Below are 114,344 nucleotides of genomic sequence, written 5' to 3'. Positions count from 1 at the left end.
AGGATTTCGAAAACGCCTTGCCGCGCCTGTTCGCCGACGAACGCGCGGTGCGACAGATCGCGCTCAATCTTTTGTCGAACGCCATCAAGTTCACCGGGACTGGCGGCGAGATCCGCGTGCGCGTCGGCTGGACGGCGGGCGGCGGCCAATACCTCTCCGTCAAGGACAATGGGCCTGGCATTCCGGAAGACGAGATCCCGGTGGTGCTGTCCGCTTTCGGCCAGGGCTCGATTGCCATCAAGAGCGCCGAACAAGGCACCGGGCTTGGCCTGCCGATCGTCCAGAGCCTGCTCGCCCTGCATGGCGGCGAGTTCGAACTCCATTCCAAACTGCGCGAAGGCACTGAGGCGATCGCCATCTTTCCGTTGAGCCGGGTGATGGAGGAATTGCCGGCGCTGCCGACCAGGGCCGTTGCTGCGCGCCGGCGCTGAGCACTGGCTCACGAAAATCCGGCACCGGATGCCAGAATCGTTGCGGATAGGGCGATTTGGCAATAGCCTTGCCCAGGCAGGCCATCCAACGTGTCTTCCGAGCCAAGGCAATCAGGGGCCAAGGCAATCAAATGAACAGAAGACGTCTATTGCACACGGCAGCAGCGATCCCGTTCTTGCGGCCGTGGATGCTCGTGCCGGCACAGGCCGCGCCCCGTCCGACCTCGCGCATCCGTCCATCCGACCCGGAATGGCCAGCAGAAGGAAGTTGGGACCGGCTTGGCCGGCAAGTCGAGGGGCGACTCGTAAAGGTTCAGCCGCCGCTCGCCGCATGCATAAAGGCCCCGTCAGGCCCCCGCTGTACGGATGTCTTCAAGGAACTGAAGAACCCCTATTACCTCGGCGACGAGGTCGGGTTGACACAGACGCTAGGCTGGGTCGACGGCTGGACATCGCAGCCCAGCAAATATGCAGTCGTTGCCCGAATGAACGATGACGTTGTGGCGGCAGTCAATTTCGCCCGTGACAACAATCTGCGGCTCGTGGTGAAGGGCGGCGGCCACAGCTACCAAGGCACATCCAATGCCGCGGATTCCTTGTTGATCTGGACCCGGAAGATGAACGCCGTCACCGTGCACGATGCGTTCGTCGGTGTTGGCTGCGCCGGACGAGAACCGCCGCAGCCGGCGGTCACGATCGAAGCGGGCGCAATCTGGGGACAGGCCTATGACGCCGTCACCACGAAAGCGGGGCGCTATGTCCAGGGCGGTGGCTGCCTGACCGTCGGCGTCGCGGGCCTGATCCAAAGTGGCGGCTTCGGAAGTTTCTCGAAGGCTTATGGAATGGCGGCGGCGAGCCTGCTGGAAGCGGAGATCGTCACTGCCGATGGCGCCGTTGCAATTGCCAACGCCTGCACAAATCAGGACCTGTTCTGGGGGATCAAGGGTGGCGGTGGCGGCAATCTCGGGGTCGTGACCCGGCTCACGCTGCGAACGCACGAGTTGCCGGAATTCTTCGGCGCGGTGTTCGCCACGATCGATGGGACGTCCGACGCCGCCTTCCACCGACTGATCGTAAAGATCGTGGAATTCTACAGCAAGGCGCTGTTCAATCCGCACTGGGGCGAGCAGATTGCCTTCCGGCCGGGCAATGTTCTCGCGATTTCGATGGTATTCCAAGGTCTGGACCAACAGCAGGCCGAGACGATCTGGCGGCCGTTCTTCGACTGGGTGGCCGGTTCGCCGCAGGATTTCAGCCTCGAAGCGGAGCCGGTGATCATCGCCGTCCCGGCTCGAAATTTATGGGATCCCGAATTTCTCAAGAAAATACCCGGACTGGTGCTCGCCGACAACCGCCCCGATGCCGGCAAGGCCAACGTGTTCTGGGCAAGCAATCTGGAGGAGACGGGACAGGTTCTGCATGGCTACCAGTCTGCATGGATTCCGTCATCCCTTCTCCAGGCGGACCGGCAGCAGAACCTTGCCGACGCCCTATTCGCAGCTACCCGCCACTGGACTGTCTCCCTGCATGTCAACAAGGGTCTTGCGGGCGCTCCTGCCGAGGTGATTGACGCCGCCCGCCAGACGGCGACCAATCCGGTGGTGCTGGATGCTTTCGCGCTGGCCATCAGCGGCGCCGAGGGACCGCCGGCATACCCCGGCATTGCCGGTCGCGAACCCGACCGGGCGGCTGCCCGTCGACATGCGAGTGCAATCGACAAGGCCATGAACGAAGTACGCAAACTGATACCTGCCGTCGGCTCATATGTGGCGGAAAGCGATTTCTTCGACGAGAGGTGGCGAGACGCCTTTTGGGGTTCGAACTACATCAAGCTTCTCGCGGTGAAGGACCGATACGATCCGGACGGCCTCTTCTTCGTGCACCACGGAGTGGGCAGTGAGCGCTGGAGCGATGATGGTTTCACGAGATTGATATGACAAACCCTGTAGCTGCTGGCGGCGCGGTGCCAGCCCATAAATTAGGCTCTCATCACTGGGAACGAACCGCCTCCGCCATGCCCGAACTGGTAAGAGCCGCGGCTTTGACCAGGCCGGCGGCAAGTGCCGCCCCTGCCCCCTCGCCGTGGCTGACGCCGAGATCAAGCAGCGGGCGCAAGCCGAGCCGCTCGGCGGCCCGGGCATGCGCAGGATCTGGCGACAGGCTGGCAAGCAGGCAATGGTCGAGCGCGGCAGGGTTGGCAGCATGCAGCGTCGCGGCGGCGGCAGTCGCAACTAGCCCATCGAGCAGGACGGGGATCTTCTGCGTCCGGGCGGCGAGGATGGCGCCGGCAATCGCTGCGAACTCACGCCCGCCAATCCGGCGCAACGCTTCCAGCGGGTCCCTGAGACTTGTGCCGTGGAAGGCTAGCGCGGCATCGACCACTTCCGCCTTGCGCGCGCGCATCGATGCATCGGCGCCCGATCCCGATCCGACCCAATCGGCGCCACTGCCGCCGAACAGTGCGGCAAACAAGGCCGCTGCAACGGTGGAATTGCCGACGCCGAGGTCGCCAAGGCAAAGCAGATCGGCGCCGCCGGCGATCGCCTCCATCCCGAAGGCCATGGTGGCGGCACAGCCGCGCTCGTCAAGTGCTGCATCCTCGGTGATGTCGGCGGTTGGAATGTGCAGCGCAAGATCGAACACTTTCAGCCCGAGATTATTGGCGATGCAGATCTGGTTGATCGCCGCACCCCCGGCCGCGCAAAGCTCGACGGCGTTCGCCGTGGCAGCGACAGGCCGTGGCGAAATGCCATGGCGAGCGACGCCGTGATTGCCGGCGAAGATCGCCACCAGAGGTCGGCTCACTGCCGGCGGCGCACGGCCGCTCCAGGCGGCCAGCCAAGCCGCGATGTCCTCGATGCGGCCGAGCGAGCCTGTGGGGTTGTCGGCCTTGGCAAACAGCGCACGGACGCGGGCTTCGGCCGCCATGTCGGCCGGTGGCAGGGTCGCCAGAAGATTGCGAAAATCGTCGAAGGGCAGCGCGCTGGTCATGTCGTTGATGATCGTTCCCAGAGTTGGTGAGCGGCATAGCCGCCTTGCTCGGCCGGCACAACTGCTTGCATTGACGCGAAAAGCGGCTGCCGGCGGCCCATTCCGGAGGGCTTGCATTGGCGTTGCCGTTACACCATGTGGAGGCAAGACGAGGGATTCCTGACGGAACCCTGAGAGAATAAATATGACGGCCATCGAATCCCCATGCGTCCTGGTCTGTTCGATCGATATGAAAACCGGCTTCTGCTTCGGTTGCGGCCGCACGCGCGAGGAAATCGGCGCCTGGATCGAGATGACCCCTGAAATCCGCCGCAGCGTCATGGCCGAGTTGCCGGCCCGGCTGGAAACGGTTGAACGCAGATCGCGCCGGGAAACGCGCCGCACCCGCCTTGCGCGTGAACGCGACGCCCTCTCGTGAGCCATTTATGAACCGATTTTTCTGGGTTTTGATGATCGTGATCGGGGCAGGCGGCGTCCTGCTCATGCTCAACGATTCCGCCGGCAGCACATTCGGCGTCGAGAATTACGATTTCAGCCGCCTGATCTGGCTCGGCGCATTGGTCGCACTCATCGGCGCCGGCCTGCTCAGATCAGGCAGACCCTTGGGCACGATGGCCCGCAACCTCGGCACCTGGGCCGTCATCGTACTCGCACTGATTGCCGGCTATCAGTACCGCTATGAATTGCAGGATGTCGCCAGCCGGGTAACGGCTGGCCTTGTACCCGGCAGTCCGCTGGCATTGGGCCTGGAAGACGGCCACGCCACGGTGACCCTGGACAAGGCCGGCAACGGCCATTTCGAAGCGCGCATCATGGTCAACGGCACGCCGATCCGGGCCGTGGTCGATACCGGCGCCACCAGCACCGTGCTGACCGCCCAGGACGCGCAAGCGGCCGGATTCAATCCAGCCGCTCTCAATTTCACCATACCGGTCTCCACCGCCAACGGCATGGCGCGCGCCGCCGCCGTCAGAACCGACGAATTGACGATCGGCGGGATCGTGCGCAAGGACATGCCGGTCATGATCGCCGCGCCCGGCATGCTCGGCCAGAGCCTGCTCGGCATGAATTTCATCGGCTCACTATCCGGTTTCGACGTGCGCGGCGACCGCATGATCTTGCGCGATTGAACAGTAAAGGCCACTTCGGCGCTGCTCAGTGAACCTTGAGCATCTCGACCGCTTGATCAAACCGGCCGCCCAGCGCAGGTAGCCCACGCGCTCCACCAGTATCTCCTTGGGCGTCGGCTCCCGGCTGAACAACGCCATCGCCTCGTCGATGAACGCATTAAGCGGCATATACTCGTCGCGCGTCGACTGGCCGGGTGCCGCCGAAGCGCGATGCGATGCGCGCTCGATCCATGTCGCACGCGATCAAAGACTTGGAACAAGCGCAAGCGACCGCATGATCTTGCGCGATTGGACTGTCAGGCGGCTTCGGCGTCCGTCCCGCTAAAATCGACTGCAGCGAAAGCCGCCTTCAGCACATCCGGTCCGGCGCCGGGCCTTGTCGCATCGGTCGAAAGGATCTGCCGGTAACGGCGCGCACCGGGCAGGCCGTGGAACAGGCCGACCATGTGACGGGAGACATGGCCAAGCCGCCCGCCCCGCTCGATATGGCGTGCCGCATAATCCGCCATGGCATCGATCAGCGCGGCAAAATCGAACGTTTTGGGTTTGTCGCCGTAAAACGTCGCGTCGACGCCTGCCAGAATGCCCGGCGTGTGATAGGCGGCGCGTCCGAGCATGGCGCCGTCGACATGATCAATGTGGTCAAGCGCCTCTTCAAGTGATTGAATGCCGCCGTTGATGCCGATGAATTTGTTTGGATTTTTGGCCTTCAGCCGATAGACGCGGCCATAGTCGAGCGGCGGGATGTCGCGGTTTTCCTTCGGGCTGAGCCCTTCCAGCCACGCCTTGCGGGCATGCACCCACAGCGCGTCGGCGCCGGCCGCGAAAACCCCGTCCGCCAACGTATCGAGCGCCGGCTCAGGATCCTGCTCGTCGACGCCGATGCGGCATTTGACGGTGACGGAAATGCTGACAGACGCCTTCATCGCCACGACGCAATCGGCGACCAGGAGCGGTGCTTTCATCAGGCAGGCGCCGAACGTACCCGACTGGACGCGGTCGGACGGGCAGCCGACATTGAGGTTGATCTCGTCGTAGCCGAAGGCCTCGCCGATACGCGCCGCCTCGGCGAGCTTCTGCGGATCGGAGCCGCCGAGCTGCAACGCAACCGGATGTTCCGTACCATCGAAGCCGAGCAAGCGCTCGCGCTCGCCGTGGATGACCGCGTCGGCAACGACCATCTCGGTGTAGAGCAAGGTCCGCCGCGTCAACTGGCGATGGAGGAACCGGCAATGCCGGTCCGTCCAATCCATCATCGGTGCGATGGCGAATTTATTGTATTTTTCAAACATTTATCAGCAATTTTCAAACCACACTGAGATTGGACAGACTGACATTGCCGGCCTCTGTGATATGTGACTCATTTCATTCTATTTTTCAAAGCGTAACCATCAATGTCACTCAACCCCGCTTTTCTGCTCATACCGCCAATGAAGGGCGATCTCATGTCGCGCTTCTGGATGATCAAGACGGCGGAGGATGAATTCCGGGTCCCGGATCGCCTCTCCCAAAGCATAAAGCGATGGCAACACCGCGACACCAGCGCCCATGACAGCCATTTGGCGAACGGCGCATATGATGTTCCTTCATTGATAGCTGAAAGCTATGGATCGAACAGAAAATTACCATTGGTTTCATCGATCTCCGGTCACCAAGTGTCCCCGGGGGCGGCGACGCCCGTGTAGCAAACGGAGAAACAGAATGCTAAACAAGATAGCCTTGGCAGCCAGCGTAATTGCCCTGATGGCCGTGGGATCCGCGCAAGCCAAGGGGATGACCCCGGTTACCGCGGACGAAGTCGTAGCGCTTCAGAAGGCCTGGGGCGAGGGTATTGTCGATATCGGGCAGGTCTTCAGCGATGGTGGCGACTACAGAGCTGCTGCCGAGGAGCATCTCAAGAAATTCTATGCCTATGGAGAGGAAGAAGTTCTGTTCAAGCCCACACTTGCAAACGAAGACCAGTTCCGCGGCACTTTCGAGGAAGCATTGTCATATTTCGTCACCGGAGTTGTGAGCGAAGACAAGGGATTTGCGATTGCGCCCTACACCGAGGTGCGCTGGGAAAACGAAGGCACGATCGTCGACAGCGATAGTGCCATGTCGATGGGCAACTACTATTTCACGAAGACGGACGGCTCCGAGACCAAGGTCGAATACTCTTTTGGAATTGAGCGAATGGGTGACGGTCAGCTGAAGATCGTCCTGCATCACTCGTCGCTGCCTTATTCGCCAAACTGATCTGGGTGTAAGACGAGAACCTCTTCAGGTTGCGGCAGTAGGCGAGCGGGGCCGGATCGACCGGCCCCGTTTCGCTTTTAGGGTGCCCGCACCTTGTCCTCAAACTCCCGTCTCGCCCCGATCTTCCTTGGAGCGCGTTCAGCGAAACAGAAACACGACAGTCGCCGTAGGGCATAATTTTGTAATAGAACCTTGTGACGCTTCGGCTGACAGCTATGCGAGCACCCACTGGGGAGACGGGTAAGTCCGGGTTGGGTCAGATCTTCCAGTTGTTAAACAGGAAGGTTGCGCTAGAAGCTGAGCGCTCCAGCGATGACGCCCCGCAGTTCTGTTTCTCGCGGTGTTTGAGACGGCGCCGCCTGGCAGCTCAAAAAAACGTGCGCCGTACCCTGCAGGCCCGGCCCATCCTTGCCCTCAGAGTCCGAAGACGCCCGGTAGCTGCGCCACATCGCGGATTTCCGTGTACTCGTAGTAGGGGTTGGCAGGCTCATGGCCGCGATTGACCCAGACTTTGCTCTTGATCCCCAGATCATAGGCAGACATCAGGTCGTGGCGGAAAGACGAGGACACATGCGTGATATCCTCCGGGCCGCAACCGAGCATATCGAACATATATTCGAACGCCTTGAAGTGCGGCTTGTAGGCACCCGCCTCTTCAGCGGTCAAGACGGCATGAAAGGGCGCACCGAGCTTTGCCACGTTCGACGGAATCTGGGCCACCATGGAGTTCGTCAGGGTGACCAACGGAATTCCCTTGGCCAGTTTGGCCAATCCCTCGGGGACGTCCGGATGCGGCCCCCACGTCGGGATGCGGTTGTAGATCGTTTCGGCGTCTTCGACACGGAATGCGACGCTGTTGCGGCGGCAGGTACGCTCCAGCGCATTGTGAACGACATCCGCATAGGGCTTCCAGTCCTGCATCACCTCGTCGAGGCGGTAGCCCTGGAAGTTTTTGATGAATTCATCCATGCGCGGCCCATCCAGAAGATGACCGAACAAATCCCTGGCGGCTTCCGCCATTTGGAAATTGATGAGCGTGCCGTGGCAATCAAACGTCACGTATTTCGGCCGGAAGCGATCCATGTCTTTGGTTCCTGTCAATCTGCCCTATCAGCCAAGCATAATCGCAGGCGTTTGGCAGAATGTGCCGCAATGCATGATCATTTAGCAGAAGGCCCTTCGGTCGACCGCAAAACCAGCACTCCCTTTCGCAGTGCTGTCTTTTTCGCCCCGCCTGAGCTGATACGGGCGCATTATTTCTTAGTTTAGCTGTTCTCAAGCACCTGCCGCTTGAACGATCTCTCGGACTCTGCGGTCAGCCAATCGCGCAATGCGGAGAGGCCGGTTGAAGCAATGACCGACTTCGGATGGATGAGGCCGTAGTCCGTCCCGTCGCGCTCGAAGCCGAGTGGTGCTTCCAATCGCCCATTCGCGACGTCATCCGCTGCAATCGCCTCGGGGGCAAGAGCAACGCCAAGACCACCCAGGGCCGCTTCTGCCATCAGGAAATGATGATCCAGCAATCGGGTCGCTCGAGGACGCGGCGCATCCATGTGCGCGTCGAGCCATGCTTCCCAAGCATCCGGTCGCGTCCGTGATCCGAGCGCCACATAGTCGCCACTCTCGAACCGCTTGCGCAGGGATGGCAGCATGACCGGACCGACACGCTCCGGCATCAGCCTGATGATGGTCCATTCCGGGTCCACCAGAAAATCGAGTCGGCGGATCGCAAGCGTCACCCGGTCACGCGCGAAGTCGAGCCCACCGCCGCCGGTCGACAGATGCACCTCGACATCCGGGTATCGATCCTGAAACCCAGACAGACGCGGAATCAGCCAGCGCATCGCCAGCGAGCGCTCGCAGGACAGGATGATCGGAATGGGCGTCGAGCTGGATCTGATTTCTGCCAAGGCATCAGTGATTAAATGGAACGCCTTGCCGGTTGCCTCCGCCAGCTTTGCGCCATCGGAGGTCAGACGCACTCCGCGTCCGTTCGCTTCGAGCAAGCGCAAGCCAAGATCGGCGGCCAGTTTGGAGACGCGGCGGCTGACTGCACCATGCGTCAGAGCGAGTTCGGCGGCCGCAGCACGCACAGACCGCAGACGCGCCACTGTTTGGAAGGCACGCAGGTCGTCGAGCGAAGGTATTTCAGAACGCTTCATTGGTGACTTCATATCACCACAACTTGTCAGATCATATGGATATTCGGTTCCGACCGTTCTGCTATTCTCACTCAAATGAAACAGAACACATCTCTCCTCGTCGGGATAATCGCCGACGACCTGACCAGTGCTACCGACGGCGCGGCGGGCTTTCTCGCGAGAGGCTATGCACCTGTGATCAAGCGACAGGTCGACGGCGCGGAAAATGGAGCTATCACTTCATTTGATACCAACAGCCGCGCCTCAGACATCAGGCAGGCGACAAGGGCTATCGCCGACGCTGTGTCGGCCCTCTCGAATGCCCGCCTTCTGTTCAAAACCATCGATTCGACCCTGCGCGGCCATATCCGCGAGGAAGTCGCCGCCGCCTTTCGTGCCAGCGGCCGGAGCAGGCTTGTCATCGCTCCAGCCTTTCCCGAAGCGGGGCGGCTCACCGTCGGCGGGATCCAGACGGTGAACGGCATCCCTGTGAGTCAAAGCGTCTACGGCCGTGATCCAGTCCATTCCGCAGGCACCTCGGACATTGCCGATCTGGTCGACCCGTCCTTGGGGATACCGATCATTCTCGCCCCAGACAGTTCCGGCGATGCGGCGACGAAAGGGTCCATTCTGATCCTCGACGCCGACAGCCAAGACGTACTGAACCGGCAGGTCGCCGGCATTCCCGATCCTGAGACTGTTCTTTGGGTGGGCTCTCCTGGTCTCGCCATCGCGCTGGCATCGCTGGTCCCTGCCGTGCCGGATGGACACCCATTAACGGGCGAAGCCGCCGGGCGGGTGGTGATCGTCGCAGGAAGCACCAATCCGGTGACGCGCGTCCAATGCGAGACCTTGCGTGTACGAGGCGTTCCCGTCGTCAGCGACCTGGCCGACGCTCCCGGCGACGCCCGTGTGATTTGTCTTCGGGCACCGCTGCAACGGCAGGAGAATGCCAGCGCGGTGATGACGAACCTCGCCGGACAGGCAGCCGCAGCGGTCGCCCGGCGCGACTATGACGCGGTGATTGCCACCGGCGGCGAGACGATGGCCGCGATCCTCGACCGCCTCGGCATCATCGGGTTCCTTCTCACCCGCGAGTTGGAGCCCGGCTTTCCGGTCGGCCGCGCCGAACGGGCGGACGGAACGCCGCTCACCATCGCCATGAAGGCGGGAGGCTTCGGCTCACCCTCTGCACTCCTTGATGCCGCCCGCGACCTGCTGGCAAACCGCTTTCACGAAAGGCTCTGATCGATGACCGCCCATGACGCTCCTCTAGCCGTGACTATGGGTGATCCCTCCGGCATCGGCCCCGAGATCATCGCAAAAATGTATCTCCGTCGACCGGACAAGCGACACTGGATCGTCGTCGGTGATCCGCTGGTGATGACCCACGCCCTTTGCGCACTCAATTCTGATGTGCGGGTCCGGCCGATCGCTTCCGTCGATGAGACCGTGCTCGATGACGGAACCCTCAACGTGCTTTGCTCCTCGCAGCTTTCCGCCCTGCCACCGGTCAGCCAGGTTTCGGCCGTCAGTGGACGCGCGGCGTTCGACGCCATCGTTGTCGCGATCGGACTGGCGCGGGACGGTTGGGTGGGCGGCATCGTAACGGCGCCGATTCACAAGGAGGCCCTCGCAGCAGCCGGTCTGCACTATCCTGGCCACACCGAAATCCTGGCCGATCATGGCGGGGCTCCCAAGGTCGCCATGATGCTGGCGAACGAGGACATTCGCACGGTTCTTGTTACCATCCATTGTTCGCTGTCCGAGGCGATCCGCAAAGGCGATTTCGCGGCGCAGATGGACGCGATCCGGTTGGCCCATGCCGGTGCGCAGGCGCTTGGCATCTCCCATCCGCGCGTCGCCGTCGCCGGCCTCAATCCGCATGCCGGCGAAGGCGGTCTCTTCGGAGACGAGGAAATCCGCATCATCCGGCCGGCAATCGAGGCGGCCCGTGCCGAAGGTATCGACGCCTCCGGCCCATGGCCCGGCGACACCGTGTTCATGCAGGCCCGTAAGGGCCGTTTCGACATCGTGGTCGCGCAGTATCACGACCAAGGTCTCATCCCGGTCAAATATATGGGCCTCGACCATGGCGTGAACGTCACGCTGGGCCTGCCTTTCGTGCGCACCAGCCCCGATCACGGCACCGCCTTCGACATCGCGGGGTCCGGCGTTGCCGACCCCTCCAGCCTGGAGACCGCCTTCGACTACGCCCTTCGGCTGAAGGCTTCTCTCCCCAACCAGAAAGCCGTCACCCCATGACACAATTCGACTTCATCTTCATGCTGACACGCAACGACCGCACCGTGACCGACGCCGCCGTCCACGCCGAAACGGCGCTCGGGGCCGGAATCCGCCACATCGGCTTCAAGGACATCGGCCTGCCGCTCGACGCGCTTGCCGGCCTCGCCCGCCAAATCCGCGAGGGTGGAGCCAGCACCTATCTCGAAGTCGTATCGCTCGACCGCGACAGCGAGATCCGCTCGGTCAAGGCGGCGATCGACCTCGGCGTCGACTTTCTTCTCGGCGGCACCCATGCCCAGGACGTGCTGCCGCTGCTGGAAGGGACGCCCATCCGCTATTATCCGTTTCCGGGTCGCATCGTAGGGCACCCGAGCATTCTCGAAGGATCGCAGGCCGAGATCGTCAAAAGCGCCGTCGCGCTCGCCAGCCATCCCGGTGTCGCCGGTCTCGACCTTCTCGCCTACCGTTCGGCAGGCAATGTGCCGTCTCTCATCGACGCTGTGTGCGGAGCCGTGCCCAAGCCCATTATCGTCGCAGGATCGGTGGACCGGCCGGACCAGGTCGAGACAATTCGCAAGAGTGGCGCAGCGGGGTTTACCGTCGGTACCTCCGCGCTGGACGGCCGGTTCCCGGCAGAGGGCCCCGCACTGGAATTCCAGCTTCGGGCGATCTCGGCTTGCGTTGAGGAACATCAAGAGAGCGTGGGAGGTTAGTCCTGGTCAAAATAATCACAAATTGAACTCAGCACGGCGGAGCTTCGAACGATCGAGGAAGCTCCAGGCCAGAGTTCTCTGCCACTACATTCGATCGCATAGACAGCAAGACAAACGAACGAAATTGAGCGTGCTCCACCATGCCTTGGCACATGCCAAGGCCACGCTGACCACCGGCTCTTCACCCAAAAAGGTAACCAAACCTGTCCTTTCTAAAGACCATCGATCAAACCCGTCATTCGCCCCGAAAGAATCCGCGGCGCTACCGGATTGAACCGCCCCGGGTTGATCGGAGGCTCCAACTCCTGAGAAGGTGGAGCCTCCGATCAACCCGGGACGGTTCAGGATACTGCCCTGAGTGCAAGCAACTCGAATGATTTAGCAAGAGCGAGTGTTTCTACTCCTTTCGGTCGCTTGGCAGAACCTCCACAATCCCCATCAGCCGAAAGGACAGCGTCCGTTACGGTCGCGCGTGTGCCAATTTCGGCAGAAAATAGTCAGAGAATTGCAAGATGCGCCGCCCGTTCGGACGGAAGGAAAATTAGCATGCCAACGCAGTCGATGACGTCTCCGTACATGCCGAAAAACAGCCAGCGAGTTGGCCCAGTTGACGCATTGAGATGCTTGGCCATGACGGCGGTCGTGGCACAGCATTGCGGATTGTTACCATTTGGATGGACGGGTGTGTGGCTCTTTTTCGTGATCTCCGGATACGTTGTTACCCTTACGGTGATAAGCCGGGAAAGCGATCAACCGGCGCTAGAGAGGTTGGTAGGGTTTTTTCGCAGGCGCGCACTTAGGATCGTCCCCGTCTATTTCGCCTACATCTGCGCAGGTGTCGTGACCATCCTTGTGAGTGGGAGTAGCCTCGACCTGATCGCTCTTGGCTCGCTACTGGGGTTTATCAACAATCTGGCCATGACGCTTGGGCGAGGTGAGCTTGGTTCTTGGCCCGTCGGGCACCTGTGGACTATCTCAGTGGAGATGCAGTTCTACGTCATCTACGGCTTTGCGCTGTTCCTGATGTCCCGCCGCACCGTAGTCTTGCTTCTACTTTCTATGCTCATCTTGGCGCCTATGCTGCGCTTAGCCGTCTCGATTGGCCTTCCCAGAATCGGATGGGATGCCGAAACCAGCGCGTACGCGGTCTATGCTGGATCACTTCTTCATACCGACGCCTTTGCGACGGGCTGTTTGCTAGCTTTTTTAAGTAAATATGGAATGCTCCAAAGAAAAGCTCCATTTGTTGCAATAGTTGGAATCTGCTTACTTTTCATCTATGTAATACTTTACACAAGCATTAACTACTATGTCGTGGAAGCGCGGGGCATGGACATCCTAAAAAACGTCCTCTCCGGAATCCTGTGGGGGCAGTATCGCGAAGTATTCCTTTTCAGTGCGCTAGCCGCTGCCTCTGGCGGCCTTGTAAGCCTTGCCGCTGTGGAGCACCGTTCCGTTCACTGGCTTTTGAGACTGAAATCTCTCCAACACATTGGAGAGATTTCATATGGCGCATACATTTACCATACGATTGCGATCGTCGCGGCCAAGTTGGCCCTCTCTCCGATAATGGACTTTTCGGCGAACCCGAGGCCAATCCATACGCGGATCGCGTTGTTCTTGTTGGCATACCTTCTGACGATTGTCGCCGCAGAACTTTCATTCCGATTTTTCGAACGCCGCTTCCTGGGTATCCACAATCTGCGATCTCCCACCAGGCAAATTTCCGAGATGCCGACATGACAACGGCGCGTATTGCTCTTGCTTTCCTCTCGCTTTTGTTTGCCAACTCTGCCAGCGCGGCGCGGGAGCAACACCTTTGCAAAGAGCCGGCGCCCGTAAATGCGCTCCTCGCCTCGTTTGGCATGAACACGCATATGCAGCAGGGGTGGCAATACGAAGATGCCGCAAGAACCGTCTCTACTCTCAAAGAACTCGGAATCACGCAGGTTCGGGAGGCCTTCACTGGCCTCGGTCACCCCGGCCTGCGCGGGTCGCTATCCGATCTGACGAAAGGAAGGCTTGCTACCTACGTATGGTCGGCAGTCGACGCCGGGGCAGATGCGATTGTCGTCACATGCTCGACTCTCGGACCGGCAGTCGATGCCATTGCGCCGCTTTGCCCTGTGCCGCTGTCCGTATCGATGAAGGCATGGCCAAAGCCGCTGTCGAGCATGGAAACCGCATAGGTGTCCGGGCGACCTTGTCGACAACGCTGGTGCCGACCGTGGATCTGCTGAAGCGCAAGGCGCGCGAGGCGGGCAAGGATGTAGCGGTCGATGATGTGCTGGTTGAGGGAGCGTTTCAGTTCCGCGCCGGCGGCGACGTCGAAGCCCATGACGTGCAAATCCGCCTGGCTCTCGAAGGGCTGTCGCAGAAGGTCGATGTCGTCGTTTTTGCGCAGGCCTCGATGGCTCGTGCGGTGCGGGGCACGGTCCAAAAGCTTCCAGTCCTGACAAGCCCTGTCCTTGGGGTTGAAAACGTGAAACGGCGTTTAGAGCGGTGAGCGCCCGCCACTGGTGACAGATCTCGCTTCTTGAGCCGACATCCCAGCTGGTTGCCGCCTGAGAACCCGGCGACGGGCGCAGCAAGCCGTGCAATCTTCACTTTAACTGGTTAACGATCCCCGGCCTACAGGCATGGACGGCGCCACCTGCGCCCTCTGCGCGTAGCGAAGATGTCGCCTAGAAATAGCCGAGGATGGATTTGACCTCGAGATACTCCAACATGCCTTCGATGCCATATTCGCGTCCGTTTCCGGACTGTTTGAAACCGCCAAACGGGGCGTGCGGATCCCAGGCCGGGTAGTTGAGATGAACCTGACCGGCGCGAATCCGCGAGGCGACGTCCCTGACGGCGCCCATATCCGTGCCCTGCACATGGGCCCCCAGGCCGTAGACCGTATCGTTGGCGATAGTGACGGCCTCCTCGACTGTGTCGTAAGGGATGATGCACAGAACTGGCCCAAAAACCTCTTCCTGGGCAATGCGCATGCCTGTGCGCACGTCGGAAAAGATGGTCGGCTTCACATAGAACCCGACGCTCAGATCGTCCGCGCGACCCGGCCCGCCGGTGAGGAGCCTGGCGCCCTCCGAAATGCCGACGCCGATCATGGTTTGGATACGGTCGAACTGGGAACGGTTGGCGATTGCACCGTGAGTGGTGGTTTCTGAAAGAGGATCGCCGACGATGATCTGGGCTGCAGCCCTCCTGGCGATCGCCTCGATCTCGGACAGCCGGTCGCGCGGCACGATCATACGCGTAGGCGCGCTGCATGACTGGCCGAGATTGCGGAAGGCGGCGGCGACGCCCAGCGAAACGGCACGATCGAGGTCGGCGTCAGGCAAAATCACGTTCGGCGACTTGCCGCCGAGCTCCTGTCCGACGCGCTTGACCGTCGGCGCGGCGGCCTGGGCCACCGCAATGCCGGCACGGGTCGAGCCGGTAATGGAGATCATGTCGACATCCGTATGGGAGGCGAGACCCATACCCACGCCTGGGCCGTCACCATTGACGAGGTTGAAGACACCGGCAGGGAAGCCGGCTTCCTCGATCGCCTCGGCAAACAGCAGCGCGTCCAAAGGAGAGAGCTCGCTTGGCTTCAGCACGACCGCGCAGCCCGCGGCGAGCGCCGGTGCAACCTTGGCGGTGATCTGGTAGAGTGGCCAGTTCCACGGCGTGATCAGCGCGCAGACACCGATCGGTTCGTGGGTGACGGCGGTGTGGCCACGCTGCTCGACGAAGGGGAAGGTTTTCAGAACATCGCGAGCGACTTGCACATGGGCGATCGCGAGCGGCACCTGCGCGGTGCGCGCATATCCGATCGCCGCGCCCATTTCGAGGCTCAAGCATCGCGCAAGCAGCTCATTGCGCGCTTCGAGCAGCGCCTGCAGGCGATGAAGCAGACCCGCGCGGTATTCCGGCCTGGTACGGCTCCAGCTGGCGAACGCCCGGCGGGCCGCTGAAACGGCTGCGTCCACGTCCGCGCTGTTTCCGAGCGGAAACCGGGTCACGACCTCTTCGGTGGCGGGGTTCACCACGACGCCCTCGGCGGTGCCCTTCGGCTCGACCCATTGACCGTCGATGAAGAACTTGTCCAGGCGGCCGTTGCGGGACAGGTGTTCGAGGGGCGAAATCATGTGACAAGGTCCTTCATGCGGTAATAGGCACCGAGGATCGGCAGGAACCAGGGACGCCCGAAATATCCAGGGATCGCCGGCCAGTCGAAATCCTTCCAGGGGTTCAGGTCCGGACGCCCGTCCATGACATCGGCCATGATGCTGCCCATCAGCGTCGACATATGGGTGCCATGCCCGCTATAACCCATCGAGTAGTAGATTCCGTTGCGCTCCCCGGCGCGCGGCAGCCGGTCGCGGGTCATGTCGACCATGCCGCCCCAGCAGTAATCGATGCGGATGTCGGCCAGTTCCGGATAGACCTCGACCATCGCCGCTTTCAGGATCCGGCCGCTCTTCTCGTCGGACTGCGGGTTGGATACTGCAAACCGGGCTCGCCCGCCGAACAGCATGCGATTGTCCGGCGTCAGCCGCCAGTAGACGACGAGATTGCGCGTGTCGACGACATTGCGTCGGGTCGGCATGAGGCGCTCGAGTTGCGAAGGCGACAGCGGTTCCGTCACGACCAGGAAGGCGCCGACCGGCACGATGCGGCGGCGGATCCATCCGAGCGGACCGACCTGGGAAATGCCGCTCGCCAGCAGGACCTGACGCGCGACGATCTTGCCGCGCGGGGTCTCTACCTCATGCCCGTCGGCGACCTTGCGCAGAGCCATGACGGGGGCGTTTTCATAGACCTCTGCGCCCCGCCGCGCCGCCGCGGTCGCCAGACCCCGGACGAAACGGCCGACATGCATGCTGGCGCTCTTGGGAAACAGCAGCCCGCCATAGTAGCGGCTGGTGCCGACTTCGCTTCGCAGGTCGGCGCGCGCGATCATCCTCGTTCCGGGATCGACATTGGCGGCGAGCAGTTCCTGGCTGCGCGCCAGCATGTCGTAGTGCTCAGGCTTGGCGGCAAGCTTCAGCTTGCCGACGCGGGAGAAGCTGCAGTCGATCCTTTCTTCCTGCACCAGCCGCTCGACCATATCGACGCCGGCGTCGAAAGCCTTGTAGAGCGCGTTTGCGGCCGGCTTGCCGTGCTTGCCGGCCATGATCGCATAGTTCTGGGCAAAACCGTTGTTGCACATCCCGCCATTGCGACCGGAAGCGGCGTTGCCGATCGTTTCGGCCTCCAACAGTGCAACCCGGGCGCCCTTTTTGGCGAGGGCCAGCGCCGCGGAGGATCCGGTCAGGCCGCCGCCCACAACCGCCACATCGTAGTGGCCTTCGAGCGGTTTGGACGCGCCCTCATTGAACGGCTGAGAGGTATCCAGCCAATAAGATGTAAACTTCATGATTGCACCACCAGTGCGTCAGTTTGCATGGGCGCCATGCAAAGCGTTGCGATTGGAGCCCCTACCATCCGCGCATCCGCTCCCAATGTGCTTCGATCCGGGGACTGTCCCCGTTGACGACGCTGTAGAAGTGATGCTGGGCGGCCATCGCGCAGGCATGGTTGGGCAGAATCCGGACCCGAGCCCCGAGCGGCAAATCGGGCATGGACTTTCCAGAACCGGCACGAATGGCGAGGATACCGTGTTCCTGGCTGGCCTGCGCCACGATCACATCTTCAAGCACCAGCCCCTTTTCGTCGCAGACCACGCCGTAACCCTGGTCGATCTGCTGGTTTGCGGTTCCGCGGTCGCGCGAAAGCGCCATCCACCCCGCGTCGACCAGCACCCATCCCTTTTCCGGCTTGGACCCGATCACCGTGGCCAACACGGAAATCGCGATATCGCCGATGGCACAGACCCCCACCCCGTGCTGGACGAGGTCAAAGAACATGTAGACCCCGGCGCGCAGCTCCGTGACGCCTTCGAGGTTCTCGGCGAAGTGCGCCGTCGGCGTAGAGCCTAGACTGACGATCGGGCAAGCATGGCCGTGAGCGCGCAAAGCTTCGGCGGCGCGCACGGTGGCCGAACGCTCGTCCTCGGCTGCCTTGACCAGCGCATCGGCCGTGCTCAAGCCATAGGACTCGCCGGCATGGGCGAGGACGCCGACCAGGTTGGCGCCGGCTGCGACGACCCTGTTGGCCACCTCGAGCAGCTTGGGATCGTCCGGCTTCAATCCACCGCGATGGTCGTCGCAGTCCAGTTCGATGAAGACGGACGGCGTCACGCCGGTGGCTTCGCGTACACCGGCCAGGGCGTCGGCCTGCTCCACGGAATCGAGCAACAGCTTCACATCGGCGCCCGTGCTGCGACAAAGCTCCATGGCGCGGACGGCCGAAGCCGGCGACATGCCGACTGCATAGGTGATGTCTCGAAAGCCGTGGCCGGCGAAATACTCCGCCTCGGCGATAGTCGAGACCGTGATCGGACCGGGTTCGCGGGGAAACACATATCGGGCGACGTCGATGCTTTTGGCCGTCTTCATATGCGGGCGCAGCACCACGCCAAGCTTTCTGGCATGCTCGGCCAGACGCTGGATGTTGCGCTCGAGCCGCCCCCGGTCCAGAAGCAGCGACGGGGTGATGAGGGCATCGATCGTTTGGGCCGCCTCACGCATCTTTACACTCGTATCCATCGCTCCCCTACCTCATTCCTTAACCGAACGACTGATTTGCCAAGGCATACATGCGGGCCGTCCCGTCGGAGACAGGCCGTCGCCCCTTGACCATCGCGATCACAGCACCGACACGCGCGAGGCCCAGGCTATCCAGCCAGTCGCCCAATCCGTGTTCGGCATAGACGTCGATGCGCACGAATTGGCCGTGAAGCGTCGCAAGCTGGGCCAGGATCAGCAGTCGCGCGTCTTGAGCGCTCTCGGCCGCGCAGGGACCGACGACATAGCCGCGGCCGAACCGCCTGGCGATGGCGTAGCCTGCAATACGCCCCGCGCATTCGATGACCAAAACACTGCCCGCTTCCGCGAGGCCAGCCACCATCGACGGCCGGGGCATGCCAGTGGCCCGTTCGTCGAAGGCCTGGATCGCCGCGAGGTCGGAGACCGTCGCTTGACGGATGTCGTCGCGGGTACTCTGCGTCACGGCGACGGTCAGCGGGCCCTGGTGCTGAATCACCGTGCCCCAGGCATTGAAGCCGCGTCGCCTGTAGAGCGCGAGCCCCTCTTCCGTCGAATTGAGCAGCACGTTGCGCCCGTCCGTGGCCTGAAGCAACCCGTCAAAAAGCCGGGAGCCGTTGCCACCGCCTTGCGCCGAGCCAGTGACTATGATCATCCCGGCAGTGGCATAGGCCTGTCCGTAATTCCAGGACATGGCAGTGCCGATCACCTGTCCCGCCCGCTCGAGGACCAGGCCATTGCCGACCGTCACGGCAAATTCCCAGTCCTCCTGGCGATAAGGCCAGCCCATCTCCTGCGACAGCTTCAACGCGCCCGGCACATGGCGGGTCTCGAATTTCATCAGCTCGGTCGGGGCGCTGACGATATCTCTGTCATGATCAACGGCCATAAGTGCAACGCTGTCGCTTGACCCAAAGTCAGATTGAAGTCGGACCTTAGAGTGGCGTCCGCCGGACAGTTTTCGCTGCTGTTTTGCCCTTTCAATTCAGCGGGATCATTTGTTTTGAGCCGTCCGTCGGCATGCCATATGGCGCAAACCGGGCGAGGAACGCGGCAAGACCACTCGGGCATGGCTCAGGCGAGGTGCAATGCAGACCTCAGCGGCATCCCTCGGTCGCAGCCTGCCGCACACCTGACCAACATCAATGCAATTTGAGACGCGGACGGACAACCCGGTTGACATGGCCGACCAGGATAAGAGCCAGGCCCTTGATCCAGCCATGTATGGCCACCAAGTGCATGCGGTACAAAGAAACGTAGATCATCCTGGCGAGCCGCCCCTCGATCGCCATCCGCCCTCCGACGAGGTTTCCCATCAAGCTGCCGACGGTGGAAAACCGGCTCAACGACACCAGCGAGCCCTTGTCCCGATAGACAAATGCTTCCGGCGTTTCCCCCGCAATCAAGTGAAGAATGTTGCGATAAGCCGTCGATGCCATCTGGTGGGCAGCCTGAGCTCGTGGCGGCACCGGGCCGCCCGCCCCTTCCGGCTTGAAAAAGCAGCAATCGCCAATAGCGAAGATGCGCTCGTCCCGGCTCGTTTGGAGGGTCGGAAGGACGACAAGTTGCCTGCTACGCGCCACCTCAAGCCCGTCGAGCTCTCCCAGAACATTTGCCCCCTGCACTCCTGCAGCCCAGACGCAAATATTGGCGTGTATCTGCTCCCCGGTAGCACACCTCAGTCCCTGTTCCGTTGCTTCGGATACAGCTGTCTTTGCGAGCACCCGGACGCCGAGGCCTCAAGTTCCTGATGCGCGGCCTTTGCTAAAGCATCTGGGAGAGCCGGAAGAATCCGTGGCCCGGCCTCTATCAAAGTGACCCTCAGCCGAGTTTCGTCGAAGACTTCCAGGCCATAATGTCTGAGAGATGATGCAGCATTGTAGAGTTCAGCAGCGAGTTCGACGCCTGTCGCGCCGCCACCTACGATAGCTATATCAACAAAGGCGTCGTCGGTTGGATTGGCTGACATTGTCCTGGAAACTCGAAGACAATGATTCAACAACTTCAATCGAAAGCGATCCGCTTGATGACGGTCTTCGAGGAAAAGGCAATGATCCTTCACTCCGGGAGTACCGAAGTCGTTTGAAACCGAGCCGATTGCGATAACCAGGTAATCGTATCGGAGCCGATGTCGACCAACCAGTTCCGACCCGTCATCGTCGAAAATCGGCGCCACTGTGACCTGCCGCGCGGTGCGATCGATGGCCTCCAGCGACCCGTAGAAGAAGCGGTAGCCCCAACGGTGGCCGTGGCCGCGGTAGCCCACTTCGTCAAGATTTGCGTCGAGTGATCCGGCCGCAACCTCATGGAGGAGCGGCTTCCAGACATGGGTGTGGTTCCGCTCGACAAGAATGATATCGAACTCGTTGCGGCCGAGCCGTGCTCCGAGCCGCCGCACGAGTTCAAGACCTCCAGCCCCACCGCCAACGACGACTATTTGAGTCTTCATTCCTGCTTGCCCGGTCTCGTTGAGGAACGCCCCCTCAGAAAGTATATCCGCCTGTCAGCGGCTGGCGCGCCACCAGGCGATACGGTCCTGCAGGGCGTAGCCCTTGATAACGGCAGGCAGGAACCACGGATTGCCCCGATAGAGCGGGATGGCCGCAGGCGGCCGGAAGTCGAACGCGGTGCGCGCCTGCTCGCCATGCCCCATCAGCTTGTGGGCCGCACGCGTGCCGACCCATGGCGCCCAGACCACGCCCGAACCGCAGAAGCCGGTGGCATAGACCACGCCGTCCTGTTCGAAGATGCGGGGCAGCATGTCGCGGTGCATCGCCACATTGCCGAACCAGCTGTGCGAAAGGCGAACCTTCTCCAGTTCCGGGAAAATTTCGCCCAGCCCGTTGCGCAGACGGAGCGTCGGGGCTGCCGGATCGCCTGCACGCGAGCTGTCGCGCCCGCCGAGCAGGATGCGTCTGCCGTCCGGCGTGGGACGGTAGTAGAAGCCCAGCTCACGGCCCTCCCCCATCATCATCCGCTTCGGCATCAGGCGCGCCATCACCTCAGGCGCGAGTTCCTCGGTGGCAATGATCCGGCTGCGAACCGGCACCAGGCGGCGGCGCAGGAACGGACTGGCGCCATCCGTGTAGCCATTTGTGCAGACCAGCACCTGCCGTGCCTGCACCGTTCCGGCCGAAGTGGCGATGCGGAACCCGGAGCTATCCCTTTCTATCGAGGTTACGGGCGTGCTCGAATGGACCGTCAGGCCCGAAGCGAGCGCCACCCGCAGGAGCTCGGCGTGGAACTTGGCCGGGTGCAGCCCGCCGATGTCCATCCGGACCATGCCGCCGCGATAGAAATCGGTGCCGACGTAGTTGCGCTGCGTTGCATATGGAACAGCGTAGGATTCGATGCCCAGTTTCCTCGCCAACGCCTCGGCGCCGCGGGCCATCTTCTCGTACTGTTCATATCCGATGGCGCCCTTGAACAGGCCAACCAGTTGAAAGTCGCAGTCGAGCTTTTCCGACTTGATGAAGTCGTAAAGGAATTCGCGCGCGACCTTGCCCTCGGCCTCGATCGCCATGGCTTTTTGTTCGCCGAAGCGCCGGGTGATCGTGGCGTAGTCCAGCCGGATGCTCCCGCTGGTAATTCCGCCATTGCGCGACGAGGCCCCCTCGCCCGGATTCATCGCATCAAAAGCTGCAACCGAACGCCCCTCGCGCGCCAGCACAAGCCCGGCCGAAAGCCCGGCATAACCCGCGCCGACGATCGCCACGTCGAGCTTCCTGGCCAGGGGCTGCGGCGGCAGCGGCATGACGGGTGCCGCTTCCCACCAGTAGGGGGTGCTCTTGTCGGCGACTTTCGGCTCGTGCATCAGAGTCACTTCTCACTGGGGTTTCGGGAGGGGACCGCTTTTGCCGGCGAGATCAGACACGGTCGTCCCGCACGTCGAGCGCATCGCGCAACCCGTCGCCGATGAAATTAAAGCTTGTCACGGCGATGGTGATGGCGGCTCCGGGAATGATCGCCAGCCAGGGCGCACTGTCCAGATACTGCTGGGCGCCCTCGAGCATGTTGCCCCAGCTCGGCAGCGGCGGCTGAATGCCATAACCCAGGAAACTGATATAGGCTTCCAGGAGAATAGCGTGCGCGACTGTCAGCGTCGCGGCCACGATGATCGGGCCCATGGCGTTGGGCAGGATCTCGCGGAACATGATATGTGCACCGCTAAGCCCCAGCATGCGCCCGGCCAGCACAAACTCGCGCTCGCGCAATGACCGCACCTCGGCCTCGACAATTCGAGCTACCTCCATCCAGCTGGTGACAGCGACGATGACGGTGACCATAGCCGGGCTCGGCTTGAGTGCCGCGGCCAAGGCAAGCAGCAGGAAAATCGAGGGGAATGACAGGAAGCCATCGACCGTGCGCATCAGCGCTGCGCCGATCCAGCCGCCGCGGTAGCCCGCGATCACGCCGACGAGCGTTCCGATCAGCGTCGACAGCAGCATGGCAAAGAAAGCCACCAGCAGTGAAGTCCTCCCCGCCATGAACAGTCGCGCTGCCACGTCCCGCCCCAAAGGATCGGTCCCGAGATAGTGGTCACCGGTCAGCGGCGGTGAAAAGCGGGCGCGCAAATCGATGTAGAGGGAATCATAGGGCAGAAGATGAGGGCCGAAGACGCATGCCAGCGTCAGAAGGGTGATCATCGCCACCCCCAGCAACGCCAGATGATGGCTCGTGAAACGGCGCACGGTGCGGCTGCGCCACCAGCGGCTTGGTCCTGCATTTGCGGCGAGAGCGGTCATTTCGGGTGCCTCCTGTTGGACGTGAGGTTACGCGCTCAACCCAGACGAATGCGCGGGTCGACGATCGCCACGGCAATATCTGCGATCAGGTTGCCCAGAATGACGAGAATGGCTGAGAACATCAGCAGTCCCATCACGACCGGGTAGTCGCTGTAGCCGAGGCTGTCCAGGAACAGTCGACCCATCCCCGGCCAGGTAAACACTGTCTCCGTTACCAGCGCGCCGGTCAGGATGCTGGGAAGCTGGACCCCGGCCAGTGTGATCATCGGCAAAAGCGCATTGCCGACGACGTGCTTCATGATGACTCGGCGCTCGCTCAGGCCCTTGGCGCGGGCGGTCTTGACGAAATCCTGGCTGATGGCGTCGAGCGTCGCCGTGCGCATGTAGCGGCTCCAGATCGCGACATGCACCAGCGACAGCACGATGCTTGGCAGGATCAGGTGATGCAGGTAGTTCAGGACCGAACCGTCGCCGATCGTGTACATGTTGCCTGCAGGCAGCCAGCCCAGCTGCAGGGAGAAGATGTAGATGCCGACTAGCCCGAACCAGAAGGTCGGGATCGACAGCGCGACCATCGCTCCGATCGTCGCCATATGGTCGAACAGCGAATAGCGGTGCGTGGCGCCACGAATGCCGATCCAGGTGCCGATGGCGATCGCAATCGCGGTGGACGTACCCATCAGCAGCAGCGTCGCAGGGACGTGTCGGCCAATCACTGCCAGCACAGGCGTGCCGTCGCGGAAGGAGTGGCCCCAGTCGCCCTGGAGAAGCCGCCAGGCCCAGTCGAAATATTGCATCAAAAGCGGTCGGTTCAGCCCCAATTGCTCTTTCAGGCGATCGAGATCGTCCTGCGTCATGCCGGGATCGAGCCCGAATTGTGCCAGCGGCCCGCCAGGTAGCAGGTTCAGGACGAGGAAGCCGATGACCGAGACGATCAGGAGCAGGATGAGGCTCTGTGAGAGCCGGTTGAGCAGGAAGCCGCGCATTCATCTCTCCTCTTTCAAGACAGCGCCCCCTCTTTCAAGACAGGGCCGGTGACTGGCCGCCGCCGCGAGGCGGCGGCGGCGTATGGATGTCATGCCTTCCAATGCCATCCGGCGGCATGCCAGGATGCGACGCGGGTGTTGGAATTTGCCTCGAAACCCTCCAGCCCTTGCTTGCGGCCGAACACGTTGGTGGAGGCAAACAGAGGCAGGAACGGCAGATCCTGACGAACGATTTCCTGCACGCGCAGATAGATGGCGCGCCGCTGTTCCCGATCGAAGGTGCGGGCGCCCTTCTCGAGCAGCGCATCGACCTCCGGGTTGGAGTATTGGCCGGTGTTTGAGCCCTTTCCGCCCTTGGCGACGATCGCCTTGCTGTGCAGGCGGTTGGAAACGTCGGGGTCGCCCGCGATGACATTGGTTACACCGGAGATGGCTGACTCGAACTGCGATTTGAGCCAAAAATCGCCCCACATGACAGCGGCCGGCAGGTTCGAGATGGTCATCTCCACCCCGATCTCGGCGAATGTCTGCTGCAGGAACTGCTGCGTCTGCTCGCGCAAATGGTTGCCGGAGGTGGTGGAGTTGGCGAACGACAGGCGCACCCCGTCCTTCGCCCGTATTCCATCGGCTCCGGGTACCCAGCCGGCCTCGTCGAGGATCTGGCTGGCGCGCTCGAGGTTGAACTCCTGTGCCGGCAGGTTCGGATTGTAATAGTAGGAATTCTGCGGCATGAACGTCTCGGTGGGTTTGTGGACCCCGTAATAAAGTGCTTCGAGGATCGCTTTCCTGTCGATTGCCGCGTAGAGCGCCTGGCGGACCGCCGGGTCCTTGAATTGCGGCTTCTCAAGATTGAGATAGATGGACTCGACCGATGCTCCAGGCTCCAGCTTGACCACGCGATCCGATAGTGTGCTGGCTTCCGCGTAGTGGTCGGCGGTTATGTATGCCTGGTCGACAAGATCGATGTCGCCGCTCTTGAATTGGGTGTAGAGCACCGTCATGTCGGGGATGTATTTGAAGACGAGCCGCTCCAAATAGGGGCCCTCCCCGGCATAATCCGCGTTCGCGACGAGTTCGATATGATCGCCGGCAACGCGCTGCGCCCACTTGAATGCGCCAGTGCCGACAGGCGTCTGATTGAAGGCGGCGGCGTTGGGGTCGGCCTCCTTTTCGAGGATGTGCTTGGGAACCATGAAGGTTTCGGCGAGAAACGACAAATAGGGGGCGAAAGCCTCCTCCATCCGCCAGGTCAGCTCGGTCGGCGAGACCACCTTGATATCGCGCACCAGCGAATGGCCGGCCGTGCGCCACGCCCGGAATTTCGGATTGGTGATGAGCTCAAGAGTGAATTTCACATCCTCGGCCGTGAAGGGCTTGCCGTCGTGCCAGCGGACATCGTCACGCAGGCGGATGTGCCACTTGAGACCGTCCTCTGAAATGCCGCCGTTTTTCTGGCTTGGCAGTTCGACCGCAAGATTGGGCTGAAGAATGCCTTTGGGATCCATGCGGAAGAGCGCATCGAAAAGCGAGAAATGCACAGCGTCGTCGACCTCGATATGCGGCATCAACGGATTGAATACGGTGGGCTCCTGCGACAGTCCGACGACGACGCGGCCGGTTGGGCTCGCTGGCGGGTTCTGGGCGAAGGCGGGTTTGCCCAACAGATTGGGCGCAATGAGGCCAGCCGCCCCGCCTATCGCCATCAATCGTAGTGCATCGCGTCGCGAGTAGTTTGATTTGGTGTTTGAGCGTTCAGTCATTTGCAATTCCCCTTGTTCTGGCGGTGTCCGCCGTGGCTATTATCCGTTTGCTGCAACCGGGCGGGTCGTTCCCGGCCGCTCTCCAGGAATCGCCGCCACCAGCTCACGTGTGTAGGCTGATTGCGGGTCGAGGAAGATTTGCGATGGCGGTCCGCGTTCGACGATCCGCCCTTTCTGCATCACCGCGATCTCGTCGCAGATCTGGCTGGCGACGCGCAGGTCGTGGGTGATGAAGATCATCGACACGCCGGTCTCCCGCTGGATCTGGTCGAGCAGCTGCAGGATCTGGGCCTGGATCGACACGTCGAGCGCCGACACAGCTTCGTCGGCGATCAGCAGCTTCGGCTTGAACATCAGTGCCCGAGCGATGCCGATGCGCTGGCGCTGCCCACCGGAAAATTCATGCGGAAAGCGATCAAAGGCGCCGGCATCGAGCCCGACATGAGCCAGGAGCGCCTTCGCCTCTTCACGCGCCTGGGCATAGGGCGTCCCGTGCGCGATCGGGCCAACGGTCAGGATGTGGCCGATCGTCGAGCGCGGGTTGAGCGACGCGAAGGGATCCTGGAAGATCATCTGGACCCGCGGCCGCAGCGGGCGGAATTCGGCTTCGGAAAGCTTGGCGATGTCGCGGCCCTCGAACAGAATCCCGCCGCCGTCGCTGTCCAGCAGCTTGATCAAAAGACGACCAAGCGACGATTTGCCGGAACCGCTTTCGCCGACAACGCCCAGCGTGCGCCCAGGCGCCAGATCGAACGAGACCTCGTTGACCGCGGGCACGACGCGCTGCGCGCTGAACAGGGAACTGCCGCTGCGGTAGGTCTTCATCAGGCCTTCGACCTTCAGGATCGGCGCTTTGTCGGCCGTCTCCAGAGGAACGCGGTCCTCACCGGTCAGGTGCGGGACGGCTGCGATAAGGCGCCTTGTGTAGGGATGGCCAGGCGACTTCAGGACCTGTTGAGCACTACCCTGCTCGACGATGTGGCCCTTCTCCATCACGACGACGCTGTCTGCGATCTCGGCCACCACGCCGAAGTCGTGAGTGATGAACATGACGCTCATCCCCTTGCGGCGCTGAATGTCGCGGATCAGCTCCAGAATCTGTGCCTGGGTGGTCACGTCGAGCGCGGTCGTCGGTTCATCCGCGATCAGGATCGTCGGTTCAAGCGCCAGCGCCATGGCGATCATCACCCGCTGCCGCTGCCCGCCGGAGAGGCGGAACGGATACTGGTGGTACATGAGTTCCGGGTCCGGCAGTCCCACCTCGGTCAGCAGCTCGATAGCCCGGCCGCGACGCGATTTCGGAGTGCCGACGCCGTGCGCCGCCATCACCTCGTCGATCTGTGCGCCCACGGTCATCAACGGATTGAGCGCCGACAGCGGATCCTGGAAGATCATCGACACCACCCGGCCCCGCAGGCTGCGCAGCTTGTCCGGCGACAGGCCTATGATGTTCATCCCATCCAGTTGGATGGTGCCCGAGGAGACGCGGATCACCTTCGGCAGAAGCCCCATGATGGCGTTGGCGGTGACCGACTTGCCCGATCCGGACTCGCCAATGACGCACAGGATCTGCCCGCGTTTCAGATCAAAGGAGATGTTCTCGACGGCATAAGTCCGTTCCATGCCTTTCGGCAGATTCACCGTAAGGTCGCACACCGAAAGCGCCACATCGTGGGGGGGTATAGGCTGGATGCTTGCGGCCATTGCGATCATCTCCCGTTTGAACCGAGCGGGTCCACGCTGCTGCGGACCGCATCATCGCGCTTTGAGCAGAAGCGCCTCATCTTAGCGTCCGTCGTCTGGCCGTCTCGGCGCTTCGAGCGCTGAGGCTGTGAGAGACGGATTCTGCTCATCCTGGCGGCTCCCTTGATGAAATTCGGTCCGTGGACCGGACGCTGTTCCCTTTTCTTGGAGAACTCTCCGAAGGCGTAAGCCCTGCCTATCGGAAGTGCTCTGGAGCTTGCCCGTTATAAGGAAGGGTTGCTCCGTTCTTTCAGCCAGTTTGACTGTTCTGCATCCGCATAGTCGTCGAAATTTGGCCCTCGGGCGGCAGGAACTTCTGAAAAGAACGTCACGTTCGGCATTTCACTCTGCTCCCGTTCCGGCGCAGAACCCGGGATCAGACAACCACGTCTTTCGTCCGGCAGTTCGTGCGCGACAGCCTCACCGCGCCCCGCGTCCCGAAAGGCCCATGCCGCAGATCACGAGACTGGATGAAGTGTACTCCTGCTTGCCCGAGCGAGGTTGGGCGCCAGCAAACTTCTTTCGGCAACAATTGCCTGTTCCATGGGCTGCAAACCGCAGGAAATTCCGTCCAGGCATGAACTCCGCAGCCTGCCTCTGCGGGCCGCAGGTTAGGATGCATCAAATTACCGGAGTCCCATCCATGCCCGCACCGCTCATTCACATCGATTCCAGCCCATCCCTGCCTCGCGAGGCGGACGTCGTCGTCATCGGCGGCGGCGTGGTAGGCGTATTCACGGCCTATTGTCTCGCGCGCCGCGGCGTCAGCGTTGCCCTGCTGGAGAAGGGGCGCGTTGCCGCCGAACAGTCCAGCCGCAACTGGGGCTGGTGCCGTCAGCAGAACCGTGACGCACGCGAGTTGCCGATGGCAACCAGGAGCCTCGATCTCTGGGAGAAAGTGGCGCAGGAGACAGGCGAGGACACCGGCTTCCGCCGCTGCGGCCTGCTCTATCTCTCGCAGGACGAAAACGAGCTGGCAGGCTGGGCAAAGTGGCGCGATTTCGCGAGGACGGTTGGCGTCACGACGCATGTGCTGAGCGCGGAAGAAGCCACCGAACGGGGCAAGGCGACCGGCCGCAAATGGAAAGGCGGCGTGTTCTCGCCAACTGACGGAACGGCGGATCCTTCAAAGGCGGTGCCCGTCGCCGCGCGCGGTATCATGGCGGCCGGCGGCACCGTACATCAGAATTGCGCGGCGCGCGGGCTGGAGCTGAGCGCCGGCCGGGTCAGCGGCGTCGTTACAGAAGCCGGAACCATCCGGACAACGACCGTGGTCATGGCCGGAGGCGCGTGGGCTTCTTCCTTCTGCAACCAGCTTGGTATTCGTTTCCCGCAAGCTGCCGTGCGTCAGTCCATTCTATCCGTAGCGCCGGGCGCAAATGGCCTGCCGGATGCCCTGCATACCGCGCGCGTCTCCCTGACGCGACGCAGCAACGGCGGATACGCGCTGGCGATCAGCGGGCGGGCGCGGGTCGATCCAACGCCGCAGCAGCTCAGGTTCAGCCGCGAGTTCGTGCCCATGTTCGCCCGCCGCTGGCGCAGTCTGGCCCCGGGATCGTTCGAGGGCTGGCGTCAAGGTCATGAAAGCCTGAGGAAATGGGTGCTTGACGACGTGACACCAATGGAACGGAATCGGATTCTCGACCCCAAACCTGACATGAGGCAGATTCGGCTGACATATCAAAGAGCCTGCGAATTGCTGCCCGAGTTCCAGCGCACCGCGATTTCTCATGCTTGGGCGGGCTATGTCGACAGCACGCCCGATGGCATCCCGGCAATCGGTGAAGTGGAGGGGATTCCGGGCTTCATCCTGGCGGCGGGATTTAGCGGCCACGGCTTCGGGATCGGGCCCGGCGCTGGACATATGATCGCCGATATCATCACCGGCAGCGAGCCGATCGTCGATCCGCGTCCTTATAGGCCGGAGCGTCTGAATTCAGCTGCGTGGGGCAAGGTCGCTGAATTCTGAGAAGACCGTTTGCCAAGTACATCAGGTCACACACGAGATCGAGGCCGCGATGCGGCCAGCACTGAAAACAGGTAAAGTGACGATGCGCGAATAAGAGATTGCCGCCATTCCAGCCGACGGGATCGGCCCGGAGGTCATTGCCGCCGGTCTCCAGGCGCTTGAGGCGCTGCAGCAGCGCTGCGGCGACTTCAAGCTGCGCGTCCAGCACTTCGACTGGGGCTCAGACTACTACAAGGCCCATGGTCGGATGATGCCCGAAGATGGGGTGGCGCAACTGAAGCGCTTCGACGCTATCTTCTTTGGCGCGGTAGGCGCTCCCGATGTGCCCGACGACATCACGCTCTGGGGCCTCCGGCTGCCGATCTGCCAAGGCTTTGATCAATATGCGAACGTGCGGCCGACAAGGATATTGCCCGGTATTGTTTCGCCGCTGGCGGGCGTTGGCCCTGGCGATCTGGATTGGGTGATCGTGCGGGAGAATTCCGAGGGCGAGTATTCGGGCCACGGCGGCCGAGCCCATCGCGGCCTCGCCGAGGAGGTCGGAACCGAGGTCGCGATCTTCACGCGCGTCGGCGTCACCCGCATCATGCGCTATGCATTCCGGCTGGCGCAGTCACGCCCGCGAAAGCTCCTGACAGTTGTCACAAAATCCAATGCGCAGCGTCACGGCATGGTAATGTGGGACGAAATCGCAGCCGAGGTGGCGCCGGAATTCCCGGACGTCGCCTGGGACAAGATGCTGGTCGATGCTATGACAGTGCGTATGACGTTGAAACCTCGGAGCCTCGATACGATTGTCGCCACCAATCTTCACGCCGATATATTGTCGGACCTCGCAGGCGCGCTCGCCGGCAGTCTCGGCGTTGCACCGACCGCCAATATTGATCCCGAGCGGCGCTATCCCTCGATGTTCGAGCCAATTCACGGCTCGGCATTCGACATCGCCGGCAAGGGTATTGCCAACCCGGTCGCCACCTTCTGGACCGCTGCCCAGATGCTCGAACATCTGGACGAGAGCGCAGCTTCCGTCCGGTTGATGAACGCTGTGGAAACGGTGACGAGTGAAGGCGTGCTGACGCCGGACGTGGGAGGGACAGCGACCACGCAGGAGGTGACGGACGCCGTCTGCCGGACGATCCGCGGTTCGAACGTGTGACAGGTTTCCAATGAAGCTCGACAAGATCGACATCAAGATCTTATCTCAACTGCAAAAGAACGGCCGGGTCACGAATGTCGAGCTTGCCGACCTGGTCAACCTTTCGCCGAGCCCTTGCCTGATGCGGGTGAAGAAGCTTCAGGCAGAAGGCTTCATCACCGGCTATTCCGCCCAGATCGATGTGTCCAAGCTCGGGCAGACTCTGACGATCTTCACCGAAGTCACGCTCAAGCACCATCAGCAGAACGACTTCGCGAGATTTCTCACCGCAATTCAGAAAGTCGATTCTGTCATCGAATGCCATCTGGTTTCAGGCGGTTACGATTATCTTGTGAAGTTTGTCACAGCGGGCATCAGCGAGTACCAGACGATCATGGAGCGCATGATCGAATTGGATATCGGAATTGACAAATACTTCAGCTTCGTCGTGCTGAAGTCACCGATCGTCAAGTCCCATTTGCCTCTGGACGCCATATTCGACAGATGAGGAAGAGGCTGCCCCGCGCATGCGACGGCAGCCTGTACGATCATCGTTTCATCGCCGCCCGCACGTCCTTGTCTTCGAGGGTTTGATCCACCGTCATCCGGGTGCGTTCGAGGATTCCATCGATATCGTCCTCGGTGCAGCAGAGCGGCGGCGCAAAGCCGAGGATGCCGCTGTTGAAGGCGCGGATGACAAGGCCGTTCGCCCACGCGCGCTCGAAGATGCGGCGCCCCGGATCGGCCGCCGCCGGCAGCGGCGTTTTGCGCTCCTTGTCGGTGACCAACTCGATTGCTGCCAGCATGCCGCGACCGCGAATGTCGCCAACCAGCGGGTGGTCGGCGAGCGAGCGAAGGCCTTCCATCAAGCGCTTGCCCGCCTTGCGCCCATTCTCGAGCAAGCTGTCTTCGTAGAGACGCAGGCATTCGAGCCCGACTGCCGCGCTCACGGGATGGGCCGAATAAGTATAGCCATGGCCGACAGGCGCTTTGCCGGCTCCGTCCGCGATCGTATTGTACACGTGGTCCGACATGAAGACGGCGCCCATCGGCACGTAGCCCGAGGTCAGTCCCTTCGCCGTGGTCATGAAATCCGGCACGACCTCGTCCTCCTCACAGGCGAAGAGCGGGCCGGTACGACCAAAGGCAGTGATGACTTCGTCGACAACGAACAGAACATCGTGTTCCTTGCACACGGCGTGCAGAGCCTTCAGCCAACCTGTCGGTGGAACGAGGACACCGCCCGAACCCTGGATGGGTTCGGCGTAGAAGGCCGCAACGCGGCCCGCGCCGAGTTCCGCGATTTTGGCCCGCAGGGCCGCGACCGATGCATCAATGATCGCCTGCGGGTCGGAACCGACCGGATTGCGATAGGCGTAGTGCGAAGGAATTTTGTGCTGCCAGTCGTATGGCACGCCGAAACCCGCATGGAAAGCCGGGATCGCGGTCAGACCTGACCCTGCCGTCGAGGATCCATGGTAGCCATGCTCGACCGAGATGAACTGGTCCTTCTGCGGCGTGCCCTTGGCATGGTAGTAATAGCGAATGAACCGGATCGTGCTGTCGATTGCGTCGGAGCCGCCAAGCGTGAAATAGACATGGTTCAAATCACCGGGCGCCAGTTCGGCAAGCCTGGCAGCAAGGCGAATGGCAGGCTCGGATCCCAGCCCGAAATATCCCGTCGCATAGGGAAGCTCTCTTAGCTGCTTTGCGGCTGCTTCAACGACACTTTCCTGGCCGTAGCCGATGTTCACACACCATAGACCGGCGAATCCGTCCAGCAGGGTTTTCCCGCTTGCATCGGTCACCGTTGCGCCCTTGGCGGATTTGAGCACCCGCACACCCGTCTCCTCGTGGCTTCGATAGCATGAGAACGGGTGAACCAGATGCGCGCGATCGAGTTCGATCAGTGAGTTTGCCAGCATTTTTTCCTCCGATTCAACCGAGTGCCTGATTTAGCCGAGTGCCTGATTTAACCGAGTGCTTGGCTGACCAACGCATATGCGCGGTGATGCGCGGGCTTGCTTTCTTTGTGCGTGGCCATGGAGCGTCGCATTGTGATCCCACCGCCGACATGCGCAAGCCCGCGCCCGGTGAGCCATTCAGCAAGATCCGTCGAAACGTCGGTATCGACACGGACGAACTTGCCCTGATGATGGGCGAGCAGAAAGTCGATCAGGGCTTTGGCCTCGGTATCGTTTCTCGCCACCACCGGCCCGATGACCAGCCCCCGGCCGAATGGCCGGATGGCGGAAAAGGCCTGGGTATCGCCTTCATCGCGAATGACAGCGAACTTCGCGCGCTCGCAAAGCCGCTTCATCAGCGCCGAACGGTCATGGCCAAATGCCTCGCGATCCAGCACCTCGAGGCGGGCAAGATCGCCGCTCTCTGCCCAGGATACACGGGCCGGCGCGGAAACAGCCAATGCCTCGCCCTGATGTTGTACGATCTCGCCAGTCGTGACGAAGCCCAGCTTCTCGTAGAGCGGCAGGCCTTCCCGTGTCGCCGTCAGGCAACAGGTGCGTTCACCCGCCTTGGCAAGCGCCTCTTCCATCATCTTTCGGCCGAGTCCGCGGCCGCGCATGGCCGCATCGACGATCACCATGTTGATGGCGGCGGCATCGTCGCCGTAGGGGGTCATCATGATGGTCGCCACCACGCGTCCTTCTTCCAGAGCGACGATCCCCCGGCTGACCGACTGGGCCAGCTCCCAATCCTCGCGGCGATGTGGCCATTTAACCTGGCGAGACAACTCGACAGCACCTTCCAGGTGCCCCGCTGTCATCTCTTCAAGGATGATCTGTTGTGTGGTCATGATGAATTTCCGGCCTTCGTCTTCAGGTGCTAACGGTAGACCACCAAAGACAGCAGTTCCTCCCGACCGGGAGCCATGCGCGACGCGTTTTCACTATCCTTCGCCGCTCGCGCCGCATCTTCTGCCGAAGCATGGCCGACAGGCCGCGCTGCTCCCAAAGCTCGAAAGGACAGCTGGCGCAACTCTCTGCCAAACCGGCGATGCAATACGAAACGATCTGCTTCAGGTCGCGGCGAATGCGGCCGTTAGTCTTCCAGATCTCCGACTATGCTGATTGTGGTACAGGCACGCTGTGCCGAGAAACTTAGGAGGATGGTCGCCATGTCGACGTTCAGACCGAAATACATCACCTTCGACTGCTACGGCACGCTCACCAATTTCGATATGGCCGGCGCGGCGCGGCGCGTCTACGGCGAGCGCCTCTCCCCAGAGGCAATGGCCAGCTTCGTCGAGGCTTTTAGAGGCTATCGCCTTGACGAGGTGCTGGGGCCATGGAAACCCTTCCTCGAGGTGGTGCAGAATTCCATCGAACGCAGCTGCAAGCGCATCGGTATCCAGTTCAAACCCGAAGATGCCCAATTGATCTATGACGAAGTGCCAAGCTGGGGTCCGCACCCCGACGTCCCGGCTGGCCTGTCCAGAGTGGCCAAGGAAATCCCACTGGTGATCCTGTCCAACTCCATGAACAGCCTGATCATGTCGAATGTGGAAAAGCTCGGCGCGCCCTTTCACACCGTCATCACCGCCGAAGAGGTTGGCGCCTACAAGCCGCTGATGAAGGGTTTTGAATACATGCTCGACAAGCTTGGTTGTGGCCCGGAGGACATCACTCATGTGTCGTCCTCATTCCGCTACGATCTCATGACCGCCTATGATCTCGGCATCAAGAGCAAGGTCTGGGTGAATCGCGGCCACGAGCCCGCGAACCCCTTCTACGAATATACCGAGATCAAGGATATCGGAGGTCTGGCCGCCGCCGTCGGCCTGGAGCCCGTTCGGGAAGTTGCTTGAGGCTGCCCGGCCATCGCTGCATCCGAAGTATCGAAATGAGAAAGGGGCGGTTCGACCGCCCCTTTCTCATTGCTGATGCATGTCGCGCAAAAGCATGCCCTCGGGCCTGAGCCAGGGCCTGACCCCAGGGTGTGCAGCGGTTTTGCGATAACCTAAAGCGCGTCGCATGGGGCCGCTCAAACACGGCGCGCTTTAGTTCGCTCTTGAGACTCCGGAAAAGGCCTCTAGTTCAACCCGCCGACGTGAAGCGTCTTGACCTCGAGATATTCCTCGATGCCGAGCTGCGATCCTTCGCGCCCCAGCCCCGACTGCTTGACACCGCCGAAAGGCGCGACCTCGGTCGAGATCAGGCCGGTATTGAGCCCGACCATACCGAACTCCAGCGCCTCGGCGACACGCCACGATCGTTTGAGATTTTCCGTGTAGAAGTAGGCGGCAAGACCGAACGGCGTACCGTTCGCGATCGTGATGGCCTCTTCCTCCGTCTCGAAGCGAAAAAGCGGCGCCACCGGACCGAAGGTCTCTTCCGATGCCAGGAGCATCTCGGTCGTAGCCTCCCCCAGGACGACGGGCCGTGCATATTGCCTGCCGTCGGGTACTGCCTCGCTTTGGGCGAGGATCTGCGCGCCTTTCGTCTTCGCATCCGCGATGTGACGCTCGATCTTGTCGATCGCGGCCGTGTTGATCATCGGGCCGATCTCAGTGCCCTCGTCGGTCCCCGCGCCAACCTTCATCCGCTTGACGCGCTGGCTCAGCTTTTCGGCGAAAGCGTCGTAAACGCCTTCCTGCACGAGAATCCGGTTCGCGCAAACGCAGGTTTGACCGCCATTGCGGAACTTGGATACGATCACCCCTTCAACTGCGTTATCCAGATCGGCGTCGTCAAAGACGATAAACGGCGCGTTGCCGCCGAGCTCCAGGCTCAGCCGCTTGATGCTATCGGCCGCACCACGCATGAGCAGCGCGCCGACACGGGTCGAACCAGTGAACGAGATCTTGCGCACCGTTTCGTTGGCCATCAGCTCTTTGCCGATCTCTCCCGGCATGCCGGTCACGATGTTGATAACGCCTGCCGGGATGCCCGCCCGCTCCGCCAGGACGCCAAGCGCCAGCGCGGAAAAGGGTGTGAACTCCGACGGCTTGATGACAACCGTACAGCCTGCGGCCAGCGCCGGTGCTACCTTGCGCGTGATCATCGCATTGGGGAAATTCCACGGCGTGATGATAGCGCAGACGCCGACTGCTTCCCTAAGGACCAGAATGCGGCGATCGGCGGTGGGTGACGGAATGGTCGAGCCACCGATGCGGCGGGCCTCCTCCGCAAACCATTTCACGAAAGATGCGCCGTAGCGGATTTCCGCCGACGCCTCGGCAAGCGGCTTACCCTGTTCCAGCGTCAGCAGAAGCGCCAAATCCTGTTCGTGCTGGCGAATGAGGTCGTGCCATCGCTCCAGCAGTCTCGCACGCTCGGCATGGGTCGTCTTCTTCCAGCTTTTGAATGCCTCGGCCGCAGCACTGATCGCGGCCCTGGTCTCGTCGCCGCCCATATCGGGAACGCTGCCAAGAACGTTCAGGGTAGCAGGGTTGGTGACATCGACGACGACCCTTGTGCCCGCTTCCCGCCACACACCGCCAATCAACGCCTGCTGGCGGAACAGGTCCGCATCGTCAAACGTGCCAATCTTCATTATCGCATTCATGGTCTTTCCTCTGCCCTTTCAGCTCAATGCCGCAAGCACGGCTTGCGTGATCGTTTCAGTCCGGTCCTTGCCTGCGATCGTGCCTATGGCCTGCGCGGTTACGGACTCGATCGCCGACATCACTTCCGCCGCAGCATGCACCTCGCCCAGATGCTCGAGCATCATCGCACCGGACCAGATCGCGGCGATCGGATTGGCGACGCCGAGATGCGCGATGTCGGGAGCCGAACCATGGACCGGCTCGAACATGGAAGGCGCGCTGCGATCGGGGTTGATATTGGCAGAGGCGGCGTAACCCAGCCCGCCCTGAATGGCCGCTCCAATATCCGTGAGGATGTCGCCAAACAGGTTCGAGGCGACGATCACGTCGAGGCTTTCCGGCGCCAGCACCATGCGGGCGGCAATGGCGTCGATGTGGTAATGCGAGACCTCGATATCGGCATAGTCCTTCGCCACCTCGCGCGTGACCTCATCCCAGAAAACCATGGAGTGTTTCTGCGCGTTGGATTTGGTGACGGATGCGAGCTTCTTGCGGCGAGCCCGCGCCTGTTCGAAACCGAAACGCAAGATCCGTTCGACACCCGCACGCGTGAAGATTGCTGTCTCGATCGCGACCTCATTGGCCGTGCCGCAATGAATGCGCCCGCCGGCGCCGGAATATTCGCCTTCCGTATTCTCGCGGATGCACAGGATGTCGAATCCATCGGAGCGGAGGGGTCCCTGAACGCCCGGCAACAGCCGGTGCGGCCGTATGTTGGCGTACTGCGTGAACCCTTTCCGGATCGGCAGGAGCAGTCCGTGAAGCGATACCGAGTCGGGTACTTCCGCGGACCAGCCGACAGCGCCGAGATAGATCGCATCGAATTTTCGAAGTGTCTCGATGCCATCCGGCGGCATCATTGCGCCGGTTTCCAGGTAGTAGGCGCAGGACCATGGGAAGCGTGTGCCATCAAGGGCGAAACCGCCCCGTTTGGCCGCGGCCTGCATCACCTGCCATGCCGCCCCGGTCACGTCCTTGCCGATACCGTCGCCGGGGATGAGCGCTATGTTGTAGGTCTTCATTGATCGAGGTCCTCATTTGCACTAGCGTTTCATCGGAACAATAGTGGACCGCGCGCCGCATTTTTCGTCGAGGATGAACCGCCCGACGGTGTTGAATCGCGTCAGGCGGGACCTGGAAAGTCGATTGTTCTGGAACCGCCGCGCGCTCTACTCGGCCGTACCTTGAGCACAGAGCTCAGTCATAAACGCAGACGTAGATCTTGCGCACGGTCTCGATCGTGCGCCAGACGCCGACGAAACCAGGCTTCATCACGAAACTGTCGCCGGCGCGGTAAGTCCTGGTCTCACCGCCCTTCTCCTCGATTTCCACGAGACCCGAAATGATGTGGCAGAACTCGTAGGTAGTACCCTTGATCGAATGCGTCTCGCCGGGGGTCGCCTCCCAGACGCCGGTCAGAACCTTCTCACCTTTCGAGGCATCCTGCGCCCAGGTCTTGAAGGATGGAGTGCCGGCAATGAGCCGCTCCGGCAGCGGCAATGCCTCCTTGGGCGTGAAGGCGGGATTTGTGTCGATCGTGGTCAGCAGTGACATGTGAGGTTTCCTGGTTAGTAGCCGAGTGTCCGATCGACGAGGCCGATCAGTTCTTCGCCGGCGCGGTGACGCCGGACGTTGTCCACGGCGGCTTGCGCCGCCGTATGCGGTTGCGTCACCGAGGCGATGTGCGGCGTTATCATCACCTTCGGATGCGACCACAGCGGATGGTCTTCCGGGAGCGGTTCTGGATCAGTGACATCAAGCATCGCCGCGGATAGGTGACCGGTGTCGAGCGCGTCGATCAGCGCGGCCTGGTCGAGTTGAGGACCCCTGCCGACATGCAGCAGCCGCGCCCCGGCTGGTAACAGGGAGAAGAGTTTTGCATTGAGAATCCCGTTGGTTTCCTGCGTCAGCGGTAGCAGGCAGACGAGAATGTCCGTCTGCTGCAGAAAACGGGGCAACTGATCGGCGCCGTGACAACAGGCGACGCCCTCTATCCGCTTTTCGCTGCGGCTCCACCCGGCAAGCGGGAACTGGAACGGCTTCAGGCGCTCGATAGCCGCCTGCGCCAGCATGCCAAGACCAAGAAAGCCGACCCGGCGCTCAGTCGCCTGTCGAGCGGCAATCGGTTGCCAGAGGCACCTTTTCTGCTGCTCGAGATAGGCGGGCATCTCCCGGTGGAGCGCCAACACGCCAAGCGCGACGTATTCCTGCATCATGCGGATGATGCCATCCTCGACCATGCGCACAAGCTTCACATGGCTTGGCACCACGTCCTGCTTGAACTGGTCGACGCCGGCGCCGATCGAAAACAGCACTTCGAGATTGCGGTAGCGGGAGATCTCGTCCGGCACCGTCCAGGTGATGAGATAGCGCACCTTGTCCGGCTCCAACTCCTCGCCGGAATGGAAGAATTCCAGATCCGGGAGCTCGCGCGCGAAGATCTCGCGGAACACCGCAGCACGCGCCGCATCGGAATTGAAAAGAAATGCCATGGAACCAGCCCTTCCTCAGGCCGCGAGACGCGCGCCAAGATTTTCGATCATGCTCTGGCAGGCAGCAAGCTCACCGATCTCGATGTATTCATTGGGACGATGCGCGCGGGAAATTTCGCCGGGGCCGCAAATGATTGCATCGATACCGGCCTGCTGATAAAGCCCGGCCTCGGTGCCGTAACTGACCGCCGTGAGCGGCTCCTGCCCCGTCAGCTCCCTCAGAACGGCCGCCAGCTTGCTTCCATCCGCGGGCGCAAGGGCGGGATAGGAACTCAACTCGTGCCAAATTACCTCGAAGCCGCTCTCGCGCAGATCGAAAAGCCGGGCTTTGACCGGCTCGAGCAGGGAGGCTGGAGAAACGCCCGGCACGGCACGCGCCTCGATATCGGCTGTGCAGTGGCCAGCGATGATGTTGACCGCCTGTCCACCGGCGACGACGCCCACTTGCAAGGATGAATATGGGGGCTCGAAATTTGGATCGAGCGGGCCGCCGGCGAGGGATTGGCCGTAGGCGACGGCGTGCATGATGACGCCGGCCATGGCGTGCACGGCATTGAGGCCGAGATCGGGGCGTGACGAATGGCCGGATCGCCCGATCACCTCGAGCCGCGCGGCGGCCTTCCCCTTGTGCGCGCGCACAGGTTGCATCCGGCTCGGCTCACCGACAATCGCGCCAAGCGGCCTCTCGCATAGGCTCGGCAACGCAGCCAGGAGATGCGGCACACCACGGCACCCCGCCTCTTCATCGTAGGAGAATGCGAGATGGACTGGCTGCCGCAGGTTCATTGCCGCAAGTCCTGGCAACGCGGCTAATGCGCAGGCGAGAAAGCCCTTCATGTCGGTGGTGCCGCGACCGTAAAGCCTGCCGCCCTCGCGACGCAGGACGAACGGATCCGAGCTCCATTCCGGCTCGCCGGCCGGCACGACATCCATATGTCCGGAGATGATGTAACCCCGACCGGCACGCGGGCCGACCGTGACGAACAGGTTGGACCGGTCGCCCTCGGGACCGGGCAGAACCGTCACCTCGGCTCCGGCTGCCTTACAGTAGTCGCGCATCCAATCGACGATCTCGCCGTTTGGCGTGCCCACAACGGAGGGAAATGCGGTCAAGGTCGCGAGGATTTCTTCCACGTTCATGGCAGTCCGCTCTGCTTGCACAGTATCACCGGCTGCGACTAGCCTATTCGTAGGCAGCAGCGTTCCCTGCCGAATCGCGTCGTGCTTTGGCTGAAGATTGCGAAAAAACGCCTCGAACCAGCGAAACCTGCTGGCTTTCCCGTGTAATGCTGCGGCAAATGAGGCCTGTCGCATACATGGCTATCGGCGCCAGGATTTTAACACCGCGTGCCTTGGGGCAACGTTAAAGGACTTGGGGCTTTCGTTGAAGGAGCGGATCGACTGAGATGCAGAGATCAGTACGCCTGAAATCCTTTGAACTGGTCGCGCGCGACATCAATGATGTCGATGTTGATCTGCTGCATGCACTATCGATTTCGGTCCGCTGGCCGCATCGCCCCAAGGACTGGGATTTGTTGCGCCGCGCCGGCCACGGCATCGCCGCCGTTGACGGAATTGGGCGCGTCTTCGGGAGCGCGATGTGGTTTCCCCAAGGCGACGATTTTGCCACCATTGGCCTGGTGATCACGACGCCTCGCGCACAGGCGCAGGGAGGTGGCCGATGGCTCATGGAACAGGTCCTCGAGCAATGCGGGGATCGCAATCTGGCCCTCAACGCAACCCATCCCGCCTATCCGCTATATATTTCACTCGGCTTCACCAGCGAAGCGACCGTCTACATGCGTCAGGGTGAAGTCCCACAAAAACTCCCGCCATTGCCAGTTTTGGATGGTGAACTAAGTGAGCTGTCCAGCGGCAGGCTTCGCGAGATCACTGAGCTTGACGCGCGCGCATTCGGGACAAACCGTGCAAGGCTGCTTGCGTTGCTCTCGGAGGACGCCTCGACAGCCACTTTGAGTCGCGGCGGCGAGGTCGTTGGCTATTCCATGTGTCGCGAGTTCGGGCGCGGCCATGTGATTGGTCCCACAATAGCCCGAAACGACCAGGACGCGGTCCATCTCACAGCCGTCCATCTGAAGAAGCTGGCAGGTCGCTTCGCCCGCGTCGACACGCGCGAGAGCGATGGCGTGTTTGCCGAGTTTCTGCAGCAGAGCGGCCTCCTCATTGCCGAGACAGTGACGACGATGTCCAAAGGCCGCCGCTTTCTGAACCGGGAAAGCAACGAGCCCTGGGTCTATGGATTGGCCAGCCACGCCTGGAGCTGAATGCAAGCGTATTCCGCCCTTCGGCAATCACTTGCCGAATTCCGTAAGGCTGAAGCCTTTCGGGTTGGGGTGGTCAACCAGAGACTTCTGGTAGTCGCCGATCACCCGGAGATACGGTCCGACAACCCAGGCGGCGGTGCCGACGACGTTCACCTCCTCGCGCGGATCCGCCTCGATGTTGTAAATCGCCGGAAAGCCGTTCATCTCCATGCGGTTGCCGGCGAGCCCATTCATCGACGGATTGCCGCCTGCCATGACGAATTGCTTCGGGTACAGGCGGAAGGAACGCCAGCGCACGCCCGCTACCTCGTCGGCGACGAAGGTGATCAGGCTTTCGCGGTTGGATTTCTCCTGAGCGCCGGTAAAGAACGCGCTCTGGTCGACGCCGTCGATCGGCCGGTCCGTGGGCACCTCCGCATCGATGATGCTGGCGAGCGTCGGCAGGAAGTCATGCACCGAGACCATCTCGCGGAAGGGGCCGTTGAAGCCGTAGCGCGTGTCGAACGGGCCAGCGGTCGGCGCCGCCGCGTTGTCCGAAAGCCAGATGACGATGGTGTTTTGCTCAATGCCGGCGGCTTTGATCGCGTCGAGCACCTGGCCGGTGCGGAAGTCGAGCTCCATGACCGCATCGCCATAGATGCCGATACGCGACTTTCCCTCGAATTCCGGCGCGGTGCGTGTTGGATAGTGGGTGTGGGTCCAGCCGACATAGAGGAAGAAGGGTTCGTTCCCCTTCGATGCACGGTCTATGAAATCCACCGATGCCTTGGCGATATCGCCTTCGACTTGTTTGCGATACTCCAGTGTGTAGGGCCGCACCTTCTTCAGCGTGCCGTCCGGTTCGGATTCCCAGACCGAGGGTTCGGCGCCAACTATGGCTTGCTCGGGCATTCCCTGGCGTTGCATGCTCTCGCGGTAGAGAGTGCCGTCGGTACTTTCGAGCACACCGACATGGTACTCGTCGAAGCCTTGGCGCGTCGGCCAGCTCTGTTCGTCCGCGCCGAGATGCCACTTGCCGGCGATGGCGGTGGCGTAGCCCTTGGTCTTGAACAGCTCCGCGAGCGTCACCTCGCCGGCCTGCAAGGTATTGGGCGTGCCGCCGATGATGACGCCGTTGAGCCCGGAGCGCACGGAGTAGCGCCCGGTCAGCAGCGCGGCTCGGGAAGGGCTGCAGGCAGGCTCGACCAGATATTGCGTTAGTCGCAGGCTCTCGCTCGCCAGTTGGTCGATGCGTGGCGTCGGCATGCCCCGGATTTCGCCGGCGCCATACGCGCCGATGTCGCCATAGCCGACATTGTCGCCGAGCATGATGACGACGTTCGGCCGCTGCTCCTGGGCCATTGCTCCTGTCGTCACCGTCGTCAGCAGCAGCGCCGACATCAAGATGCATTTCATGTGAAGTTCTCCCCTGACGTTTCAATGGCGTTGATCTGGTCGCCTGGACCGCGTCTGCCAACTATTGCACTTCGGTTTGACGCCGGCGCCCTAGCCCTTTGGCGTGTACCAGACGGGCGAGGTGTAGGCGCGCTCCTGGGTCGTCATCGGGACGTCGGGGGAAACATCCTTTAATTCGAAATACTTGGCGTCGTATGCTGTCCAGCGCGGCGTCGGGATCTCGATGACGCGAGCGTAGTAGAAGGCGCGCTCGGCAGGATCGAAGTCCGGGTCCTGCCAGACCGTAATCAGCTCGGACGAGCCTATGGTGTTTGTCCAGCTGGCATTCTTCACATCGACGGTATTGCCGACCGGCGGCAGCTTGCCGTCGGCGCCGGGCACCCGGTCGTCCGACCAGGCGACGTCGTAGACCTGCTCTTCGAGGTTCCCATCCCTGTCGAGCCATCCCTTGACGATCTGGACACGGTCGAGGTTGGCGCCGATCGGGTCGCGGAGCGCCATGACGAGGAAGCGCGGCGAGATGCCTTCGGCCCCCCCGCTGAGAGTGCCGCCCATCGGCACACCGCGGCTGTAGCCGGCGTCAGCCGGTGTGCGGCTTGTCGCATCGGCCGCCTCGAAGTCCCAGCCAGCGAAAAACCTGACGACCAAGCGCGTGCCGGTCGTGGCATAGGTCTCGCGCCGCTCCATCGCATCGAAGATAGCCTCGCGCGTGTTCTCGGTCGCCCAGACGGCGGCATATCCCGAGGATGAAAGCTCCCAGCCCGTGAACGAGCCTACCTTTCCGGTCTGGAAGACATTGGTCAGGCGATGGGGGCTGGGTTCTTCCGGCGTGATCTTGCCGAAGTAGTTGTTCTCTTCGACCGCCGCGAGACCCGTATGCGCGTCGGTCGAACCGACCATGCCGATTTTGTAGGGGCTGACGCCGAGTGTCGCCTCGAGCTTGAGTCCATTTTTCAGCGCCGCGCGTGCGTATTCGTATTCGAGCATGTCGTTTGTCTTGGCGACCGTCAGATCGAGATTGCCCTTGTCCCAGAGCTCGTAGTTGGCGAACTCGTCGTTCGGCGAAAGGAACGGGTGCGACTCGCTGGTACCCTTGATCTGCGTCACCTCGAAGAGCGGCTCCCAGCGCGCCCGCGTCTCGGCATAGGCGCGGTCGACGGGCTTGCCGTCGACGGGCTCTACAATCGGGAACATCAGCCCATTCGAGAGATTTCCGTTGTGCGCGATCGCCAGCACATCCCCTCCGGTCTTGGTCTCGTAGGTCTGCATCCACTCCCAGAGGCCACGCGGATCGGACGTGCCCATCGGCGGGATCGTGGTCAATGGCTCGACCTGCCGCGCCAAGTTGCCGTCGTCGCGGAAGATCACGTTGCGGTGCAGGTTACCGCCGGGATTCGACGACCACTCATAGCCGATGAAGGCGGTGAACCGACCCGGGTCGTTCGCAGCGTCGGCCGCCTTTATCGTCTGCTCCCATGCAGAGCGGTAGGGCCGAGTGCCCGGCGCGTAGTTGAGCGCTTCCGGGAGCCTCGATTGGGCGGTGGCCATGTACGCTTCCGTCGCGGCTTCAAAGCCTTGGCCCTCCTTGATCATATTGTACCAGCGTTGCCCCTCTGGCACGGCGAGGACGTTAGGGGCGCCGGCGACGATATCCGCTGCCAGGCCGAAGTTATCGGAGTGATCGGTGACGACGAGGAAGTCGAGCGGACGGCTTAGCCGGACAGCTTGCCCGCTGGAGGCGATAACTTGCTCGCCCTTGGCAAAGCGGTACGCCTCGACCGGCCCCAGAGTCGTGCCGAGCATGCCGGCGTCGAACGAGATCGCGGTGTGCAGGTGCGTGTCGCCGAAGAGAGGGCGTTCCGGAAACGTGCGGTTCGCGTACGGCGAGTAAGGGCGCATTTGCAACGCCCCTTCCACACGCTCCGGAGTAACGGTCCCGATGTCGCTGTTCTGGGCGGGCGCCGGCGCGGCGCAGAGCAGAGCGAGAAGAGACGTGCAAAGGAAGGTGGAGTAGCGGGTTCTGTGCATGTTCATGTCCCTTTTTCGTCGGATACCTGACCCTCGTCTTTGGTGCGTGGATGTCGCCGACCGGCCAAGCCTTGGTCACGAGCCCCGCAATTGCCTCTTCAAGCCAAGAATGCGCCGACCCGCTCGATCAGCCAGAACGAGGCGATGCCGCCGATGGCGTAGGCGGCAACGGCCCGCGCCGCCCAGGCATGCGGCGTGTGCGATCGAATGACGGAGATCGACAGCCGGCCGAGCATCGCAAACGACACTAGCACGACCGCCGTGAAGGCGAGTTGCCCGAGCTCCACGCCGATGTTGAAGAACAAAAGCGCGACCGGGATTGCGTGGTTCGGCAAACCCACCTCGCTCAGCGCGCCGGCAAAGCCGAGCCCATGCAGAAGGCCGAAACCGAAGGCGACGAGCCAGGGAAAGCGGGCGGTGATGCTGACGTCTCCGGCCGCTCGCGATTTCACGATCTCGACTGCGACCAGCACGATGCTGAGCGCGATCGCCGCTTCGACCGGAGGGCCGGGCACGTTGAGGTAGCCGAGCGTCGCCGCGCCGAGCGTGATGCTGTGGGCGACAGTGAAAGCGGTGATGGTGAGCGCGATCATGCTCCAGCGCCGCGCCAAAAGGATGAGCGCCAGCACGAAAAGCAGATGGTCGATGCCGAAGAGAATGTGCTCGACGCCGAGCCAGACATAGGCGACGGCCACCTGTTGCCAACCGGTGGCCGCCGGGACGCTAAAGGAGGGGCTGGCCGGCGTGAGGCGCTGGGTGCTGACTTCGCCGCTCAGCCTCTCGATGCGCACAAGCACATCGGTGCGGCTCTCCGGCAACCCGTCGAATGCGATGGTTTCGCCGGCGAAGCCCGCAGGTGCTTGCACCGTCCACCGCTCGACATAGGCGTCATTCATGACGGCGCCTTCGCGCGGCGTCGTCTCCTTGGCGCTGTCGGGCAGGCGCGGATAGACCGCCAGGCGCATTTCCCCCATTGCCGGCGCTTTCCACAGCACCGAGTAGGCATCTGGCGCGCTTTCGGTGATGGCCAGATACGCAGGCCGCAGGTCGTGGGCATGTGCACCGCCGGAGACGGCCATCAGTGCAACCAGAAAGGCGAGGAGCAAGCGGGTCACGGCGCCACCTCGGCTCGCTTTTCCTCCGCGGCGCCGGTCTCGACCTTGACCACGTAGTTCGCGCGCAGCCGCTCGTAGAGCGCGTCGTTGGCGGCGACTTTCTTAAGATGCAGCCACTCCCGTCGCGCCGCCGCGCGGACCTCCTCAAAGGGCGGTTCGCGCGCTTCGACGCGCCCGGTCATGCGAACGAGATGCGTGCCGTAGGCCGAGGTGACCGGACCGTGCCACGCGTCGGCTGCCGCCTTGTCGATCCCGGCGGCAAAATCCTCGCCGAATGTCTGCGCCACGGCCGATCGCGACAGGTCGGCAAAGTCAGCTCCCGCCATGAACGGGCTGCCGGCCGTCGAAGCGTCCGCGGTTCCAGCATTCAAGTCCCTGAGCAGGCGGTTCAGCCCCTCCGCATCCGGAACGTCCGCGCCGCCGAAATAGACGTGGGCGAAGGAGAAGCGGGGCTCGCTGCGGAACCATCCAGGATGCTCCGCGACGAAGCCCTTCAGCTCGGCGTCGGTCGGCTCGACGTCCGCCGCCAGATCGGCGACGAACTCCATCTTCTGCCGGATGCGGCGCCGGACGACCGCGTCGTCCTTGTCGAGGCCCATCGCCACACCCTGGCGGTAGATGATCTCGTCGCGGATATGCTCGCTCACCAGCGCGTCCAGTTCCTTGGCGGTGGGCGGCCTTTGCCAGGTCCGGCTGAAGATCGCCGCCATGCTGGCGATCTGGCCGGAGCTGACGACGATCTCTTCGGCAGCCGGTTGATCGCCCGCTTTCACGAAGTGGAACACGCCGAACAGCGCGGTGCCAATCACCAGAAAATGCACAAGCGGTTCGCGCAGGAGTTTCATGAGACCCGCTCTCCTCATTTCTGTACGGCGTAGGGCGAATATCGCGGACCCGGGTCGCCCGTCGGCAACGCCGACACGCTGTCCGGTCCGCTCCCCACCGCCGGCAGAGCGGCGAGCGCGGCGCGGACCTCGCCTGCCGGACCGTAGAACCGGACCAGCCCAAGGCGCTCTGCCGAAAGAGCGTCGAGGGATCCGTCGACGAGGGCACGGACGACCTTCTCGTCCGTCACGATCACCACGTCGCCTTTCGCCGGTCCTTCGGCATGCACCCTGACAACGTAACCTCGGGGCGACGGCGCGTAGGTGGTCCACATCACCGCGGGGATCAGCACGACCGCGAAGCTCGGCGCCTTTCCTGTCGTTAGCGCGGCGGTATGCATCCGCTCGCCGAGTCGCGCCATGCTCGCGGCCGCCCGCCGGAATCCGCTGCCGAACAGGCCCTTCGCAGGACCTGCCGGGAGGGGTCTCGGCAGGATGCCAGCCTTCTCTGCGCGCCAGACGGCGCTGCGGACATAGAGCGCATTCGGGAAGACCCAGTTCAGCATTCCAAGCGCGAGAGCACTCGGGTTCTCGTAGCCGCAGGCGAAGGCGGAGGCTTTCGGGCCAGCCGTGGCCAGAAGAACTGCCGCGGCCAACGCCCCGACCCGCCATGGGCGGCGCCGGGTTTTCGAAGCATCGTTGCGCATGGTGGCGCTCCAGGTCAGCCTTGCGGCGTGTACCAGATGGGCGAAGTGTATGCCCGCTCCTGCCCGAACATCGGCACGTCGGCAGGCATCGTTACACCGAACCTCACCGCATCGTAGGCGGTCCAGCGCGGTGTCGGGATCTCCAGCACGCGGGCGTAGTAGAAGGCCCTGAGCGCCGTATCGAACTCCGGGTCGGTCCAGGTCTTTACCAGCTCGGAAGCGCCGATCGTGTTCGTCCAGGTGGCCGTCGCCACGTCGACGGTGTTGCCGACCGGCGGCAGCTTGCCGTCGGCGCCGGGCACGCGGTTGTCCGACCAGGCCACGTCATAGACCTTCTCCTGGCGCGCGCCGGCCGCGTCGATCCAGCCTTTCACGACCTGGATGCGGTCGAGGTTGCCGCCGAGCGGGTCCTTCAGCGCCGCGAGCAGGAAGGTCGGCGCCTTGCCTTCCGGAGCGTCCCTGAGGTCGCCGCCCATCGGCACGCCCTTGGCGTAGCCGGAGAAAGCCGGGCTGCGCGACATCGCGTCGGCATCGGTGAAGTCCCAGCCGCCGAAGAAGCGCACCAGCATGCGCGGACCGGTGGTCGCATAGACCTCCTTGCGGCGCATGGCATCCCAGATCGCCTCGCGCGTGTTGTCGGTAGCCCAAACGCCGGCATAGCCGGATGAGACCTGCTGCCAGCCCATCAGGAAGACGTCGCCGTTGCGCATGAACTCGTGCGACGCGCGCTCGGGGCTCGGCTCGGCGCCGCTGTGCTTGCCGAAGAAGTTGTCCTCTTCGGCTGTCGCCAGCGAGGTGTGGCTGTCGGTCGCGCCGATCATGCCGAACTTGTAAGGGTTGGTGCCGAGCTTCTCTTCGAGCCGGAGGCCGGTCTGCAGGGCGGCGCGAGCATATTCGCTGACCAGCATCTCGGGTTTCTTCACCTCGCTGAGGTTGAGGTTGCCCTTGTCCCACAGCTCGTAGCCGGCGAACTCGTCGTTCGGCGACAAAAACGGATGCGCCTCGCCGTCGCCCTTGATCTGCGTCACTTCGTAAAGCGGCTCCCAGCGGGCGCGCGTCTCGGCATATTCGGCCGACAAGGGCTGGCCGGTCGAGGGATTGGTCTCGATCGGGAACATCCAGCCATTCGACAGATTGCCGTTATGCGCGATCGCCAGCACCCGCCCTCCAGTCTTGTCTTCATAGGCCTGGAGATGCTTCCACAGATCCTCGGGTGTCGTGCTGCCGAGCGGCGGATAGGTCGTGTAGGGCAGCGTCTGGCTCGCCCGATCGCCGCCGTCGCGATAGATGACGACGCGGTGCAGGTTATTGCCGGGCGGCACCTGCGACGTCCATTCGTAGCCGATGAAGGCGCTGAAACGTCCCGGCTCGTTGTATTTTTCAGCCGCGGCGATGATCTGGTCCCAGGTCGAGCGAAATCCTTCGGATCCCGGCAAGAACTCAAGCGCCTTCGGGAACTGGCCACGAGAGAAGCTGTCGATGATCTCGAGCGCTGCCTTGACCCCGTCCTGGCCGCCTTTTTGCACCAGATCGTACCAGCGCCGGCCGGTCGGGTCGGCGAGCATCTCGGGCTTGCCGGCGAAGAGGGCCGGGAAAAAGCCCATATTGTCGGAGTGATCGGAGATGACCAGGAAGTCGAGCGGCCGCGATAACTTTACGCGCTCGCCCCCCGAGGCCGTTAACTCCTCGCCGCGAGCGAAGCGATAGGCGTCTTCGAAGCCGAGCCGGGTGCCGAAAGCGCCGGCATCGAGGGAGGCGCTGGTATGGAGGTGGGTATCGCCCCAGAACACGCGGCTCGGGAAGTTCCGGTTCGCGTAGGGCGAGTAGCCGGGGGGCGTGCCGGGAAGAGCGGCGCCCGGGTCGATGGTGCCGATATCGGTGTGCGTCGACTGTGCGTAAGTGCCTGTCAGCATCAGCGCGCTGGCCAAGGCCGTGGTAAGTCCGAGTTTCCCGGCGATCTTCATAACCGTGGTCCTCCCCTTTTATTTGCGATTTTGGTCCTACCGCAATCAGATCCAACTTTTCCGGCCTCGTCAGTCGTCATTTCACGGCTCGACGTCCGGCAATGTCCATATCCCGTCGAACCCCGCGCGCTATGCTTGATCGTTTCCCTTTTTGCGGCTTGCTCCCCAACTCGATCGCCCGGCTTCCAGCTTTGTCGAATCTGGGTTCATGCGGTCCGAAAAGGCGCATCGCACCTTACGATTTACGCCGCGTCAGGACCGCTCGCTATCCAATTTCGGAATCTGCGCGCATCCGGCAGCGCAGCAACAATAGCCTCTCCTCATGAACCCTGATACCTATATGATACTTCGACATGAACGGATCGTCGCGGGTGGTGGGTGCGTTGGAGAGATCGGTTGGTGTCGGCCAGCGTCGGGTAGAAATCCTGGCAGCCTTCGAATGCCGGTACTCGGACTTCGACATGATGGCTGAGAGCGCGATTGGCTGGGATCAGAAGTACGATCACATCGGCCGCGGCGGCTTCGACGGCCGCCTGAGTCAGGTTGTGCTCAACACCCTGCAAGTTGGGCGGGAACGCTGGAATCCTGGGATAATGCAGCGCGGCAGCGCCCCGGAGGGCTGCTGGGTCGTTGGTCTTCCCATAGTCGCTGAAGGATCGCTTCATCTCCGGGGTCGCCACGTTGGGCCGGGACAGCCGTTGCTGGTCGGGCCGTGCGACGACATAGCCTTCACCGCCACCGGCGCGACCGACCTCGCAATGGCCGTCATGCCCGTCGATCAGATCGAGCACTGGATGCAGATTCGCAGAGGCGCGCCGGGCCTCGACAGGAAATATCTCGACCGGCCGTGGAAGGTAGCCGAGCGTGAGATCGTCCGGCGCGGCGCCATTCTGGCAAGACTTCTGCGGTTGCTGCTCACTAGCGCCGGCGATGCCTCTCCTGACGCTCTCGCTGATATTGAAGGCCAGGTCGTCGACGTAGTCCTCGGGATGGTGCCGTCGACCGATGTCACCGAACCGCTGCACCGGCGGGCGCGCGTCGCCATGAAGCTGCGCGACATGCTGATGGGGCACGTCGAGACGCCGCCGAGCATCAGCGTCATGTGCGAGACCCTCGGGGTTCGGGAGCGGACGCTTTCCCTAGCTTGCGTGGAGGCTTTCGGTCGCCCGCCCAAGGCGATGCTGCTCGAGATTCGTCTCAACGCCGTGCGCCGCGCGCTTGTTCATCCAACCGCCGAGCGGACGGTGACGGCAGTTGCCTCGCGTTTAGGGTTCTCGCATTTCGGCAACTTCGCCGCCGAGTACAAACGGCAGTTTGCCGAGCTGCCCTCCGTCACACTCGCTAAGGCGCTCGGGACGAGTCAGCCCGTCGCGGAGCCCCACTAGTGGCTGACGCGCTCGATCTCGGCGGCTCGGGTGAACTTTTCCGCGATCTCACCGACGTTCACGGCGTGCCTCCTTTTCCTCGCTGTTCTGCTCCTCACCACCGTCGGGACGGTTGATTGTCACCGTGCACGCAATCAGGGTGTTCCAGTCTGGGCCGTGCTCTATGATGTTATGAAGCTCGGAAATCTCTTCAAGATAATGTTCGATCGTAATCGGGCCGTTCTGGTGGCCGTAGACAAGAACCGCTTTCCAGCGCTTGTCACCATGCAGCGTTACCACGTTACTCATGCCGAATATCTCCTGCGGTCATCGAACAAATCCGGCTGGATTGCCGGGGGCCAAAAAGGTAGCGGAACCGACCGGCATGCAGCCGGTTGAATCGGCATGAAGGCTCGCTTCCGACAACCAGCAATGCAAGGCTACATCATGAGCATTCTGCAGAGTACCAAGAAAGCCGTCGAGCGGGTTACCGGTATCGCAAGACGGGGCAGGCAAGAAGCAACCGATCTTGTAAGGCGGCGAAAAGCCAATGAGTTTTGGTTCAAGGATGATGGCCTGGTGCCCAATCATCCGTTTTGGCCGCTTGTCGTCTACCGCGGTGCCGTGAGGCTGCCCGAAGAATTTGATCCCGCAGCCGTCTTGGAGGAGCTTTTCGAGGCCAATGGATGGGGGGCCAGCTGGCGGAATGGCATCTACGACTACGTTCACTACCATTCGCGAATACATGAGGTGCTCGGGGTTGCAGCCGGGACGGCCAAAGTCCGGTTTGGAGGCAAAAAGGGACGAACCCTGTCCCTGAAGGCCGGCGACGTCGCGGTTCTTCCGGCCGGCACCGGGCACCAATGCCTTTCGGCATCCGACGATTTTCTAGTGGTCGGCGCCTATCCTCCATTTGGGACCTATGACGAATGCACAACTGCCCAGGAGCATGATCGCGCGCTCGCGACGATCCAGAAGGTAGGTCGTCCACGCAAGGATCCCGTCTATGGGAGCAAAGGCCCGCTTCTGCAAAATTGGAGGAAGACCTGAAGTAGGCGCAGATCGATCGAAGACCCACAGCACAGAACGCACGAGCTAGGGGTGTACAACTCAGGCTAACGGCCCATCTTGACGCTCGCGAGCCACCGAGTGACCTCTCGAAGCGTCTCGCGCTCCTGGTCGCATTGTTTGGAAAACCCATCGATCAGACGGGCATCTGGTGCATGCTCGGCGATGGGCGAGAACCGGGATGGCAGGTGAACGGCCAGTCGCAATCGGCATCACGGCCGCACGGCCGGCGTCTCGACCAGAAGGCCGCGGGCCCGCTCTGTCAGATGGAGCTCCAGGTCGACGAGTTCGGGTGCGCCAAATACGAAGGGCTCGGCTCTGACCCCGATCATGCAGTTGCGCAGGCGCCGCTGCAGCGAACCGACCGTCTGCCACTCCAGCCGGTAGAGCGGATAGCCGGTCGGATGCGCCTGCGGGATGACACTGCCGCCGAGCCGTTTACCCCAATTGTCGTCGTGGCAGGAGGCGCAGGAGAGCTCGAGTTGTCCGATCCGGCTCTGGAACAGACGCCGGCCGTTGTCGCGAAACGGCGTGAGCCGGGCGTCGGTCGCCGGTGTGATTGGCATGCCGCGCGACTGATGCGTCACATAGGCCGTCAGGGCGAGCAAGGCGTCGGACTCCGGCGCCAGCCGCTCGGCCTGCTGCCGCTCCGCTCGGCAGGAGTTGATACGCCCGGCAAGGTCGATCGGCCGGCCCGTCGCTGCATCAAAAGCCGGGTAGCGCGCGGCGACGCCGCGCATCGTCTGGCGTGCATCGTCATGGCAGCCGGAGCAGGCGACATCCGCCCTGCCCTGCGCCTGTTGCCAGAGCTGCTCGCCCTGCAGCACCCACAGCATGCCGGGATTGCTCATGTCGTCGGCCTGCAGCGCCTGCGTCTGCGGCGTCATGAAGTCGAAGCCGGAGCGCTTCTCGCCGTCTTCGATGCCGGCAGCGATGGCAATGCTGCAGACGGCCGCCGCGATCATCCCCACCAGGCCCCAGAGGGCGCGCATCAGCTCACCGTGATCGTCGCCGACGCCGTTTGGCTCTTCCCGGCATCGTCGGTCCAGGTGAAGTCGATCGTGCCGCTCGTCGTCGCAACCAGCGTGAAGGCAATGAATGGATTGGCCGATACCGCTGGAAAGAGATCGGCCGAAAACACCTCCTCGCCGTTGTAGGTGCAGGCGAAACGGCGGATGATGTCGCGGGGGATGTTGGAGCCGTTTGGGCCGATACGATAGCCGGTTTCCATGGGATGGGCGATCATCGCCTTGATCTCGACGACTTCGCCCTGCTTGGCCGCTTTCGGCACATTGACGAGCGTGCGTGCCATTATGAAAGGTCCTCGATACAGGCGGCCAGCGTGACGATGGCGCTCGCCCGGCTCGACCAGAAGCTGCCGTCGCTCATCTCCGCGACCGCGACAACCACCTGCGAGGTCGCGAGCCGGATCCGCGTCGAGACGATGGCGCGGCCGGAGCGCGGTCCGAGCTGGAAAACCGCGACATTCGCCTCCGGGTTTCTCTCGTTGAACACCGCGATGCGCCGGACATGGTCGTCTTCGGTCATCGGGCTCTCGGCGGCGACTGTGATCCCGACCGCGTTGCCGTTCTCGACCAGAGGCGGCAGGTCGAGCCGGACGCGGCCGTCGAGAACGTTGGCTCCCCCGGTAAAGGTCCGGATCGCTTGATCGAGGCTTGGACGGGCAACAGCCCAGCGCGGCAGGCTGATCGCCAGCAGGCCGGTCATGCCGGCTCGAAGAAACTGCCGCCGTCCGATCAAGCCTGCGTAAGCTCGAAGCGGGTCTTCGTGCATGATCACCCCTTCAGCGTCGTGAGATAGGCGACGATATCCTCGATATCGGCGCCGCCCAGGATCGGCTTGCTGCGCCAGGCGGTGGCGACACGCCGGCCTTGCTCATCCGCGACCCGATAGTAGGAAGGCATGATCGTGTTCGGCACGAGCCGCTTCATGTCGACCACGCGCAGCCGGATCTGGCCTTCCGAAAGTCTCGCCCCGACGCCGGTCAGGTCGGGCGCCAGCGTGCCGTGCAGATGGGCGTCGGGAAACGGCCCGCTGTGGCAGAGCGTGCAGAGGCTGCGCTGCCGGTCCGCGATCAGCGCGGCGCCGCGCGCCGGATCACCCTTGCTGCCGACCAGAGGCTGCATGATCGCATCGCCGGTCACGACATAAGACCCAGTCTCCTCATAAGACCCCCTCTCCTCGCCGGAACCGGGCGAGGCCGCAAGCTGCAATCCCATAAGAGCCAGAAAGGCCACCCTCATCATCCGAACACTTCACTGGTGATCGTCCGGAACCAGTCCTCCGCATAAGCCGCTTCCAGTTCGCGGACGGAACGCGGCGCTTCGAGCGGGCTGGTGCCACCCGCACCCTCAACCTCGGCAAGCAGCCCATCACGCGGCTGGTAGACGCCGGCGATTGAAATGCCGTAACCGGGCGCGACCAGGCTGTAGCAGGTGTTGATGAGTTTCGGCTGCACTGGCGGCCGCTCCCTGACCAGGGCGGCGACCGCCGCGGCGCAAGCTTTCGCCTGGGCGTTGGCGCTGAAGGCGGATTTAGGCATCGCCCCGCCGATCGCCGCGTCACCGATGACGTGGATCGCCGGCTGCAGGCGGGACTCGAAGGTGACCGGGTCGATCGGGCACCAGCCCGTCTGGTCGGCAACGCCGGCCGACTGCGCAATCCCTCCCGCACGCTGCGGCGGGATCACGTTGGCGACATCGGCCTTGTGATCGCCGAACTCGGTCACCAGCGTCCTTGTCGCCGGATCGACTTCCGTCACCCTGCCCCCCGACGACAGCGGCACCCATTCGATCAAGCCGGGATAGATCTCTTGCCAGGCCGCTTCGAACAGCCGCTGCTTCGAAAAGGCGTCCTTGGCGTCGAGGATGATCAGCTTGGAGCGTGGCTTGCTGGTCTTGAGATAATGCGCGATCAGGCTCGCCCGCTCGTACGGACCGGGCGGGCAGCGGAACGGATTAGGCGGCGCGGAGAGGATGACGACCCCACCGTCCGGCATCGCCGCGAGCTGGTCGCGCAGCAGCAGCGTCTGCGCCCCAGCCTTCCAGGCATGCGGCATGATCGCCGCCGCCGCCTCGTCGTAGCCCGGCAAGGCGTCGAAGCGCAGGTCGACGCCGGGCGCCAGCACCAGCCTGGTGTAGCCGATGTCGGCACCATCCTCCAACCGAACGCGCCGGCGCTCGGCATCGACGGCGACGGCGCGCTTGCGGATCAGCGCGACGTCGCCGAACTGGTCATAGCCAAAGGTCTGCGCTTCGATGCCGCGCAGCCCGGCAAGCACGGCATTGCTGAACGGGCAGGCCAGATAGGCGGCCTCTGGCTCGATCAGCGTCACGGCAAGATCGCGATCCAGCCGTTTGAGAGCGCGGGCGCAGCTTGCCCCGGCAAAGCCGCCGCCGACGACGATCACGCCGGGCTGCGTCTGTGCGCGGACCTGCGGCGTGGCAAGGACGGCCGCGGCGACGCTGGCCGCCACGCCGCCGATCAGGGCTCTACGGCTGGGCATGGCGAGCCGCCTCCGGCTTGGCGAGCCATTCGGCGATGGCGCGCGTCTCCTCCTCGGTAAATCCCCTGGCGATGCGGTCCATGACCGTCGCCTTGCGCTCACCGGAACGGAAGGCTTGCATCTGGGCGACGACGTCCTCCGCCGCATGGCCGTCGAGCGAGGGGATGGCTGAGCCGAGCGCCGCCGGCCCGTGACAGCCGGTGCATGCCGCAGCACCAGGCGCCGCTTCGGCCCATGCCGGCGCGCTGGCCGCAAGCGCCGCAAGCAAGACAGGCGCCGCAAGCAGGACAGGCGCGAGCGCCCGTCCGCCGCGCCTGTTCTTCGCGCGCCTCATATCATGCGAGGTCATGGTTCTTCAGCGGCAGCGTGCGGATGCGCTTGCCGGTGGCGGCGAAGATCGCATTGAGGACGGCCGGCGCGGCGACGGCGATGGTCGGCTCGCCGACGCCGCCCCAGAAGCCGCCGGACGGCAGGATGATCGTCTCCACATCAGGCATTTCGGCCATCCGCAGGACCTCGTAGCTGTCGAAGTTTTCCTGCTCCATGCGGCCGCCATTGACGGTGCATTCGCCGTAGATGCAGGCGGAAAGGCCATAGACGAAGGAACCCTCGACCTGCCGCTCGACTTGTGCGGGGTTGACGACATGACCCGGATCGGTGGCCGCCACGATGCGATGGATCCTGAGCTGCCCATCGGTCACCGAAACCTCCGCTGCCGCCGCCACATAACTGCCGAAGCCCATGATCTGCGCCAGGCCGCGGTGAACGCCGGCCGCGGGCGGGTTGTCCCAGCCGATCCGTTCGGCGACCGCCTCCAGCACGGCGAGATGTTTTGGATGTTTGGCCATCAGCTTGCGGCGGAAGGCGAGCGGGTCGACGCCGGCCGCATGGGCGAGTTCGTCCATGAAACACTCGACGTAGAGCGCGTTCTGGTTGAGGTTGACGCCGCGCCAAAAACCTGGCGGGATCGGCGGGTTGCGCATGGCATGATCGACAAGCAGATTGTCCACCGTATATCCCAGCGTGCCTTCCGTGCCGCTGAGGACGAGGCCCTGGAAGACCACCGGGTCCATGCCGTTCTGCATGCCCTCCGGCCGCACCGCGGCAAGGATCGACTGGCCGGATATGCGCATGTGCAGAGCGGTCAGGTTGCCGTCCGCGTCGAGCGCGCCCGTCAGCCGGCATCGGGTGGTCGGGTGATAGGCGCCGTGCAGCATATCCTCTTCGCGCGACCACATGAGCTTTACCGGCGTTCCCGGCACCTGCTTGGCAATGCTGACCGCCTGGCGCACATAGTCCTGGAAATTGCCGCGCCGGCCGAAGCCGCCGCCGAGATGGATCTTGTGCACCTCGCATTGCTGCACCGGCAGGCCGGCGGCCTCGGCCGCTGCAGCAAGGCTCGCCTCGCCATTCTGGGTCGGCACCCATACCTCGCAGCGCTCGGGCGTGTAGAGCGCCGTCGCGTTCATCGGCTCCATGGTCGCGTGGTTCTGGTAGGGGTAGGCATAGGTCGCCGTGACCGTCCGGCCGGCGGCGGACAGGGCAGTACCGGCGTCACCTTGTCTGGCGCCGATGAAGGCGTCATTTGCGCCGAGCCCCTCTTCGAGCATCGCCGCTATCGAGGCGCTTGTGACCTGCCTGTTGGGACCTTCGTCCCAGACGATCGGCAAGGCATCGAGAGCGGTCTTCGCCCGCCACCACGTGTCGGCGACCACCGCAACGGCGGTCTCATCGACCTGAACGACAGTGCGCACGCCCGGCATGCCCGCCACCGCCGCCGCGTCAAAACTCTCCACCTTGCCGCCGAAATACGGGCAGGCCCGGATCGCCGCGTTGAGCATGTTCGGCAGCTTGAGATCTGTGCCGTAGACCTGGCTGCCGTTGAGCTTGTCGGCGGTGTCGAGCCGCGGCAGCGGCTTGCCGGCTATGGTCCAATCCTTCGGGTCCTTCAGGGTGACATTGGCGGGCGGCGTCATTCGCGCGGCAGCGGCAGCCAACTGCCCATAAAAGGTGGCGCGATCTGATGCTGCATGCGTGACCATGCCCATCCTTGCGGTGCATTCGCTGGCCGGCACGCCCCATTCGGCGGCCGCGGCGGCAATCAGCATCTCGCGCGCAACGGCGCCACCAATGCGCACATACTCGTGCGACTCGCGGATGCCGCGGCTGCCGCCGGTCGAGAAATTGCCCCACACGCGGTCGCGCGCCAGGTTCTGGGCCGGCGACGGATATTCGGTCGTGACCTTGGACCAGTCGCAGTTCAGCTCCTCGGCGACGAGTTGGGCCAGGCCGGTCAGCGTCCCCTGCCCCATCTCGGAGCGGGCGATGCGGATGACCACCGTATCGTCGGGCCTGATCACCACCCAGGCATTGATCTCCGGCGCCGTCTCGGAGCCCTCGGCGAGTGCCGGCTTGATGAACGGCACGTTGAACCCGAGGGACAAGCCTCCGGCCGTGGAGGCCACGCCGATGATGAAGCTGCGGCGGGAGATGGAAATTATCGCGTTCATGACTGTTCTCCTCAACCGCGTTGCGTGGCTTCGCCGGCTTTGGCGGCCAGCTTGATCGCGGCGCGCACCCGGTTGTAGGTGCCGCAGCGGCAGATATTGGTGATCTCGGCGTTGATGTCCTCGTCCGCGGGGTTCGGGTTCTGCATGAGCAGACCTGCCGCAGCCATGATCATGCCGGCCTGGCAGTAGCCGCATTGCGGCACGTCGAGCGCCAGCCAGGCCTGCTGGACCGGATGCGAGCTGTCCGGCGAAAGGCCCTCGATGGTGGTGATTTGCTGGTCTGGCTCGACCGCGCTCACCGGAAGCGCGCAGGAGCGCGTGGCGACGCCGTCTATATGGATGGTGCAGGCGCCGCAGGCGGCAACGCCGCAACCGTACTTCGTTCCGGTAAGCCCGATCTGCTCGCGGATCACCCACAGCAGCGGCGTGTCCGGATCGACCTCGATGTCACGTGGCGTGCCGTTGATGATCAATCTGGCCATTGTGCAATCCTTTCGATCAAAGGCTGGCGAGGACCGAAGTCTGGATGCCGCGCGGCATGGCCTGGCGACAAAGACCGGATGTCCCGGCTAGCGACGAGGCCAAGTTAGGCGGGAGCTGTCGCAGAACCTTGTCCCGAATACCGGCAGTTCATCGCAAGTTGTCGCGGGCGCAGCGCTCTGATACATTTCGTTACACTTCTCACGCTTTGTTGATGTCGGGCGAGATTGCCGCCATGGCGCGGAAGGTGATCATCCGTGTAGACGCAGACTAGATATCGTCGATACTGGCCGACTATTCAGCGGCGGCCTTGGAGCATGGCATGGAAGTGGCGCAGCACATCGCGGTCGTCGACGACCACAGGGACATCCGCGATCTCGTGGGGAAATACCTCACCCAGCAGGGTTATCGCGTCAGCGTCGCCGACAGCACGGCCGCGCTAAAGCGGCTGCTCGACCGCAGCCTGCCCGATCTTATCGTCCTCGACGTCATGATGCCTGGCGAGGACGGCATTGCCGCCTGCCGGCACGTGCGCGGAACGGTCGACGTTCCGATCATCTTCCTTACCGCCATGGCCGAGGAGGTCGACCGGATCGTCGGCCTCGAGATCGGGGCCGACGACTACCTGACCAAGCCGTTCAATCCGCGGGAATTGCTGGCGCGAATCAAGGCTGTGCTCAGGCGCGTTCACAGCCTGCCGCCGCAGCGCGGTCGGCTCAAATCGAACGCGCTACGCTTCGACCGCTGGACGCTGAATGTCGGCCGCCGCGAGCTGGTCGGGCTCGACGGCGTGGCGGTCGCGCTCAGCACGGCCGAATTCCGCCTTCTCACCGCCTTTATCGAGCATGTCGGGATCGTGCTCAGCCGGGATCAGTTGCTCGACCTCACCGTCGGGCGCTCGGCCGACGGTTTCGACCGCGCCGTCGACAACCAGGTGAGCCGGCTGCGCAAGAAGATCGAGGCGGACCCGAAGAATCCGATGCTGATCAAGACGCACTGGGGCGGCGGCTACTGCTTCACCGCCGAGGTGGCCCAGGCATGATGCTGTTGTGGAGACGCAGCCTGGCGGCCCGCTTCCTCATGCTGGTGCTGCTTGCGCTCGCGCTGTCGCAGGCGATCACTTTCCTGATCTCGTGGGACGAACGCGGACAGGCCCTGCAAGCAGCGGCCAAGGGCGAGTTCGTCAGCCGCACGTCCTCGCTTGCGCTTCTGCTGGATACGACGCCGCCCTCGCTTCGGCCCGACATTCTCAATGTCAGCGGCACGGCCTATACGCGGTTCTGGACCTCCGATAACGGACCGAACAATCCGCTCGCCTGGCAGCAGGAGGCCTTCACTGAGCTCGCCAAGCCGCTGCCAGGGGTTGCCGGCAAGTATGCCGCCTACATGAACGGGCAGGCCTCGACCGCAGTCAAGGCCGCCGACCCTTCCGTGCCGCCGCGCATGCTGGATTTGTCCGGCAATGGCAGGCCCTTCTCGCGCCCGGCCAAGTTTCTTTATATGGACGCAGCTCCAAACGGCATGGGCCTTTCCGTCCGCCTCGATGACAACACCTGGCTGAATGCCGCCTACGCCAAGGCAATGCCGAACGCCTTCTGGACGACGCAATCGGCGATATCGCTGGCGCTCACCGCACTCATCCTGTCCGCCATCGCGATTTTCGGGGCTCAGGCAATCGCGCGGCCGCTGCGACGGCTCGCCAATGCCGCTGAACTGTTCGGCCGCGGCGAGGCCGTGCCGCGGCTGCCGGAATCCGGGCCGGACGACATCCGCCAGACCGCCGAGGCGTTCAACCGGATGCAGGAGCGCCTGCAGCGCTTCGTCGAGGACCGCACGCGCATGCTGGCGGCGATCAGCCACGACCTGCGCACGCCGCTGACCTCGCTCCGGCTGCGCGCCGAGTTCGTCCAGGATCACGATCTCCAGGAGAAGATGCTGAAGACGATCGAGGAAATCCAGACGATGACGGAAGCAGCGCTCGCCTTCGCGCGCGAGGACGCCGCGGTGGAGGAGACGCGAACCGTCGATCTTTCGGCGCTGGTCGGCAGCCTCTGCGACGATCTCGCGGATCTTGGCCAAAACATCACCGTCAGCGACGGGCCCAAGGTGCTGTACCGCTGCCGGCCGGACTCGCTGCGCCGGGCGATCCGCAACCTCGTCGAAAACGCCATCCGCTATGGCGAGCAGGCCAAGGTGAGCCTGGTCAGGCGCACCGACAGCCTGGACATCGTGGTCGAGGATGCCGGGCCCGGCATTCCGCAAGCCGACATGGAACAGGTGTTCGCGCCCTTCTTCCGTTTGGAGCAGTCGCGCAACCGGGAGACCGGCGGCGTCGGGCTCGGCCTGTCAATTGCCCGCGCCATCGCCCGTCACCACGGCGGCGACATCGTGCTGGAAAACCGGAGCAACGGCCTTCGCGCGATCATCAGGCTGCCGCTCATCGACATGGCCAAGCAGCTTGCCCCGGCGCCCGTGCCTGAGACGAGCCCTCCGACCGGACTGCGATCCCGAAACCGTCCCGCGATCGGAACTCCCGCGCTGCCGCGCCATAATTAGATCATCGCTGTCGCAACGAAGGACAAGTCGCGACCAGTATCCTCCTCGCGCCTCTTCGACCCAGCCGCCGCTCTCGCTGTTGAGCGGCTGGTCCTGCCGGAAGCTTCCGGCCAACAGCAAAGCCCCTCCCTTTAACGTCCGCAGAGGTCATCCGATGAGCCATTCACAAGCCACGACACGCAACCGCGCAATTTCCGCCGGAGTTGCGACCGCATTCCTGGCGACGTCCCTGGCTGCGCTTTTGGCAGCCGGCGGCCTGCTGTTGCCGGTCGCCGCTTCCGCGCAGCAGGCCGACGGCGAGCGGCTGTTCCGGCAGCGCTGCGGGGCCTGCCACAGCCTCGAGCCCGGCCAGAACAGAGCCGGTCCGCATCTGTCGGGCCTCATCGGCCGACAGGCCGGCAGCGTCGAGGGCGCTCGCTATTCGGCCGCGCTGCGTGAGTCTGCTATCGTCTGGGACAGCGGTACGCTTGATGCCTTCCTGACGGCTCCGCGCCAGAGGGTTCCGGGCACGTCGATGACAGTGGGCGTTCCCAACGCCGCCCAGCGCGCCGCGATCATCCTCTATCTGGAAGGTACGGGCGCGCTATAGCGTGCGCTGATGACCAAATTGATGTCCGCGATCTCGGTTTTACATCAGGCCCAGCACCGCTCCGGCGAGAAACCTTCGCCAGGGCGACGATTGCGACAAAGCTCCATAGCGGCTCGCGCAAAACCCCGGCGACCACGGTCAGCGGGTCGCCGACGACCGGCATCCAGCTTAACAAGAGCGACCATTTTCCATAACAGCGATACCAGTTCGTGGCGCGGTTGAGCCTCGCGGGACGCAGCGGAAACCAGGGCCTGTCCCGGAAGCATTCCAGCCCTCGACCAAGATCCCAGTTCACCACAGCACCAAGGATGTTCCCAATGCTGGCGACAACAACCAGCATTGCGGGCGAGAAGGAACCGGTGGCGAGGAGCCCTGCAAGGGCGACCTCCGACTGCGACGGAAGGATGGTGGCAGCGGCGAAGGCGACAAGAAACAGGCCGCCGTAGATGGCAAAGGCATCCATCTACGTTTCGCCTTGCGGAGCGGGCGTCAGGGTTGCACGTCGATCACGACCATGAGTCCGCCACCGCCTTTCCCTCAGCATTGTTGTAGTTCGCATGATGCCCGATATCCGGGATAGATAGACACTTTTCCGGGCCGACGCGGCTGCTAGACGCGACATCGCCTTCCCTATCGCTCCAAAACCACAGGATAAGGACTTCCGGTCGCTGGGAAGGTCAAGAGCTTCCGCCAATGGCCTCTGAACATTAAGGGGGCACGGATATGCGGTAGCAGGATCAAGTCATAAGCAGGGCCGCTCCCAGCTCCATCAGCGGCTCGGCGGCAAAGCCGATCATCTCGCGCAGGATATCGGCGTCGGGGGTCTTCTCTACGAGCGTGCGCAGGTTCATCATGGGTCGCTGGTCATCGGTGGTTGCTTCGAATCAGGTTGTGTCAGCAACCCAACCCTACCGAAGAACATCGATGACCGCCGCGAAGCCGCTCGCTCGCTACAGCGCTGTTGAGGGCACGCTCGCGAGCGGCTTCGCTACCGCCGACCTACACCACGCGGTGGGACACGACCGACTGGCAGGCAAGGCCGAGCATGACCGTCTCGCAGTCTGCACTGCAGCGTTCTCAACAGGAACCGTCCAAATGCACCATACTTTCCGGCGAATCTTAGCGACAATGTTGATTGCCTGGGGTGTCGGCTACGCGCAGGCGCAAAACCCGCTCATCATCACGGCACCAGTCTCCGGTCAGACTATTGATGGGACGCTCTCCTTTTCCGGGACGGCTGCCGTCAACAGTATCACACGGCGCGGAACTATTCGCGGGCAGACCAATACCGGGCTCGAATGCCGAGGGATAACTACCCTCAACCTTACCTTTTCGCGTGGAGAAGGAACGATGGCTTGCGGGCAACTCTCAACCCGATTCGTGTTCTCGCTGACCAGCAGACAACCTCCAGCTGGCACAGGAACGGGAATCCTTTCCGATGGGCGAAAAGTGGTCTTGAGAATAGGACGATGACCCCAAAGCGACAGGCACGCCCTCTATCGAGAAGTGCGAGCTGAAGAATTGATCTCCGTGGTGCCGGATCTATCACTCTTGCTAAAGCCGATGGAAGCCGGGCCGATCGATGACCTCCAGCGCCGAAAAAAGCCGCCAGTTCACGGAGATGAGTTCCATGGGCGTTCTCTGCTGCTTGACTCTCAGCCTTTTTCGCGGCAGGTTTCGATCAATAGGTCAGACCAATTTACCGATCCGATCAGCCGGATGATGCCGTTGAAGTAGAACTGGGTAACAATGCCGATCCAGGCCGTTGAACCGCGTCGACTTTACCGACAGATCGCCGACCAGCTCAGGCAGCTGATCGACGTGGGGGAGTTCGCAGTCGGCGATCGGCTGCCAACCGAGCGCGAACTGGCCGATCAGCTTGGCATCTCCCGCCCGACCGTCCGTGAAGCGCTGATCGCGCTCGAGGTCGAGGGGCGCATACGTATTCGCGTCGGCTCGGGGATCTACGTCACCGAATCGCCGCGGGCCGAAATCTTGACGGCGGAAATGGATGAAGGCCCGTTCGAGCTGTTGCGGGCACGCGAGTTCATCGAAGGGGCGATCGCCGCCGAAGCCGCCCACCGGGTTCGGCCGATTGACATCGAACATATGGACGACGTGCTGCGCCGCATGGAGGGCATACCTCACCCGACCAAGATGACGATCGCCCTCGACCGCGAGTTCCATACGACGGTGGCGGGCATTCTAGGAAACGCCGTCCTAGTGCGCTGCATCGGCGAGCTTTTCGACCAGCGCATGAACCCATATTTCGAACGCTTGTCGAGCTATTTCGAGAACAGGGATTCCTGGCGGGTCGCCGCGGAGGAGCATCGCGCGGTGCGCGACGCGATCGCGGCGCGCGACCCTGAACGGGCCAAAGCCGCCATGCAGGAACATCTGCGTCAGTCGCAACTGAGATTCTCACGCAATTTCGGTGAGAAATCCGCAGCCAGGGAGGTCGCGGAATAGAGCATTGGACCCAAAAGTGGGAACCGGTTTGGGAAAAACCGATGCTCAAACCAAAGGTCTAGCAGCCGACCGGGAGGATCCTGTCGGTACAGTCAAAATCCATTCACAGGGAGGAATATGATGTTGAGGAAATACGCCGTTCTGCTCGGCACGATCGCCGCAATCGCTCTGCCCATGGCTTCGGCCTCTGCACAAACCGCGCTGAAATGGGCCCACGTCTACGAAACGTCCGAACCCTTCCACACGGAGTCCGTGTGGGCGGCGGAAGAGATCAAGAAGCGCACCGACGGCCGCTATACGATCGACGTCTTCCCGGCTTCGCAACTCGGCAAGGAAGCCGACATCAACCAGGGGCTGACCCTCGGCACGGTCGACATCATCATCTCCGGATCGAGCTTCGCCGCCCGCGAATTCCCGCCGATCGGCGTGACCTACTTTCCGTTCACTTTCCGTGACGCCGATCATCTGCTCGCTTACACCAAGAGCGACAAATACAAGGAATTGACCGGCGGCTACGAAGAAGCGTCCGGCCATCACATCACGGCGACCACCTACTACGGCACGCGTCACACGACTTCTAACCGGCCGATCGAGAAATGCGCCGACATGCAGGGCCTGAAGATCCGCGTGCCTGATGTGCCGGCCTATCTCGCCATGCCGCGCGCCTGCGGCGCCAACACCGCGCCGATCGCCTTCGCCGAGGTCTATCTCGCCTTGCAGCAGGGCACGGTGGAAGCGCAGGAAAACCCGCTGACGACGATCGACGCCAAGAAGTTCTACGAGGTGCAAAAGCACATTATCCTGACCGGACACATCGTCGATCACCTCAACACGCTCGTGTCGCAATCGCGCTGGTCGCAATTGTCGGACGAGGACAAGGCGATCTTCACCGAGGTGATGCAGGAAGCCGCAGCGCGAGCGACAAAGATCATCGTCGATCGCGAGAAAGCCCTGGTTGAAACCTTCAAGGAGCGCGGTCTCACCGTCACCGAAGTCGATCGCGCCGATTTCGAAAAGAACGTGATGGAGAAGGTGACGTTCGAGGAGTTCGGCTACCGCAAGGAAGACTGGGAGGCGATCCGCGCCGTCAAGTAACCGCATCAATCCGGACCCGGCGCGACAAGCGCGTCGGGTCTGTTGAGCCCGCTGCCCCAACGGTGTCAGGAGCTTGCCGATGACCCAAGAGGTCCACACCCAGGTTACAGCAGAAGAACTGGCGCATGCATTCGAGGAAGAAACCGCACCCGTCGATCTGTCGCGATACGCAGTGGAAGATTGGGTCACGCTCGCCGTGTTCTGGGGCATGTCGTTCTGCGTGTTCCTGCAGTTCTTCACGCGCTACGTCATGAACAACAGCTTTGCCTGGACCGAGGAGATCGCCATCAACTGCCTCGTCGTCGTGGTCTTCCTGGGCTCGGTCATGTGCACGCGCACCACGCGCCACATCCACGTCGACGTGCTCTATCACTATCTCCCTGCTGGGGTTGGGCGTTACCTGGCGCTCGCGGTCAATCTGATTACCATTTGCTTCTTCGCCTATATGTCCTGGCTCCTCTGGCGCTATGTCGGGATCGTCCACCGTGAGCGGATGGTCACCATCAACCTGCCGCGCAACGTCGTCTTTTACGCCGTCTTCGCCGGTTTCGTGCTGATGATGCTGCGCGCCATCCAGGTCTTCATCGGCAACATCCGCCGCGGCTACTCGGCGCTGGAGCGCCCCGCCGCGTTCGACGGGTTGGGGGAATAGGCCATGCTGCTTCTGATCGGAGCCTTTCTCGTCCTGATGCTGGTCGGCGTGCCCGTCGCCGTGTCGATGGCGGTGTCGTCGCTGCTCTATCTCGTCTTCTATAGCGTGGCGCCCGACATCATCGCCGCGCAGCGCATGATCGCCGGTGTCGAGAGCTTTCCGCTGCTTGCCGTGCCGTTCTTCATCTTCGCCGGCAATCTCATGAACATCGCCGGTGTCACCGGGCGGATCTATTCCTTCGCGCTGGCGCTTGTCGGCTGGATGAAGGGCGGTCTCGCGCAGGTGAACATCATCGGTTCGGTGATCTTCTCCGGCATGTCGGGCGCAGCCCTTGCCGACGCTGCCGGCATCGGCACGATCGAGATCAAGGCGATGAAGGACCACGGCTATCCCGTCGAGGCGGCCGTCGGCGTCACCGCGGTATCCTCCACGCTCGGGCCGATCTTCCCGCCGTCGCTGCCCTTCGTCATATACGGGATGATGGCCAACGTCTCGATCGGCGCGCTGTTCATGGCCGGCATCCTGCCCGGCGTCGTCATGACGGTGCTGATGATGGTGACGGTCGCGATTTTCGCCCACCGCCGGGGCTGGGGTTCGGACACACCGTTCAAATTGAACCGGCTCGCCGCCGCCTCGATCGAGGTGGCCGTCGTGTGCTGCTTTCCGCTCGCGGTTTATCTCCTTGTCCAGCTGGGACTGTCGCTCAACATTGCCGTTGGCATCGCGCTCCTCGTCCTGATCGCCTGCGACTGGTATTTCGATTTTTCCGCCGTCATGGCGCTTATGACGCCGATCATCCTGATCGGCGGCATGACCATGGGCTGGTTCACCCCGACCGAAGCGGCCATGGCCGCCGTCATCTGGTCGTTGTTTCTCGGGCTCGTGCGCTATCGCACGATGACACTCGCAGCCTTGGCCAAAGCCAGTTTCGACACGATCGAGACGACCGCGTCGGTCCTCTTCATCGTCACCGCAGCGTCGATCTTCGCCTGGTTGCTCACGGTCAGCCAGGCGGCTCAGCTGTTCTCGGTCTTCATCACATCGCTGACCGAAAACAAATGGGTGTTCCTGATCCTGGTCAACATTCTGATGCTGGTCGTCGGTTGTTTTCTCGACACGATCGCCGCCATCACGATCCTTGTGCCGATCCTCCTGCCGATCGTGGTTCTCTACGGCATCGATCCGGTGCATTTCGGTCTGATCATGACGCTCAATCTGATGATCGGTCTGCTCCATCCGCCGCTCGGCATGGTGCTGTTCGTCCTCTCGCGGGTCGCCAAGCTGTCGGTCGAGCGTACGACCATGGCGATTCTGCCCTGGCTCGTGCCGTTGATCGTCGCGCTGATCCTGATCACCTTCATCCCCGCGATCTCGCTGTGGCTGCCGACGCAAATGGGGCTGATCCGTTGATCGACAGTCCAGTCGCCGCGACACTTTTTGGCCCTGAGGATCTGCGCGTCGTCGAGCATCCGCTCGGCCCCCTCGCGCCGGGAATGGTGCGCGTGCGCTTCGGCGCAGGCGGCATCTGCGGTTCCGACCTGCACTATTTTCGCCATGCGCGGACCGGCGATTTTGTCGTCACATCGCCGCTCGTGCTCGGCCACGAGGTCGCCGGGGAGATCATCGAAATCAACGCGGACGCGCCAGGGCTGGCCGTCGGTGATCGCATTGCGGTCAACCCGTCGCGCTGGTGCGGACAATGCGCGCGATGCGCGGAGGGCCGCGCCAACCTCTGCGAGAACATCTATTTCATGGGCTCGGCGTCGAAAACGCCGCACATGCAAGGTGGTTTTGCCAGCCTGTTCGATGCCACGCCGGCGCAATGCATCAAGGTTCCGCATGCTGTCGCCTACCAGGCGGCGGCACTCGCCGAACCGCTCGCCGTCAGCCTGCATGCCGTGGCGCGGGCCGGCGACATCACCGGCCGCAACGTCATCCTGTTCGGTGCCGGCCCTATCGGGCTCCTGACCATGCTCGCCGCCAGGCTCAAGGGATGTGGCGAGCTCACCGTCGCCGACATAGCAGCGGCGCCGCTCGCCTTCGCCAGCAAACTTGGAGCAAACAGGACGATCGACCTGTCTGGCGGCGACGAGGAACTCAAGGCGCTCGCGTCCGACAGGGCGATTGATGTCGCGTTCGAGATTTCAGGCACCGCAGCGGGCCTCGCGGCGGCGATCGCCAGCGTCCGGCGCGGCGGCACGGTCGTTCAGGTCGGCAATCTTCCGGGTGGTCAGATCCCGGTGCCGGCCAATGCGGTGATGGCCAAGGAAATCAATCTGAACGGTACGTTTCGTTTCGGCGCAGAATTCAACCAGGCGGTCGATCTCATCGTCGGCGGGGATATAGACGTCCTGAGGCTGGTGACCGCCGAACGCCCCCTTTCCTCGGCGCGCGATGCGTTTCGCCTGGCCGCCGACCGCTCGCAGAGCGTCAAGGTGGTGCTGACCGCCGACTGAGGAGTTTTTTCCCGGGCCTCCCACCAGCTCTTATCAACCGTTCCAGTCTCAGCGCGCCGGCCCGGTTTCCTTCCTGTCCGCCTGCTTGCGCGCCCGCGCAAACTGCAGCCCGGCGACGCCGGCGGTCGCAGCGAGCGCCAGGCCGATCGGAATGAGGCTCGAGGGCTGGTCGGCCTTTCTGAGCACCGCCACCACGTCATATCCGACATCCAGCCCGATGCGCTTGGCGTAGGATCCGAAATCGACATTGCTGATCATCAGCGCGTCGCCCGCTTGCGTGATGGTTAGGCCGATGCCGCGCAGCCGCTCCAGCGGCTCGCCCGGCTCGCCGAGCGGCACGTTGACCGTCTTGCGCACATCTTCGCCCATGAGGTCGACACCCTCGACGACGAAATTGATGCGGCCATCCGCCGGCGTCTGCGCCACCGCCGACAGGAACTCGCTCGCCGGCATTTCCTCGTAAGGCGGCGACACCTGGTTGAGCCACCAGTCCGGCCGAAACAGCGTGAAGCAGATGAGAAGCAGGGCCGCGCTTTCCCACAGTCGGCTTTTCGTCACGAACCAGTTCATTGTCGCGGCCGAAAACAGCAATATTGCGATCAACGAGATCGTCGCCACCCAGATCGTCTGCGGCCAAGTGTCGACTCCGATCAGCAGGATCGCCGGATTGAAGATGAAGACGAACGGCAGGATCGCCGTGCGCAGCGAATAGAGCGCGCCCTGGAAACCGGTGGCGATCGGATCCTCCTTGGAAATCGCCGCCGCCGCGAAGGCGGCCAGCCCGACGGGCGGGGTGATGTCAGCCATGATGCCGAAGTAGAAGACGAACAGGTGGACCGCGATCAGCGGGATCGGCAATCCGGCCTGCGCGCCGAGATCGACCACGACCGGGGCCATCAGCGTGGCGACCAGGATGTAGTTTGCGGTGGTCGGAATACCCATGCCGAGTACAAGACTGATCGCGGCGATGAGGATCAGCATCAGGATAACGTTGCCGCCGGAGATGAACTCGACGAGTTCCGTCATCATCAGGCCAAGACCGGTCAGCGTGATCGTGCCGACGACGATGCCGGCGGTCGCCGTGGCGATACCGATGCCGATCATGTTGCGGGCGCCGAGCGCCAGCCCGTCGATCAGGTCGTCCCAGGCAGCACCCACTGAGGCAATGAGGTTTTCATTGCGGAATACCGCCATCAGCGGCTTGCGGGTGGCGACGATACCGAGGATCGACACGGTCGCCCAGAACGCCGAGAGGCCGGGCGACATCTGCTCGACCATCAGGCACCACAGAAGCACCGCGATTGGGATGAGGAAGTCGAGCCCGGTCCGCGTGACGTCCCAGGCGCGTGGCAGTTCCAGGATCGGCGCGTTCGGATCGTCGAGTGCGAGATCCGGATAGCGGGAGGAATACCAGACCGAGGCGACGTAGAGAGCTACGCCGGCGATTGCGAGCACCGGCGGCGCGGCCGCGCCGAAGACAGCCTGGATAGCAACGATGCCGTAATAGACGATACAGACGGCGAGAACGCTGCCGGACAGTCCCAGCCCCATCCGCAGCATCCGTTCTCTGGCCGGCGTCGGACGCTGCGGGATTGTCTTCAGGCCCATCTTTATCGCTTCGAGATGCACCATGTAGAGCAGCGCGATATAGGAGAAGACCGCCGGCAACAGCGCGTGCTTGACAATCTCCGAATAGGGAATGCCGACATATTCGACCATCAGGAAGGCGGCCGCGCCCATGACCGGCGGCATGATCTGGCCGTTGATCGAGGCTGAGGCCTCGATGGCGCCCGCCTTGACGCCGGAAAGGCCGGTCCGCTTCATCAACGGGATGGTGAAGATGCCGCCTGAAACCACGTTGGAGACAGACGAGCCTGACACGACGCCGTTGAGAGCCGATGAGACCACCGCTACTTTCGCCGGGCCGCCCCGGAGATGGCCGAGCAGCGCGATGGAGATTTGCATCATCCAGTTGCCGGCGCCTGCCTTTTCCAGAAGCGTACCGAACAGGACGAAGAGAAACACGAAGCTCGTCGATACGCCAAGTGCAATCCCGAAGACGCCTTCGGTGGTCAGCCATTGATGGTTGAGAAACTTGTTGAGCGATGCGCCGCGATGCTGAATCACGTCCGGCATGTACTGGCCGGCAAAGGTGTAGAACATGAAGACACATGCCACGACCACCATCGGAAGGCCGAGCGCGCGGCGCGTCGCCTCGAGAAGCAACAGGATGCCAACGGTGCCGGTAACGAGATCGAGCGTGGTCGGCTGGCCCGGCCGTCCGGAAAGCTGGACGTAAAAGAGAAACAGGTAGCCGCCGGCAAATCCGCCGACCACGGCCAGCCCCCAGTCGAGCAGCGGCACGCGGTCGCGGGGCGAGGATCTTAGCGCCGGATAAGCGAGAAAGGTCAAGAACAGCGCAAAGCCAAGATGGATGGCGCGCGCTTCCGTGTCGTTGAGGATGCCGAAGCCGAACACGAACGGCAAAGGCGAAGCGTACCAGAGCTGGAAAAGCGACCACGCAACTGCAACCCAGAGCAGGATTCGAGCGACTGTTCCGCTCGGATGCCGGCCACCCGTATCAGCCTCCGCGACAAGCTGTTCGAGCTCTTCGAGATCGACGCCGGCCGGTTGTCCCTTCACTTCGCTCATGACGCCTCCTGTTGCGGATGCCCCCGGCGGGTCCGCTGGACCCGCCGGACTCCCGTCAAGTCACGAAGCCTACTTCAGCCAGCCCTTCTCCTTGAAGTATTTTTCAGCGCCCGGATGCAGCGGCGCGGAATTCCCTTCCGACACCATCTTGGCCGGGTCGAGCTTGGCGAAGGCCGGATGCAGCGACTTGAACTCGTCGAAATTCTCGAACACCGCCCTGGTCAATTGATAGACGCTCTCATCGGGAACTTTAGCCGAAGTGACCAGCGTGGCGAGCACGCCGAAAGTCTCGGTATCGTCGGGATTGTTCGCGTAGAGTCCGCCCGGAATGACCGCCTTGGCGTAGTACGGATTCTCGGCGACAAGCTTGTCCACGACCTCTCCAGTCAACGGCACCAGCTTGGCGCCGCAGGTGGTCGTCGGATCCTGGATGTTCGCTGAGGGATGGCCGACGCCGTAGAAGAACCCGTCGATCTTGCCGTCGCAGAGCGCCGGGCCGTGCTCGTCAGCCTTCAGCTCCGATGCGAGCGAAAAGTCGGCCAACGTCCAGCCCATCGCTCCGAGCAGACGCTCCATGGAAGCGCGCGTCCCGGAACCGGGATTGCCGACGTTGAAGCGTTTACCCTTGAAATCCTCGAATTTCGTCACGCCGGCATTGGGATGCGCCAGCACCGTGAACGGCTCCGGATGGATCGAGAAAACCGCGCGCAGGTCGGTATGGGGGCCTCCGTCCTTGAACGATTCCAGCCCCTTGTAGGCGTTGTACTGGACGTCCGACTGGGCCATGCCGAAGTCGAGTTCGCCTTCCTTGATCGTGTTCACGTTGAATGCCGATCCGCCAGTCGATTCGACCGAACAGCGGATGCCGTGGGTCTTACGATCCTTGTTGAGCAGCCGGCAGATAGCACCGCCGGCGGCATAGTAGACGCCGGTGACGCCACCGGTCCCGATGGTAACAAAATTCTGCTGCGCCATTGCGCTGGCCAAAAACAGCAGCGCCGCCGACAAGGCGGCAATCTGCGCTCCGAGGCGTGCAGTCCGGGCATGTTTCATCTGGTTCTCCCTTGGTACTTTGCGTGCCGTCGCGGAGTGTCAAGGCACGTCGATGCATGCTACGATTGTTGCGCTTTATCAATCAAGGGAAATGCTTGTTACAATGAATACGCGGGAGATGGGTTTCGACGCGCTTCTCGCGCGCATATTGACCGAACTCCCCGAATTGAGCTCGGAACTGCGCAAGGCGGCGCGATTCCTGGTCGATCATCCCGACGAGGTGGCGCTGGTTTCCATGCGGGTGCTGGCCTCGCGATCAGAGGTGACACCGACGACCTTCGTGCGGCTGGCGCGGCGGCTGGGCTTCGGCGACTGGGCGGCGCTGCGCAAGCCCTTCGAGGACCGGCTGCGCTCCGGCAAGGCGCCTTTCGCGGCAAGGGCTGATGCGCTTGTCAGGCGCGGGTCGGAGGCGATTTTCGCCGAATCGCTGAGGACGACGGTTGCCAATCTGGCGGCGGCCGAAGCGGCCAACGGCAGCGAAGAAATAGCAAGGGCCTGCGCGATACTGGAGAAGGCACAGCGCATACGCGTCGCCGGGTTCCGAAGCTGCCGCGCGCCCGCCCACGCGCTCGTCTATCTCTGCCGGATGTTTCGGCGCGACGTCACGCTGCTCGGCGGCGACGGCGGTGCGATCGAGGCGGAACTCGCAGCGCTCGGAAAGAGGGAAGCGGTCGTCGCGATCGGCTTTTCGCCCTATTCGCGTGAACTCGGGCCGGTGATGGAGGCTGCGCAACGACACGCCGTTCCGATTGTCGCGATCGTCGACAGCATGGCTGCTCCGATCGCGCGGCATGCCGACGTTACCTTGCGATTCTCTACCGACAGCCCGTCCTTCTTCCCGTCGGTAGCCGCAGCTATGGCTATCGTGGAAGCGCTGGCTGCAACGATGCTGGCGCGCAGCGGGCCGGCCGCCGCGGCTCGTGTCAGGGAGACGGAACTGGAGTTACAGGCGTTCGGGGCCTATCTGCCGGAATGAAGAGCGCTGGCTATGGCACCGCAGCGTCTATCGCGTCGCCGAGTCGTTCGACAACCGCGTCGATTGCTGCGGCGTCTATGATGAAGGGCGGCGCCAGCAGCACATGATCGCCACGCATGCCGTCGATCGTGCCTCCTGCGGGATAGACGAGCAGTCCGCGCGCCATCGCCTCGCGCTTGATCTTCGCATTGAGCTTCAGCTTCGGGTCAAAGGGCGCCTTGGTCGAGCGATCCTCGACCAGTTCCACCCCCATGAAAAGGCCACGCCCGCGAATGTCGCCAATATGGGCATGGTTGCCGAACCGTTCGCCCAGTCGCTGCGAAAGATGTGCTCCCATCGCCCGAACATTGGCGAGCAGATCGTCGCGAGCGATCACCTCCTGGACGGCAAGGGCCGCCGCGCATGCCATCGGGTGGCATATGTAGGTGTGGCCGTGCTGGAAGAAGCCGGAGCCTTCGGCAAAAGCGTCGAAGATGCGGCGTGAAAGCAGCACCGCACCAATGGGCTGGTAGCCTCCGCCGAGGCCTTTGGCGATTGTCATCAGGTCAGGCGCGACTCCGTCCTGCTCGCAGGCATGCAGCGTCCCGGTGCGGCCCATGCCGCACATCACCTCGTCGAGGATGAGGAGCACACCGTAGCGGTCACAGATTTCGCGGATGCGCCCGAAATAGCCGGGAACGGCAGGCACCGCCCCTGCTGTCGCGCCGACGACAGGTTCCGCGACGAAGGCCATAACGGTGTCCGGACCGAGTTCGAGAATTTTGTCCTCGAGCGCCTGGGCGGCGCGCAGGCCGTAGGCCTCCTCACTCTCACCGGCCTCCTGATAGCGGTAGGCATAGCATGGCTCGATGTGGTGCGTTTCGATCAGCAACGGGCGGAATTGGGCACGGCGCCACTCATTACCCCCGGCAGCGAGAGCGCCGAGCGTGTTGCCGTGATAGCTCTGTCGGCGGGCGATGACGTTTCGCCGCTCTGGCTTGCCGGTCTCGACGAAAAACTGGCGGGCCATCTTGAGCGCCGCCTCCACCGCTTCGGAGCCGCCGGACACGAAGTAGGCGTGGCTAATACCTTGCGGCGCGCCAGCGACGAGCTTGTCGGCCAATGTCTCGGCCGGTTCATTGGTGAAGAAGCTGGTGTGGGCATAGGCGAGCTTGTCGGCCTGCGCGTGGAGCGCGGCCGTCACCTGGGGATGGCCGTGGCCGAGGCAGGAAACCGCCGCGCCGCCTGACGCGTCGATATAGGTGCGGCCATCGCGGTCGAAGAGTTCGATACCCTTGCCGCCAGCCGCGACGGGCAGGGTCGCATGGATCTGGCGATGCAGGATGTGTGTCATGCTTTCCTCGATTGACGATGGCGAGATTTGGAGCGAACCTATCATGCAACATATGTTACATAGCGCGCAATACTGAAACGATTGGACTGCACCTATGACCGTCGACAGGGACGTGACCGGCACCGGACTTATCGCACCGACGGCGATCGCAGTTGCGCCGAATGGTGGACGGCGTGGCAAGCAAGACCACCCTGCCCTGCCGATCGGCCCCCAGGAACTGGCCCGGGCCGCCGCCGCCTGCCGCGAGGCGGGCGCCGCCATGATCCATACGCATGTCCGCGATCGCGACGGCGGCCATTTGCTCGACGCGCACGCTTATCGCGAGACGACGAAAGCGATACGTGATGCGGTGGGCGAGCGGCTGATCATCCAGATCACCAGCGAAGCGGTCGGCCGCTACCAGCCGGCCGAGCAGATGGCGATTGTGCGCGCTACCCGCCCTGAGGCCGTTTCGCTGGCGCTGCGCGAACTGGTGCCGGACGCTGCCCATGAGACCGCTTTCGCGCAGTTCCTGTCGTGGTTGAAGAGCGAGCGGATCGCCCCTCAGATGATCCTTTACTCGCCCGAAGAGGCGTCGGCTTTGGCCTCCATGCACCAGCGCGGGCTGGTGCCTTTCGACGACATCCCGGTGCTCTATGTGCTCGGCCGCTACACGCCGGGACAGGTTTCGCGACCGGCCGATCTGCTTCCCTTCCTTGCGCATGACCGCCCGCGCTTCGCGCACTGGATGGTCTGTGCCTTCGGTCGGCAAGAAACCGCTTGCGTTACGGCCGGTGCGCTGCTGGGCGGTCATCCCCGCGTCGGCTTCGAGAACAATTTTACCCTGGCCGACGGCACAACTGCCAAGGACAATGCCGCGCTCGTAACAGCGACTAAAGGCGCTCTGACTGCTTGCGGCGTCAAGATCGCCCAAGCCAACGACCTGCGCGCCGCTTGGTCGATCCAGGGCTAACCCTCGCCCGCGAGCCTTGGAACGGGCTTCCTTTCTCATCAAATGCGCCGGCAATATCCGAGACGTAAGCGACCTGTAAGCGGCTTGCGTCAATATCCCCGCCCCAACAAATGAGCTTGGGCGGGGAGGTTTCACATGTAGAACCTCCATATTTTACTGAGCCGTAGCCGCCGTTCTCGGACCGGCCGGGCAGAGGCCTCCTCGGTTCGTCACATTTGTCGATAATCCCTTTGCTACGCTGCAACCGAACTCTTTGGCTGACGTTAGGTTGCAATGGGCGGTGGGGAGGCCTTTATGCAGACGTACCTCGTCGAACAAATGGAGGGCGATGACGTGATTACGGTGCGTGTCGTCAACGCGCCGAGCCCTTTCAAAGCCGCCGCCATGTCGACAGATCGACATGTTACGCTCCGAACGTGGGAAAAGGATTGGATCCGAGTAACCGACGAGAACCGGGGACACATCTTTGCATACTGCTTTGTCTCCAACGCAAACCCAGACACCAACGGGCCTGCGAAAGCACCAAAAAAATCAAGAAAAGCCCAAAAAGCTGATCAGGAACGCGAGTAAGCGCCACTTTTTTGCTTTTTGCTGGCGCGCCAGAACCGTGAACACCACGAATTGAGCCAGCAGTTGCGGCATGGCTGACGCTCACGGCGTGGTATGTCCCACCACCACCCTTCCCTCGCCGGCTTCGTTCGTGACCGCCCGGATCCCCTCGAAGGACTTGGAGCGCTCCATCAAACGCATGACCTGCCGGTCCTGGCCGAGACCGATCTCGCAGAGCAGGATGCCTCCGCGCCGCAAGTAGCGCGGCGCGTCCTTGATCACCCGCATATGAATGCTCAGGCCGTAGGGGCCGGCTGCAAACGCTTCACGCGGCTCGAGCTCGGTCAGATGCGCGCGGTCGCCCTCGAGCCGATTTTCCGAAATGTAAGGCGGGTTGCAGGCGATCACGTCGATCGTGTTATCGAGCTCCAAGCCCGAGAAAGCACTGAACAAGTCACCCTGAAGCACCGACACGCGATCCGCCATGTCGTGATGGGCGACGTTGCGGCGCGCGACCTCGACGCATCCATCGGTGAGATCGCTCGCCCAGACCTGCGCGGCAGGGGCGTAATGCGCGATGGCGCAGGCCAGATTGCCGGCCCCGCAGCACATGTCGACAACGCGCGGCGCCGGCCGGTTCATTCGACGCAGAACATCAATTGCTGTCGCGCCGAGCAACTCCGTCTCCGGCCGGGGAACGAGCGCACCGGGCGCGATGAGCAACTCCAGCCCCATGAAGATGGTGCGGCCTTTGCGATAGGCTTCGGCGACACTGATCTCTTCTCTCACGACAGCCCCCTTCTGTCTTGCCGGTTTGCGGTGTCCGACATTTGTGTGGAAGTTAGATCACTAAGTTCCCGATCGGCAATCCAAAAACACTCGTCGCTATGGGCATTGGCAATCGCGAGGAATCGGCATCGTCTCAAGGCGTTGTTACATGGTCGTGGAGATAGGAACGGATAATTCGACGTGTTCAGCGGCTCTCGTTGACAGAGTTCAAAAAAAGAGGAGCCTTACCTGCCTTTTAGGATTATATTAGCAATCTGGGCTTGCGGTGTTGGGGCACCGCTGGCGTTGACTGGATGAATTGACGAGTGATTGGCCACGACTCCAAAGGCCCGTGACCGCTCAATCCATTCAGGTTTCGTTGGGGTAGTTCAATGTATCGAATCGTCATCGCCGACGATCACGGCCTATATCGTCGTGGCCTGCGATTGGCTCTGAGCGCAGGCATTCCAGGTGTGGAGATATTTGAGGCGTCGTGTTTCGACGCCGCGCTCAGTCTGCTGGCGGAGCAGGCGTCCGTTGATCTTGCGATCCTGGATCTGAACATGCCGGGATTGCTCAATCAGGAAGTGCTCAGCGGCATTCTGTCGGCCTATCCGGATACGCGATTTGCGATCGTTTCCGGAAACGATTCACGCTCGGAGATACTCACGGCTCTGTCGATCGGACTCCACGGCTATATCGTAAAGTCGCAAAGAGACGAGGAGGTCGTTCTGGCCGTCAACGAAATCCTCTCGGGCCGCATCTACGTCCCTGCACTTCTGTCGCGCCCCGGTGCTGCGCCAACAACTCACGCACCTGCTCCCTCCGAGCATGTCCCACACCGACGCACCACCACTGGCAATCTTGGCAGGCTGACCTCGAGGCAGAAGGAGGTGCTCAAGCTGATGGCGGAAGGGTATTCGAACAAGGAAATTGCGCGCGATCTGGAAATCGCCGAAGCGACGACGAAAATCCATGCCGCTGCGGTTTTGCGTGAGCTTGGGGTGCGGAATCGGACGGAGGCTGCCGTTATGCTGAAGACATGGTTAACAAGGGATATCAACTAATTAGAGAACGACGTTCTTTTGATACGCAAGGGGCGCTGTTAAACGCTTCCGGTCTTGGCCCGATGGCGTCAAGGGCCGATTTCCTTGCGCGACAGCCGCAGTGAATATCGCAGCCCGTGACCCGTCATTTCCAGCTTGGGAGAGTGACCGACAAGCGGCGCCCCATCCACTCCGATTATCATTGAACCGAAACCATGGCGGACAACTTTTGAAGGCCGCCGCCGCCCTGATTCCACCCAATCGAACACGATGTCACCGCCCGCATCTTCCGATGCGAACGTCCAATTTACCTCGACCCGGCCTTTTGAATCGCCAAGCGCTCCATGTTTCAAGGAATTGGTCGCAAGCTCATGAACAATCATCGCAAAGCTCTCGGCGGCGCCTCCCGACATCGTAACCGAGGGACCGCTGACTGATATGTCGCGCGTCCCCATATACGGTTGCAACTCCTGAACAACGAGATCGTGGAGCATCCCCGACCCGCTGCTGTTGCCCGAAAGGAGCAGATGCGTTGCCTCGAGCGAACGAATCCTGTCGATGAGCGTCTCCTTGTACCTGGCGACATTGTTCTCGGGAACATTGACCATGTTCACCAGTGCCGTGATCACCGGGAATAGGTTGATGAACCTGTGGCGTTGCTCGAGCATAATGCGCTCCCGCTTCTTTGCCGCAGCACGCAGCAGCGTGGTTTGCCGTCGCTCGGTCAGGTCGGCGGCCACGCCGAGCCGCTGTAGACGATCATCGTATTTCTCTTCCCTTCCGCGCAGAGCAACCCAGCGGATATGTCCGTCCGGTCGTCGAACGCGAATCTCGACGTCGTAGTTCGTGACCGGTGCGAGCTTTCTCGACACAGCCAGCTTTGGCCAGTCCGCCGGATGAACGACGGCTGACAGTTCCTCCAACCGGCGGCTACCGACCGGGGGCAGTCCGAGAATGTCCCAGAACGTGCCCGAGCCGGTGACGATGCCGTCTTTAAGGTCGATCCGCCACGTGGCCAGGCGTCCAGCAGACAAAGCGAGATCCAGCCACTCCTTCTGAGCCCGAAGCGCTTCGTGCACGGCTCGTCGTTCCGAGATATCGTCGACCACCACGAAAATGGTCTCTGAGAGAACTCCGTCGGGCACGGACATAGACAGCGTTAGCCGCGCCCAGAATGCCGAACCGTTCTTTCTTGAAAGTCGCACCTCCGAAGCGAACGAAGCAGAGTCTTTGCCCAGGCCAGCCAGCAATTGTGCCAGGGCATCACGGTCGTCCGGATGAACGAGTGTCTCCAGCTGCAATTGGGCAAGCTCCTCCTCCTCGTAGCCTGTCATCTCGCTGAGGCGTCTGTTGGATTGAAGCAGCTCACCTTTCTCGTTGGTGTTTGCGAACCCCATGGCGGCGCGTTCGAAAGCCCAACGATAGCGGCTTTCGGTTGCTTCGACGGCAGCAAGCCTGGCTTCCGCTACCTCCAGCAGCTCACGCACGTCCTGCCGCAGCCGATGGAATGTCATGGCAATCACGCCACCGGAAATCAGAAGCAGAATGGCGCGCGCCCAATCTTCGCCGGAGATCTGACCATGCAGGGTGCTTCGTGTCCACAAGCCGGCAGCCACCATCAGGACCGTCGCCGCAAGCGCAGGACCACGGTCTTCAAGGTAGGAAATGATAATAATAGCTGGAATAAATTCCAGGAAACTCGACCCTTCTCCGATGTATGCTGACGCTTTTGTCTCAAATATCAGCGTAGCAGCCAGTACCGATGCGGAGGCAAGGTGAGTTAGCAGTCTGCCTGTTGGGTTCAAATCCGACCTGCGCGACTGCCAGTTCATCGACATAAACTACTACCTTTTGACTAGGCCGTCGAGACTAGAGCAAAAAACGTACAACCTAGTCCGACTGCGGGATTGCCATACCACTATCACAGCGCGCATTTTATCAAACAGGGGCGAGCAGAACTCATCAGAATATAACGAGTTTCAAGGTAGTAGGGAGCGCGTTTTTTGCGCGCCCTATGCAAGAAGACTGTTCGTAAATCCCGGACAAGTTATTACGGGCTGATGGACCTTTGGGGAGGTTGAAAAATGACTATGATCGATAGATACAGTGATGCCGTTGCGGGCAACCGGTACATCACACCAGGAGCCAAGTATAACCCTGACGCGCAGGTGACGCGGCCCTTATGTGCTTATCCTTCAGCTCGTGCATCAGATCGGCCGGACAAAGGGGGCGACGAACCAAAGAGACGCAGCCTGGAATCCGTCACCGGCATGCTTGATCGCCTCGGCTGTGGTTATCTCGTACTGAACCGCGACAGAAAAGTAATCGAATGGAACGCAGCTGCTCTAACCACGATGGAGCGCCCCACGCTGGAGCGCCTCACTCTGGAGCACAAAGGCGAAGCGGCTGATACAGCCAGTGAGCTTTCGGCAGCCCTAAGACGGCTGGTCGCAAATGTTCCGGCGCCTTTCCTGCCGGGCTCCCTTTCTTGGGTGGTGATCCGCAGCACAGGTGATAGGCCGGTGGTACTGAAAGAGAACGGTCTTATCGCCCCTGACGGAACGAGCATCGTGGCACTGCTTGGCCGTGTGAACAGGTCGGGGCCAAATCCTCAGACACTGCAAAGCATGTTTGGCTTGACGAGTGCGGAAACGCACCTGGCTCTGCGTTTGGCTCAGGGCGATGCGCCGTTGGAAATCGCCCGCAGTTGGCGGCTCAGCCGCACCACGATCCGCTCACAGCTTGCCTCGCTGTTCGCCAAGACCGAAACGAGACGTCAGGCGGAATTGGTGGCTCTTCTGGGGCGCATTTCGGTCTTGCCATAATTTTGGGGTCGGCCTGGATCCAGGCGCCGAGGTGCGTCAACGATTAGCTGGTTGGTGGCCCCGTTCCGTTAGGGCAAGGCAACGATATCGCGCGAGGCCCGCGGTCGCCAACAGAGACAGGTCGGTAACTGGCACCTGGGAGCGCTGGCGTCTATCGCCTCGGCGTGTATGCGCTCTCCATCTTTTCGCCGCGTATCGGCAGCGCTATGTCGTCATCCAGCAGCCGGGTGATCCGGGCAAAGCCCGTAAAAGCCTTTCTTGCTTCCTCGGCAGACATCTGACCTGCCAGTGCCGCAGCGCAGCAGTTCAGCGCGCATTGATACACCGGGCCGCGCCTACCCTTCGGCCAGTGGCGCAAAAACGTCATCGCTTCGTTGACATTGTCGATTTCTTCCACAGGTCGTCCATGCCCGCGCGCAATTCGCACCGGCGTAAAGAATTCCAGGCGATTCATCTTTTCCTCCCGTCGATCGCGATGCGTTCGATCGAACCTAATTAAATTCACGGCTAGCCAATTGGTTCCCGGCAAAAACGCCCGCTGCCTTGATAAACGGCAGCGGGCCGGCTGGGTCAATCGCCACTCATCGCCTAAGTTCTTACCTCCGACTTCTTGGCCGTCGCGGGAACGTTCGGGGTAGTGGTGCATTTCGACATCAGCGATGATTTCTGGGAAATGCCAGCCTATGAAAATAGCCCATGTGGCGCCGCTCCACGAATCCGTGCCGCCTCGGCTCTATGGAGGCACGGAGCGCATTGTCTCCTATCTGACTGAAGGATTGGTCGAGCTAGGCCATGACGTAACTTTGTTCGCCAGTGGCGATACAAGGACCTCGGCAGAATTAGTGCCCTGTCGCGAGCGTGCGCTGCGTCTTGACCCACGCCCGCTGAAATCCGAGACAGCCGCGCACCTTTCGATGCTTTCCGAGGTGAGGAAACGAGCTCAAGAATTTGATATAATTCACTTCCACCTCAGCCATTTCCTGCATTTTCCCTTCTTCGAGCACATCCATGAGCGGACGGTGACGACGCCGCATGGCAGGCTCGACTATGTCGATCTGGCACCGGCCTATGAGCGTTTCCCGCGCTTTCCAATGATCTCCGTGTCCGGCAGCCAAAGGACGGGGCTGGCCGACGCCAACTGGCTGGCGACGATCCACCACGGGCTGCCGACCGAACTCTACAAGCCGGTTTTCGAGCCGAGCCCAGGGGAGCCGTACCTCGCCTTCCTTGGCCGGATGTCGCGCGACAAGCGTCCGGATCGTGCCATCGAGATCGCGCTGCGCTCGGGGCTGAAACTGAAGCTTGCAGCAAAGATCGGTGACGACGATCGGGCTTATTTCCGCAAAATGGTCGAGCCGCTGGTCGATGGTGATCGTGTCGACTATGTCGGCGAGATCGAGGAAGACAAAAAGGCGGAATTCCTCGGCAAGGCGGCCGGCCTCGTATTCCCGATCGACTGGCCGGAGCCGTTCGGTCTTGCCGTCATAGAAGCGATGGCCTGCGGCACGCCGGTGATCGGCTGGAACCGCGGCGCCTTGCCGGAAATCGTCGACCAAGGCGTGACCGGTTTTATCGTGGATTCCATGGAACGGGCGGTTGCCTCGGTGCCCGACTTGCTGCGGCTCGATAGGCGGAAGGTGCGGGCTGTCTTCGAAAGGCGGTTTTCTGCCAAAAGAATGACCCGCGACTACGTTTCCGCCTATGCGCGCTTGATCGGCGCCTCGGCCGAAGCAAGAGCGTCGTGAGCGGCATTACCTCGGGGGGCGAAACGAGGGAGATGTAGAGAATGGCCCAACTCGACGAGCGTCAGCTTGATCCCGCGGTAGCACTTGCGTCCCTGGACGCCACCGCACCTCGAGAGCCGCATCGGCTGTTCGCCCTCAAGCAAGGCGATTGTTTTGCCGTGGCCGACGCCTACGGCGATATCCGCGGCGCCGGCGACGGTTTCTTCCGTGACGACACGCGAGTGCTTTCCGAATTCCGGCTGACCGTCGGCGACCGGCAGACATCGCTGCTCGGTGCGTCGCTCAGCCAGGACAATGTGCTCTTCACCTCCAACCTGACCAATCTGCCGATGCAGGGCGTCCGCGGCCGGGACATTCCGCAGGGCGCGATCCATATCGAACGCGTCAGGCTGCTTTGGCAGGACCGGCTGTTTGAACGCATCACCCTTTCCAACTACAGCCAGGAACACTCCACCATCCGCGTTTCGCTGCATTTTGCCGCCGATTTCCGCGACATGTTCGAAGTGCGGGGCTCGACAAGGCTGAAGCGCGGCATGGCCCATGCTGCCAAGACGGATGAGACCTGCGTGCTGCTTCGCTACGACGGGTTGGATGGGCTGGCGCGGATGTCGGCGATATCGTTCTCGCAGGCGCCAGACCAGCTGACGGGCGACCGTGCGGATTTCCTGATCGCCGTGACGAGGCGCAGCAGCAAGGTGCTGTATGTCGAAGTCGGTCCCGAGGTGGCGGAAACGCCGAACCGCGATCGCTTCCGCGCCGCCGCGGCCCGGGCTCGCTTCGGCATGCGGGCCAAGCGCCGCCATGGTGCTACGGTGCACAGTTCCGGGCGCGTGTTCAACGATTGGGTCGAGCGTGCCCGCGCCGATGTGGCGTTGCTGACAACCGAGCTTACGACCGGACCCTACCCCTATGCGGGAATCCCCTGGTTTTCGACGGCGTTCGGCCGCGACGGCGTGATCTCCGCCTTGCAGATGCTGTGGCTGAACCCGGGCTTGGCGCGAGGCGTGCTGGCCTTCCTTGCCCAACACCAGGCGACGGAGACATCGCCGTTCAGCGACTCGCAGCCGGGCAAGATCATGCACGAGACCCGCAAAGGCGAAATGGCGGCGCTGCGGGAGCTCCCCTTCGGCCGCTACTATGGCGGTGTCGACACGACGCCACTCTACATCCATCTTGCCTGCGCCTATGCGGACCGTACCGGTGACATGGCGTTCGTCGACAGCCTGTGGCCGTCGCTCTGTGCTGCGGCTGAATGGACCGAGGAGGCAAGCCGGCCGACCGGCTTCGTCACCTATCAGCGTGCCGCCGAGTCCGGCCTCGCCAACCAGGGATGGAAGGACAGCCACGATTCCGTCTTCCATGCCGACGGCCGAACCCCCAAGGGACCGATCGCCCTGGTGGAGGTGCAAGGCTACGCCTTTGCCGCGTTCCGGGGGTTGGCGGCGCTCGCCCGCCGCCGCGGCGAGATCGACAGGGCCGATCATTGGGAGAGCAGCGCCGAGGCCATGCGCGCCGCTGTGGAACGCCATTTCTGGCTGGACGACCTCGGCTTCTATGCCTTGGCGATCGACGGCGCCGGCGAGCCGTGCAAGGTGCGGACGTCTAATGTCGGGCACCTTCTCTATGTCGGCCTCCCCGCGCCGGCACGGGCGCAGATGGTCGCCGACCAGCTGCTTTCGGCGTCCTTCCATTCGGGCTGGGGGCTGAGAACGCTCGCCGACGATGCTGTGTTCTTCAACCCGATGTCATACCACAACGGCTCGATCTGGCCGCATGACACCGCCATTTGCGGCGCCGGTCTGGCACGCTTTGGCGAGCGTGAAAACGTGATCCGGCTGATGAGCAGCACCTTTGAATCGGCTGTCCATTTCAACATGCGGTTGCCCGAGCTGTTCTGCGGCTTTACCCGCGCGCCGGGCGAAGCGCCGATCGCCTATCCGGTCGCCTGCCTGCCGCAGGCGTGGTCGGCTGGGTCTGCCTTCATGCTGATGCAGGCCTGCCTCGGCCTCGAGATCGACGGCTGGGCCGGCGAAATCCACGTCACCCGTCCCAGGCTGCCGATTGGTATCGACACGCTCACGCTGAGGCATCTTGGCGTTGGCACCAGCAAGGTGGATCTGACGTTCCAGCGTGTCGGCGATCGGGTTGTCGCCTTTCTCGCCGACCGGCATGAGGGGTTAGTACCGCTCATCGTGCGAACCTAGTTGGGTGCGGCCCTAGTTTGGCTTTCGCATGGAACCAACCGCGCGGCTGCAATTAGCGGAACCGATACCCCGTCTAAGCGTTCCGACGCACGGCAGCTTGTCACGTTGGCGGCTGCGAATTCGAAAACAAACAAAATGGCCACCGATCGGCCGGAGAAGATCGTTGTTCCAATGTCAGACTTTGGCATAGAGGTGCTCTGGGTTCTAATCATTGCAAGCCTTGGCCTTTCCGCTGTTGCCCTGGTGTTCTCGATATCCCACCGGCGCCACATACCTGCGGCAGCATCCTCCGCAGGCGATGACGTGGCTTCGGAAGCGGCCCGCACGGTGCTGCGGGAATTTGAAAAGAATGGCCACTCGGCCGATGCAGCGCTGATCACATGGTCGCCAGACACGTTGCGCAAAATCCTGGCCGACGATCTGCCGGAGACGCAGGTGATCGTCGTATCCAACCGCGAGCCCTACATCCACAACACTAGGGATGATGGCATCGAGCTCCTGGTGCCGGCCAGCGGGCTGGTTTCGGCGCTTGAGCCGATCACCCGCGCCTGCGCCGGCACCTGGATTGCGTATGGCGGCGGAACAGCGGACCGTCTCACCGTCGATGAGAACGACCGTGTTGAGGTGCCGCCTGGCAATCCGTCCTACACGCTGCGCAGGGTCTGGCTAACCGAGGAAGAATACCACGCCTATTATCTGGGCTTCGCCAATGAAGGTCTGTGGCCGCTTTGCCATATCGCCTTCACCCGCCCGATTTTTCGCGCCTCGGATTGGGAGGCCTATGAGGCTGTCAACCGGAAGTTCGCCGATACGGTGGTTGCCGAAGCGCGCAACGAGCGGCCGATCGTGCTGGTCCAGGACTACCACTTCGCGCTCTTGCCGCGCATGATCCGTGAGCGCCTGCCCGAGGCGATCATCATTACTTTCTGGCATATCCCATGGCCCAACTCGGAAGTGTACAGCATCTGTCCATGGCGTGAACGGATTCTGGAAGGATTGCTGGGCAGCTCCATCATCGGCTTCCATACGCAGTTTCATGCCAACAACTTCACCGAGAGCGTCGACCGCTTCCTGGAAAGCCGGATAGAACGGGCGGACGCGGCGATCTCCTATGGCGGGCAAACGACTCTGGTCCACGCTTACCCCATTTCCATAGAATGGCCGTCCGAACTGCTGGCAAGATTGCCGCCTGTCGAGGAATGCCGTGCCCGTGTCCGCGACAGATTCGGGCTGCCGGCGAACGTCAAACTGTGCGTCGGCGTCGAACGCCTCGACTACACCAAAGGCATTCTCGATCGCTTTCATGCCCTGGACGAATTGTTCACGCGATATCCCGAATGGGTAGGCAAAGTGGTTTTCCTGCAGGTCGCGGCGCCCAGCCGGGGCACATTGCCGGCCTACCAGCAGCTTCATGACGAATGCCTTCGCTATGCCGAAGAGCTCAACCAGCGCTACGGCGGCGAGAACTACAGTCCCGTCCTGATGCTCGCCGAACATCACTCGCAGGAGCAGGTCTACGAGATCTATCGCGCCGCCGACATATGCATGGTCACCAGCCTGCATGACGGCATGAACCTGGTGGCCAAGGAATTCGTCGCGGCGCGCGACGACGAACAGGGCGTGCTGCTGCTCAGCACCTTTGCCGGCGCTTCGCGCGAACTCCTGGAGGCACTGATCGTCAACCCCTATGATGCGACCATGATGAGCGAGGCGCTGCTCCAGGCGCTGACCATGACGCCGGACGAGCAGCGCGAGCGCATGCGGCCCATGCGCGAGATGGTCCGCGACAACAATGTCTATCGCTGGGCCGGCAGCATGCTGCTGGACGCTGCCCGCCTTCGCAAACGCGGGGTGACTGGCAACGGCGAGCGGCCATCCAACAGCAACAACGTCGTTTCCCTCTTCGAGCGAGCACGAAAGGCGGCGTCGTGACGGACCTGAGACTGCCGCTGGCCCCCGACCTGCCGGACGAGCAATGGGCGCTTTTTCTCGATATCGACGGCACCTTGCTGGAACATGCCGCTCATCCCGACGCTGTCTTCGTCGGTGATGAACTGCGTCAGCTTCTCGGAAGAATCGAGCGAAGGCTGGGCGGCGCCCTCGCCTTCATCACCGGACGTTCGGTCTCTGCCGTCGACAGATTGTTTCATCCCCTGAAGCTGCGCGTTGCAGGGCTGTACGGGCTAGAGCATCGGTTGACGCCGGACGGCCAAGTCAACATTGCCGACGCTCCGGCGGATATCGCGGCCCTTGCCGACGAGATCGAGGCCGAACTGGGTGGAGGCAAGGTATATGTCGAGCGCAAAGGGCCGGTCTTGGCCATCCATACCCGCGCTGCGCCGCAACTGCTTGCCCGGGCAACGCAGCTTGTCGAACAGGCATTGACGCAGCTTCCGCCCGGGTATCGCGTGATTGCGGGAAACGCTGGCGTTGAACTCATGCCGCTGGAAGCCGTCAAAGGTGCTGCCATCCGGCGTTTCATGGAAACCGCGCCCTTTGCCGGCCGGCGGCCGGTATTCCTCGGGGATGACAGCTCGGACGAACACGGTTTCGAGGCAATAAACGAGGCCAACGGCATCTCTATCCGCGTGAAGCCGCGCGGGCCGACGGTTGCAAGCTACGGTCTCGGCGACGTGACCGAGGCAATAGCCTGGCTCGAGGCCAATTTCGGCGCGGCGCGGGTGTCCTGATCGCGATCTCGGTGATCACCAGACAGGTTCGCGGGCATGGCTAAAGCGCGTCGCATGAGGCCGTAAACGCGACGCGCTTTGAAAGCGGTGCAACCCGGTTTGAAGCGGGCCCATGAGCCGCCGAGCCCGCCAGGCCGCCTCGGAGCAGCAATTCACCGCTCCTTGGTAGATCGGGCCCCACGCGGCAAAGTGCAAATTATGAACGTTCATCGCCTCAGCGCATGCACACTATCAACATTGCCGCCGCCTATCGGCAGCGCCATGTCTTCGTCGAGCAAGCGCGTGATGCGAGCGAAGCCGGTAAAAGCCTTCCTTGCTTCCTCTACCGACATTCGGCCCGCCAGAGCCGCGGAGCAGCAATTCACTGCGCATCGGTAGACTGGCCCACGCCGCCCGATTGGCCATTTGCGCAAGAACTCCATCGCTTCGGCTACGCTATCAATTTCTTCGGCAGGGCTTTCCTGCCCGCGCGAAATCCGCACTGGCGAAAAGAATTGCAGGCGATCCATTGTTTCCTCCCGGTCGATCGCTATGCGCCTGATCGAACCTTTAAATTCACTGCTGACCATGTGGTTTCCGGCAAACAGGGCCCGATGGTGAAAAAAGTGGGGCCAAAAACGAAGTCTCTCATATCGTTCTACCGAAATCGAATCACCAAACGTGACAAAGGAGGCGATCAACCGTTACGCTGCAACGAAACGCGCAGTTCTGATTGAATGTCTTTTAAGGCCAAAGCCGGCAAATCAATCGGTTGCCGGAATTCTATTTGCCGACCATCTCGGCCAGCTTGCGCACTGTGTTCCAGTTGCGCGAGGTGCCGATGCCGAGCCGTTTATGGCCCATCGCCGCCACAAGCCGCGAGCTTGGCGTCTCGCGCGAAAAGAAGATCCAGATGTCGCCGCCGACGGCCTGCATCCGTTCATCCTTGCCCACATAGGCCTCCAGTGCCGTAATGGCCTCAGCGGCAACAGGCTTGCGCATCACGCGCACCGCTACCTGATCCGCGGCGGCCGCCGATTCGGCGGGAAACGGATTGCCGGCCGCAAGCTTCAACCAGTCGTCCGCACGGCGCACGATGATGTCGACATGGCGGCCGAAGGTCTTTTGGAACGCGGTTTCCAATCGGCGCTCCAGCGCGGCAATTTGTGTTTCTTTCGTCTCGAAAACCAGATTGCCGGTTGCCACCAGCGTGCGCGGGTTGTTCAGCCCCAGGCCTTCTGTCATGGCCCTGAGATCGGACATGACGACACGCCGCCCCTCGCCCAGGACGATGCTGTAAAGCAGAGCGACGTAGGTTTGCATGCTAACCTGTCGATTAGACCAGGCGGCTCTGCTCCACAGCCGCCTCGATGAAGCTGGCAAACAGCGGGTGCGGGTCAAGCGGCCGGCTTTTCAGCTCGGGATGATATTGCACGCCGATGAACCAGGGATGGTCCGGATATTCGACCGTCTCCGGCAGCACGCCGTCCGGCGACATGCCGGCAAAGACCAGGCCGCAATCCTCGAGCCGCTCCTTGTAGTCGACATTGACCTCGTAGCGGTGGCGGTGGCGCTCGGAGATCTGCGTATCGCCATAGATCTCAGCGATCTTCGAGCCCTTGGCGAGGTCCGCCTGATAGGCACCGAGCCGCATGGTGCCGCCGAGATCGCCGGTTTCCCTGCGCTTCTCCAGCATGTTGCCTTTCAGCCATTCCGTCATCAGGCCGACGACCGGTTCCTCGGTCGGACCGAATTCGGTCGACGAGGCATGCTTGACGCCGGCCAGCGAACGCGCTGCCTCGATGCAGGCCATCTGCATGCCGAAGCAGATGCCGAAATACGGCACTTTTCGCTCGCGGGCGAACTTCGCCGCAAGGATCTTGCCTTCCGCGCCGCGCTCGCCAAAACCGCCGGGGACCAGAATGCCGTGGACCTTTTCCAGCCACGGCGCCGGGTCTTCCTTCTCGAATATCTCGCTTTCTATCCAGTCGAGCTTGACCTTGACGTGGTTGGCGAGACCGCCATGCGACAGCGCCTCGATCAGCGATTTGTAGGCGTCCTTGAGGCCGGTATATTTGCCGACGACGGCGATGGTCACCTCGCCTTCCGGATTGTGGATGCGTTTGGACACCGCTTGCCAGGGCTCCATCCGCGGCTTCGGCGCCGGATCGATGCCGAAAGCGGCCAGCACTTCCGAATCCAGCCCTTCATTGTGATAGGCCATCGGCACGTCGTAGATGTGCGGCACGTCGAGCGCCTGGATGACCGCGCTCTCGCGCACGTTGCAGAACAGCGACAGTTTGCGGCGCTCTTCCCTGGGGATGGGGCGGTCGGCGCGGACCAGCAGAATGTCGGGCGCGATGCCGATGCCGCGCAATTCCTTGACCGAATGCTGGGTCGGCTTGGTCTTCAATTCGCCCGCCGTTGGGATGTAGGGCATCAGCGTCAGGTGCACGTAGACGGCGTTGTTGCGCGGCAGGTCGTTGCCAAGTTGGCGGATCGCCTCCAGAAACGGCATCGCCTCGATGTCGCCGACGGTGCCGCCGATCTCGCACAGGACGAAGTCATAGTCGTCATTGCCGTTGAGGATGAAATTCTTGATCTCGTCGGTGACGTGCGGAATGACCTGCACGGTGGCGCCAAGATAGTCGCCGCGTCGCTCCCGCTCGATGATGTTCTTGTAGATGCGGCCCGTGGTGATGTTGTCCTGCTGGTTGGCCGAGCGGCCGGTGAAGCGCTCATAATGGCCAAGATCGAGATCGGTCTCGGCGCCGTCATCCGTCACGAAGACTTCGCCATGCTGGTATGGCGACATCGTGCCGGGATCGACATTGAGATAGGGATCAAGCTTCTTGATGCGCGCGCGATAGCCTCGCGCCTGCAAGAGAGCCCCAAGGGCCGCTGCAGCGATGCCTTTTCCGAGTGAGGAGACCACGCCGCCTGTGATGAATACATATCGCGCCATGGGAGTCATCGCTTAACGCGGCCGAATTGATTCCGCCAGAGAAAAAACCGCCGCGAAGGCTTTTTCCAGAGAAGGCGCCCTGGTGATGCTCGAACCAAAACAAAAGGGCCGGCGAGGCCGGCCCTTTTGTTTGACCCGTCAAGGCGTCAGATGATGACGACCTTGGTGCCCACTTTCACCCTGCGATAAAGGTCCATGACGTGCTCGTTGATCATGCGGAAACAGCCGTTGGAGGCGCTCGTCCCGATCGACTGCGGCGCAATGGTGCCGTGAATGCGCAGATGGGTGTCCTTCTTGCCGTCGTAGAGATAGATGGCGCGCGCCCCGAGCGGGTTTTCGCCGCCGCCGGGCATGCCGTCCTTGTAGCGGCCGTAATTCTTCGGCTCACGCTTCTGCATCTCGAGCGTCGGGATCCAGCGCGGCCATTCCTGCTTGTCGCCGACGGCGACCGTGCCCTTGAACTGCAGGCCGTCACGACCGACCGCAATCGCATATCGGCGGGCGGTCCAGGAGGATTCGACGAGATAGAGGCGGCGCGCACTCGTATCGATGACGATGGTGCCGGGGCTATAGCCGGTGAACTCGACCTCTTGCGGCACGAACTCCGGCTTCACCTTGAACTGCTTCCTGGCTTCCTTCCTGGCGAGAGCGGCATCGAGAGCGCGGGTCTCGGGGAGCAGTGACATCGACGAGGACGTGCCGCCGAACAGGCCGGCGAACAGCCCGACGCTCTGCGGCTTCTGTCCGACCGGCTCGCTGCGCAATTCGCCGTTGTTGCCGGTCAGCGCGACGTTCATAGCCTCGGCGGGAATTGCCTTGGCCGACTGGATTGGTGCGATCGGTTGCATCGGTTCGATGATCTTGACCGGCCTGGCATCGGCCAGCCTGGCCTGGCCAGCGGACTTATCCTTCCTGGCGAGGCCCTTCTTGGCAAAAAACGCCTGCCGTTCCGCGTCGGACCTGGCTTTGGCCGCCTCGCGCATCGCCAGCTTCCTTGCCTCGATCGCCTTGATTCGAGCAGCCTGCTTGTCAGCCGCGATCTTGGCCTCGATCTTCCTGATCTGGGCAAGATCGGCCGCGCTCGGGTCTTTTTTCTTCTTGAGGAGCTTTAGTTGCGCCGTATGGCTTTTGGCGGCGACGTTGACGACGTCAGTTGTGACTGCGGATTTAGGGGCCGAATTACCCGCCGGCATGGCCGCATAAGCGGGCGCACCAAGGCTGAGCACGGCCCAAAGGCCGGCTAAAATGAAGCTGCGAAGCTGCATGGCGAAGATCCGATCGTTCAATGCTTGTTGCCACGGCGTCGCCCGGCGTCCCCCAAGGACCCCGAAAGTGCCGCGCGCAATCTATAATCGATTAATCGGAGACGCCTCAAGCGCCCTGGCGTACCGCGCCCGGTCGAATCCTCGTGATCGTGCGGCATTTGCCGCGACTGTGTTCAAACAACAACAGATCGCGGCGCCGGACGTCTGCTGATTACTGGTTTGGAACCTGCGGCGTTACTGGCAGGGTGGCGCCGTTTGTGGCCGGCGGCGTGGTCGAATCCGCCGCTGGCGGTGCAGCGGGAGCCGGGGCTGCGGCATCATTGCCGGAAGGCGGCGTTGGCGTTGTACTGCCGGACGGCGGTGTCGGCGTCGTGGTGCCAGGCAACTGGTTGAGCACGCCGCCCCCGCCGTTCGTCACAGGCACGCGATCGAGAATATCGATCGGCTTCTCGCCGTAACGGGCGACGATCGACAAGGTCAGGGAGGTGGCGAAGAACGCCGCCGCCAGGATCGCCGTCGCCCGCGTCAGCGCGTTGGCGGCGCCGCGCGCGGTCATGAAGCCCGATCCGCCGCCGATGCCGAGGCCGCCGCCTTCGGAGCGCTGCAGCAGCACCACGCCGACAAGAGCGAGCACGACCATGAGGTGGACGACGATCAGTACGGTTTCCATAATTTATCCTGGCAAAGCCTTGCGCGGCCGCGGATACGACCGGTGATTTGGAGGCGGCTCATACAATGCTTTGACGGCATTTCCAAGCCCGTGGCCGGAATATGGGAAGCAATGCGGCCGTTGCAACGTTTTCTGCTGCAGCACAGTATCCGAAGTGCCCCGACAGCCTTTCGATGCTAGGAGATATTTCGATAGGCTTCGGCAATGCCGAGAAAGTCCGCCGCCTTCAGGCTGGCGCCGCCGACCAGCGCGCCGTCGACATTTTTCACGCCGAGCAGTTCGACCGCGTTCGACGGCTTGACCGAGCCGCCATAGAGGATGCGCATCTTCGCCGCCACGCTGCCAAGCTTTTCCGACAGTTTTTCGCGAATATGCGCATGCGCCTCAGCAACGTCGGCGGCGGTCGGCGTCAGTCCCGTGCCGATCGCCCATACCGGCTCGTAGGCGATGGCGGTATTCGATGCCGTGGCGTTCGGCGGCACCGAGCCGGCGACCTGGCGCGACAGCACGTCGAGCGTAGCGCCCGCCTCGCGCTCGGCTCTTGTCTCGCCGATGCAGATGATGGCAACCAGCCCGGCGCGCCACGCCGCGGACGCCTTTGCCTGGACAATGGCGTCGTCCTCATTGTGATCGGCGCGGCGTTCGGAATGGCCGACGATGACGTGACTGGCGCCCGCATCTTTCAGCATCTCGGCCGAAATACAGCCGGTATGGGCGCCGCTCTCCTTGGTGTGGCAATCCTCGCCCCCGGCCCGGACCGGCGTGCGCGACAAGATCTCCGCGGCATGCGCAAGCAGCGTCGCCGGAACGCAGACCAGCGCTTCGGTCTCCGCATCGAGCCCGCTCATGAAGCCGTTGCCGATCATCCTGAGTTCGTTGAGCGAGGCGCTGGTGCCGTTCATTTTCCAGTTGCCGGCGACCAGCGGGCGGATTCCAGGCGTCATGGGATTTGCTTCTCCGGGCAATATTCGGCTGCGTCCTCACTACCAAACTCAGCCCACAAAGCAATCGACAGTGGGCCGGAAGGACGCTATTGCGCTTGTTTCAGACTCGGCGCATGCGAAAATGCGCGAAAAAATCGGAAGTGACCATGCTTGGTATCTTAAGAAGCGCGGCGGGGACCTGGATCGCGAAAGCGCTGCTGATATTGTTGGTGTTGAGCTTCGCCGTCTGGGGCATTTCCGGACAGATGGTCGGTGGTTTTGCCGGCCACGATGCCGTTGTCACGGCCGGAGGCACCAAAGTGTCGATCAACGAGTATCGGCTGGCCTATGACCGGCAGATCAGCGTGATGTCGCAGCAATTCGGCCAGCGCATCAGCCGCGAGCAGGCGACGGCGCTCGGCCTCGACAACCAGGTGCTGGCGCAACTCGTGTCGGGGGCAGTCCTCGATGAGCAGGCCCGCAAGCTCGGGCTTGGGCTGTCCAAGGACCGGCTGGCCCAACTCACGCATGAAGACCCGGCCTTCAAGGGTCCCGGCGGCACCTTCGACAGAAGGACCTTCGAATACATACTGCAACAGGTCGGCATGCGGCCGGAAGACTATCTCAGGAATCGCGCCCAGGTGGCTGTGCGCCAGCAGATTGTCGAGGCGGTTTCGGACGGTCTCAAGGCTCCGAATACGTTCTTGAAGGCGGTCGCGCTCTATCGCGGCGAAGACCGCACCATCGACTACGTGACCTTGCCGAAATCGCTGGTCGAGCCGATCGAAGCGCCATCCGACACTACGCTTTCGGCCTATTTTGAGGAAAACAAGAAGACCTATGCGGCGCCCGAATACCGCAAATTCTCCTATGTCAGGCTCGAGCCGGAAGACATCATGGATGTGAGTTCCGTGACCGACCAACAGGTCAGCGACGACTACAACAAGAACAAGGGGCGCTACACCACGCCGGAAACGCGCACCATCGAACAGCTCGTGTTCAAAACGCCCGATGCCGCGAAGGCCGCGCTCGATTCACTCAAGACCGGCGCGACCTTCGACAAACTCGTCGCCGCCGAGGGCAAGACGCAGGCCGACACCCTGCTCGGCACGCTGTCCAAGGACAAGATCGCCGACAAAGCGGTGGCGGATGCGGCGTTTGCGCTCAACGTCAACGAAGTCAGCCCGGTCGTACAGGGCGCCTTCGGTCCGGTGCTGCTGCGCGTCACCGAGATCAAGCCCGAAGCGGTGAAGCCGCTGGCCGAAGTGGCCGCCGACATCCGCAAGGACCTGGCGCTCGGCGAGGCAAGCCGCATTCTGCTCGACGTGCATGACAGCTACGAAGATAGCCGCGCTTCGGGCAGCACGCTCAAGGAAGCGGCCGAAAAACTGAAGCTGAAGGTCGTCACCATCGACGCGATCGATCGCACCGGCCTGATGCCGGACGGCACCATCGTCAAGGATCTGCCGGAATCACCGGATCTCATCAAGGCGGTGTTCGATGCCGAACCCGGCACCGAGAATCCCGACCTCACCACCGCCAACAACGGCTTCGTGTTCTACGAGGTGGAGTCGATCACGCCGGCCCGCGACCGCACGCTGGACGAAGTCCGCCAGAAGGTGGTGGCCGACTGGACGGCGGCGGAAACGACCAAGCGGCTCACCGCAAAAGCGCAGGAGCTCGAAAAGCGTCTCGAGGCCGGCACCACGCTCGACGTGATCGCGAGCGAGCTCAAGCTTGAGAAGCAGACCAAGCGCGGCGTCAAGCGCGGCGCGGACGACGCCGATTTCGGCAAGGAAGGAGCCGCGGCGATGTTCGCTGAAGGCAAAGGCGGGACCGGATTGATCCCCTCGCCCACCGGCGACGGACAGATCCTGTTCAAGATCGCCGAAGTCTTCGAGCCTGCCGGAGCCGACGCCAGCTCGGTGCCGGACGACGCGCAGAAATCGTTCACCGCCGGCATGTCCGACGACCTGCTCGACCAGCTGGTGGCGCAGCTGCAGACGCAATATGACGTTCGCATAGACCAGACCGCCGTTGCCCAAGCCCTGACCAGATGAGCGCGCTCAAGACCCATATCGCCAAGGTCGCCGCCGGCAGCTCGCTTTCCTTCGAGGAAGCGCGCGATGCCTTCGACATCATCATGTCGGGCGACGCCACGCCCGGCCAGATCGGCGGCTTCCTGATGGCGCTGCGCGTGCGCGGCGAGACGGTGAGCGAGATTTCCGGCGCCGTCGCCACCATGCGCGCCAAGATGCTGCGCGTCGACGCGCCGGCTGGCGCCATCGACATCGTCGGCACCGGCGGCGACAATTCGCACAGCGTCAACATCTCGACCGCATCCGCCTTCGTCATCGCCGCCTGCGGCGTCCCGGTGGCCAAGCACGGCAATCGCGGACTATCCTCGCAGACCGGCGCCGCCGACGTGCTGACCGCGCTCGGCGTCAAGCTCGACATCCCGCCGGAAACGATCGGCCGCTGCATCCACGACGCAGGCGTCGGCTTCATGTTCGCGCCGGCGCATCATCCGGCGATGAAGCATGTCGGCCCGATCCGCGTCGAGCTCGGCACCCGCACAATCTTCAACCTGCTTGGCCCGCTCTCCAATCCGGCTGGTGTCGTCAGGCAGATGGTTGGCGTCTTCTTGCCGGAATGGATCATGCCGGTGGCCGAGACGTTGAAGGCACTGGGCGCCGACCACGCCTGGGTCGCCCATGGCGACGGCTATGACGAGATCACCACCACCGGCGAAACCCAAGTCGCCGAACTGGTCGGCGGCGAGATCCGCAGCTTTACGCTGACCCCGGAAGCGGTCGGGCTGAAGCGGCATACCAAGGACGAATTGCGCGGCGGCGATGCCGCCTACAACGCCCAGGCGCTGCGCGACATGCTGGGCGGCGCTGCCGGCGCCTTTCGCGATACGGTGCTGATGAACGCCGGCGCCGGACTGGTGGTGGCGGGAAAGGCGACGACGCTTGCCGATGGCATGGCGACGGCGGCGCAAGCCATCGACAGCGGCCGGGCGCTGAAAGTGCTTGACCGGCTGGTCGAGATTTCGAACGGATAGCGCCGTGTCTGATATCCTGCGCAAGATCGAAGCCTACAAGCGCGACGAGATCGCGGCGGCGAAGGCGCGGGTGCCGCTTGCCGAAATCGCGGCACGGGCAAAGGCTACCGACGCACCACGCGGCTTTCTCTCGGCCCTTGAAGCCAAACGCAAATCCGGCAGTTTCGCGCTGATCGCCGAGATCAAGAAGGCGAGCCCGTCCAAGGGCCTGATCCGCGCCGATTTCGATCCGCCGGCGCTGGCCAGGGCCTATGCCAAAGGTGGGGCTGCCTGCCTCTCGGTGCTGACCGATGCGCCGTCTTTCCAGGGGGCGCCTGAATTCCTCACCGATGCGCGCAGCGCCGTGACATTGCCGGCTTTGCGCAAGGATTTTCTGTTCGATCCTTATCAGGTGTTCGAGGCCCGTGCGTGGGGCGCGGACGCCATCCTGATCATCATGGCGAGCGTCGATGACGCCGTGGCCAGGGAACTCGAAACGACGGCTTTCGAGCTCGGCATGGATGCCCTGGTCGAGGTGCATGACGAGGCCGAGACGGAACGCGCGCTGAAACTGTCGTCGCGGCTGATCGGCATCAACAACCGCAATCTCCGGACGTTCGAAACCAGCATCGAGACATCGGAGCGGCTCGCGGCGATGGTGCCGGCCGACCGGCTGCTGGTCAGCGAGAGCGGTATCTTCTCGCATGAAGACTGCCGCAGGCTGGAACGGAGCGACATTGGCACTTTCCTCGTCGGCGAGAGCCTGATGCGGCAACAGGACGTGGCCACTGCGACGCACCTGCTTTTGACGGGCAAGGCGCCCGCCAATGCATCTGCCCTACAATCGGAATCGATTTTCGGAGAGCATGATGCATAGAAACAAAGCGTTAGAGCGTACTTGGTGCGTCCAAACGGACGCACGTCGCTCCAAGGTGACCTGACGATGTCGGCCGCCCTCACCCATCTTGGCGCGGAAGGCGAAGCCAATATGGTCGATGTCGGCGACAAGGCGGAGACGACCCGCACGGCAATCGCCGAAGGTCTTGTCGCGATGCGACCCGAAACGCTGAAAATGATTCTCGACGGCGATGCCAAGAAAGGCGACGTGCTGGGCACGGCGCGCATCGCCGGCATCATGGCGGCCAAGAGGACGCATGAGCTGATCCCGCTCTGCCATCCGCTGCTGTTGACCAGGATATCGGTAGACATCGAACCTGAAGCGACGCTGCCCGGCCTGAAGGTCACGGCGCTGGCCCGCGTCACCGGCAAGACCGGCGTCGAAATGGAAGCGCTGACCGCCGTCTCGGTCGCCTGCCTGACCATCTATGATATGGCCAAGGCGGTCGATCGCGGCATGGCGATCTCCGGCATCAGGCTGGTGGAAAAGACCGGCGGCAAATCCGGCGACTACAAGGCGGATGCCCAGGGGCCAGGCCAATAATGGCGCTGCTTCCGGTCGCCGAGGCGCTCGAGCGCCTGCTTGAGGATGCTGCGCCCTTGCAGGCTGAAAGCGTCAGCCTGATGGACGCCGCCGACCGCGTGTTGTCGGAGCCGCTCATGGCGCTCCGCACCCAGCCGCCATTCAACGCGTCAGCCATGGACGGCTATGCCGTGCGGGCCGATGATGTCGCGCCCGTGCCCGCGAGACTTTCGGTGATTGGCATGGCGGCGGCCGGACGCGGCTTTGCCGGAACAGTCGGCCCGGCGCAGGCCGTGCGCATCTTCACCGGCGCGCCGCTCCCCGCAGGCGCCGACACCGTCGTCATCCAGGAGAATGTCCGCGACCTCGGCGGCGGCATGGTCGAAGTGACCGTGTCGACGGTCGAAGGCCGCAACATCCGCCGCCTCGGGCTCGATTTCTCGCAGGGCGACGTGCTGCTGGAGAAAGGCCGCCTGCTTGATCCGGCGGCATTGTCGCTGGCGGCGTCGGCCAACCATCAGCAGGTCAGCGTAGTGAAACGGCCGCTGGTCGCCATCATCGCCACCGGCGACGAGTTGCTGCCGCCGGGCAGCGACCTTGGCCCCGACCAGATCATCTCCTCCAATGCCTATGGCATCGCCGCCGCGGCCCGCTCGGTCGGCGCCAGCGCACTCGATCTCGGCATCGCCCCCGACCGCAAGGAGGCGATCGCCGCGCTGGTGAAAAAAGCGGTCGACGCAGGCGCTGACGTCATCGTCACGCTGGGCGGCGCCTCGGTCGGCGACCACGACCTCGTCCATGACGAGCTGACCGGCGAGGGCATGGCGCTCGATTTCTGGAAAATCGCCATGCGGCCCGGCAAGCCACTGATGTTCGGGCGGCTGGGCGGCATCCGCTGCCTCGGCCTGCCCGGCAATCCGGTGGCGAGCCTGGTCTGCACGCAGCTCTTTCTGAAGCCGCTGCTGGCGCGGCTCGGCGGCCGCGCCTTCCGCCAGAACCTGCGTCAGGCGCGGCTCGGCGCCGCCATGCCGGCCAACGATCTCAGGCAAGACTATGTACGCGCGGTGGTGAAGGAAGAAGCTGGCACGCTTGAGGCAACGCCGTTCAGTATCCAGGATTCCTCGATGCTCAGAATTCTGGCCGACGCCAACGGACTGATCGTGCGCGAGCCATTCGCAGCCGCAGCCACAGCCGGCGCCGCCTGCAGCGTGCTGATGCTACGCTGAACAAAACGTCAACGCATTCATTAAACTTTAAATGGTTGCGGAACACAACTGGAACAGATAGTGTTTGTTCTGGGTTTGTTTTTCTGATTCTGTTGGGGGTCGCGATGCTGACACGCAAACAACATGAACTGCTGATGTTCATCCACGAGCGGCTGAAGGAAAGCGGCATTCCGCCCTCGTTCGACGAGATGAAGGAAGCGCTCGACCTCGCCTCCAAATCAGGGATCCATCGGCTGATCACGGCGCTGGAGGAACGCGGTTTCATTCGTCGCCTGCCCAACCGCGCCCGCGCGCTGGAGGTGCTGCGCCTACCCGATTCGATCGCGCCGGGCCTCAATGCGGCGCGCAAATTCTCGCCGAGCGTCATTCAAGGCAGCCTTGGGCAGGGCGGCATCGGGCGGCAGATCAAGCCGGCGCCTTCACGTATGCGTGCGGCCGGCAATGACGACGACGTCGTTGCCACCGTCTCCATACCGGTGATGGGCCGCATCGCTGCCGGTGTGCCGATCGACGCCATCCAGCACCAGACGCATTCGATCTCGGTGCCACCGGACATGATCACCGGCGGCACGCATTACGCGCTGGAGGTCAAGGGTGATTCGATGATCGAGGCCGGCATTTTCGACGGCGATACGGTCATCATCCGCAACGCCGACACCGCCCAGCCTGGCGAGATCATTGTCGCTCTGGTCGACGAGGAGGAGGCGACGCTGAAGCGGTTCCGCCGCAAGGGCGCCTCGATCGCCCTTGAAGCCGCCAATCCGGCCTACGAGACGCGCATCTTCGGGCCGGACCGGGTCAAGGTGCAGGGCAAGCTCGTCGGATTGATTCGGCGTTACTGAGCGGCAGGCTTCTTGGGTTTCTCGGCCCTCCGGTATGGCGGCAGGCCCCTCGCCTCGCGCGAAAATCTCCGCTGCTCATGCCAGGGCCTGTATGGCTGTCTGACGGCAAAGCGGATTTCTGCGCGCGTCGTCGCCGATAACGGATCGAAAAAGACGGCGGCACTGCCCATGCGAGCGAGCTGCCGTTTAGTGACGACGAGAACCAGCGGATTGCGGCAGGGTTTGTAATAGGCTGTGGCATCGTCGATGACGATCAGATCCGAAAAAGCACAGGCTCGTCGTGCGGTTTTGCGGTCGTCGGCGAACGCGATGATTGCGCCGGACGGATGCCGGGCGAGGCACAGGCCGGCAGTGCAGGAGAAGGGCGCTCCCGGCGGCAGATCGGCCGGATCGGCGATGTCGAACCGGACATCTCCTTTTTCGAATGTCTCCGGCTCGACGATTGTCGTTGAAACCAGCGCATGTTTCCAGTTGTCGGTGGTGAATTCGTTCGAACGCACCCGGTTGACCGCAAGTTCGCCGCCGCCGATCGGCAGCGCCACCAGATGCGCATCTTCCGAGATCAGCACGTCGGGGGTGCGCGTCCCGGAAATCGTCAGCAGGCCGGCGAGCGCAAAGGGAAGCGACGCAAGCCGCAGCCATGTCGTCGCCATCGTGGCGATGACTAGGGCGACCGTCACCAGCAGAACCGACTGCAACGAAATTAGTCCGACTGCATCGATCGGCGAACGCTCGGAAATCCATCCCGAAATTGCGATCATGGCCGTCAGTCCCTTGCCCATCATGTAGAGGAAAGGGCCGTCGAGGCCGAAAGGCATTGCCAAGGCGCTGAGGACGGCCAGGAACATGACGATCGTGACGATCGGCATGACAGCCAGATTGGCGAACAGGCTGAGCGGCGAGACGCGCTGGAAGTGCCAGATGGCGAAGAGCGCGGTGGCGCTGCCGGCAATGATGGAGGTCATTGCGATGGTGCCTGCCCCAGCGACGAGTTTTTGCGTGACGAAAGCGACAGGCGACCGTCGCTGTGGCGGCGCCGTGGCCTTGTCGGCACGATAGTCGGACCAACCGGCATAGGCACCCACGAGAGCCGCAGTCGCAGCGAAGGACATCTGGAAGCTTGCGCCGACCACCTCGTGCGGCGACACGACGATGACGGCGATCGCCGAAATCGCCAGGTTGCGCATGGTGAGTGCCGCCCGGTCGAACAGCACGGCGACAAGCATTACCGCCAGCATGATGAAGCTGCGTTCAGCCGCGACCACGATACCGGAAAAAATCAGATAGGCAGCAATGGAAAAAAGTGCGGCGGCAGCCGCATATTTTTTGACCGGCCGGCGCGACGAAAAGTCGGGAAACAGTGCAAAGCCGCCGCGCAGCAATCCCATGACGGTGCCGGCGACAAGCGCCATGTGCAGGCCGGAAATGGAGATGATGTGGTAGATGCCGGTGCGCCGCATCGATTCGTTTATCTCTTCGGGAATGCCGGCACGCACACCGACGATCAGCGCAGCGGCAATCTCCCCCTCGGCACCGCCGATGCTGTCCCTGATGTGGTCGGCGATGGTTTCGCGCGCCTTCTCGATCGACGAAGAAAGGCGTGCGGTTAACGGTGCATTTTCAGAAACGACGATCTTTGGACTGCCGAGGAAAAAGCCACTGGCACCGATACCGGCAAAATAGCTGTCAAAGGAGAAGTCATAGCTGTCCGGTCTGACCGGGCCAGTCGGAGGCAGAAGCCTCACATAGCCGGTTGCCACCGAGCCTGCGGTCATCTCAGCGGGAATCTTGCGTGCCGATACCCTGACACGTTCGGGTGCATAACGCAGTGTCGGCCGGGCGGTCGACATCACGTCGATGGTCAGCCTGATCCGGCCGTTCGCCATCTGGTCGAGCCTGACGACACGGCCGGTCAGCTGGGTCTGGATTTCCGCACCGAGCATCCGCGTTCCGGCGCGCCAGGTTTCAACCTTGGCGGCGAGCACACCGAGCGCGCATAGCAACGCTGCCATGAAGCACAAATGCGTTTTGCGTCGTGCGCGCACGACGGCCGCACACAATGCCGTGAGGACCACGACGGCGATGGGCTGCGCAAAGTCCGGTTCGACGGCAAGCGAAAAATAGACGATCACCCCGCATGCCAGAAAAACCGGTACCAGCAGGAAGGCGACGCCGCGGTCGAGTTCCAGGCCGGCTGCCGAGGCCACGCTGTTGCGGACACCGGATAGTGAAAGATGGCTGAGCTGTCGGCGAAAACGAATGACAGGCCCGGGTATTGGAGCCGGTATCGGCGCGGAGCGGTCCGGCGAAAGAGGCTGGATGCCCGGATGCGATGCAGGCAGCGAAACGGGTAGCGGCTCAGCGTGAGGAACGTCGGCAAACAGCGATCGTTCGCTGACGCTTGTGATCGCGCCCTCGCTCTTGTCCACGCCGCGGCCTGGTCCAGCCATAGGGTTCGCCCCCTTGCGCCCTTGACCTCCTATGCTACATGAACGCGCGACGCGCGAAAGTCCGCGCAACCACATCCGTTTTCTGCGCTTGCCTGGGAGTTCCATGTCCGACAAGGTCGTCACCCGTTTTGCCCCTTCGCCCACCGGTTTCCTTCATATTGGCGGGGCGCGCACGGCGCTGTTCAACTGGCTGTATGCGAGACACACTGGCGGCAAGATGCTGCTGCGCATCGAGGACACCGATCGCGAGCGTTCGACCGATGCGGCAACCGCTGCCATCCTCGATGGGCTCTCCTGGCTCGGCCTCATCTGGGACGGCGAGCCGGTATCGCAGTTCGAGCGCGCGCCGCGCCACCGCGCGGTTGCCGAGGAGCTGGTGCGCCTCGGCAAAGCCTATTACTGCTATGCGACGCCGGCTGAGTTGGAGGCGATGCGCGAGAGCGCGCGGGCCAAGGGCTTGCCTCCCCGCTATGACGGCCGCTGGCGCGACCGCAACCCGTCAGAGGCGCCGGTTGGCGCCAAGGGCGCGATCCGCATCAAGGCGCCTGCCGACGGCGAGACGGTGGTGCATGACCGCGTGCAGGGCGAAGTCCGCTTCCCCAACAAGGATCTCGACGATTTCATCGTCCTGCGCTCGGACGGCAACCCGACCTATATGCATGCCGTCGTCGTCGACGACCACGACATGGGCATCACCCACATCATCCGCGGCGACGACCATCTGACCAATGCCGCCCGCCAGATGGTGATCTATCGAGCCATGGGCTGGGACGTGCCGTCGATGTCGCATATCCCGCTGATCCATGGCGCCGACGGCGCCAAGCTGTCGAAGCGGCACGGCGCCCTCGGCGTCGAAGCGTATCGCGCCATGGGCTATCTGCCCGAGGCACTGCTCAACTACCTGGCGCGGCTCGGCTGGAGCCATGGCGACGATGAGGTCATGTCGATCGCCGACATGATTGCGTGGTTTGACATCGGCGATGTCAACAAAGGGGCCGCCCGCTTCGACTTCGCCAAGCTCGAGGCGCTGAACGGCGTGCATATGCGCCGCATGAACGACGCCGAATTGCTAGATATCTTCATCAACACCTTGCCCTATCTCGAAGGCGGCCCGGCGATCGCAGCGCGCCTCGACGACGCACGCAAGGCGCAGTTGCTGGCCGCCCTGCCCGGCTTGAAGGAGCGCGCCAAGACGCTGGTCGAGTTGGTCGACGGTGCCGCCTTCCTGTTTGCCGAGCGGCCGCTGCCGATCGACGAGAAGGCGGCGGCGCTGCTCGGCGGTGAGGCGCGCGAGATCCTGCGGGGCGCCCATGCGGCGCTGAAGGCGACTTCAGGGGATTGGACGGCCGCAGCGGCGGAAGCGGCGATCCGCGAATATGCGCTCGCCGGCGGCCATAAGCTTGGCGCTGTGGCCCAACCTTTGCGCGCCGCGCTCACCGGCAAAAGCACCTCGCCCGGCGTGTTCGACGTGCTTGCTGTGCTTGGCCGCGAGGAAAGCCTGGCGCGCGTCGCGGATCAAATCGATTAGCAAAACTGGCCCAAGAAGATTGGCATTGAAAGGTGGGTTTCGCAGTGCAACATTAGGTCTTGGCCCAATTTGGCACGCAAATCCAATTGCGGGCGCAAACGCGCGATACTTTCGACGTGTTGCGTTGCAGCTATTTTGCCTTTGCCGACATGAGAAAACCAAAAGGAGTTTGCAATGTCCGAAGCTGCGACAAAAATGGAATTTGGCGGCAAAACCCACGTGTCGACTGCGAAACTTGAATTCGCCGGCAAAACGCACGAACTCAAGGTGCGAAGCGGCTCGGTCGGACCGGATGTGATCGATATCGGCTCGCTTTACAGCACCACCGGGGCCTTCACCTACGATCCCGGCTTCACTTCGACGGCAAGCTGCGAGTCGGAAATCACCTTCATCGATGGCGATGCCGGCATCCTTTTGCATCGCGGTTATCCGATCGACCAGTTGGCCGAGCACGGCGACTTCCTCGAAGTCTGCTATCTCTTGCTCTACGGCGAACTGCCGACCAAGGCGCAGAAGGACGATTTCGACTACCGGGTGACGCGCCACACCATGGTGCACGAGCAGATGTCGCGCTTCTTCACCGGCTTTCGCCGCGACGCCCACCCGATGGCGGTGATGTGCGGCGTGGTCGGCGCGCTGTCAGCCTTCTATCACGATTCCACCGACATCTCGGACCCCTACCAGCGCATGGTCGCGTCGATGCGGCTGATCGCCAAGATGCCAACGATCGCGGCAATGGCTTACAAATATCACATCGGCCAGCCCTTCATTTACCCGAAGAACGAGCTGAATTTCGCGGCCAACTTCCTGCATATGTGTTTTGCCGTGCCGTGCGAGGAATACAAGATCAACCCGGTGCTGGCGCGTGCGATGGAGCGCATCTTCATCCTGCACGCCGATCACGAGCAGAACGCCTCGACCTCGACCGTTCGCCTCGCCGGCTCGTCGGGCGCCAATCCATTCGCCTGCATCGCCGCCGGCATCGCCTGCCTGTGGGGACCGGCCCATGGCGGCGCCAACGAGGCAGCCTTGAACATGCTGGGCGAGATCGGCCATGTCGACCACATCCCGGAATTCATCGCCCGCGCCAAGGATAAGAACGACCCGTTCCGATTGATGGGCTTTGGCCACCGCGTCTACAAAAACTACGATCCGCGCGCCAAGATCATGCAGAAGACCGCACATGAGGTCTTGGGCGAACTCGGCATCAAGGACGATCCGCTGCTCGACATCGCCATGGAACTGGAAAGGATCGCTCTGACCGATTCCTATTTCATCGAGAAGAAGCTATATCCGAACGTCGATTTCTATTCCGGCATCACGCTGAAGGCGCTGGGCTTCCCCACCACCATGTTCACCGTGCTGTTCGCGGTCGCCCGCACCGTCGGCTGGATCGCGCAGTGGAAAGAGATGATCGAGGATCCGCACCAGAAGATCGGCCGCCCGCGCCAGCTCTATACAGGTGCGCCGGAGCGGGATTATGTGCCGATTGCCAAGAGATGAGTGAGTAGTGAGTGGTGAGTAGTAAAGGGGGCGCTTGGCTTCTCACTGCTTTCTACTCCCTACTCCCTACTCCCTACTCACTTTCTTGATGTACCCCATCACAACCCCGGCAGCGATGTCGCCGGACGGTCTGTCGACGGCCATGCGTCTGGCCACCTCGGCAAAACCGTCCTTCTGCCATGCGCGATAGGGGGTGTCGGAAAACAGCGCCTCCAACTGCCGCGCCAGATAGTGCGGCCGCACAAATTCGTTGTAGCTTTCCGGCACGATCGGGCGGTCGGCGATGAGATTGGGCAAGGCGGCGCTCCATACGGTGACAAGGCGTTGGGCCATCCGCATGACCGGATCGAGCCGGTAGCAGGAGATCATCGGCACACCCGACAGTGCCAGTTCCAGCGACACCGTTCCCGATGCGATCAGCGCTGCATCGGCCTTGCCGAAGGCCTGCCATTTGCGCTCGGGATCAAGGATGATCTCCGGCTTCTCGTCCCAGCATGCGACCGAAGCCCTGACCAGGTCGGCGACATGCGGCACCGTCGGCAACAGCAGGCGCAAGCGGTGTCCGCGCGCACGCAGGATCGAGATCGTCTTGCCGAACGGGCTGGCCAGCCGTCGCACCTCGCCGCGGCGCGAGCCGGGCAGCACAAGCAGCGACTTCACACGATCGTCGGACAGGTCGCGCGGCAGGCTTTGCGCCTTGGCGGCGCCGAGCACGCCCGGATCGTGCGTAAGGCGATGGCCGACATAGGTGCCGGTCGGGCCGCCGAGGCGGGCGAGCTCGCTCACTTCGAAAGGCAGGATGCAGAGGATGTGGTCGACATACGATTTCATCGCCACCGCCCTGCCCGGCCGCCATGCCCAGACGCTCGGGCAGACATAGTGGACGATCGGGATTGCCGGATCGGCGGCACGCACCTTTTTCGCCACGCGCAGCGAAAAATCCGGGCTGTCGATGGTGATGAGGCAGTCGGGCTTTTCATTGGCGACCGTGTCGGCCGTTTGGCTGATCCGTCGTATCAGGCGCGGCAGATCGCGCAGGATGGCGCTCAATCCCATCAGAGCGATCTCGCCGCCGTCGAACAGCGGCGTGAGGCCGAGTGCCTGCAAATGCCGGCCGCCAATGCCGACTAGCCGAACCTCGCGGCCGGTCGCGCGCTTGAGCGCCTCTACGATGTCGGCGCCAAGCAGATCGCCGGATTCCTCCCCGGCGACGATGGCGATCTTCAGCGGTCTCTCAGTCGCCATGCACCGGCTCCGCAGCAGGCAGGCCGATCACGAACAGGCCGAGCGCGTTGGCGCGAGCGACGACTGTCGGGCCTTCCAGAACCAGCGAGCGGCCGGCTTCGACGGCAATGCCGGCAAGTCCGGCGGCATGCGCCGCCTCGATCGTCTGCGGGCCGATAGAGGGCAGATCGGCGCGCAACTCCTGGCCAGGCTTGGCGCATTTGACCAGGACGCCACGCGTTCTGCCGGCCAACCTGCCATGGCCGCGCAACTGCCGTGTTCGATCGAGCAATCCGTCGGTACCCTCGATGCCTTCCAGCGCGATGGCGCGGCCGCCGATCGCAACAGCCGCCTGGCCGATATCTAGCGCGCCGATGGCCATTGCCGCTGCGTGGGCCGCTTTGATGTCGCGCCAGTCGGATTTCCGCGGCGCTGCCGTGGTCAGCACGCCTTCGGCGGCGACCAGTTCCGGCACGATCTCATGGGCGCCGACTACCTTGATGCCACGCGCCTCCAGGGCCCGCGTCAAAACCTTCAGCAGGCCGTCGTCGCCGCGGGCAAGCGCCATGACCACCGAAGGCACCACGGCAAGCAAGCCAAGGCTCGGGCGCATGTCGATCAGTCTCGGCCGGCGCCTGATCTCGCCGGCAAGAACCAGATGGCTGATCCGTCGACGCTTCAGCAACGAAGCGAGCGAACCAATGTCTTCCAGAGCGAGATTCTCATGCTCGTAGCCGCCGAGGTCGGACTTGCGGTCGACTTCGCCCTCGATCAGGATAACGACGGGCGGATAGCCTTGTCCGGCCAGGCTGATCGCAACTTCGACCGGCAAGCTGCCACCGCCGGCGATGATGCCGACCTTGGCGTCTGGCGCGAGATCAAGGCCCGTCCGGCTGGCCTCAATCTTCGTCATCTGCATCGTCGCCGCCGCCAGCCTTGAGCGACGGGACGGCGTAGTGCCGCTTACCGCGACTGGCGATGAAATCGATGATCTTCATGGCGGTCGGTGACGAGGCGAATTCCGCCTTGGCGAACTCGACGTTCTCGCCGACGGTTCGGGAGCGATCGAAGATCGTCCTGTAGGCCTTGCGCAGCGTCTGGATCTCGGAGCGCGGCAGGCCCGCGCGCTTCAGGCCGATGATGTTGAGGCCGCGAAGGCTGGCGCGATTGCCGACGGCGATGGCGTAGGGAATGACATCGCCGACGATTGCCGAGCAACCGCCGAGAAAGGCGTTGTCGCCGACGCGGACAAACTGATGAACGGCGGTAAGGCCACCGATATAGACGTTGTCACCGATCTCGCAATGGCCGCCCAGCGTCGCCTGATTGGCGAAGGTGGCGTTCTTGCCGACGATGCAGTCATGCGCGATGTGGGCGTAGGCAAGGAAGTTGCCGTTGTCGCCGATCGTCGTCTCGCCGCGGCTGGAATCGGTGCCGAGGTGCATGGTCACGCCTTCGCGGATCGTGCAGTTCTCGCCGACTACCAGCGTGGTGCGGCCGCCCTTGTGCTTGGTGTTTTGCGGCGGCGCGCCCAGTGTCGCCATCGGATACACTTTGGTCGACGCACCGACGGTGGTCGCGCCGATCACCGAGACGTGGCCGACCAGTTCGACGCGGTCGCCGATCACCGCGTCGGCACTGATGTGGCAGAACGGCCCGATGCGGACGCCTTGGCCGATTTTAGCGCCGGCCTCAATGACCGAAGATGGATGGATGACTGTCTGGATTTCCATAAGCATTCGATCGTCAGTCGCTCGTAACCATCATCGCCGAGATCTCGGCTTCCGCGGCCTTGGCGCCGTCGACCAGAGCCTCGCAGGCGAATTTGAGAAGGTTGCCGCGTTTCTTGATTTTCTTCACATGGATCTTCAACTGGTCGCCGGGAACGACCGGTTTACGGAATTTCGCATTGTCGATGGTCAGGAAATAGACCAGCGACGGTTTTTCGGTGCCAGGATTTCTTTCGGTACCGAGGCTGCGGATGCAGATGGCGCCTGCCGTCTGCGCCATCGCCTCGACGATCAGCACGCCGGGCATGACCGGCTGATCCGGGAAATGACCTTGGAAATGCGGCTCGTTTATGGTCACGTTCTTGATGCCGATAGCGGACTCGTCGCCATCGATATCGATGATGCGGTCGATCATCAGGAACGGATAGCGATGCGGCAGGAGCTTCATCAGCCCCAATATGTCGACCGCCTCGAGCGTCGCCGCAACCATCTCAGCTCTTCCCTCCGTCGCCCGATTTGCGCGCCCTGGCCAGTCTTCGCAGAGCCGCGATCTCCCGCATGGCTTCCGCCATCGGCTGCGCCGGGTACCCTCCCCAAATCTCGCCCGCGGGGACGTTGCTCATGAACCCGCTTCTTGCAGCAAGCTTGGCCCCTGTCCCTACGGTCAGGTGATCCGCAAGACCGACACCGCCACCCATGGTGACGTTGTCGCCCACCGTTACGGAACCGGAAATACCCGAAAGGCCGGCGATTATGCAATTGCGGCCGATCCGGACGTTATGAGCGATCTGCACCAGATTGTCGATCTTGGTGCCTTGACCGATAATCGTGTCGGACATGGCGCCACGATCCACCGTCGTGTTCGAGCCGATCTCGACGTCGTCCTGGATAACGACCCGGCCGATTTGCGGCACGCGCTCCGGGCCCTTGGCGCCGGCCACGAAGCCAAAACCGTCCTGGCCGATGCGGGCGCCGCCATGGATGATGACGCGGTTGCCGATCAGCGCGTACTGGATGCTGGCGCCTGGGCCGACATAGCCGTCGCGGCCGAACTGGCAGGAGGGACCGATAACGGCATGAGGAGCAATAACGGTTCCGCTGCCGATAGAGGCGCGGGGGCCGATGATCGCGCCGGCCTCGACGATCGCGCCGGCCTCGACACGCGCCGATGGATCGATATGGGCATGCGGCGAGATACCGGTTTCGCCGGTCATCGGCGCCGGTGTCGCAGCCGCCGGGAACAGAAGGCGTCCGACCATCGCGAAAGCCTGTTGCGGGCGCGGATGGACCAGAACCGCAATGCCCGCCGGCGCCTTGCCGGCAAATTCAGCGGGGCATAGAACCGCCGCTGCTCGCAGCGATTGCATCAGCGCGAAGTTGCGTCTGCCATCGACGAAGACAAGTGTATGCTCGCCGCCTTCACTTGCCGGCGCCAAGGCTTCGATCGATACATCGGAGAGGCCGGAATCGACAAGCACCGAGCCGGTCAGATTCGCGACTTCGCCAGCCGTATACCGGCGTGATGGCGCGAAGAACACCGGATCGGTCATTCCAGAAGCTATATCCAGCTAGCGCATGACCCCGAAAATCAGAATCGATTTTCGGAAAGGATCATGCGCAAAATCAAAGTCCTACAGCGTCCTTTGCGCGTTCAAGAGGACGCGCGGCGCCGCAGTGTCGAATTACTCTCTTCCAGACCCCTACGGCCTGGAAGTATCGTTGCCCGCCGATTAGAAGCGGCTCGATATGCCGAAGTTGAATTCCTGCACCTCGTCAGTGTCCTCCTTGAGGACCGGGATCGCATAGTCGATGCGGATCGGGCCAAAGGGCGACGCCCACATCATGCCGAGACCGACCGAGGCGCGCCACTCCATCCCGGTTGTCGATGGATCGACACCCGCCACATCGTTGCCATAAAGTGTCGCCGCATCGGCAAAGACCGCGCCGCGCAGGCCGAAGCTCTCCGGAATCACCGGCATCGGAAACTGGGCTTCCGCCGAGGCGTTGAAATAGGTGGTGCCACCGAGATGGTCGTCAAAGCCCTGGTCGTCGACAGGACCGATGCCGCCATAGGCGAAGCCGCGGATCATACGGTCGCTGCTCTGGAAATGGTCGAAGATGCGCAGGTCGTCGTCGCTGCCGTAGCCCTGGATATGGCCCGCTCCACCCGAAATCAAACCAACCAGATCAAGCTGCTCAGACAATGTCTGGTAAACGGTGCCACGCGCTGTCACCTTGACGAATTTGGCATCGCCGCCGAGGCCGGCGAATTCCGTGGTGACATTGGCGAAAATGCCTTCATGCGGGCTCTTCATGTCATCGATGGTGTTGTAGACCAGGCCGAGACTGACCGACGACTTGAGCCACGGGCTTTCCTCAATGCCGTTTAGGATAGCCGTAGAGACGTCGCACCCGGCGTTGGGATCGCAGCCATCGTCGAGCTCATACTTCTCCTGCGAGATATTATATGCCAGTTGCGTCGAGATGTCGTCGGTGATTGGCAGGCCGAAGCGCACTGTCGCGCCTATCGTCTCGCTCTGGTAGTCGTCGTATTCCCTAGTCCGGTTGAAGACATCGAAACCGGCAGCGATACGCCGCCCGAGGAAATAGGGCTCGGTGAAGGAGAAGCTGTAGTCACGTGAATTCTTGCCGCCGCCCGCCGATAGCTTGATGAACTGGCCGCGTCCGAGGAAGTTGCGCTCGGTGATCGATCCTTCGATGGATGGGCCTGATGTGTCGCCGCCGGTCGAATAGCCGGCGCCAATCGAGAACTCGCCGGTCGATTTTTCGACCACGTCGACCACGAGCACCACCTGGTCTGGCTCCGAGCCGGGCACGGTGGAAACCTCGACTTTTTCAAAATAATCGAGCGCTTCCAGCCGCTTCTTCGCGCGCTGGATGAGAACCTGGTTGAAGGCATCGCCCTCGCTCACGTCGAATTCGCGCCGAATGACATAGTCGCGTGTCCGGTCGTTGCCGCGAATTTCGATGCGCTCGACATAGGCCTTGGTGCCCTGGTCGATCGTATAGACAACTGAAATGGTGTGGTTCTCGAAATTGCGGTCGCCGCGCGGCGTCACCTGGGCGAAGGGATAGCCGGAACCGGCGACCCTCTCGGTCAATGCGATGATTGTGTCTTCGACGTTCTCGGCGTTGTAGACATCGCCCTTGTGGGTTTCGACCACTGATTGCAGCGATGCGGGGTCGACCTCGGGGATCGTGCTCTCGACGCTGACATCGCCGAAGGTGTAGCGGTCGCCCTCCTGCACGGTGATGGTCACCGTATATTTATTGGTGGTTTCGTCGAGTTCGCCGACCGCGGAAATCACCTGGAAGTCGGCATAGCCGTGATTGTAGTAGAAGCGGCGCAGCAACTCCTGGTCGGCGCGCAGCTTGTCTTCGTCATAGACGTCGTCGCGCAGCACGAACGAAAGGATGGACGAGCGCTTGGTAGAAATGACGTCGGACAGGCGACGGCTCGAATAGGCGCTGTTGCCGACGAAATTGATCGCGGCGATCTGCGTGCGGCCGCCTTCATTGATGTTGAACACCACGTTCACGCGGTTGTCGCCGAGATCCATGATCTGGGTGGTCACGGCGGCGTCGTCGCGGCCGATACGCCTGTAGGCGGCCTTGACCGCCTCGACATCGGCATCGAGCGCCTGCTGCGAGAACGTTCCACGCGGCTTCAACTGGACCGCGGCCGCAAGGGCGTTGTCCTTGAGCTTCTTGTTGCCCTGGAACAGCACCTGGTTCACGACCTGATATTCGGAAACCTTGATGACCAACGTCGAACCCACCTGGTTGATCTGGACGTCAGAGAACAGCCCTGTGCCGAACAGCGCCTTGACCGCATCGTCGATATCGGAGCTGGAAAAGGCCTGGCCGGGCTTGATCGTAACGTAGTTGCGGATCGTGTCGGCGTCGACACGCTGATTGCCGCTGACTTCAACTCTTGAAACAACAGCGGCCTCGGCCGCCGATGTGGCAACGAACTGCACCGCGAGCGCACCTGGTACGACCAGAGCGGCGGACAGTGCCACCGCGGACGCGGCGCTCAAAAACTTGGATGCTGCCTTCATCGGGCTTTTGTACCTTTTCTCGAAGTCCCCACGGCGAGAAAACCGGACGTGCGGTAATTTCCCCTACCGTATTAACCGGATTTCCCCTACACGCAAGGCTCCTGGTTAATTTGTATTTACTTAACCCAAGTGCGTGGCTTTCGCGTCACGCATATCCCCACGCATGGTAAACGGCGTCTCAACATTGGCGGTGCCGAAGCCAAATTTCTTCATGATTTCAGCATCCAAACAGGTCATTCCAGAAAACGAAGCCCATAAAGGCCAAGACGAGAAGCAGGCCAGCCCTGTAGCCCATCTCCATCATCCGTTCCGACACCGGCCGCCGAATGACGGCCTCCACGCCGTAGAACAGAAGATGGCCGCCGTCGAGCGGGGGAATCGGCAAAAGGTTCAGAATACCGATCCCGACCGACAACAGGGCAACAAGTTGCACAAGCCAGTCGAAGCCGAGTTTTGCCGCCTGGCCCGACATTTTTGCGATCTTGATCGGGCCGCCCAGCTGGCATTTGTCTTCGCGACCGACAACAAAACGCTGCAGGAACTGACCGGTGCGCTGAATGATGTATCCCGTCTCCTCGACCGCCGCCCCTACCGCTCCGACCGGGTTGTAAGTGATCAGCCTGGGCTGGCCGAATTCCTGGTTGTTGACGACGCCGATCACGGCCACCTTGACCTTGTTGCCCAGCCCGTCTTGCTGCTCCATCATTTCCGGCGTCGCCGTAACGGTGATCTCCTTGCCGTCGCGCAGCATGACGAAGGTGATGGGGTCGCCGCCGCGGCCCGAGACCCGGCGCTGGACGTCGGCGAAGGTCTGGACCTTGCTGCCGTCGACGCTGACGAATCGGTCGCCAGGCAGGATGCCGGCCCTGGCCGCTGGGCTGCCCGCGGTGACTTCAGCCACCATTGGCTCCAGCACGGGGCGGCCATAGGCGGCAAACAGCACCGCAAAGACGGCGATCGTCAGCAGAAAATTGAACAGCGGGCCGGCCACCACAGTTGCCGCGCGCTTCCAGACCGGCTGCGTGTGAAAAGCGACCTTGCGTTCGGCAGCCGTCAGCGTTTCGATCTCCTCCGAGCTGGGCTGGCTCGAGGTGGCGTTCATGTCGCCGACGAATTTGACGTAGCCGCCGAGTGGTATGGCGCAGAGTTTCCAGCGCGTGCCATGGCTGTCATTAAAGCCGAAGAGTTCCGGGCCGAAGCCGATCGAAAAGACTTTCACGCCGATGCCGCACCAGCGTCCGACGAGATAATGGCCCATCTCGTGGACGAACACGACTACGGTCAGCACGAACAGGAAAGGCACCAGCGTGCCGAGGACAAAGCCTTCCGTGCTGAAAACCGCGTGAAGAATCTCGTTCAACTCATGTCCTCAAATTCGTCCGCAGCACGGTGGTACTGCGACTGTGGCATCAATACAGGCGAATCCATGGCGCATCCTGCGCAGGTCAAGAAACCAGGCCCGGAATCAATGCCGATCAAGCTGGAAACAGCCCCTGTGCCGGATGGTCGGCGGTCGCCGAAATCCAGCCGATGACGTACAGGGCGAACGCCGCCGCGACAAGCCCGTCGACCCGGTCCATGACGCCGCCATGGCCCGGTATCAGCGTGCCCGAATCCTTGCGGTTGTGGCGCCGCTTCACCCATGATTCGAAAAGGTCGCCAGCCTGGGACACGAGCGAAAGCACCAGCGCGACGACGCCGAGTGCTGCGAGATTGCCGGCTCCGGCCGCGGCGGCCAGAAGCAACCCGGCAACCACGCCGCCGACGGCGCCGCCGAGTGCCCCGCTCTGCGTCTTGCCTGGCGAGATCGACGGCGCCAGCTTCGGACCGCCGACAGCGCGGCCGACGAAATAGGCTGCTATGTCGGTCGCCCAAACCACCGCGAACAGGAAGAGAATGGCGACGAGGCCGGGATGGTCGCCGTCACGCAAAAGGGCAAGTGACAGGCCGGAAATGGCGGCATAGGCAAGGCCGGACGCGTCCCACTGTCCCGTTTGATGCATCGAAGGCTGGCCCGTCGAAGGCTGGCGCATCGAAGTCTGGCGCATCGAAGCCACGACCACGGTGACAACGACCATCACCGCCACAAGAAGCAGCAGCCAGGACGCCGGCAGGCCGGCGACCAAGGCGCCGACGAAAATCAGAAGCAGCGCTTCCGGCAGAAGACCAAGACCCGTGGCGGCGACCGGACGGCACATTCGCGTCCATTCGTAGAAGATCAGGACCGTTATGGCGGCGCAAAGCAGTCGGAAGGGCAGTCCGCCGAGCCAGGTCAGGCCGAGCGTGACGACCGCAAGCACGACGGCAGAAATAACGCGAAGCTGGAGGTTGCTCATCCTTTGGCTGTCACGGCGACGTCTTCAGCGCCAAGCCCGCCGAAACGGCGCTCGCGACCGGCAAAGTTGCGCAACGCGTCAGCCAAATGCTCGCGGCTGAAATCGGGCCAGTAGCAAGGCAGGAAGACAAGCTCGCTGTAAGCCGCTTGCCACAGAAGGAAATTCGACAGCCTGAGCTCGCCGCTGGTGCGGATGACCAGTTCCGGATCCGGAATACCCTGGGTGTCGAGAGAGCCGGCAAAGGATTCGGCGGTGATCGCCTCGCTGTCGAGCTCGCCGCGCGCCACCGCCGCGGCAAGCTTGCGCGCAGTGCGCACGATCTCGTCGCGTCCGCCATAGTTGAAAGCGATGACC

103 protein-coding genes and 1 pseudogene (2 of these 104 only partly in view) are annotated in these 114,344 nt (G+C 62.6%); 43 read left to right on the top strand and 61 right to left on the bottom strand.

Annotated features, from left to right (window positions below):
- Nucleotides 1-431, top strand: the 3' portion of a protein-coding gene (locus tag NMG70_RS19585) for a sensor histidine kinase (protein WP_254026059.1). 1,090 nt of this gene lie to the left of the window's left edge; only the last 431 of its 1,521 coding nucleotides appear in the window; the start codon falls outside the window, past its left edge; the stop codon is at nt 429-431.
- A 131-nt stretch (nt 432-562) separates the two neighbouring features.
- Nucleotides 563-2,368 (top strand): FAD-dependent oxidoreductase, encoded by a 1,806-nt coding sequence (locus tag NMG70_RS19580; protein WP_367185561.1) that lies wholly within the window; start codon nt 563-565, stop codon nt 2,366-2,368.
- A 52-nt stretch (nt 2,369-2,420) separates the two neighbouring features.
- Here NMG70_RS19580 and NMG70_RS19575 read toward each other — a convergent pair whose 3' ends face one another.
- A complete protein-coding gene (locus NMG70_RS19575) occupies nt 2,421-3,422 on the bottom strand; it encodes a nicotinate-nucleotide--dimethylbenzimidazole phosphoribosyltransferase (RefSeq protein ID WP_254026058.1) in 1,002 nt (333 codons plus the stop codon).
- Between the two features lie 184 nt (nt 3,423-3,606).
- Here NMG70_RS19575 and NMG70_RS19570 point away from each other — a divergent pair, with 184 nt between their 5' ends.
- Entirely contained in the window at nt 3,607-3,840 is a 234-nt protein-coding gene (locus NMG70_RS19570; protein WP_254026057.1) for a DUF1289 domain-containing protein, read from the top strand.
- A 7-nt stretch (nt 3,841-3,847) separates the two neighbouring features.
- Nucleotides 3,848-4,552, top strand: a complete 705-nt coding sequence (locus NMG70_RS19565) for a TIGR02281 family clan AA aspartic protease (protein WP_254026056.1) — start codon at nt 3,848-3,850, stop codon at nt 4,550-4,552.
- A 25-nt stretch (nt 4,553-4,577) separates the two neighbouring features.
- Here the strand turns inward: NMG70_RS19565 and NMG70_RS33295 are convergent.
- A pseudogene (locus NMG70_RS33295) lies at nt 4,578-4,747 on the bottom strand (oxidoreductase); the annotation flags it as partial.
- A 101-nt stretch (nt 4,748-4,848) separates the two neighbouring features.
- Entirely contained in the window at nt 4,849-5,844 is a 996-nt protein-coding gene (gene dusA / locus NMG70_RS19560; protein ID WP_254026055.1) for a tRNA dihydrouridine(20/20a) synthase DusA, read from the bottom strand.
- A gap of 427 nt (nt 5,845-6,271) precedes the next feature.
- Here dusA and NMG70_RS19555 point away from each other — a divergent pair, with 427 nt between their 5' ends.
- Entirely contained in the window at nt 6,272-6,790 is a 519-nt protein-coding gene (locus NMG70_RS19555; RefSeq protein ID WP_436798424.1) for a metal-independent carbonic anhydrase family protein, read from the top strand.
- A 414-nt stretch (nt 6,791-7,204) separates the two neighbouring features.
- On the opposite strand, the gene NMG70_RS19550 is transcribed toward NMG70_RS19555, so the two are convergent.
- Both NMG70_RS19550 and NMG70_RS19545 read right to left on the bottom strand, forming a co-directional pair.
- Entirely contained in the window at nt 7,205-7,873 is a 669-nt protein-coding gene (locus NMG70_RS19550; RefSeq protein ID WP_254026053.1) for a haloacid dehalogenase type II, read from the bottom strand.
- A 182-nt stretch (nt 7,874-8,055) separates the two neighbouring features.
- Nucleotides 8,056-8,952, bottom strand: coding sequence for a LysR family transcriptional regulator (locus NMG70_RS19545; protein WP_254026052.1), 897 nt, complete (start codon nt 8,950-8,952; stop codon nt 8,056-8,058).
- A gap of 75 nt (nt 8,953-9,027) precedes the next feature.
- On the opposite strand from NMG70_RS19545, the gene NMG70_RS19540 reads away from it, so the two are divergent.
- From NMG70_RS19540 to NMG70_RS19515, 6 genes are all read left to right on the top strand, one after another.
- Nucleotides 9,028-10,179 (top strand): four-carbon acid sugar kinase family protein, encoded by a 1,152-nt coding sequence (locus NMG70_RS19540; RefSeq protein WP_254026051.1) that lies wholly within the window; start codon nt 9,028-9,030, stop codon nt 10,177-10,179.
- Between the two features lie 3 nt (nt 10,180-10,182).
- Nucleotides 10,183-11,196, top strand: coding sequence for a 4-hydroxythreonine-4-phosphate dehydrogenase PdxA (gene pdxA / locus NMG70_RS19535; RefSeq protein WP_254026050.1), 1,014 nt, complete (start codon nt 10,183-10,185; stop codon nt 11,194-11,196).
- On the top strand, nt 11,193-11,891 hold the full coding sequence (locus NMG70_RS19530; RefSeq protein ID WP_254026049.1) for a beta/alpha barrel domain-containing protein: 699 nt from the start codon (nt 11,193-11,195) through the stop codon (nt 11,889-11,891). The genes pdxA and NMG70_RS19530 overlap by 4 nt, the downstream gene beginning before the upstream one ends.
- Nucleotides 11,892-12,437: 546 nt before the next feature.
- On the top strand, nt 12,438-13,634 hold the full coding sequence (locus tag NMG70_RS19525; RefSeq protein WP_254026048.1) for an acyltransferase family protein: 1,197 nt from the start codon (nt 12,438-12,440) through the stop codon (nt 13,632-13,634).
- Entirely contained in the window at nt 13,631-14,080 is a 450-nt protein-coding gene (locus NMG70_RS19520; protein WP_254026047.1) for an aspartate/glutamate racemase family protein, read from the top strand. Before NMG70_RS19525 ends, NMG70_RS19520 begins: the two co-directional genes overlap by 4 nt.
- On the top strand, nt 14,044-14,397 hold the full coding sequence (locus NMG70_RS19515; RefSeq protein ID WP_254026046.1) for a hypothetical protein: 354 nt from the start codon (nt 14,044-14,046) through the stop codon (nt 14,395-14,397). The genes NMG70_RS19520 and NMG70_RS19515 overlap by 37 nt, the downstream gene beginning before the upstream one ends.
- A gap of 178 nt (nt 14,398-14,575) precedes the next feature.
- On the opposite strand, the gene NMG70_RS19510 is transcribed toward NMG70_RS19515, so the two are convergent.
- From NMG70_RS19510 to NMG70_RS19460, 11 genes are all read right to left on the bottom strand, one after another.
- Nucleotides 14,576-16,030, bottom strand: a complete 1,455-nt coding sequence (locus tag NMG70_RS19510; RefSeq protein ID WP_254026045.1) for an aldehyde dehydrogenase family protein — start codon at nt 16,028-16,030, stop codon at nt 14,576-14,578.
- Entirely contained in the window at nt 16,027-17,301 is a 1,275-nt protein-coding gene (locus tag NMG70_RS19505; RefSeq protein ID WP_254026044.1) for an NAD(P)/FAD-dependent oxidoreductase, read from the bottom strand. Before NMG70_RS19505 ends, NMG70_RS19510 begins: the two co-directional genes overlap by 4 nt.
- Before the next feature lie 61 nt (nt 17,302-17,362).
- The gene (locus NMG70_RS19500) at nt 17,363-18,532 is read right to left on the bottom strand and encodes an alanine racemase (RefSeq protein ID WP_436798423.1); all 1,170 of its coding nucleotides are present in this window, start codon (nt 18,530-18,532) and stop codon (nt 17,363-17,365) included.
- 19 nt (nt 18,533-18,551) lie between these two features.
- Nucleotides 18,552-19,370: a GNAT family N-acetyltransferase gene (locus NMG70_RS19495; protein WP_254026042.1), complete on the bottom strand. Its 819-nt coding sequence runs from the start codon at nt 19,368-19,370 to the stop codon at nt 18,552-18,554.
- 301 nt (nt 19,371-19,671) lie between these two features.
- Nucleotides 19,672-20,253: an NAD(P)/FAD-dependent oxidoreductase gene (locus tag NMG70_RS19490; protein ID WP_254026041.1), complete on the bottom strand. Its 582-nt coding sequence runs from the start codon at nt 20,251-20,253 to the stop codon at nt 19,672-19,674.
- Nucleotides 20,208-20,978, bottom strand: coding sequence for an NAD(P)/FAD-dependent oxidoreductase (locus NMG70_RS19485; RefSeq protein ID WP_254026040.1), 771 nt, complete (start codon nt 20,976-20,978; stop codon nt 20,208-20,210). Before NMG70_RS19485 ends, NMG70_RS19490 begins: the two co-directional genes overlap by 46 nt.
- A 54-nt stretch (nt 20,979-21,032) precedes the next feature.
- Nucleotides 21,033-22,343: an NAD(P)/FAD-dependent oxidoreductase gene (locus NMG70_RS19480; RefSeq protein WP_254026039.1), complete on the bottom strand. Its 1,311-nt coding sequence runs from the start codon at nt 22,341-22,343 to the stop codon at nt 21,033-21,035.
- A 52-nt stretch (nt 22,344-22,395) separates the two neighbouring features.
- Complete coding sequence (locus NMG70_RS19475; protein WP_027151789.1) at nt 22,396-23,274, bottom strand: ABC transporter permease; 879 nt, start codon at nt 23,272-23,274, stop codon at nt 22,396-22,398.
- A 35-nt stretch (nt 23,275-23,309) separates the two neighbouring features.
- Nucleotides 23,310-24,260, bottom strand: coding sequence for an ABC transporter permease (locus NMG70_RS19470; RefSeq protein ID WP_254026038.1), 951 nt, complete (start codon nt 24,258-24,260; stop codon nt 23,310-23,312).
- A gap of 89 nt (nt 24,261-24,349) precedes the next feature.
- Nucleotides 24,350-26,020, bottom strand: a complete 1,671-nt coding sequence (locus tag NMG70_RS19465) for a peptide ABC transporter substrate-binding protein (RefSeq protein WP_254026037.1) — start codon at nt 26,018-26,020, stop codon at nt 24,350-24,352.
- Nucleotides 26,021-26,059: 39 nt separating this feature from the next.
- Nucleotides 26,060-27,724 (bottom strand): ABC transporter ATP-binding protein, encoded by a 1,665-nt coding sequence (locus NMG70_RS19460; RefSeq protein ID WP_254026036.1) that lies wholly within the window; start codon nt 27,722-27,724, stop codon nt 26,060-26,062.
- 682 nt (nt 27,725-28,406) lie between these two features.
- Here NMG70_RS19460 and NMG70_RS19455 point away from each other — a divergent pair.
- The 3 genes from NMG70_RS19455 to NMG70_RS19445 all read left to right on the top strand — a co-directional run bounded on the left by NMG70_RS19455 (nt 28,407) and on the right by NMG70_RS19445 (nt 31,375).
- Nucleotides 28,407-29,732: an NAD(P)/FAD-dependent oxidoreductase gene (locus NMG70_RS19455; RefSeq protein WP_254026243.1), complete on the top strand. Its 1,326-nt coding sequence runs from the start codon at nt 28,407-28,409 to the stop codon at nt 29,730-29,732.
- 97 nt (nt 29,733-29,829) lie between these two features.
- Nucleotides 29,830-30,888, top strand: coding sequence for a tartrate dehydrogenase (locus tag NMG70_RS19450; RefSeq protein ID WP_254026242.1), 1,059 nt, complete (start codon nt 29,830-29,832; stop codon nt 30,886-30,888).
- Between the two features lie 10 nt (nt 30,889-30,898).
- A complete protein-coding gene (locus NMG70_RS19445; RefSeq protein WP_027151795.1) occupies nt 30,899-31,375 on the top strand; it encodes an Lrp/AsnC family transcriptional regulator in 477 nt (158 codons plus the stop codon).
- Between the two features lie 40 nt (nt 31,376-31,415).
- Here NMG70_RS19445 and NMG70_RS19440 read toward each other — a convergent pair whose 3' ends face one another.
- Both NMG70_RS19440 and NMG70_RS19435 read right to left on the bottom strand, forming a co-directional pair.
- On the bottom strand, nt 31,416-32,792 hold the full coding sequence (locus NMG70_RS19440; RefSeq protein WP_254026035.1) for an aspartate aminotransferase family protein: 1,377 nt from the start codon (nt 32,790-32,792) through the stop codon (nt 31,416-31,418).
- A gap of 47 nt (nt 32,793-32,839) precedes the next feature.
- Nucleotides 32,840-33,682, bottom strand: coding sequence for a GNAT family N-acetyltransferase (locus NMG70_RS19435; RefSeq protein WP_254026034.1), 843 nt, complete (start codon nt 33,680-33,682; stop codon nt 32,840-32,842).
- Nucleotides 33,683-34,003: 321 nt separating this feature from the next.
- Here NMG70_RS19435 and NMG70_RS19430 point away from each other — a divergent pair, with 321 nt between their 5' ends.
- Nucleotides 34,004-34,693: a haloacid dehalogenase type II gene (locus tag NMG70_RS19430; RefSeq protein WP_254026033.1), complete on the top strand. Its 690-nt coding sequence runs from the start codon at nt 34,004-34,006 to the stop codon at nt 34,691-34,693.
- Between the two features lie 224 nt (nt 34,694-34,917).
- On the opposite strand, the gene NMG70_RS19425 is transcribed toward NMG70_RS19430, so the two are convergent.
- The 5 genes from NMG70_RS19425 to argE all read right to left on the bottom strand — a co-directional run bounded on the left by NMG70_RS19425 (nt 34,918) and on the right by argE (nt 40,065).
- Nucleotides 34,918-36,393 (bottom strand): NAD-dependent succinate-semialdehyde dehydrogenase, encoded by a 1,476-nt coding sequence (locus NMG70_RS19425; RefSeq protein WP_254026032.1) that lies wholly within the window; start codon nt 36,391-36,393, stop codon nt 34,918-34,920.
- 18 nt (nt 36,394-36,411) lie between these two features.
- Nucleotides 36,412-37,455, bottom strand: a complete 1,044-nt coding sequence (locus NMG70_RS19420; RefSeq protein ID WP_254026031.1) for a tartrate dehydrogenase — start codon at nt 37,453-37,455, stop codon at nt 36,412-36,414.
- A gap of 175 nt (nt 37,456-37,630) precedes the next feature.
- Nucleotides 37,631-37,987 carry a cupin domain-containing protein gene (locus NMG70_RS19415; RefSeq protein ID WP_254026030.1) on the bottom strand — a complete coding sequence of 119 codons (357 nt, stop codon included), beginning with the start codon at nt 37,985-37,987 and terminating at the stop codon, nt 37,631-37,633.
- A gap of 14 nt (nt 37,988-38,001) precedes the next feature.
- Entirely contained in the window at nt 38,002-38,925 is a 924-nt protein-coding gene (locus tag NMG70_RS19410; RefSeq protein WP_254026029.1) for a 2-hydroxyacid dehydrogenase, read from the bottom strand.
- A gap of 15 nt (nt 38,926-38,940) precedes the next feature.
- Nucleotides 38,941-40,065: an acetylornithine deacetylase gene (argE, locus tag NMG70_RS19405; protein ID WP_254026028.1), complete on the bottom strand. Its 1,125-nt coding sequence runs from the start codon at nt 40,063-40,065 to the stop codon at nt 38,941-38,943.
- Nucleotides 40,066-40,331: 266 nt separating this feature from the next.
- Between argE and NMG70_RS19400 the strand changes: the two genes are divergently transcribed.
- Nucleotides 40,332-41,210, top strand: a complete 879-nt coding sequence (locus tag NMG70_RS19400; protein WP_254026027.1) for a GNAT family N-acetyltransferase — start codon at nt 40,332-40,334, stop codon at nt 41,208-41,210.
- Between the two features lie 27 nt (nt 41,211-41,237).
- Here the strand turns inward: NMG70_RS19400 and NMG70_RS19395 are convergent, their stop codons facing one another.
- The 6 genes from NMG70_RS19395 to NMG70_RS19370 form a co-directional block, all read right to left on the bottom strand.
- Nucleotides 41,238-42,605 (bottom strand): sulfatase-like hydrolase/transferase, encoded by a 1,368-nt coding sequence (locus tag NMG70_RS19395; RefSeq protein ID WP_254026026.1) that lies wholly within the window; start codon nt 42,603-42,605, stop codon nt 41,238-41,240.
- 90 nt (nt 42,606-42,695) lie between these two features.
- Nucleotides 42,696-44,633, bottom strand: a complete 1,938-nt coding sequence (locus NMG70_RS19390; RefSeq protein WP_254026241.1) for a DUF3604 domain-containing protein — start codon at nt 44,631-44,633, stop codon at nt 42,696-42,698.
- A 98-nt stretch (nt 44,634-44,731) separates the two neighbouring features.
- The gene (locus NMG70_RS19385) at nt 44,732-45,712 is read right to left on the bottom strand and encodes a HupE/UreJ family protein (RefSeq protein ID WP_254026240.1); all 981 of its coding nucleotides are present in this window, start codon (nt 45,710-45,712) and stop codon (nt 44,732-44,734) included.
- A gap of 32 nt (nt 45,713-45,744) precedes the next feature.
- A complete protein-coding gene (locus NMG70_RS19380; protein WP_254026025.1) occupies nt 45,745-46,593 on the bottom strand; it encodes a peptidyl-prolyl cis-trans isomerase in 849 nt (282 codons plus the stop codon).
- 14 nt (nt 46,594-46,607) lie between these two features.
- Nucleotides 46,608-47,279, bottom strand: a complete 672-nt coding sequence (locus NMG70_RS19375; protein ID WP_254026024.1) for a hypothetical protein — start codon at nt 47,277-47,279, stop codon at nt 46,608-46,610.
- 14 nt (nt 47,280-47,293) lie between these two features.
- A complete protein-coding gene (locus tag NMG70_RS19370) occupies nt 47,294-49,243 on the bottom strand; it encodes a DUF3604 domain-containing protein (protein ID WP_254026023.1) in 1,950 nt (649 codons plus the stop codon).
- A 353-nt stretch (nt 49,244-49,596) separates the two neighbouring features.
- Between NMG70_RS19370 and NMG70_RS19365 the strand changes: the two genes are divergently transcribed.
- Entirely contained in the window at nt 49,597-50,628 is a 1,032-nt protein-coding gene (locus NMG70_RS19365) for a helix-turn-helix domain-containing protein (RefSeq protein WP_254026022.1), read from the top strand.
- A gap of 48 nt (nt 50,629-50,676) precedes the next feature.
- On the opposite strand, the gene NMG70_RS19360 is transcribed toward NMG70_RS19365, so the two are convergent.
- Entirely contained in the window at nt 50,677-50,916 is a 240-nt protein-coding gene (locus NMG70_RS19360) for a hypothetical protein (protein ID WP_254026021.1), read from the bottom strand.
- A 138-nt stretch (nt 50,917-51,054) separates the two neighbouring features.
- On the opposite strand from NMG70_RS19360, the gene NMG70_RS19355 reads away from it, so the two are divergent.
- Nucleotides 51,055-51,657: a cupin domain-containing protein gene (locus NMG70_RS19355; protein ID WP_254026020.1), complete on the top strand. Its 603-nt coding sequence runs from the start codon at nt 51,055-51,057 to the stop codon at nt 51,655-51,657.
- 230 nt (nt 51,658-51,887) lie between these two features.
- Here the strand turns inward: NMG70_RS19355 and soxA are convergent, their stop codons facing one another.
- The 8 genes from soxA to NMG70_RS19315 are packed head-to-tail and all read right to left on the bottom strand — an operon-like array spanning nt 51,888 to nt 58,193.
- Nucleotides 51,888-52,667 (bottom strand): sulfur oxidation c-type cytochrome SoxA, encoded by a 780-nt coding sequence (gene soxA / locus NMG70_RS19350; RefSeq protein WP_436798422.1) that lies wholly within the window; start codon nt 52,665-52,667, stop codon nt 51,888-51,890.
- Nucleotides 52,667-52,987 (bottom strand): thiosulfate oxidation carrier complex protein SoxZ, encoded by a 321-nt coding sequence (gene soxZ, locus NMG70_RS19345; RefSeq protein ID WP_254026019.1) that lies wholly within the window; start codon nt 52,985-52,987, stop codon nt 52,667-52,669. The genes soxA and soxZ overlap by 1 nt, the downstream gene beginning before the upstream one ends.
- Nucleotides 52,987-53,469 (bottom strand): SoxY-related AACIE arm protein, encoded by a 483-nt coding sequence (locus NMG70_RS19340; protein WP_301555164.1) that lies wholly within the window; start codon nt 53,467-53,469, stop codon nt 52,987-52,989. Before NMG70_RS19340 ends, soxZ begins: the two co-directional genes overlap by 1 nt.
- 2 nt (nt 53,470-53,471) lie before the next feature.
- Entirely contained in the window at nt 53,472-53,939 is a 468-nt protein-coding gene (gene soxX / locus NMG70_RS19335; protein WP_254026238.1) for a sulfur oxidation c-type cytochrome SoxX, read from the bottom strand.
- Nucleotides 53,939-55,201: an NAD(P)/FAD-dependent oxidoreductase gene (locus tag NMG70_RS19330; protein WP_254026017.1), complete on the bottom strand. Its 1,263-nt coding sequence runs from the start codon at nt 55,199-55,201 to the stop codon at nt 53,939-53,941. Before NMG70_RS19330 ends, soxX begins: the two co-directional genes overlap by 1 nt.
- Nucleotides 55,188-55,550, bottom strand: a complete 363-nt coding sequence (locus NMG70_RS19325) for a c-type cytochrome (protein ID WP_254026016.1) — start codon at nt 55,548-55,550, stop codon at nt 55,188-55,190. The genes NMG70_RS19330 and NMG70_RS19325 overlap by 14 nt, the downstream gene beginning before the upstream one ends.
- Nucleotides 55,537-57,711 carry a xanthine dehydrogenase family protein molybdopterin-binding subunit gene (locus tag NMG70_RS19320; protein ID WP_254026015.1) on the bottom strand — a complete coding sequence of 725 codons (2,175 nt, stop codon included), beginning with the start codon at nt 57,709-57,711 and terminating at the stop codon, nt 55,537-55,539. Before NMG70_RS19320 ends, NMG70_RS19325 begins: the two co-directional genes overlap by 14 nt.
- Before the next feature lie 11 nt (nt 57,712-57,722).
- Nucleotides 57,723-58,193: a (2Fe-2S)-binding protein gene (locus NMG70_RS19315; RefSeq protein WP_254026014.1), complete on the bottom strand. Its 471-nt coding sequence runs from the start codon at nt 58,191-58,193 to the stop codon at nt 57,723-57,725.
- Between the two features lie 320 nt (nt 58,194-58,513).
- On the opposite strand from NMG70_RS19315, the gene NMG70_RS19310 reads away from it, so the two are divergent.
- The 3 genes from NMG70_RS19310 to NMG70_RS19300 all read left to right on the top strand — a co-directional run bounded on the left by NMG70_RS19310 (nt 58,514) and on the right by NMG70_RS19300 (nt 61,336).
- Nucleotides 58,514-59,233, top strand: coding sequence for a response regulator (locus NMG70_RS19310; RefSeq protein WP_023798507.1), 720 nt, complete (start codon nt 58,514-58,516; stop codon nt 59,231-59,233).
- Nucleotides 59,230-60,747: an ATP-binding protein gene (locus tag NMG70_RS19305; protein WP_254026013.1), complete on the top strand. Its 1,518-nt coding sequence runs from the start codon at nt 59,230-59,232 to the stop codon at nt 60,745-60,747. The genes NMG70_RS19310 and NMG70_RS19305 overlap by 4 nt, the downstream gene beginning before the upstream one ends.
- 154 nt (nt 60,748-60,901) lie before the next feature.
- Nucleotides 60,902-61,336 (top strand): c-type cytochrome, encoded by a 435-nt coding sequence (locus tag NMG70_RS19300; RefSeq protein WP_254026012.1) that lies wholly within the window; start codon nt 60,902-60,904, stop codon nt 61,334-61,336.
- Here NMG70_RS19300 and NMG70_RS19295 read toward each other — a convergent pair.
- A complete protein-coding gene (locus tag NMG70_RS19295; protein ID WP_254026011.1) occupies nt 61,302-61,799 on the bottom strand; it encodes a YqaA family protein in 498 nt (165 codons plus the stop codon). The two genes, NMG70_RS19300 and NMG70_RS19295, sit on opposite strands and share 35 nt — an antisense overlap.
- A 461-nt stretch (nt 61,800-62,260) precedes the next feature.
- Between NMG70_RS19295 and NMG70_RS19290 the strand changes: the two genes are divergently transcribed.
- The 6 genes from NMG70_RS19290 (at nt 62,261) to NMG70_RS19265 (ending at nt 68,008) form a co-directional block, all read left to right on the top strand.
- The gene (locus tag NMG70_RS19290; RefSeq protein ID WP_254026010.1) at nt 62,261-62,809 is read left to right on the top strand and encodes a hypothetical protein; all 549 of its coding nucleotides are present in this window, start codon (nt 62,261-62,263) and stop codon (nt 62,807-62,809) included.
- A 276-nt stretch (nt 62,810-63,085) separates the two neighbouring features.
- Complete coding sequence (locus tag NMG70_RS19285) at nt 63,086-63,805, top strand: FadR/GntR family transcriptional regulator (RefSeq protein ID WP_254026009.1); 720 nt, start codon at nt 63,086-63,088, stop codon at nt 63,803-63,805.
- A 120-nt stretch (nt 63,806-63,925) separates the two neighbouring features.
- The gene (locus tag NMG70_RS19280) at nt 63,926-64,900 is read left to right on the top strand and encodes a sialic acid TRAP transporter substrate-binding protein SiaP (RefSeq protein ID WP_254026008.1); all 975 of its coding nucleotides are present in this window, start codon (nt 63,926-63,928) and stop codon (nt 64,898-64,900) included.
- A gap of 79 nt (nt 64,901-64,979) precedes the next feature.
- Nucleotides 64,980-65,552 (top strand): TRAP transporter small permease, encoded by a 573-nt coding sequence (locus tag NMG70_RS19275; protein WP_254026007.1) that lies wholly within the window; start codon nt 64,980-64,982, stop codon nt 65,550-65,552.
- A gap of 3 nt (nt 65,553-65,555) precedes the next feature.
- The gene (locus NMG70_RS19270) at nt 65,556-66,962 is read left to right on the top strand and encodes a TRAP transporter large permease (protein ID WP_254026006.1); all 1,407 of its coding nucleotides are present in this window, start codon (nt 65,556-65,558) and stop codon (nt 66,960-66,962) included.
- The gene (locus tag NMG70_RS19265; protein ID WP_254026005.1) at nt 66,959-68,008 is read left to right on the top strand and encodes an L-idonate 5-dehydrogenase; all 1,050 of its coding nucleotides are present in this window, start codon (nt 66,959-66,961) and stop codon (nt 68,006-68,008) included. Before NMG70_RS19270 ends, NMG70_RS19265 begins: the two co-directional genes overlap by 4 nt.
- A 48-nt stretch (nt 68,009-68,056) precedes the next feature.
- Here NMG70_RS19265 and NMG70_RS19260 read toward each other — a convergent pair whose 3' ends face one another.
- Both NMG70_RS19260 and NMG70_RS19255 read right to left on the bottom strand, forming a co-directional pair.
- Nucleotides 68,057-70,660 carry a TRAP transporter permease gene (locus tag NMG70_RS19260; protein WP_254026004.1) on the bottom strand — a complete coding sequence of 868 codons (2,604 nt, stop codon included), beginning with the start codon at nt 70,658-70,660 and terminating at the stop codon, nt 68,057-68,059.
- Between the two features lie 69 nt (nt 70,661-70,729).
- Nucleotides 70,730-71,713 carry a TAXI family TRAP transporter solute-binding subunit gene (locus NMG70_RS19255; RefSeq protein ID WP_254026003.1) on the bottom strand — a complete coding sequence of 328 codons (984 nt, stop codon included), beginning with the start codon at nt 71,711-71,713 and terminating at the stop codon, nt 70,730-70,732.
- A gap of 103 nt (nt 71,714-71,816) precedes the next feature.
- Between NMG70_RS19255 and NMG70_RS19250 the strand changes: the two genes are divergently transcribed.
- Nucleotides 71,817-72,689, top strand: a complete 873-nt coding sequence (locus NMG70_RS19250; RefSeq protein ID WP_254026002.1) for a MurR/RpiR family transcriptional regulator — start codon at nt 71,817-71,819, stop codon at nt 72,687-72,689.
- Nucleotides 72,690-72,699: 10 nt separating this feature from the next.
- Here the strand turns inward: NMG70_RS19250 and NMG70_RS19245 are convergent, their stop codons facing one another.
- Complete coding sequence (locus tag NMG70_RS19245; RefSeq protein WP_254026001.1) at nt 72,700-74,022, bottom strand: aspartate aminotransferase family protein; 1,323 nt, start codon at nt 74,020-74,022, stop codon at nt 72,700-72,702.
- 94 nt (nt 74,023-74,116) lie between these two features.
- Between NMG70_RS19245 and NMG70_RS19240 the strand changes: the two genes are divergently transcribed.
- Nucleotides 74,117-74,974 (top strand): beta-keto acid cleavage family enzyme, encoded by an 858-nt coding sequence (locus NMG70_RS19240; RefSeq protein ID WP_254026000.1) that lies wholly within the window; start codon nt 74,117-74,119, stop codon nt 74,972-74,974.
- 651 nt (nt 74,975-75,625) lie between these two features.
- Here NMG70_RS19240 and NMG70_RS19235 read toward each other — a convergent pair.
- Nucleotides 75,626-76,312 carry a N5-glutamine methyltransferase family protein gene (locus NMG70_RS19235; RefSeq protein ID WP_254025999.1) on the bottom strand — a complete coding sequence of 229 codons (687 nt, stop codon included), beginning with the start codon at nt 76,310-76,312 and terminating at the stop codon, nt 75,626-75,628.
- A 371-nt stretch (nt 76,313-76,683) separates the two neighbouring features.
- Between NMG70_RS19235 and NMG70_RS19230 the strand changes: the two genes are divergently transcribed.
- A complete protein-coding gene (locus NMG70_RS19230; RefSeq protein ID WP_254025998.1) occupies nt 76,684-77,358 on the top strand; it encodes a LuxR C-terminal-related transcriptional regulator in 675 nt (224 codons plus the stop codon).
- Between the two features lie 68 nt (nt 77,359-77,426).
- Here NMG70_RS19230 and NMG70_RS19225 read toward each other — a convergent pair whose 3' ends face one another.
- Nucleotides 77,427-79,175 (bottom strand): PAS domain S-box protein, encoded by a 1,749-nt coding sequence (locus tag NMG70_RS19225; RefSeq protein ID WP_254025997.1) that lies wholly within the window; start codon nt 79,173-79,175, stop codon nt 77,427-77,429.
- Nucleotides 79,176-79,421: 246 nt separating this feature from the next.
- Between NMG70_RS19225 and NMG70_RS19220 the strand changes: the two genes are divergently transcribed.
- The gene (locus tag NMG70_RS19220; protein ID WP_254025996.1) at nt 79,422-80,162 is read left to right on the top strand and encodes a helix-turn-helix transcriptional regulator; all 741 of its coding nucleotides are present in this window, start codon (nt 79,422-79,424) and stop codon (nt 80,160-80,162) included.
- 151 nt (nt 80,163-80,313) lie between these two features.
- On the opposite strand, the gene NMG70_RS19215 is transcribed toward NMG70_RS19220, so the two are convergent.
- Nucleotides 80,314-80,616: a DUF982 domain-containing protein gene (locus NMG70_RS19215; RefSeq protein ID WP_254025995.1), complete on the bottom strand. Its 303-nt coding sequence runs from the start codon at nt 80,614-80,616 to the stop codon at nt 80,314-80,316.
- Nucleotides 80,617-80,845: 229 nt separating this feature from the next.
- On the opposite strand from NMG70_RS19215, the gene NMG70_RS19210 reads away from it, so the two are divergent.
- The 4 genes from NMG70_RS19210 to otsB all read left to right on the top strand — a co-directional run bounded on the left by NMG70_RS19210 (nt 80,846) and on the right by otsB (nt 86,801).
- On the top strand, nt 80,846-81,907 hold the full coding sequence (locus NMG70_RS19210; protein ID WP_254025994.1) for a glycosyltransferase family 4 protein: 1,062 nt from the start codon (nt 80,846-80,848) through the stop codon (nt 81,905-81,907).
- A 41-nt stretch (nt 81,908-81,948) separates the two neighbouring features.
- Nucleotides 81,949-84,111, top strand: a complete 2,163-nt coding sequence (locus NMG70_RS19205; protein WP_254025993.1) for an amylo-alpha-1,6-glucosidase — start codon at nt 81,949-81,951, stop codon at nt 84,109-84,111.
- Nucleotides 84,112-84,282: 171 nt separating this feature from the next.
- Nucleotides 84,283-86,043: an alpha,alpha-trehalose-phosphate synthase (UDP-forming) gene (locus NMG70_RS19200; protein ID WP_254025992.1), complete on the top strand. Its 1,761-nt coding sequence runs from the start codon at nt 84,283-84,285 to the stop codon at nt 86,041-86,043.
- A complete protein-coding gene (gene otsB / locus NMG70_RS19195; RefSeq protein WP_254025991.1) occupies nt 86,040-86,801 on the top strand; it encodes a trehalose-phosphatase in 762 nt (253 codons plus the stop codon). The genes NMG70_RS19200 and otsB overlap by 4 nt, the downstream gene beginning before the upstream one ends.
- 206 nt (nt 86,802-87,007) lie before the next feature.
- Here otsB and NMG70_RS19190 read toward each other — a convergent pair whose 3' ends face one another.
- The 6 genes from NMG70_RS19190 to tpiA all read right to left on the bottom strand — a co-directional run bounded on the left by NMG70_RS19190 (nt 87,008) and on the right by tpiA (nt 92,624).
- A complete protein-coding gene (locus NMG70_RS19190) occupies nt 87,008-87,310 on the bottom strand; it encodes a DUF982 domain-containing protein (protein ID WP_254026237.1) in 303 nt (100 codons plus the stop codon).
- Between the two features lie 253 nt (nt 87,311-87,563).
- Complete coding sequence (locus NMG70_RS19185; RefSeq protein WP_254026236.1) at nt 87,564-88,103, bottom strand: DUF1697 domain-containing protein; 540 nt, start codon at nt 88,101-88,103, stop codon at nt 87,564-87,566.
- A 13-nt stretch (nt 88,104-88,116) separates the two neighbouring features.
- Nucleotides 88,117-89,754 carry a CTP synthase gene (pyrG, locus tag NMG70_RS19180; RefSeq protein WP_077384098.1) on the bottom strand — a complete coding sequence of 546 codons (1,638 nt, stop codon included), beginning with the start codon at nt 89,752-89,754 and terminating at the stop codon, nt 88,117-88,119.
- 137 nt (nt 89,755-89,891) lie between these two features.
- On the bottom strand, nt 89,892-91,010 hold the full coding sequence (locus NMG70_RS19175; protein WP_254025990.1) for a L,D-transpeptidase: 1,119 nt from the start codon (nt 91,008-91,010) through the stop codon (nt 89,892-89,894).
- Between the two features lie 211 nt (nt 91,011-91,221).
- Nucleotides 91,222-91,680: a preprotein translocase subunit SecG gene (gene secG / locus NMG70_RS19170; RefSeq protein ID WP_254025989.1), complete on the bottom strand. Its 459-nt coding sequence runs from the start codon at nt 91,678-91,680 to the stop codon at nt 91,222-91,224.
- A 176-nt stretch (nt 91,681-91,856) separates the two neighbouring features.
- Entirely contained in the window at nt 91,857-92,624 is a 768-nt protein-coding gene (gene tpiA / locus NMG70_RS19165) for a triose-phosphate isomerase (RefSeq protein ID WP_254025988.1), read from the bottom strand.
- A gap of 146 nt (nt 92,625-92,770) precedes the next feature.
- On the opposite strand from tpiA, the gene NMG70_RS19160 reads away from it, so the two are divergent.
- The 6 genes from NMG70_RS19160 (at nt 92,771) to lexA (ending at nt 99,137) form a co-directional block, all read left to right on the top strand.
- Nucleotides 92,771-94,663 carry a SurA N-terminal domain-containing protein gene (locus tag NMG70_RS19160; RefSeq protein WP_254025987.1) on the top strand — a complete coding sequence of 631 codons (1,893 nt, stop codon included), beginning with the start codon at nt 92,771-92,773 and terminating at the stop codon, nt 94,661-94,663.
- Nucleotides 94,660-95,670: an anthranilate phosphoribosyltransferase gene (trpD, locus tag NMG70_RS19155; RefSeq protein WP_077384095.1), complete on the top strand. Its 1,011-nt coding sequence runs from the start codon at nt 94,660-94,662 to the stop codon at nt 95,668-95,670. The genes NMG70_RS19160 and trpD overlap by 4 nt, the downstream gene beginning before the upstream one ends.
- Nucleotides 95,671-95,674: 4 nt before the next feature.
- Entirely contained in the window at nt 95,675-96,526 is an 852-nt protein-coding gene (trpC, locus tag NMG70_RS19150) for an indole-3-glycerol phosphate synthase TrpC (RefSeq protein WP_254025986.1), read from the top strand.
- 66 nt (nt 96,527-96,592) lie between these two features.
- Nucleotides 96,593-97,090 (top strand): cyclic pyranopterin monophosphate synthase MoaC, encoded by a 498-nt coding sequence (moaC, locus tag NMG70_RS19145; protein WP_254025985.1) that lies wholly within the window; start codon nt 96,593-96,595, stop codon nt 97,088-97,090.
- The gene (locus NMG70_RS19140; RefSeq protein ID WP_254025984.1) at nt 97,090-98,295 is read left to right on the top strand and encodes a molybdopterin molybdotransferase MoeA; all 1,206 of its coding nucleotides are present in this window, start codon (nt 97,090-97,092) and stop codon (nt 98,293-98,295) included. The genes moaC and NMG70_RS19140 overlap by 1 nt, the downstream gene beginning before the upstream one ends.
- Nucleotides 98,296-98,399: 104 nt before the next feature.
- A complete protein-coding gene (gene lexA, locus NMG70_RS19135) occupies nt 98,400-99,137 on the top strand; it encodes a transcriptional repressor LexA (RefSeq protein ID WP_254025983.1) in 738 nt (245 codons plus the stop codon).
- Here the strand turns inward: lexA and NMG70_RS19130 are convergent.
- Nucleotides 99,131-101,587 (bottom strand): ComEC/Rec2 family competence protein, encoded by a 2,457-nt coding sequence (locus NMG70_RS19130; protein ID WP_254025982.1) that lies wholly within the window; start codon nt 101,585-101,587, stop codon nt 99,131-99,133. The genes lexA and NMG70_RS19130 overlap by 7 nt on opposite strands.
- A gap of 103 nt (nt 101,588-101,690) precedes the next feature.
- On the opposite strand from NMG70_RS19130, the gene gltX reads away from it, so the two are divergent.
- On the top strand, nt 101,691-103,115 hold the full coding sequence (gene gltX, locus NMG70_RS19125; RefSeq protein ID WP_254025981.1) for a glutamate--tRNA ligase: 1,425 nt from the start codon (nt 101,691-101,693) through the stop codon (nt 103,113-103,115).
- 174 nt (nt 103,116-103,289) lie between these two features.
- Nucleotides 103,290-104,618 carry a citrate synthase gene (gene gltA / locus NMG70_RS19120; protein WP_254025980.1) on the top strand — a complete coding sequence of 443 codons (1,329 nt, stop codon included), beginning with the start codon at nt 103,290-103,292 and terminating at the stop codon, nt 104,616-104,618.
- 66 nt (nt 104,619-104,684) lie between these two features.
- Here gltA and lpxB read toward each other — a convergent pair whose 3' ends face one another.
- The 9 genes from lpxB to NMG70_RS19075 form a co-directional block, all read right to left on the bottom strand.
- Complete coding sequence (lpxB, locus tag NMG70_RS19115; RefSeq protein WP_254025979.1) at nt 104,685-105,863, bottom strand: lipid-A-disaccharide synthase; 1,179 nt, start codon at nt 105,861-105,863, stop codon at nt 104,685-104,687.
- Complete coding sequence (locus NMG70_RS19110) at nt 105,853-106,755, bottom strand: LpxI family protein (protein ID WP_254025978.1); 903 nt, start codon at nt 106,753-106,755, stop codon at nt 105,853-105,855. The genes lpxB and NMG70_RS19110 overlap by 11 nt, the downstream gene beginning before the upstream one ends.
- Nucleotides 106,742-107,575, bottom strand: coding sequence for an acyl-ACP--UDP-N-acetylglucosamine O-acyltransferase (gene lpxA / locus NMG70_RS19105; protein ID WP_254025977.1), 834 nt, complete (start codon nt 107,573-107,575; stop codon nt 106,742-106,744). The genes NMG70_RS19110 and lpxA overlap by 14 nt, the downstream gene beginning before the upstream one ends.
- Nucleotides 107,576-107,588: 13 nt before the next feature.
- Nucleotides 107,589-108,062 (bottom strand): 3-hydroxyacyl-ACP dehydratase FabZ, encoded by a 474-nt coding sequence (gene fabZ, locus NMG70_RS19100; protein ID WP_254025976.1) that lies wholly within the window; start codon nt 108,060-108,062, stop codon nt 107,589-107,591.
- 1 nt (nt 108,063) lies between these two features.
- A complete protein-coding gene (gene lpxD / locus NMG70_RS19095) occupies nt 108,064-109,122 on the bottom strand; it encodes a UDP-3-O-(3-hydroxymyristoyl)glucosamine N-acyltransferase (RefSeq protein WP_254025975.1) in 1,059 nt (352 codons plus the stop codon).
- A gap of 180 nt (nt 109,123-109,302) precedes the next feature.
- Complete coding sequence (gene bamA, locus NMG70_RS19090; protein ID WP_254025974.1) at nt 109,303-111,654, bottom strand: outer membrane protein assembly factor BamA; 2,352 nt, start codon at nt 111,652-111,654, stop codon at nt 109,303-109,305.
- 217 nt (nt 111,655-111,871) lie between these two features.
- Nucleotides 111,872-113,014, bottom strand: coding sequence for an RIP metalloprotease RseP (rseP, locus tag NMG70_RS19085; RefSeq protein ID WP_254025973.1), 1,143 nt, complete (start codon nt 113,012-113,014; stop codon nt 111,872-111,874).
- A gap of 115 nt (nt 113,015-113,129) precedes the next feature.
- Complete coding sequence (locus tag NMG70_RS19080) at nt 113,130-113,990, bottom strand: phosphatidate cytidylyltransferase (protein ID WP_254025972.1); 861 nt, start codon at nt 113,988-113,990, stop codon at nt 113,130-113,132.
- Nucleotides 113,987-114,344 carry the final stretch of an isoprenyl transferase gene (locus tag NMG70_RS19075; protein WP_254025971.1) on the bottom strand. Its footprint extends 374 nt past the window's final position, so 358 of the gene's 732 nt are visible here — the last part of the coding sequence; its start codon lies off the right edge, out of view — the gene reads right to left on this strand; the stop codon is at nt 113,987-113,989. Before NMG70_RS19075 ends, NMG70_RS19080 begins: the two co-directional genes overlap by 4 nt.

Source organism: Mesorhizobium ventifaucium (genome assembly GCF_935822925.1).
Taxonomy (GTDB): Bacteria; Pseudomonadota; Alphaproteobacteria; order Rhizobiales; family Rhizobiaceae; genus Mesorhizobium; species Mesorhizobium ventifaucium.
Note: the sequence above shows the minus strand (reverse complement) of the source record. Positions and strands in the feature narration are given on the sequence as shown.

Coding starts and splice junctions, on each gene's coding strand:
- NMG70_RS19580 (WP_367185561.1), top strand. CDS start 563: ATGAACAGAAGACGTCTATTGCACACGGCAGCAGCGATCCCGTTCTTG.
- NMG70_RS19575 (WP_254026058.1), bottom strand. CDS start 3,422: ATGACCAGCGCGCTGCCCTTCGACGATTTTCGCAATCTTCTGGCGACC.
- NMG70_RS19570 (WP_254026057.1), top strand. CDS start 3,607: ATGACGGCCATCGAATCCCCATGCGTCCTGGTCTGTTCGATCGATATG.
- NMG70_RS19565 (WP_254026056.1), top strand. CDS start 3,848: ATGAACCGATTTTTCTGGGTTTTGATGATCGTGATCGGGGCAGGCGGC.
- dusA (WP_254026055.1), bottom strand. CDS start 5,844: ATGTTTGAAAAATACAATAAATTCGCCATCGCACCGATGATGGATTGG.
- NMG70_RS19550 (WP_254026053.1), bottom strand. CDS start 7,873: ATGGATCGCTTCCGGCCGAAATACGTGACGTTTGATTGCCACGGCACG.
- NMG70_RS19545 (WP_254026052.1), bottom strand. CDS start 8,952: ATGAAGCGTTCTGAAATACCTTCGCTCGACGACCTGCGTGCCTTCCAA.
- NMG70_RS19540 (WP_254026051.1), top strand. CDS start 9,028: ATGAAACAGAACACATCTCTCCTCGTCGGGATAATCGCCGACGACCTG.
- pdxA (WP_254026050.1), top strand. CDS start 10,183: ATGACCGCCCATGACGCTCCTCTAGCCGTGACTATGGGTGATCCCTCC.
- NMG70_RS19530 (WP_254026049.1), top strand. CDS start 11,193: ATGACACAATTCGACTTCATCTTCATGCTGACACGCAACGACCGCACC.
- NMG70_RS19525 (WP_254026048.1), top strand. CDS start 12,438: ATGCCAACGCAGTCGATGACGTCTCCGTACATGCCGAAAAACAGCCAG.
- NMG70_RS19520 (WP_254026047.1), top strand. CDS start 13,631: ATGACAACGGCGCGTATTGCTCTTGCTTTCCTCTCGCTTTTGTTTGCC.
- NMG70_RS19515 (WP_254026046.1), top strand. CDS start 14,044: ATGGCCAAAGCCGCTGTCGAGCATGGAAACCGCATAGGTGTCCGGGCG.
- NMG70_RS19510 (WP_254026045.1), bottom strand. CDS start 16,030: ATGATTTCGCCCCTCGAACACCTGTCCCGCAACGGCCGCCTGGACAAG.
- NMG70_RS19505 (WP_254026044.1), bottom strand. CDS start 17,301: ATGAAGTTTACATCTTATTGGCTGGATACCTCTCAGCCGTTCAATGAG.
- NMG70_RS19500 (WP_436798423.1), bottom strand. CDS start 18,532: ATGGATACGAGTGTAAAGATGCGTGAGGCGGCCCAAACGATCGATGCC.
- NMG70_RS19495 (WP_254026042.1), bottom strand. CDS start 19,370: ATGAAATTCGAGACCCGCCATGTGCCGGGCGCGTTGAAGCTGTCGCAG.
- NMG70_RS19485 (WP_254026040.1), bottom strand. CDS start 20,978: ATGAAGACTCAAATAGTCGTCGTTGGCGGTGGGGCTGGAGGTCTTGAA.
- NMG70_RS19480 (WP_254026039.1), bottom strand. CDS start 22,343: ATGCACGAGCCGAAAGTCGCCGACAAGAGCACCCCCTACTGGTGGGAA.
- NMG70_RS19475 (WP_027151789.1), bottom strand. CDS start 23,274: ATGACCGCTCTCGCCGCAAATGCAGGACCAAGCCGCTGGTGGCGCAGC.
- NMG70_RS19470 (WP_254026038.1), bottom strand. CDS start 24,260: ATGCGCGGCTTCCTGCTCAACCGGCTCTCACAGAGCCTCATCCTGCTC.
- NMG70_RS19465 (WP_254026037.1), bottom strand. CDS start 26,020: ATGACTGAACGCTCAAACACCAAATCAAACTACTCGCGACGCGATGCA.
- NMG70_RS19460 (WP_254026036.1), bottom strand. CDS start 27,724: ATGGCCGCAAGCATCCAGCCTATACCCCCCCACGATGTGGCGCTTTCG.
- NMG70_RS19455 (WP_254026243.1), top strand. CDS start 28,407: ATGCCCGCACCGCTCATTCACATCGATTCCAGCCCATCCCTGCCTCGC.
- NMG70_RS19445 (WP_027151795.1), top strand. CDS start 30,899: ATGAAGCTCGACAAGATCGACATCAAGATCTTATCTCAACTGCAAAAG.
- NMG70_RS19440 (WP_254026035.1), bottom strand. CDS start 32,792: ATGCTGGCAAACTCACTGATCGAACTCGATCGCGCGCATCTGGTTCAC.
- NMG70_RS19435 (WP_254026034.1), bottom strand. CDS start 33,682: ATGACCACACAACAGATCATCCTTGAAGAGATGACAGCGGGGCACCTG.
- NMG70_RS19430 (WP_254026033.1), top strand. CDS start 34,004: ATGTCGACGTTCAGACCGAAATACATCACCTTCGACTGCTACGGCACG.
- NMG70_RS19425 (WP_254026032.1), bottom strand. CDS start 36,393: ATGAATGCGATAATGAAGATTGGCACGTTTGACGATGCGGACCTGTTC.
- NMG70_RS19420 (WP_254026031.1), bottom strand. CDS start 37,455: ATGAAGACCTACAACATAGCGCTCATCCCCGGCGACGGTATCGGCAAG.
- NMG70_RS19415 (WP_254026030.1), bottom strand. CDS start 37,987: ATGTCACTGCTGACCACGATCGACACAAATCCCGCCTTCACGCCCAAG.
- NMG70_RS19410 (WP_254026029.1), bottom strand. CDS start 38,925: ATGGCATTTCTTTTCAATTCCGATGCGGCGCGTGCTGCGGTGTTCCGC.
- argE (WP_254026028.1), bottom strand. CDS start 40,065: ATGAACGTGGAAGAAATCCTCGCGACCTTGACCGCATTTCCCTCCGTT.
- NMG70_RS19400 (WP_254026027.1), top strand. CDS start 40,332: ATGCAGAGATCAGTACGCCTGAAATCCTTTGAACTGGTCGCGCGCGAC.
- NMG70_RS19395 (WP_254026026.1), bottom strand. CDS start 42,605: ATGAAATGCATCTTGATGTCGGCGCTGCTGCTGACGACGGTGACGACA.
- NMG70_RS19390 (WP_254026241.1), bottom strand. CDS start 44,633: ATGCACAGAACCCGCTACTCCACCTTCCTTTGCACGTCTCTTCTCGCT.
- NMG70_RS19385 (WP_254026240.1), bottom strand. CDS start 45,712: ATGGCCGTCTCCGGCGGTGCACATGCCCACGACCTGCGGCCTGCGTAT.
- NMG70_RS19380 (WP_254026025.1), bottom strand. CDS start 46,593: ATGAAACTCCTGCGCGAACCGCTTGTGCATTTTCTGGTGATTGGCACC.
- NMG70_RS19375 (WP_254026024.1), bottom strand. CDS start 47,279: ATGCGCAACGATGCTTCGAAAACCCGGCGCCGCCCATGGCGGGTCGGG.
- NMG70_RS19370 (WP_254026023.1), bottom strand. CDS start 49,243: ATGAAGATCGCCGGGAAACTCGGACTTACCACGGCCTTGGCCAGCGCG.
- NMG70_RS19365 (WP_254026022.1), top strand. CDS start 49,597: ATGAACGGATCGTCGCGGGTGGTGGGTGCGTTGGAGAGATCGGTTGGT.
- NMG70_RS19360 (WP_254026021.1), bottom strand. CDS start 50,916: ATGAGTAACGTGGTAACGCTGCATGGTGACAAGCGCTGGAAAGCGGTT.
- NMG70_RS19355 (WP_254026020.1), top strand. CDS start 51,055: ATGAGCATTCTGCAGAGTACCAAGAAAGCCGTCGAGCGGGTTACCGGT.
- soxA (WP_436798422.1), bottom strand. CDS start 52,667: ATGCGCGCCCTCTGGGGCCTGGTGGGGATGATCGCGGCGGCCGTCTGC.
- soxZ (WP_254026019.1), bottom strand. CDS start 52,987: ATGGCACGCACGCTCGTCAATGTGCCGAAAGCGGCCAAGCAGGGCGAA.
- NMG70_RS19340 (WP_301555164.1), bottom strand. CDS start 53,469: ATGCACGAAGACCCGCTTCGAGCTTACGCAGGCTTGATCGGACGGCGG.
- soxX (WP_254026238.1), bottom strand. CDS start 53,939: ATGAGGGTGGCCTTTCTGGCTCTTATGGGATTGCAGCTTGCGGCCTCG.
- NMG70_RS19330 (WP_254026017.1), bottom strand. CDS start 55,201: ATGCCCAGCCGTAGAGCCCTGATCGGCGGCGTGGCGGCCAGCGTCGCC.
- NMG70_RS19325 (WP_254026016.1), bottom strand. CDS start 55,550: ATGACCTCGCATGATATGAGGCGCGCGAAGAACAGGCGCGGCGGACGG.
- NMG70_RS19320 (WP_254026015.1), bottom strand. CDS start 57,711: ATGAACGCGATAATTTCCATCTCCCGCCGCAGCTTCATCATCGGCGTG.
- NMG70_RS19315 (WP_254026014.1), bottom strand. CDS start 58,193: ATGGCCAGATTGATCATCAACGGCACGCCACGTGACATCGAGGTCGAT.
- NMG70_RS19310 (WP_023798507.1), top strand. CDS start 58,514: ATGGAAGTGGCGCAGCACATCGCGGTCGTCGACGACCACAGGGACATC.
- NMG70_RS19305 (WP_254026013.1), top strand. CDS start 59,230: ATGATGCTGTTGTGGAGACGCAGCCTGGCGGCCCGCTTCCTCATGCTG.
- NMG70_RS19300 (WP_254026012.1), top strand. CDS start 60,902: ATGAGCCATTCACAAGCCACGACACGCAACCGCGCAATTTCCGCCGGA.
- NMG70_RS19295 (WP_254026011.1), bottom strand. CDS start 61,799: ATGGATGCCTTTGCCATCTACGGCGGCCTGTTTCTTGTCGCCTTCGCC.
- NMG70_RS19290 (WP_254026010.1), top strand. CDS start 62,261: ATGACCGCCGCGAAGCCGCTCGCTCGCTACAGCGCTGTTGAGGGCACG.
- NMG70_RS19285 (WP_254026009.1), top strand. CDS start 63,086: ATGCCGATCCAGGCCGTTGAACCGCGTCGACTTTACCGACAGATCGCC.
- NMG70_RS19280 (WP_254026008.1), top strand. CDS start 63,926: ATGTTGAGGAAATACGCCGTTCTGCTCGGCACGATCGCCGCAATCGCT.
- NMG70_RS19275 (WP_254026007.1), top strand. CDS start 64,980: ATGACCCAAGAGGTCCACACCCAGGTTACAGCAGAAGAACTGGCGCAT.
- NMG70_RS19270 (WP_254026006.1), top strand. CDS start 65,556: ATGCTGCTTCTGATCGGAGCCTTTCTCGTCCTGATGCTGGTCGGCGTG.
- NMG70_RS19260 (WP_254026004.1), bottom strand. CDS start 70,660: ATGAGCGAAGTGAAGGGACAACCGGCCGGCGTCGATCTCGAAGAGCTC.
- NMG70_RS19255 (WP_254026003.1), bottom strand. CDS start 71,713: ATGAAACATGCCCGGACTGCACGCCTCGGAGCGCAGATTGCCGCCTTG.
- NMG70_RS19250 (WP_254026002.1), top strand. CDS start 71,817: ATGAATACGCGGGAGATGGGTTTCGACGCGCTTCTCGCGCGCATATTG.
- NMG70_RS19245 (WP_254026001.1), bottom strand. CDS start 74,022: ATGACACACATCCTGCATCGCCAGATCCATGCGACCCTGCCCGTCGCG.
- NMG70_RS19240 (WP_254026000.1), top strand. CDS start 74,117: ATGACCGTCGACAGGGACGTGACCGGCACCGGACTTATCGCACCGACG.
- NMG70_RS19230 (WP_254025998.1), top strand. CDS start 76,684: ATGTATCGAATCGTCATCGCCGACGATCACGGCCTATATCGTCGTGGC.
- NMG70_RS19225 (WP_254025997.1), bottom strand. CDS start 79,175: ATGTCGATGAACTGGCAGTCGCGCAGGTCGGATTTGAACCCAACAGGC.
- NMG70_RS19220 (WP_254025996.1), top strand. CDS start 79,422: ATGACTATGATCGATAGATACAGTGATGCCGTTGCGGGCAACCGGTAC.
- NMG70_RS19215 (WP_254025995.1), bottom strand. CDS start 80,616: ATGAATCGCCTGGAATTCTTTACGCCGGTGCGAATTGCGCGCGGGCAT.
- NMG70_RS19210 (WP_254025994.1), top strand. CDS start 80,846: ATGAAAATAGCCCATGTGGCGCCGCTCCACGAATCCGTGCCGCCTCGG.
- NMG70_RS19205 (WP_254025993.1), top strand. CDS start 81,949: ATGGCCCAACTCGACGAGCGTCAGCTTGATCCCGCGGTAGCACTTGCG.
- NMG70_RS19200 (WP_254025992.1), top strand. CDS start 84,283: ATGTCAGACTTTGGCATAGAGGTGCTCTGGGTTCTAATCATTGCAAGC.
- NMG70_RS19190 (WP_254026237.1), bottom strand. CDS start 87,310: ATGGATCGCCTGCAATTCTTTTCGCCAGTGCGGATTTCGCGCGGGCAG.
- NMG70_RS19185 (WP_254026236.1), bottom strand. CDS start 88,103: ATGCAAACCTACGTCGCTCTGCTTTACAGCATCGTCCTGGGCGAGGGG.
- pyrG (WP_077384098.1), bottom strand. CDS start 89,754: ATGACTCCCATGGCGCGATATGTATTCATCACAGGCGGCGTGGTCTCC.
- NMG70_RS19175 (WP_254025990.1), bottom strand. CDS start 91,010: ATGCAGCTTCGCAGCTTCATTTTAGCCGGCCTTTGGGCCGTGCTCAGC.
- secG (WP_254025989.1), bottom strand. CDS start 91,680: ATGGAAACCGTACTGATCGTCGTCCACCTCATGGTCGTGCTCGCTCTT.
- tpiA (WP_254025988.1), bottom strand. CDS start 92,624: ATGACGCCTGGAATCCGCCCGCTGGTCGCCGGCAACTGGAAAATGAAC.
- NMG70_RS19160 (WP_254025987.1), top strand. CDS start 92,771: ATGCTTGGTATCTTAAGAAGCGCGGCGGGGACCTGGATCGCGAAAGCG.
- trpD (WP_077384095.1), top strand. CDS start 94,660: ATGAGCGCGCTCAAGACCCATATCGCCAAGGTCGCCGCCGGCAGCTCG.
- moaC (WP_254025985.1), top strand. CDS start 96,593: ATGTCGGCCGCCCTCACCCATCTTGGCGCGGAAGGCGAAGCCAATATG.
- NMG70_RS19140 (WP_254025984.1), top strand. CDS start 97,090: ATGGCGCTGCTTCCGGTCGCCGAGGCGCTCGAGCGCCTGCTTGAGGAT.
- lexA (WP_254025983.1), top strand. CDS start 98,400: ATGCTGACACGCAAACAACATGAACTGCTGATGTTCATCCACGAGCGG.
- NMG70_RS19130 (WP_254025982.1), bottom strand. CDS start 101,587: ATGGCTGGACCAGGCCGCGGCGTGGACAAGAGCGAGGGCGCGATCACA.
- gltX (WP_254025981.1), top strand. CDS start 101,691: ATGTCCGACAAGGTCGTCACCCGTTTTGCCCCTTCGCCCACCGGTTTC.
- gltA (WP_254025980.1), top strand. CDS start 103,290: ATGTCCGAAGCTGCGACAAAAATGGAATTTGGCGGCAAAACCCACGTG.
- lpxB (WP_254025979.1), bottom strand. CDS start 105,863: ATGGCGACTGAGAGACCGCTGAAGATCGCCATCGTCGCCGGGGAGGAA.
- NMG70_RS19110 (WP_254025978.1), bottom strand. CDS start 106,755: ATGACGAAGATTGAGGCCAGCCGGACGGGCCTTGATCTCGCGCCAGAC.
- lpxA (WP_254025977.1), bottom strand. CDS start 107,575: ATGGAAATCCAGACAGTCATCCATCCATCTTCGGTCATTGAGGCCGGC.
- fabZ (WP_254025976.1), bottom strand. CDS start 108,062: ATGGTTGCGGCGACGCTCGAGGCGGTCGACATATTGGGGCTGATGAAG.
- lpxD (WP_254025975.1), bottom strand. CDS start 109,122: ATGACCGATCCGGTGTTCTTCGCGCCATCACGCCGGTATACGGCTGGC.
- bamA (WP_254025974.1), bottom strand. CDS start 111,654: ATGAAGGCAGCATCCAAGTTTTTGAGCGCCGCGTCCGCGGTGGCACTG.
- NMG70_RS19080 (WP_254025972.1), bottom strand. CDS start 113,990: ATGAGCAACCTCCAGCTTCGCGTTATTTCTGCCGTCGTGCTTGCGGTC.